The sequence below is a fragment of the Chryseobacterium sp. OV279 genome (assembly GCF_900128945.1).
Lineage (GTDB): Bacteria > Bacteroidota > Bacteroidia > Flavobacteriales > Weeksellaceae > Chryseobacterium.
Genome location: NZ_FQUD01000001.1, coordinates 807,400 through 922,742, shown reverse-complemented (window position 1 = coordinate 922,742; position 115,343 = coordinate 807,400). Strand labels below are relative to the sequence as shown.

The window sequence follows — 115,343 nt, the reverse complement described above, 5'->3', positions numbered from 1 at the left end:
CAATTTTGCAGATCACGGAGCGAACAGACTGGGAGCCAATTCATTGCTTCAGGCTTCTGTAGACGGCTATTTTATCGCACCTTACACGATTGCCAATTATCTGGCTGATGAGATTCATACCGGAAAAATTTCACCCGATGCTCCGGAGTTTGAAGCCGCCGAAAATGCTGTAAAAAAACAGATTCTGGATTTCATCAGTATCAGAGGTACCAAAACCGTTGATTATTTCCACAAAACTTTAGGAAAGCTTTTATATGATTACTGCGGACTGGCCAGAAATGAAGAAGGTCTGAAATATGCCATCGGAGAAATCAGGAAATTAAAACAGGAATTTTATAGAGATGTACGGGTTTCAGGACAGGGTGACACAATGAATACTGAACTTGAAAAAGTCGGCCGCGTCGCTGATTATTTCGAGATCGGTGAGCTGATGTGCTATGATGCTTTAACCCGAAATGAATCCTGCGGTGCTCACTTCCGGGAAGAATATCAAACCCCGGACGGAGAAGCTTTAAGGAATGATACCGAATATCAGTTTATCTCCGCGTGGGCATGGGCTGGTGAAAATAATGAACCGGAGCTCATCAAAGAGCCGCTGATATTTGAAGAGATACAGCCAACGGTAAGAAGCTACAAATAAAAAACAAACATTATGGATTTACATCTTAAGATATGGAGACAGAAAGACAGAAAGAGCGAAGGGAAACTGGTCAGTTATGATCTGAAAGAACTGAATCCCCACATGTCTTTCCTGGAAATGCTGGATACTTTAAATGAAAAACTCATTACGGAAGGCGACGAACCTGTAGAATTCGATCACGATTGCCGTGAAGGAATTTGCGGACAATGTGGTATGATGATCAACGGAATTGCCCACGGACCATTAAAAAATACGACGACCTGTCAGCTTCACTTACGGTCTTTTAAAAATGGTGAAACGATTTTAATTGAACCTTTCCGGGCAGAAGCTTTTCCGGTAAAAAAAGACCTTAAAGTAGACCGGTCTGCTTTTGACAGAATTATTTCTTCAGGTGGATTTGTATCCGTCAATACAGGGCAAGCCCCTGATGCTACAGCAATTGCAGTCACTCATCAAACTGCTGAGGAAGCTTTTGATTCTGCCGCCTGTATCGGATGTGGGGCGTGTGTGGCTACCTGTAAAAACGGAAGTGCTGCCTTATTCACTTCTGCAAAAATCACTCATATGGTTCTTCTTCCCCAGGGTAAAGAAGAAAGAAGCGGCCGTGTTCTGAATATGGTCAGCCAGATGGATCATGAACTTTTCGGGCATTGCTCCAATACGGAAGCCTGTGAGGTGGAATGTCCTCAGGGAATTTCTGTGCTGAATATTGCCAGAATGAACTATGAGTATGGAAGAGCGCTGTTCTTCAGGAAAAAGTAGTTAAACCTTAACAACATACATAAAGAATCTGCTTCGCAACCGAGGCAGATTCTTTAAATTAATATCACTCCATTTCAATAGGATTATATGGACGTTTTTTTCCACCATCAATAATAGCATTTCCATTAATATCGTAAGATTTCCCAAGAAAGAATCCCGGATTATCATGATAATTTTGTGCTATTTTTCTAAATTGTTCTCTCGTTATCACAAGAATTCTTTTTTCGCTTCTCAGATATATGTCAGCTGCTTTTTTGTCGATACCTACTGCCATAAAATGGAAGTTACTTTTACTGTCCTCAATCTCAAGAATAAGTCCCGGAAGTCCTTGAAAAACATAGGGACCATTATGAATAGGAATATCTTTAGAATACCAGGCCGTGTATTTTCTTCCTCTGTATTTAGCAATTGCCTTATTGCATGAGTACCCTAATATATTTTTTGTTTCGGTTTCAAGTGCCCAATTAAGAACGGGCTGCCTTTCTTCATATTGATAGGTATTTTTGGCTACATCCTGTACAATTATTTTACCTTCTGAAAAACTTTTGACAACAACGTTTTTCCATTTTTCAGATAAATTTAATGTCTGATTCAGTTCTTTAGAACCTAAATGATCCAGATGGCTGAATTTTTCCATCAGAGAATCTTTTCTTAAACTGTTAAAATCAGAAAACTTAGAAGAATGTTCTCCTAATTGAAGTATACAGACCGCCTCTAATTTCTTTCCTGAGTTTTTAGTATCTCTGACAAATTTTAATTTGTAATATATATTTTGCAGGCTTTTATCTATCACCTTTACTTCATACGAATCAGGTTTCATTGAAAAATTTCCGGTAACAGAAACCTGAGCTCTAGCAAAAGAAACTATAAATAAAAATAGAGAAAAGTAAAATTTCATGTTTTCAGCATTGAAATAAGAACCACAAATATTACGGTTCTTACTTACTACATTTAGCATTTTACATCATTAAAATATTCTGCAGCTTCCACCAGATCACCCCATGTCTGGTAATTATCTGTACATAATGAGTAGGAGGCTCCACAAGGGGCGGTAACACCCACCCATTGACTACAGGCTTTAGCCGTACTTAATTGGGAAGTTTCTTCGCTTTCGATGGCTGCATAATCATTTTTTAATTCAGGCTTTGCTTTTTCTTCAGAATCTGTTCTTTTTTTTACATTTTCTTTAGCACTTACAAGTCCTGCTATAAAAAAAGCAGATAGAAATAATAGTTTTTTCATTGTGTTAAATATTTAAGATTAAGCTCTAAATATAAAAAGAAAAAGAAAACAAATGAAAAAAATAATAATTATAAATATTTAAAAATCAACTATTTAACCTTATTTCCGTTTACTATTATTTTTTTTAATTTAAACTTCGTTCCTTCATGCTAAAAGCCGATAAGAACCCATTAATTAAGATTTTATTTTTTATCTGTTAGTTCAATGGTTGAGAAAAAGTTGTTTGCTACGGATTGATAATCGCCACCACCCTGGCCGGTGCCGCAGATCCCCCTACAATTTTCAATGGAAAAACGCTGATTTTAAATCCTGAAGACGGCAATGCCGCGAGATTGGTAAGCTGCTCGATGTGTAGATATTCTTTTTCTATGCCAACACGGTGCCCTTCCCAGAAATATTCTGGATCATTAAGTTCTTTTGCTTTTTTAGCCATAAATTTTAATGGAAGATCCCAGCCCCACTGATCGATTCCCATTACTTTTACGCCCTGGTCGATCAGCCACTCGGTGGCTTCTTTACTCATTCCGGTTCCTTTTTCTACAAAATCCGGGGTCCCCATCATTTTATCACGGTCGGTTCGGATCAGTACTATATTTCCTTCCTGAATCGTGATTCCGTTTTTATCGAGATCTTTTTTCAGGTCATCAATGGTGATGGCTACAAAATCTTCTTTATGGGTACAGTCAATGACAATACCGTCGCCATAACACCATTCAAGAGGAATCTGATCAATCGTCTTGGCAGGTTTTCCTTCAACCACCGGACCGTAATGCCATGGTGCATCAATATGTGTTGTCGCATGCAGTCCCATATTTTTAATGGAATCATCTGCCCATCCTGTCCAGTTTTTCGGAAAAAGTCTGAACGGAAGATTCAATGCCAGACGGATCAGCCAGTGTGATTTTTTGTGAGCCTTATGTTTGATCTTAACCCTCATAAACCAAGGGTCTCCGGCGTTGTACTGAATCGGTTTGGACAGGTCAATAATGGTTGTTTTCATCTCACAAAGGAAGGAAAAAGGGGTGAATTACCCAATACGAAAAGAGGACCAATTTAAAAATTAGCCCTCTTTGATTCTTTATATTTAGAATGTCAATAGTGAATTTTGCTTCGCAAGTGAATGGTGAATGGTAGATTCAAGATTTCAGATATCAGACTCCAGATATCAGACAATAATCCTATTAACCTGATCACTACGAACTAGCAACCAGCAACTGACCACCAGTCCAAAACTCTAAAACCCTATCACTCTCCGACTCTCTCACTCTCAAACCCTAACTCAGGTTATTTTCGTTGATTACACTTCTTTTTCGAAGTAAAGTCTGTAGTATTTTCCTTTGTCGTCCTCGCCCATTTCCAGCTTCTGTCTGTCACCGTGGATGTAGATGTGGAAGTTTTTATCCAGTTTAATGATACTTTTGAAGTGACGCTGTGTTTTCTTTACAGCCGCTTCACTGATCGGGAATTCTTCAGCAATATTCACCTGCATATCCTGCTCGTAATCGGTTTTGAAATTCACAAAACTTTCGATCACATGCTCATCGCCCAATACTTCGGTTGCAAATTCGTCCAGCTTAAATTCTTCTTTTTCTTTGAAGAAATTAATAGATTTATTTAAGAAATCGGCCTGGTCTGCTTTTGAAACTTCAAATTCCTGTGGAAGCTGTTTGGTTATATAATCTTTGTACACCATTAAAGCTTCCTGCGTGTGGAAATATTCATCGTCACGCTGTTTTACTTTCAGGAAATCCTCGAACCAGTAGTACATATCTCCGTTTTTGTTATTGTCAACCACAGAAAGTACATAACCCGTTTCTTTATTATTGTTGTAAATTAAAGCAGCCTTGTCAATTTTAGACAAACCAATTCCCTGATCTTTTTCAATGTCAAAAGTTTCTTCCTGAGGAGAAATTTTAAGGAAAGATTCTCTCTTTTCTGTTTTAAAGATCCCGATTTTATCTACTTTATCCGGACGGTCACTTTCTTCTTCAAAAAGTACGATAAACAGTTCTCCACCCTGAACTCTAGGGTTTTCAGCGGCTTCAAAAAGGTGTTTTGCAATATTCTCAGACTCCCAAAGGAATTTCGCTTTGTCTTCAAAGATCTCGGATACGGAACTGTATACCGGATTATTGACCAAATACGTGTCACTGTAAAAATTGAAGGTCTCTTCCGATTTAAAAGAACCTAAAAAGTAATCTTCAAGCAATTCTGCCATTCCTTCTTCCAGCTTCAGCTCTTCCTGAGACAGCGTTAAAGATTCTCCGTTGATTTTATTTCCTACTCTGTGTACTATAATTTTTGAAAACATGTCCTGAATAATTTGGAGTGCAAAGATATTCATTCTATTCTTTCTATCATACAAATAAAACAAGTCGGCTAATGTTTGGGAGAAAATAAATGGCTATGTTTTTTATCGCTCGCGGATCTGGCTGATCATGCGGATTTTCTTTCAAATGTAGATTTAAATCCTTAAGAGTATTGAAGGAGATAAGGAACGTTAAGGTAAAATCTGATGATTTTTTTAAAGAGACCAGATTACAAAGCAGCCTTTCTTCACATTCTTAAAAACGTATTGATTTAAAATTTAAAAATAGGTTCTCTTCATTTCGTTTTGATAAAAACCTTATCATTCTGACATGTTTTTTTCGATTCCGGCACATACAAACAACCATACAATTGATTGATTAAAAGCAAATTACATTAAAACCACATTCAAAGGTACGCCGTTGGCTTCATCATCTTCAAAACATACAATATGGACTTAAAGACTTTAAACCGCCTTGACAGGTTAAGAAGATTAAAAAGCAGAGGACCGGAAACCCCAAAGTGGCTGAAACCTTACCATCTGCTTCTCATGGCTTTTATGACCGTTTTCGTCTTTGGAGCCATCATTAAACTTTTAGAACAAAATCATTAATCATATGAACTATTCAGAAGCCGTCCGGGAAATTACAGAAGTTATTCCTGACTTTGAAAACGAACTTACGAAAACGATGCCTCAGACCCCGTACAGTGTCATCCGCACGTTCACGGAACGTATCAAAAATATGGTCCGCCAGAATGACAGAAATGTTTTATTTAAAAGCATTCAGAAAATGGACAAAATTTATACAAACGGAGATCTTGCTTTAAAAAATGCAGTCGAGGGTGTTTTTATTTATTCTCTGGACAATTTTACGGCCTTTTGTAGCGGAGAATACCGTAAAGTGATCTTCAGTCATATGTCAAAAGAGCTGCAACAAACGTATTCGAGACAGATTTACAATCACGGAATTTAAAATTTTCGTTACATTTTTCGTCTGTTTCATTACAAAAGCAGATTTTGCTTTAAAATCAAAACCACTCAAATTCAATAGATTATGAAAACAAAAATCAGAAGAATATCCGACTGGAAAACATGGAAAACCACGACTAACAGGCACAATACAGAACTATTGGTTACTCACATCGCTGTGATTATAGGCGTTTTTATTTTTGCTGCCATGCTGTAAATTTTGGTACACATTTCGCTGCAAGATAAATACTGAAAAATATTAATTATGATGAAAGTACAAATGCAGGCTATTAATAAAAAAATAGCCGTTGAATACTTAAAATTTTTCTATCCACCACTCCGAAGTGAAATCACTCAGTTATCTGTGCAGGAAAACTTTGCCGGTGTGATTCAGGCTACCATTAACTATTTGAAGGATATGCTGCAGGAATCGAAAATCTACATCGTAGCCCATCATATCAAACTGATGGACTGGATCTACAGAAACGGTGATTCTTATGTGAGAACCGTGATCGAAAACCTGTTTGTAAGATCGCTGGAAAGCTTTAAAAAACATTCAAAAATCCAGCAGTGGAAGCTTCTTTATCAGAATATGCCTGATAATTTTCAGCTTATTTATAATGAGCAGCAGAAACAGGACGAGATCTTTTTCGGTAAGTAAGAAATAATTTAATTTGTAAATAGGGCTCCTCAGGCATTTTTGTCTGGGGAGTTTTTTTGTTTTGAATTTTTTAAAGTCAAGGAATTGATAAGAATATTTTATTAAGTATATTTTTATACCCTTTTAAGAACGAAAAATTCAAGGCTGGAATATTCCGCTAAAAATAAAGTTTCCGAGGCCAACATGATGATCCTATTTAGTTGATGACGGAAATATTATCAATCATATTAGATATTATTTGAAATTTTTGTTTTAAAAGTTCTTTATTATGCTTAGCAGATATTTTATTAAATAATATTTCACTACATGGTGTAAAATATATACTTTTGCAAAAATTATCTGATGAAATACTCTTTTTTATTTATTCTTGCGGCTTTACCTATGATGTCATGCAGCGGAAATGATGACAGCACGATCGAAACTCCTAAGCCTGCGGAAAAGAGGGTTTTTCAATTTGAGTACAAAAATTACGCAGTACAGAATATTTCAGTGTACAAAGGTCCTTCCGGTCAGAAAACTGATGTTTCAGAATCTTATCTGAACAGCTACTGGAGTACGTATCAGGAACCGGCCTGGAAAAAAATAAGTCTTGACCTGAAAAATAATTCTCTTCAACTGATCTCCGGAACTTCAGCAGATCTTACCTATAGTGTGAAGATTAATCAAGATTCAGTATTCATTACGGAAAATAACGAACAGAATTTTATCGGGATCTTTAACAGAAGTGAATCTTCATTTACGCTTAAAAGATCATTCCGGTATGTGAAAAGGATGCCGAGAGAAAATATGAACGCTTTAACTATTTCCCAGAAAGCTGTTTTCGGAATTACCGCTTATCAGGATATTTTCGGGAAAAGTGTTTTCGACAATCCAGCAGCAATGACTGCCACCGGAGATGATATTGTGTGGACCAATATTGATTATCATTACAAAAACTTATAACAAATTTTCACGATGTGTAATCAGATCCTAGAAATATCCTTTCATACATTTATTTGATCTGAGAACAGCCTCCCCTGACTAATCGTCAGGGGAGTTTTTTTATCGTTTTATTTTTCAAATTACATGATATTTATCACTATACAGAGAAGTATTTAAATTATAGTCAAACAGTTACGATTAGTTAATCTTTTGTTAATAGCAGTTAACAAAGATTTAATGGTTATATATTTCACACAGTTGTGTAAAAACTATACTTTTAGGGCCTCAAATTAAATTTATGAAAAGAATCATTTTACCCATTGCATTACTGGTTGTAGCCAGTATTACTTCAATCTCCTGCCGTCAGGATATGAATGAGGAAGCACAAACTGTTGTAGAAGGAGCAAAAGCTTCAAAACTAAATCCTGTTGTGGCTTTACCTTCGAAGTATTTAAATTATGACGAAGTATCTGTAGGCGGAAAAGAACTGGCTTCCAAAACTACTACAGTGACTCTAAACAGTGATCAGATGGTGGTAACTTCTCCCAACAAAACGTTTATCGGAGGTGTTTATAATTCCACTACGCTGGACAATCTTTCGTATACCCCGATCTCTTATCCTGTAAAGCCGATCACGGTTTCCTATTCCTTCCCGTCTGACTTTATTGTTGACACGATTGAAAAGCCTACCCTTTCGAGCATGAGATCTTCTATCTTCAAAGCGATGCAGAGTGCCAATTTCAGCGGTCAGCAGTCGCTTGCTTTTGATTATAACATCAAGCAGTTCTCTTATTACAGCGAACTTAAAATTGCTTTCGGCGCTAACGTTAATATCGGAAGTATTTTCAGTATCGATATCAGCGGAAGCAACAATAAAGTGAAAAAAAATACGGGGATCTTTGCTAAGTTCACGCAGAAAAATTTCACCATCGATATGGATATTCCGGATAACGGAAATATCTTCAAAAATGAATCTGACCTGAATTTGGCAGCGTCTAAAAATCCGGTTTACATCAACTCTATCACGTACGGAAGACTGGGAATCATCTCTCTTGAATCTGATTATTCTTACAACGAAACGGCTTTTGCTTTAAAAGCAGCCTTAAATGCTAAAATGGTGAACGGATCCATCAGCATTGATGTTCAGAGTAAAAAAATCCTTGAAGAGTCTGACCTGAAAGTGTACATTCTGGGAGGTATCGGATCTGATGCAGTACAGGTGGTACAGGGTTACACCGGCTTTATCAACTTCATCGTGAATGGCGGTCAGTTTACGGCTAATGCTCCGGGAGTTCCTATCAACTTTACCGCAGCTCATGCAGGTGACAATTCTGTCTACTACACCACATTCACTGTAGAAAAATAAGCATGAAAAAATTAATATTCCTAATGGCAGCTATCTCTATAGCTGCCTTAGAAAGTTGTACGAATGAGCTTGAAAGATCCGCAGAAGCTCAGGAAATGGTCCGCACTCCCCAACAGGTGGTGAATGTAACTTCATTCGGAACCTATCCTTCAGCATTGTCAGGTAAGAATACAAGTATGCTTGCTAAAGGGGGCAATGCGGAAGAATTTACAGAAACAAAAGAATTTGAATCTTCGGAATCCATCGTGCTGCCACACCTTCAGATGTATATTTTCCCGGGATCTCTTCTGAAAGGCAATTCCATACAGGATATGAATTTTAAGCCCATTACGGCTTCAGTAAAGCCTGTTACCGTTTCGATGTCTATTCCGGCTTTGAATAAAAAGACAGCATTCACCATTGATCAGCCTTCTTTATCCAAGACCAGACAGTTGGTACAGGATTATATCCAGTCTGCTGATTTTACACAGAACGGAACGCTGAGCTACAGTGTGGAACAGTTCACGTCTTATGATGAGCTGAAAGTGGCCTTTGGGTCAAATGTGAATACAAGATCTTTATTTGGTAAAAACTCTTCATCTACGAATATTGAAGAAGGGATGATTGCAAAAAGAACGGGATTCTATGTGAAATTTTACCAGACTTCTTTCACGCTGGATATGGATATTCCTGCCGGATCACTTGTGAATGACAACAATTTTGACAGCGGCGGTGTAGAACCGGTGTATGTGAATTCTATTTCTTACGGAAGAATGGGTGTTTTAACGATTGAAACCAATGAACTGACGGAGACGGCAAGAACGACGATCAATGAATCATTCAGCAAGCTGTTTGTAAAGGGTGAAAGTTATCTGACTCAGGAGGAAAAAAACTTCCTAAACGGAGCGGATTTCAATCTTTATCTGATAGGCGGAAGCGGCGTTACCGCTGCACAGTCTTTCAAAGGATATGAAGCTTTTGTGAACCATATTTCTAAGGGAACTTTCTCAAAAAGCCAGCCGGGTGTTCCGATTTTCTGTACATACTCTTATTTAAAGGATAATTCCCCGGTGAAAACTACCTTTAAATTTGACATTAAAAACCCACCGGTTTATGTAAAACTGGTGAAAGAAAATATCACCAGCGGCCGTAACAGAAATGTGGACTTAAAACTGTATTTCTATTCCAGTAAGAGCCAGACCAACACGATTGCTCATCCGAGCATCCGCTTTGTGATCAACAAAATATCAAAAGTAGGGAGAAAAAATAGCGGTATGAATGGAGCCTGGACTTACACTACTACGAATGAACCTATCATTCTTCAAAATGCCGGAATGAATATTAATATGAGCATTCCCAATCAGGTATTGTCCCGTGAGAACGGGCCCTGTATGCCAAGGGGAAGATTCGGGTGTGAAGTGGTACCCATTTACACAGAAGATGTGGAATACAGCATAGCACCAAGTGACAAGTACAATTATCTTGTGATCGATTAATAAGATAACCTAGGTTCGGGATAAGACATTCCAATTTTATCATTATGGAAGGAAGTCAGAAGCTCGAAGAGGAAAGTTATTGAAGTTAAAACGAATAATTATTGGCCGATAGTAACTTCATCCTCCAGCTTCCAATCTTTTAACCTTTTCATCTGAATAAAAAACTCCCCGGACAATACAATCCGGGGAGTTTCTTTTATTTATCTTTTTTCACAAATACTTTCTGAATGGTCAGAAGTTCTTCTTTATTCATTTTTGAGCTTTTTTCCAGCTTAGCCATAAATGTGGAAACTTCTTCAGGCGTTGCGGGAGATCCTAAATTGTCTCCTTTACTGTCAAAAGAATCGGCAAGTACCTCTCCTTTTGGATTCAGGATCAGCCAGAAAGGAAGTCCTGCATTTTCTCCTTTGTACTTGTTCATTAGCTCCTGTCCTCCGGGATTTTCAAGTTTTTTCTTTTCTCCTCTTTCCTGAACATCGATGTAAGTGGTTACAAATTTCTTATCAAAGATGGGTTTGGTTTCGGGAAGGTTCATATTTTTCTCCATCAGTTTACACCAGCCGCACCATGAAGCATGGAATACAAGCAGAACATTTTTCTTCTGAGCTTTAGCTTCAGTAAGCGCTTTGTTCAATTCTATATCTGCCTTTTCCTGTGCAGCATTCAGCTGAGATAGGAATAAAGAGGCAACAAGGATCACTTTAAAAAATTTCATTTAAATTTTGTTTTAGGTTTACCTGTACGAAGTTAGAAATTTTTCTTGTGATATGTTTTACTTATGCTGCAATGTCTTACTTCCAAAAGATATAAATCTCATGTCATTCTATCCATAATTGATGGAGAAAAATGTATATTTGAAATTAACTCATCATTTGTTGAATAAAAAATAAATTCAATGGCATATTGTTATCATTGTGGTTGTTCAGGAGCTTATCATCGTAGAAATGTCGTCACCGGCCACTCGTCATCCAGGTATACAGATGTTACCTATACAGGTCCAAGATTCCTTTGCAATGACTGTGCATTGGACATGGAAAAGACAGCGCTTAAAAACAGGATTTCAAAAAAATATATGATCATCCTGTTTTTAATTGGTTTAATTTATTTTTTCTTAAAGTAAAATGGCAGATTGGGAAAGTTTAAAACCACTCAGAACTCATTTAAAAATATTGAACTGGGTGATTACAGGTCTTACGTTTGTTATATTGATAGTAGCATTCCGTTTTCTTGGCAGTAATCCGCCGAAGGACAACCTATCTGTGCGGGCAAAAATAATAGCTAAAAGTGGAGCTTCAATTAGAGAGAGCCCTTCTAAAAATGGAAAGATCCTAATCATTGCACCTCTACATTCGGAAATAGAAATCATTCAGCGAAAAGTACAAAATGATACGATAGATAATAGAAAAGGCAGTTGGGTAAAAGTTCGGTACCAAAAGAAAACAGGATACGTTTGGGAGCATCTGATTAATTAATGTGACCTACTACCACAATACAAAGTTTTTAATATCAATACGTTGAAACTTTACACAAAAAAACGACCTCTATTATTGAAGTCGTTTATTATAATTTTCTGAAAAATTATTTTTTCAAATCTGCTTTTACATCTTTATAACCATCTGCAACTGCATCTGCCCCTTTTACAGCGGTCTTTTTAACGCTTTTCGCACCTTTGGTGGCTGTTTTCCCTACCCATTTGGTGCTTTTTTTAACGCCTTTTTTTGTAGCGGTTGCTCCTTTTTTAGCTTTGTCTCCAACCCAGTCAGCGCCATCTTTAACTCCTTTTTCTGTGGCTTTTGCCCCTTTTTCAATGGCAGTGCCTACATTTTTCGCTTCCTGTTTTACCGTTTCCTGGGCATGAACAGCTGTTGCAAATAAACCGAACGCTAATAAGGTCAATACATTCTTTTTCATATTGTCTTTTTTTTAAGTTAGTTTGATCAATATAACATAAAACAAGCCAAACCTGTATGATATGAAAATAATTTAATTCAATTAAAAAAAACAATAACCGTCATTTTCCTTCTATGCTTTCTTTAAATGATCACTTCAGGACGGTTTCATCTACTGAAATGGGCTGTTCAAGAACAATCACCGGCTTTTTCTTTTTCAAGAGATCCAGTAATTTTTGAACTGAAAATGTCAGAATCATGTAAAGCAAGATCAACAGTAATACGGATCCAATGCTGTGTTGTCTGTATCCAAAAATTCCTTTTCCCCAGGAAATCAGAATCCATTGAATCATATACATCGAAGTCAGGTTCCTGCTACAGTATTTTAAAAGGCTGGTGAATTTATTTTCTTTCATTTTTAAGGTGAGCCTGAAAATAATCCACAGGAAAATCAGTGTCCATCCGGCAAAGTAAATAACACCTCCGGGTCCCATGTGATAAAAACCATTATAATTATAGGCATCAAATCCGAAAACCAAAGGAGCTCCAATAGCGACGAACACCAATCCTACATACAGCATATTCCTGAATAACTTCTTGCTGTCGTGGTTCAGTTCCAGAAACCATTTCCCAAAAAACATTCCGATGATAATAAAAGACATCCAGGGAAATACCGGAAAATAGATATAAGCAGGATAATCATTGCTGAAAAAAAGATCTGTGATATAATTGATCACCGGATAATCAATAATAGTTCCGCTAACTTCTCTGGATACCAGTGCGATCAGTAATCCTATCGCCAGAATAGCATATTTATTTTTTACATACTCCCGGATAAAGCCGACAAACAGTAAAGAAATCCCTGCTAACTGTAAAATATCTCCCAGCATGACCAGATACATATACTGCTGTTCTATCGGGCCGTGCCATCCGTATTTCTGAATAAAATGATCAGGAGCAAAACCTAAAACTGCCGGAACAATGAACTTCATAAAGTTCATGAAAAAAGCAGCTAATAAAAGTAAACCGCTCCGTTTTATTGAGCTTTTAAGACTCTGATGACTGGACGTCATAAAGGTGATCCCCATACAGATCAGGAAAATAGAAGTTCCTCTGCCGAGAAAGACAATGAAACTCCCGATAACGGTCTCCGACTGCGACTTCACATTCGCGTAAATAAGTAAGGTGTGGATGATAATCATGCCGATGACACTCATCCCTTTGATTAAATCCAGTGCTGCAATTCTTTTGCTTTGCTTTTCCATAGTTTTTTTAGTTTTAATAAGGCTGCAAAACGTATCGTGGATTAATTGATTGAGATTATACAATATCCGTTTTACAGGGTATACATTTTATTTTTTATTTCAATATTTATTTATTCTAAATAAAAACAAAGATACATATTAAAACTAAATTATAATTTATTCATTCTTAAATTATCATGACTATTTTTTAACAATAATCAAAGTATCATCCTGTTGCATCCTATATATCTACCTTAAATAACGAATATAATTCACAACAAAAAACCGCAGTAAACTAGGTCTACTGCGGTTGTATATTAAAGGTAAAAGTTACTTACACTTATTTATTTTAACTTCTTCAAAAATAACTATACTTGATAATCAATTAATTATAAAATTATGGTACAAATAGGATACTGATTTATAAATATAATTTTCGAAAAATATATAGTGAAAATTTACTTTTTATCGTTTAGCAAAGAGAATTTATATAATCAACTATTTCGATACATTTTATATCAGCTTTAATCTTTACATCATTGAGATAATCGGATTTTTTTATACAGACCGTATTTGAGGCTCCCGAAATTTGAAGTTGTCCAACAACTCCTATAATTGACTTATCATTATCATATTTTTGCACTTTTCGACCATCGTTATAATGATCTTTCAAATATGAGTTTGCATTTTCAAAGATATCTTCATTATCTTTTTTCATCAAGGGCATTAAAATATCTTCTAACTTTCCAGTATCATTATCAGCACCAGTAAATATAAAAGCGCCTAATTTTAATCCGTTATGATTATAGATTTCCTTATGTGACTTGAACGGCTGAATATTTATAATCTCATTAATTTCGGTATTTAAATTAGAAATTCTTTCAGAGATACCTTTATCATCAGAATCTAAAAAATAAATAATCCCTAAATTTGTATCTTTAGGTAAAGAACTTATTTCATCTTTCTTTGGAATAAGCATGTGGAAGTCTGATAATAACTGTTTCCTTATAGTTTTTTTTTCATCACCTCCCATCGCATAAATAAGAAGATAGTTATTATCCTTTCTAACTGTGCTACCAGGCAGAAGCACCTGTCTTACAGTCATCAAATTTAAGTCGTCAACATTACTTTTTGTCGCTTCAGTTTTAAGTAATTGAGCAATCGGGGCGGGATAGTCTTTTATCTTGGAACTATCATTACTACTAAAACCATTAAATCTTAAAATTTTCGATAAAAATTCAACATCATGAACACCTTCACAAAGTATCGCTAGTATTTGCGTTGCCATATTACCTGATATCAATATTTATACTTTCTACTAAATGCTTTAATTTATTTCCTTCTAGAAATTTAGCAACTAATTTACCATCCTCTTCCGTAATTGCATAAGCCATTAATTCATTATCAGGATAACCGTTTTCTACAAATGCATCAATGCATTCCTTACTATGAGTCGACAAAAAGACCTGAACATTAAATTTTTGTGCTAATTTTTGTATAAACTCTGTAAATTTAACCAATAAGTTTTTATGTATTGCACTATCTAATTCATCAATACAGATTACACCATTTCTACTATATCCCATTAGCAAAGCAATCTCAAATACTCTCTGCAATCCTTCCCCATATTTTGTGATATCAATAGCCACGTCGTTATTTGTAGAACTTACCATGAATCGGCTTTCGTTATCTATACTGATCATTTCAATTTTTTCAATATTTTTATCTAAATTTTCATTGATAAAAAGCATAATTTCATCAAAATATTTTTCTTGTACTGCCTTTGCGTGAGCTCTCTTCAAGAGTTGTCCATCATATCTATAAGGGCTGCTGAATGTGGCTTGACATAAAAATTGGCTTTTTTCATAATAAAATTCAGGATCTTTATTATCAAATAAATGAATTGTACTTGAGAAATTGTCTCCATTTACATTGGCATCTGTAACTATACTAGTTAGATAATGACTTTTATCTATATCTTCATTGGTTTCCTTTTTAATAATGTTTACAGAACACATAATATCGTTAAATTCTGCTTGTATATTTATGCTGTCCACAAAAATTTTGTTAAACCATTTTGTTGGAAAATCTTGATAAAATCTTCCTCTGAACCTTTCTAAATCGATAACTGATTTAAAACTATTAAGTCTTGTAAATAAGAAAAAAATCTCGAGCAGTGAGGTCTTCCCAGTATTATTTCCACCTGCAAAAATATTTACTCTACTTAAGTTACTTATTTGAATGTTATGTAATTTTCTATATTGAATTATATTAACTGAGTTAAAATGTGATTCAACTGAATTAAAATAAATAGATGCAGGAGATTCTGTTAATTCAATATTTGAATTAGTCGGTAGTAATTTATCTAGTTTATTTCTGAGTTTACTAATTATTGTATAATCGGATTGATTCATAAATTCACTAAATTGAAAAGCAGAATTAACTTCTTTTTGAATTGTTTCCAAAGCATTGCGAAGCCTTGACTCACCTACTGCATCACTGAAAACAAAACCGAAAGCAATACTTCTTGCCTCTTCCATTTGCTCGACAGCTTTAGGCTCATTTATGAATTTAGAAAGTTCTCTGATTTCATGACTTTTTGTTATAATTGGCTCTAAAGTGATTTGTTGCTCATTTCCTAATTCATCTTCTTCTATACTTTCATCTTTAGATATCCAAGAAAATAATTTTTCTTCATTCTCTAAATTTGTAGGACGCATTTCTGTATCGTTCCATTCTAACCAAGCTTTCATTTTCACATTCTTAATAACTTCTTCAAAAACCGAAAACATATTTGTTTGAAACTGGTCACCATAATCACTACGTTTATACCCTTCAATAAGTGATAGAATACGCAGACTCCTTCTCAAATTATGTTTATTAATCGCTAATGAATTACAAATTTCTTCTTCTGTTAGTTTGTGTTTGATTTTCAGATCCTGAATTAGTTGAGCTTGATTGACAGGGCTCCATTTTTTTTTACCACTAATATGATGTAATCCCATAGTTATTAGATGCTGTATGGGACTCTCTTCTGAAATCAACACTAATTCCACGCTTTTAAAATCACTCTCTGTTAACTTACCTACATCGTTTGACTTTTTGTACTGTTCATACAAATATTTTAAAGCCGCTGTTCTTCTATTTCCCTCGATTACTAAATAATTATTATCAGGCAATTCCTTAACCTGAATTGGATCTAATTTTAAAATTCCATTTGATTTAAAACTGGTAACTAAATCAGAAATGTTATCTTCATTTTTACCTATCAAAAAACTCAAAGATCTATCCTGTATTCTTTTCTCACTTATTTGATCGTCTGATACGTGAACATAATCCTTATTATCAATAAATCGATAATTATTTGGATCCAGCATTAATCTGTCTATATGCTTGCTTATATATTTATCCATTCAAGTTTTTTTTTAAATTTAACTATTTAAAGTATGTACAAACAATACAATTGCAAGAACAGTATGATTGTTTTGTTATTTTAATTATTTGTAGATCAAAGATAGCATCAAAATTATTAGGGAAAAAATTTTTAATCTAAAGTGATTATATTTGTAATAGTGATTATTTTATGAATAATATACCAACAATTACAAATCTTCTTAGTTCAAAAATTTCTTTACAAGAAAATACTTGGTCGGAAATTACATCTGAAGTATCTATAATTAATATATTGCAATATATTAAAAGCCAAAAACTTAACTTCAAGATAGAGGATTTACGAACTCAACTGCAAGCAGGAAATAAAGAGTACTATGATAACAATAAAAAAAAGTTACCAGCTGTCACTTTTAGTGGAAGATTTGAGAAAAAAAGACTATTATCAAATTTAACCCACTACATTCCATTAATTACAATTGATATTGATAAACTAGATAATGATTCAATGATAAAAATAAAATCGAATTTGTTATCAATTGATTTTGTACTTTCTTTTTGGAAATCACCTTCAAATAATGGCTTTAAAGGGATTGTTCCAATCTCGTATAATATTGATAATAGGGAAGATTTAACTATTGACTATCTTCACAAATGTGCATTTAGAAAACTGTCAGAATATTTTTTGGAAAATTTTAGTATTGAACTTGATAAAAGTGGAAGTGACATTACACGTTTATGTTTTCTTTCATCAGATAAAGAGATGGTTTTAAAAGAAAATCATTCTGCTTTTGAAATTAATAATGATGATATAATACTTCAGAAAAACAGCAAAGAATATAAGCAAATATTAAAGTTTTCTAATACTAGAGATGCATTATATAATCCTGCAAACAAAAACAAACCTTCTAATAGAAAGTTTATGTCTGATATTATTAGATTTTTGTATAAAAAAGATAAAAGCTTAACCAATGATTATAACAGTTGGTGTCAAGTTGCTATGGCAATAGCAAATACCTTCACATTTGATATTGGATTGAAATATTTCAAAAAAATAAGTATATTAGACAAAGAAAAATACAATGAAATTGTTTGCACAAATTTTCTTATAAATTGTTATGAAACGCGAAAAGGAGAAATTAATTTCGCAACAATCATATTTTTAGCAAATCAGCAGGGATTTCAAACTAAATATCAAAAAAATGGGGTTCTGAAGGCGGAAGAGTAATCTCTCGCAAGTATCACTCTTATCAACGGTAAAACCCTGCCAAAGAGTTTAAAAGGGGAAAAAATTATATCTCAGCATCTTTGTCAATACGTGTGTAAACACTTTACTCGGAACCCCATATTTTATGACATGAATCAAATTAATTTTTATTTTAGAACATCTGAAATTATTAGACAAATTTGTAAAATGCGAATCAAATTGGCTAGAAATCGATCAAAAAAGCATTCGCTACATCTTCTTACATCAAACCCTGGTTATAATTATCATAACAGAAAAAGTCAGGGTGGAAGCGAATTAATAATGTATCAAGCAAATCTTATTCAAGAACTAAATAATATTTTGCCCCCCAGAAAAAAGTGGGTTAGTCTGGGAGAAAAGTCAAGAAGAAAAAACAGCAGTAACAATGAGTTTCTAACCTCTAATGACAAAAATTTCTATTCCTTATTAAAAACTATTAAACTTTATGAAAGAAATAAATCGCAAGACTCTTGGTTTCTGAACTTAAAATCTCTAATTACTGAAATTCAAAATACGGTTTCTGAAAATAATTATAGATTATCTAAGCCGATATTATTTCCAGAATTAAAAGGCAGTTTATTGCTAAACAAAGACAACGAATGTAGACCAATTTGTTTATTTAGTTTTAAAGACAGAATTATTTTAAGCTTAACAAATAAATTTTTAACACAACTTTTTGATGATAAATTTCAAGATAGTTCATATGCTTTTAGAGTAAAGAAACGTGAAAAAAGCATTATATCTCACCATCACTGTATTGAAGATATATTAGAATATAAAAAAAATAACAACGGTAAAAAACTTTTCGTTGTTGAATGCGACATGATGAAATTTTTTGATACAATTAGCCACGAAATTGTTAAATCCAAGTTCAACGACTTAATAATATTATCTCAGAAACAATTTCCTGAAATAAATTTAAATTTTGCAAAGACTATTTTCAACGATTATTTAGATATTTATTGTTTTAATTACGATTGTCCAAAAAAAACAGATAATCATTATTGGAACTCATATAGAATACCCAATGGTTTTTTTGGATGGATAGGAAATAATGACCTAAGTAAGCATTATGATGATTTTACAAAGCACAGAATTGGTATTCCTCAAGGTGGTGCACTTTCTGGTCTGATAGCTAATATTGTTTTAAACGATACTGATATTCAGATGAAAAATTACGATATTTTCTATTCGAGATTTTGTGATGATATGATTATTATTGGAAATTCTGTAAAAGAGTGCTGTAAATCTAAAGACCAATATATGGCAACTTTAAATGAATTGAAACTATTTCCTCATCCTTTCAAAGATGATCTACAACTAATTAATTTTGATTCAGATGACAATATTTATTATAATGAATTTTGGAAAGGGAAATCGAAAGGTCCTTTTCAGTGGGGTGAAGTTGAAAATCTGAATTTTCCGTGGATAGGTTTTGTAGGTTATGAAATTAATTACAATGGTGAAATTAGAATTAGAAAAAAATCATTTAAAAAAGAACTAAAAAAGCAAAAAGTAATCGTTACAGAAATTAAAAATGCAGTGGCTGTTGGTATGAGAAAGCCAAAAGGTACAGTAACTGAGTCAGCAATCAACAGACTTATTGGAATGTCTGTTGGCAGAGTAGGAATTGAAAATTTTGAAGAGGTTTCAACGGATTTATGCTGGAAAAATGGTTTTAGATTACTCACAATCAATAAACATTCTCTAAGGCAGATTAAGCAATTTGACAGAAACAGAAGCAAAGAGTATTACAAATTATTAAAGGATGTAAAAAAGGTTGAAGATTTAAATATTGACATTCCTGAACGTGAAACTATAAAATATAATAAGCCATTTAGTTATTATTATCAAATTTTGGAAAGATCAAAAAACAAACCCAACTAATAATTTGGATATTGGCAACCTTGTATCAATCAATTGTAAAGATTGTGTTTCCAAAGTATAATTTATTTTAAATTCAAAATTCGGGAAGACTGCTTACAGATAATTTATTCAAAGATTAAATCCTGATTAAATGTATTAATTTCCTCTTTAGAATTTCTAGTAAATAATAAAGTTAAATTTTCATCTCTAAAAATTTTATCGAAGCATTTTCTTATAATTTCATCAGTATTTTTTGATACATCATAAAGTAATTTGTAATTATTTTTTACAAATTTATCTGCAATACCATCGCCATGAACAACTGATGATCTAACGTCATAAGCTAGTTGAACTTTTTTATAAATCTCGATTCTTTTGTCTTTATTATCTCCTAGAAAAAATGAAACAGTTTCTGATAACCTATGTTTTAACTCAGAATTTGAAACCGAAAATAAACTTTCTAAAACTGAGCAGTAATGTGCAATTTTAATACCTATATCTTCACTTTGTCTCGCTGACTGTAGAAAATAAAATGCACGATTAAGTCTATTTTGCTTATTTGTTAGTTTTGCATTTTTATTTATGGTAGAATTATAATCCAGATTTTCTGTGAGTACAGTAAAAGCAGAATTGCTCAAAACCATCTCTTCTAAATTAAACTCAATACTTTCCAAATTGTTTCCTAGGCAATTAGTAAGAGCAAAACTCCAAAGGTTCGTATGTAAGAATGTTCTTTTACTCTCGCCAGAATAATAAATTAAGTGCCCTAGTTCACTTCTAATAGCATTATCCTTGATTATCCAAAAACACTGACAAAGAATTTGTACGCTACTTAATATTTTTGAAAGTACTTCTTTTTCATTAAAGTCTTCCAAACTTACGTTTAGAGACTGCTTTAGTAGTATATAAGTTTTATTCTCAATCATGAAATTGATCTCATTCAAACCAATTAACTTTCTTACATTTTCATCGTCAATAATGTCTTGGATTAATGTGAGATCATTACTTAAAGTTGCAATCTCATTAAGTGGGAAAATTGTTTTTTGAGATAATCTTAGATTGTGAATGCCTACTATAATTGTCGCTTCTATCATCTGGGAGGTGTATAATTTCTGTTAACTTTTAATTGTATGCACTGCTTCTATATGATTTGGAAAATTTAGTAAATGTATTTCTGCCATTATTTCAAATCATTAAGAATATCAGATCTAAATATTTCCTCATAATAATTACATTTTAATGGTAATATATATTAACTGATATTAGCTTTAAATAAATAACTTTTTCTATCTGACAAGGATAATTAAAAAAAATATTTTAGTTATTAACAAATTGCGGGACAACATAAATTACAATAAAACCAAAGAACTGTTAATAATCTTTTTAGTTTTTCAAAATGCTAATAAATTTTACTAAACTATTTATCAAGATGTAATTATTTAGTTCCAATAAATTTTCTATAAAAGCAAAATCCGAACTTTAGCGCGGTAATATTTACTCTTCAATTTTATATTTCGTAATATCAAGATCGAAATTATATAATTCTTTAGGGTGTACATTTAGTGCAATAGCAAACTTCGAAATTGTCTTTAAAGTTAAGTTAATTTTGCCTGACTCATATTTGCTAATGTCTGCGCTATCAATTCCCGTTATTAATCCTAAGGTTTCTTGAGTCAAAGCCTTTTCCTTTCTAATTACTTTAATTCTTTTTCCGATACCAATTGTTAGATCATTCAAAATGTCCATTACTTCTTTATTTATAGCAAAATGCAATAAATTTGAAAAAATTCTATTGGGATATATCCCAAGTATTAAATATTTTGCTATATTTGCAATACAGGTTACAAGAGTGTAACTTTGCGATAGTTCAAAGAAATATAGAAGCTATTGCTTAGATTCTCGCATTAGAAAACTGGTAATTTTATGTGTACGAGAAGATAAGTAAATTGCCCACGACTTCGGCGTGGGCTCACTTATCGTACACGGGTATACCAGTGCCTCTAATGCTATAAGTTGAGTTCCACGCCGTTTATTTTGCGTAAAACTAAATAAATAGGATACGATTAATCGGTAGAATTCCTCTTTAGATATAAGCAGTTCCTTCCAGCAATGATTACTAAACACACTGCTTATGAAAAGAACAAATACTTCGCCCCGAAAGTTAACCGATTTTCAGCTTTACAAACTGTTTAAAGAAGGCAATCCCATTGCTCTCAATCATATTCATTTGCGCTACAAAAGGCTTCTTTTCTGGCTTGGAAAACAAAAGCTTGATGATGATTTCGTTGTAGAAACTCTTGTTCAGGATGTTTTTCTCAAACTATGGGTTAATCGTGATTCAATTGAGACCCCTAATCATATTCTTGGTTTCTTACGGTTTGTTATGAAAAGAGATTGTATCTCCTATTTCAACGCTCCGAAGAATAAATTCACTCGCTTGATGGCTTCCCTTGAAAGTTTTGAAAACTATCAGGATTATCTCGCAGGTTACGATCCATTAATTGATAAAGAAATTCTTCTCAATCAGGAATCTGATCAAAAAGATTTTGATGAAGTTAAAAACATTTTAAATGTACTGGATTCCAAAAGAAAACACCTTATTGAACTTTGTCTTGAATATGGCTTTCAATACAAACCCATAGCAGAAGCTATGGGAAGCAGTGTGACGAGCATCAGCAATGAGGTGAGCAGAGCCATAGACGATCTTAAGAAAATTCTCAACAGAACTTCTTTTGAACCGCCACAGAAAAAAGCATTCAACAATGAAGAGCAGTTAAATATCCTTAGCAGTCAACAGCTAGAGATCATGAAAAGAAGATGCGAACAGAAATCTTCATTTGCGGTTATTGCCAAAGAACTCAAATTACCTGAGAAGGAAGTACATCGGGAATTTCTGTATGCCTATCAATATCTACAAAATCAAAACATTTCTGAAATAACTCTTTGATAATGGAAAAATCGACAATTACACTTACCCGAAAAATTCAGTTGCTAATCGATGTTCCTGTAGACGAAAAAAAAGAAATGTGGGAAAAACTCTACCGCTATCAAAACCGCTGTTTCCGTGCTGCTAATTTCATTGTTTCCCATTTGTATGTACAAGAAATGATCAAGGATTTCTTTTATCTCACAGAAGAAGTCCAATACAAGCTGGCTGATGCAAACAAAGATGAAATGGGAATGTTTACACGCTCCAAAACAAACACAACTGCCCGCATGGTATTTAACCGTTTCAAAGGAGAGATTCCGACTGATATTCTGGGAAGTCTGAACAATACGATTCAATCCACCTTTTCTAAAAACAAAGCAGACTATTGGCAGGGAACAAAATCGCTGAGAAACTTTAAGAGAGATATTCCAATTCCGCTTCCTGTAAAATGCATCAGTAAAATGAGATATGATTCAGAACAAAAAGGGTTTTGCTTCAATATGTTTGCTATTCCGGTTAAAACGTATTTAGGAAAAGACTTTTCCGATAAACGTCTGATAATGGAAAGTCTCTTAAAAGATGAGATAAAGCTCTGCAACTCACAGATCCAACTGAAAGACCGGAAAATCTTTTGGCTTGCCGTATTTGAATTTGAAAAGGATGAGCACGTTTTAAAACCCGAAATCATTGCAGAAGCTTCGTTATCTCTGGAACATCCTATAGTTGTAAAAGCCAACAATGTGCGAATCAATATTGGCTCGAAAGAAGAGTTTTTATACCGCAGGCTTGCGATACAGGCAAGTCAGAAAAGGATTCAAGCTGGTGTCGAATATGCCCACTCAGGAAATGGAGCCAAACGCAAACAAAAGGCATTGTATAAAACAGAAAATTTGGAAAGTCGGTATGTAAGTCATCGGCTTCATTTGTATAGCAGGAAGCTGATCGATTTCTGCATCCGACAGCAGGCAGGTACATTGATTCTTAAAAATCAGGAAGACAAAATCGGGATTGCAAAAGATCAGGAATTTGTGCTTCGCAACTGGAGTTACTATGAATTGCAGACCAAAATAAAATATAAAGCTGAAAAAGCCGGTATTGAATTGATCATCGGATAGCTAAAAAAATGAGGGTGCTTGTACACCCGCAGGGTGAGGTCATGAACACTCACTAAATACTAGATAGTATATACAACGGCGTGGGTTCTTTTTTACTTAGGGAACTAGATGCCAGGAAATCAGGTTAGACTATGGAGTACAGATAATAACTGTTGATTAAATTTACCTATTAAATTACAAGAATATTACGGACTGTTAAACAGCAATAATTTTTTAAATTGTCTTTACTTGACACATATTTATATTGTATTATTAAACAATAAATATTAAAATCTAATAATTTTCCTCTTGCAACAAAGCCATCTTCTTTGAGATTTTTAATCACTTTTTAAAATTTTAAGAATTGCCGAAAGCAGGATTTAGTGCAAAGTTCAATCGAACAACTGCCCTTAAAATTATCAATGAAAAGCATTTTACCAAACGGCTGTTACTTGAAGGTCTATCATCCTTGTTTGCCTAATACATTTTCAATTGTTGTAACCAATGCATCAATAGTACTGATCTTGTTAATGTTTAATGAAGTCAATTTTAAAGATGCTGCTTTTTTAGCGACCTTATATTTAATTTCACCTTCAAGTTTGTCGCTCCATATTTTCCCATTAAGTCTGAATAATTCCCTGACGCGATCCGACCATTGCTTATTGTTTGTTTTGAACGCAGGAATATTTAAGTCAACTGCATATTCGTCAATAATTAATTGTCTGTAAGAATTCAAATCAATTAAATCTTCAAGTTCACTATTTTGCATTCCTCTGCAAAAAGACAAAACATATTCATTCGTCTTTAGAATCCCTTTATTTTCTGCGTCTGATACTCCTTTTCGTCCTGCTTCATCATTGTCTAGGTAAGCAATTACATTACAAAGATTATTTTTATAAAGAGATGTCTTATATCCAATGTTTGTAGCACCACCTAGGTGGTCTATGATTAAGGTCGCATTGGCAAAAGCAGATTTAATTTTTGAAGACTTCTCTTCAAGCCATGGTTTCAATAAAACAATATCTTCTTCCCCTTCTACTAATAATACCAAATAAGCACTTGCTAAATTGTCCGACATTGTAATTCCAAGTGACTGCCGAATTTCATTCACATTATTTGCTGGAATAGCCCTACCGTTTTCAACTATGACATTATGTTTTACTTGAAGTCTTTCTATGATAATTGGAGAATGAGTTGTAACAATTACTTGATTAGTTTTTGAAATCTCTAGAAGCACTTTTTTTAAACTGTGAATTGCTTTTGGATGTAAGTGGCTTTCAGGCTCTTCAAGAAGTAAGACTAAACCTTTATTTAATGAACCTTGCTTACTAAAATGTTGCAAAAGAGAAATTGCAGTCAAACTTATAACACCATCTCCTTTAAATTGTAAATCTGTTTCAATACCATCGTCTACAAAAACCCTGCAAGATGAACTAATTAATCTCCCTACATTTTCACGATTTTTTATTGAAATATTTTTTACATCAGGAATAAATCCAGAAATAGATTCCTTTAAACTTTTAGCAATTTTTTTTAATAATGGTTGTTGTAATTTTGTAATGACTTTAACCACTTCCTTGAATTCAGGATTGTCTTCAAGTGTTGACAGTTCTCTTTCCAATAAATTTTCAACAATGTTTATAGCAAGATCTGAGGTTCTAATGGCTGGAATATATTGTAAAAGAAGCTTTTCATTGACAAATTCAGATATTTCAAGTCTTTTTTTATTTAGGGATTCTTTACCCCTGCCTTTCATCACAAAGTCAAATTTAACATCACTTTTACCGATTGAAATTTTTGCCTTTAAGACACTATTTAGGTTGACTTTTATTTTCGCCTTAAACTCTTCAAGTTCTGCTTCTGTTAATTCAAATTCACAAGTGAACTCCGAACGTCCTTCTAACTCTATTGTTTGAAGATTTATTGGATAGTCTCTTTCCCAATCATAATCGAATCTTTCAATTCCTCTATTTGAATAAGACATGAAACCAGGTCTTCTGAATCTTTGCTGTTTGCTTCCCGTCAATAATGTCAAAGCAAGTCCAAGCCCTTTCAAAATATTACTTTTCCCTTCATTATTTGGACCGACTATAACTGTATAATCTGCTAAAGGTAGTTTATAAGCTGTCGATATAGACCTGTAATTTTTAGCACTAAATCCTATTAGTTTCATTATGTCTTGTTTTGTTTATCTCGCTACACTTATGAGTAACTTCCAAATTTACACATTGCATCAATCTGATTTCTACCACTTCTGTACAGCTATTTCTGCTGCTAATATAAAGTTTATTTTGATTGCTAAGTACTTACAAATATATTTTATTCTAAGTTTTCTTTGGATTTTATTAATATTACAATCTTTTTCTCTTCCTTTTCTTATCAATTGAAATCTCCTCAGCCTTATAATTTGTACTGTCATTACCGAACTGCAACAGAGAGAAAAGCTGATTTGTCATCTCATTATCTTTAAAGATCTCATTGAAGGCTGAAAATGGAACCGTATTTTCTTGTGAAATTTTTTGTGCTATTTTTTCCATTTCTGATATCAACTTTTGCCTATCTGTTCTATCTAGGTGTGGATTTCTAAATCTTGAAAATTTGATTTCCCTCTCAACAATATTAATAACAGAATCTAGATATTTTTTCTTTTCAGAAGCAAAAACGGTCGTGTTGGACAATAGAACAGCGTTTTTGTTTTTAAATAGATGTACTTGCTTTTGTAAATCAACAACCTTTGTATTGAGCTCAGTAATTTGTTTTGATTTGGATTCCAATTCGGTTTTATTTTTTAGAATTGTGCTTTTATAAGTTCGAATTGCTTTATCATAATTCTCGATGGTTTTATCAGTCTTAATTTTTTTAAAACCTAAAAAATCATTTTCCTTGACAACCAGCTCCTCCGATTTCTTCGAACCCATTTCAGACTTCATCAAATCATATCTTTCTTCCAAAACTTTGAGATCTTCTTCTTTTTGCTGAATCTTAAACTCAATGGCTTCTAATCTTCCTCTGGAACCAGAAATCCCTCTTTCCATATTGAGGCATTCCGCTGTCAGATCCTGCATTTTTGAATAATGAAAGGATTGGTGTTTAAGTGTTTTTCCTGTTTTCAGATCCTGCCAGTCAGCTACCAAATGAGCGTGGTAATTTGGCTTCCACTCTTTCGTGTCCTTATCGGTATGTCCTTCATCTTTGTGTATGGCGATCTGAAAAACACGGATATTCAATTCTTCTTCCAGTCTCTTTGCTAAGTTTTGAAGTTCCAGCATCGTTGTATCTTCTTTTATAACAACTACAGCTTCCCGAACAGGCATTGCATTCTTCTGTAATTTCCTCCCGGACTTTTCTTTGCAATACGCTTCAATCTTTTGGATCCTATCAGCTATTTTCTGTTCCATCCAATATTCATTTTTTGGCGTCAGATCTTTACGGATGTAATCAAAAGTTTTCTTCCTGAAATTATGGGTTTCAGAATCGGACTTAACAACTTTGAAATTAATAGAGGTCTTCATTGCTTTTACATCTTTAAAGTTTTACACTTTTATTGTTTTATGCTTTTAAATTTTTGCTGAAGATTGCTGTAGTTATATTACGCAGCATTACTTTTTACCTGTGTTTATTTTACACACCTTAGATAAAAAGTAGCCCTGGTGTTTTTTACACAGGTTCAAGAAGCTAACCTGATATTATTTTACCCAGATCAAAAGCCTCGCAGAGCGTATTAGAAACTTTGTTGGGAGGCACGACCTTCAAAGTTGCGAATGCGCTCCTAACTTCTGCAGGTAGTTGATAAAAAATACAGCACGCCTTATCAACGTTTCCTTTTAAAACCATTTGAATTTTTGATTTTCGGCTCCTGATCTCTTACTTGTTGTTTATCCTGTTCTGGAAGTTTATCAGATTGTTTTCCTGCCTTATTGGATACATTATTTTTCATTCTGTATATCAAAAATTCGTTGAGATCTTTATGGTTAGAATATATTACGGAATGATCTTTTGCTTCCGGAAAAGATCTTATGATCTCAGACTTACATTTAATTCCTGCATTATCATTGTCCAGAAAAAGATTAATATCAGAATAGTTTTTCAAATGTTGTATGGATTTATTTAAAAGAGCAATGGAATTCATCACAAGAATATCCACCTTAAATGCTCTCTGCATTTCGATAAAAGACAAGGCATCCATAAAACCTTCAAAAACTGCTACACCTTTAATATTTTCATCTTGAACATTTGATTTATCCTGACCATTGCTGCTGAGATTTATTATTGAAACATCCTTTTTCAATAATGAACCCTTGTAAAAAGCATTACGCAATTCGAAACCGCCAGATAAGTTCTCAAAACCAATGGCGTAGAGTTTCTTACTTCCGATGGTAAATCGTACTTCTTTTATATGATCATAGACTTTTGGACTTAATCCACGTCCTTGCAAATACCTTTTCAGATTTGGATTTTGGAGATTTAGTATTTCATCGATTCTGTAATTTGGTTCTGACTTTTTAATCTGTTGTTGCTGATGAAAAGAAGAAAAATTTTGTTTTTGCGCCCAGTCCAGAACTTCATTGACCGAAGTGTTCAGATATTTTTTCATAAAGTCGGTATTCGTTCCACCGATTCCTTCTGAAAATAAGTACCAATTGTTTAGACTTTTATTGATTTTAAAAGAGGCTTGGGATTCGTTGGCAAAGGGATTGAGATACCAAGCTTCTTTTTCATTATGTTTCGCTGGAAGGTGTCCGAGAGAAAGGAGAACTTCTTCCAACGGGATTGTATTAAATTGTTTGCAATTCATAGCTGTAAATTTTGCGTGTTTTGAGTGAGATGTTTTTTGTTGAATTGTTGAGAAAACCTTGTAACTTATTGATTTAATAATATTTAACCCATCAACAAAAGCTCAACAATTCAACATACTGGAGGTTTTATCCTCAACAAACATTCAACAAAAACCAAAGTTTAAAAGTTTGTTGAGGATTTTGTTGAGCGTTAATTATTTGATTTTGTTTTCATTGTCAACTAATTCAACATTTCAACACGTTTATTAAGAATAAAATCTTTTTTTATGGTGAAATAGCGACCAACTGAATTGTTTTGGTAAAATATTCCTGCAAAATCAAGGTCGTATCTGATGTAAGTCAAACCATTATTTTGTGGATTCAATTTCCAAATTTCCTTTAAAAGATTTCGGATATCATTTCTTGTCCAGTAAGTTGGGCGAAACATCCTATTCATCATATTCAGCAAATCTTGCGGAACGACATTAATTTCTTCATCACTGTTGCTTTCAAAAAACTCATAAAGCAATTCAATGATCTTAGATTCTAGCTTATTGTTGTTCTTAAAAACTAATTTTTGAAGTGCTTTTGTTCTGATCTCATCGGCGGAAAACCACATTCTTGTTTTCTTCTCCGTTGAAAATGGTCTTTCAATTAAAAACCGAAGAAAGTAAGGGATTTCGGAAATGAGGTTATTCAAAAACTCAGTATTTTCCGTTTTAATCGGATTGATTTTCAGAATCCAAAATCGAATTTCATTTTCATCGATTTGAATAAAATTCTCTTCGTTATTGGAACACAGAATAAACTTGGCGAAAAAATCGATTTCTTCTCTGTCTTTTCCTTTGGCTTCCAACTTATCTTTATTGGTCGTAGACAGATATTTGAGTCTTTCTGTAATTTCTTTTTTATCAAAGAAAACTTCATCGATTGCCACCAACAACATTGCTGCCCAATCGCTGTTGAATTGACTTCCAAATGAATCTCCTTTGATGTAAGTCATATTCAATCCGAAAATCTCTCTCAGCCACTTGATAAAAGTTGATTTCCCGGTTGCTCTTTCTTTGGACACCAAACATAAAATAGGTAAAATTTGTGTTGGAAATTGCAGGAGAATTTTCAAATAATCCAAACCCATTTCCAGTTGTTCACCGAAAATATGTTTCACAAAATTTAATGAAAATGAAATATTATTTTTTAAATTTTCCTTCTTTGATGATGGCGAAAATGGAATTTCATTGTAAATATTATAGAAACCTTGAACGATTTGTTGATAATTTAGATGTTCCGGAATACAACAGAAACCATCAAATTTTGGCACTGTTGAAACATACGTTTTTCCGTGATCGCTCACGATTGTTTCACGATTCCAGCGAACCAAAACTGAAGTTTTATCGCCAGAAATTAATGGCTTTTCTATCACCTTATAGTAGGTGGTTCCAACTCTGATGTAGGGAATTTTTTGGCTCATCTTTGTAGATTTTGGTTAGAATCCACATTTGCCTTTTTTGAATTTTTTCTAAAATTGGCTTCCGCTTCAGATTGGATTTCTTGTAGGGTTTTCTTCTTTCCTTTCGAGATCCAATCCAATAATTCGTCTTCAAAAAAGTACAGTTTCTTGCCATTTTTATAACAAGGAATCAATCTTTTCCGCACAAGAGTATAAACAGTAGGTTTAGCCTTACCTATAATTAGGCAAGCTTCTGCAATATCAATCGGAATTCTTTTTACGGGAATTATCGGAGGTTCTTTCCTTTCTACCAGAAATTTAATTTCGGCTATTTCGCTAACCAGATGTGCAACTGCTCTTGGCAGATTTTCAAATGAAATGTCATTGCTATCCATAACTATTGTTTTTGATTGTTATGGTGCAAAGAAAAAAAGTGATTCCTCTGTGATCGCTATAAACACGCAATCACAGAGGAATCACTAAACTTACACTTCATTTTGTGATTTTTTATGTTTTTTGGTAGTCTGTCAAGTCTTCTTGAATTTTGATATTACCTTTTTGAGGTTCATCTTTCAAATGTGACTTGATACTATCTAAATCAATATCATCTAGCGAAACAAACACAGTTTTTAATAATTTTGAAATTTCTTCCTGTTTTATTGGTCTAAAATAATTCCAAATATTCCAACCGAAATGATAAAGGTCTAGATTAGTTAGTCCGTTGGTATGGACAGAAATACCATTAGGAATCCCTTCTTTTTTTGAGTATAAACTTACGGCATTACAAAGTGCATTAAGATCTTCATCTGTTACATACAATGCAAATTGATTCCCAGTATAATCCAGAGCGATTTGTAGTTTTACAGTTTCATTCTTATGCTTTTGCTGGAGTTGAGTTTTTCTTATAGATTCCAGATTTACGGATTCTGTAGTTTGATTCACACTGTTTTCCTCCGAATTTTCAACTAAATAGATTGGTGTATTTTCATCAATTATTTGCTTTTGCTTCTCTCCTACATTCTCAAGATTTTCAGATGGAATAAAATCTTCATTAGAATTTTCAGAACTGCCTTTTTTAGGGAAAACCTTTCTGAATAAGACAATTATACCATCGAGAAATAAAATAATAAGTGCATAAAATAATATACTTAATGCTGTGATTGACCAAAATACAATATTTGCGGTATATTCGTCACCACCTTTTCCAAGAAAAGAAATTCTTGCTAGCGCTCCCCCTATCACACATACTAATAGAACGGAAAGGTAGATGACAATATATTCGAAAAATTTCAAGTGCATTTTATAAGTTTTTTAGATGAATAGCAGTTGAAGCTTTATTTTTCTTTTCATCAACAACTTTTGCGTAAACCTGCGTAGTTTTTACGTTCGTATGACCAAGCATTTTACTCACTGTGTAAATATCAGTTCCACTCGAAAGTTGAAGCGTTGCAAAAGTGTGTCTAAAATTATGAAAAGTTATTTTTTTAGTAATTCCAGCACTTTCAATCCACTTCTTGAGTGGTCGGGAAATCCAAGCTGGATTAGTCAAATTTTTAAATATCAAATCATCTGGAAGACCTACTTCACCACAAAGTTGTAATGCTTGTTTAGACATCGGCATATATTCTACACCTTTTGTCTTTTTTTGTGTAAAATTTATTTTTGCCTGATCGTTTTCAATACTTATTTCTTTCCACGTTAATTTCTGAATATCGGAATGTCGTAGACCTGTTAAGGCTGAAAAAAGTGCTGCTCGTTTAAGAACTTCAAGTTCGCACGGCGTTTCAACTAAAGTATTAAGTTCATCAAGTGTTAAATATTCTCGTCTTGATTCCTCGTGCGGAATAGCTTTTATTTTAGCAGAAATATCAGTCGTAAAATATCCATCAATAAAAGCTTGTTTTAATGCAGCTTTGAAAACAGAAAAATAAGTTGAAGCTGTATTTTGAGAAATAATCTCTTGCTTATTGCTGCCACTTTTTGCAGTCAACAAATATGATTTAAAGTTTTCACAGAATTTTGTATTGATCTGAGAAAACATAATTTTTTCACCTCCAAAATCTTTTAGAAATTCTATCGAACGATACCAATTTATTTGAATAGATTCGGAATTGTTTCTATGTCGCTTACTAACCAGCAGATCAAAATATCTCACAAAATTCTTCTGCGATTTTTCTTTTTGTTCTACTTGAATTTTGTCAAGTTCGCTGTAAAGTTCAATATTGTCATATTCTCTCTGACGTAATTTACGCATAGAATCTGCATAGAACATTGTTTCCCGATCATTTTCGCTTTTGCAAACGATGATACCATTGTCATCTCTTTTAGGTTTAAATGAAACGGATTCTTGGGTTGTTCTTGCAGGTCTTTTCTTATCAAAATCTACGGTTGTGACGCTTCGGTTCAAATATTCCCGGATTCTTTGAACTTTATCTTTACCAGGAATCATCACAGGATAACTTTCCAAATAAATAAACCATTCTTTTCGGAATTCGGATTTTCGCAATCGTACGGTAACTTTGGTTTTTAATAACTCTTTCATTTTCCGTCAAAAATTTTATCAATTAAATTTTTAGGAACATACACGAAACTTCCAACTTTCTTTGTCGGAATTTTGTTTCTTTTAATCAGGTTTGTTACAGTTCCTGGATCAGCGTGGAACTTTGAACTAATTTCGGAAATTGTATAACAATTACCAACTTCAAAATTGGGTTTCTCAATTATTATTTCCTTTTTTTCCGGTATTTCAACTGCTGAAAATAAATCTTCCAAATCTGATCGCTTAACACGAGTTAATCTTACTCCAAAATTAACTCCCTTTATTATTCCACGTTTTATTAATCTGTGAATGGTATCTCTCGATATTCCAAACATTACAGTTGCTTCAGCAACGGATAAAAATTCACGAGATTGAACTTCTGCAATTTTATTCACATACTTTTTCAATAGTGTTTCTTTTTCCACTCGTTCTTTTTCCTGCTTTTTGCGCTCTTTTCCCGATTTATTAGCGCAGGAAACAGTACAAAAACGAGTCGTAACTGTCTTTGCTTCAAATGGTTTTGAACACTGCTCGCATACCCTTGGTATTTTTAATTTACTAAATCCCATTCTGAAATAACATCCTGAACATTCTCTGTTTTTTGGCTTCTAAAATAAAATAAGACGCATAAGACGCACATTACATCCAAATAACGCGCGGTACAAATGAGATACAAAATTACAACAAAAATCGATTAAAATGAACTATTACTAAAAAATGCAAAAACAAAAAAAATCGCTGTAAACATTACGTTTACAGCGATTTGCTAATTTATTTCGATCGATATTAATCGATGATAATTGCTACTTACTTGACTTCTTCGAAGTCTGCATCCTGTACATCATCTGCACCTCCTGCATTAGCTCCGGCGTCTCCACCCTGAGCTTGTTGTCCAGCTGCATACATTTCTTCTGAAGCGGCCATCCATGCTGCATCTAAAGCTTCTGTTTTAGCTTTTACTTCGTCAACATTTTTAGTTTCGAAAGCTGCTTTCAATTCTGTGTGAGCTGCTTCTACTGCTGCTTTTTTGTCAGCAGAAAGTTTGTCACCGAATTCTTTCAACTGCTTTTCAGTCTGGAAGATCAATCCGTCAGCTTTGTTGAAGATTTCAACTTCCTCTTTTTTCTTAGCATCTGCTGCAGAGTTTTCCTGAGCCTCTTTCTTCATTCTTTCGATTTCTTCGTCAGAAAGACCTGAAGAAGCCTGGATTTTGATCGTTTGCTCTTTTCCTGTTCCTTTATCTTTAGCAGAAACGTTTAAGATACCATTCGCATCAATATCGAAAGTTACTTCGATCTGAGGAACTCCTCTTGGTGCAGGTGGAATATCAGAAAGATCAAATCTTCCGATCTCTTTATTATCGTTGAACATTGCTCTTTCTCCCTGTCCTACTCTGATGCTTACAGCCGGCTGGTTGTCAGAAGCTGTAGAGAATACTTCAGATTTTTTAGTTGGGATCGTTGTGTTCGCATCAATTAATTTAGTGAACACAGAACCCATAGTTTCGATACCTAGAGAAAGTGGTGTAACGTCAAGAAGCAATACATCTGTAACGTCTCCTGTCAATACTCCTCCCTGAATAGCAGCTCCAACAGCAACTACCTCATCCGGGTTAACTCCTTTTGAAGGTTTTTTACCGAAGAATTTTTCTACTTCTTCCTGAATGATCGGGATTCTTGTAGAACCTCCTACCAATAGTACTTCATCGATATCAGAAGTGGATAAACCTGCATCTTTCAACGCTTTTGCTACCGGCTCCATAGATCTTCTTACAAGATCAGAAGCTAACTGCTCGAATTTAGCTTTAGTTAAAGACTTCACTAAGTGTTTAGGACCTGTAGCTGTAGCCGTGATATATGGTAAGTTGATCTCAGTCTGTGCAGAAGAAGATAACTCGATTTTTGCTTTTTCAGCAGCTTCTTTTAATCTTTGAAGAGCGATAGCGTCAGTTTTTAATTCTACACCTTCCTCAGCTTTGAATTCGTCTGCCATCCAGTTGATGATCACATCATCAAAGTCATCACCTCCTAAGTGAGTATCACCGTTTGTAGACAATACTTCGAATACACCGTCTCCTAAATCAAGGATAGAGATATCGAAAGTACCTCCTCCAAGGTCATATACAGCGATCTTCTGATCTTTGTGGCTCTTATCCAAACCGTAAGCTAATGCAGCAGCGGTAGGCTCGTTGATGATTCTTTCTACTTTAAGACCTGCGATTTCTCCAGCTTCTTTAGTAGCCTGTCTCTGTGCATCGTTGAAATAAGCCGGAACAGTGATTACTGCTCTTGTTACTTCCTGACCAAGATAATCTTCAGCAGTTTTCTTCATTTTCTGAAGTGTCATTGCAGAAATTTCCTGTGGTGTATATTCTCTGTCGTCGATTTTTACTTTTACAGTATCATTAGGTCCTGCTACTACTTCATAAGGTACTCTTGAAATTTCTTTAGCATCTTCCTTAAAATGAGTACCGATAAATCTCTTGATAGAGTATACAGTTTTCTTTGGATTCGTTACAGCCTGTCTTTTTGCAGGATCCCCTACTTTTCTCTCACCATCTTCTGTAAATGCTACGATAGATGGAGTCGTTCTTTTACCTTCAGCGTTAGGGATAACAACAGGGTCTTTCCCCTCCATTACAGCAACACAAGAGTTGGTTGTTCCTAAGTCAATTCCAATTATTTTACTCATAATATTTATATTTTTTCTAATTTTTATATTTAATTTACATTCTCAATTTCTCAATATCTGTACCATCTCCTATTTTGTGACAAAATGACAGAACCGGAAATTTCTACAGATAATAATGTCCTTCAGATTATGTTAAATTGTACTATTCAAGACAGTTTGAACATCGGACATATTTAAAAATTAATCAAAGTTTAACTTTAGAAGTATGAATTAAACTTAACGAATTAGTATTTTTGATAAAATATACACTTTAGAATGTCAGTACACTTTAATCCGCGAGATATTACATGGCTTGCTTTCAATGAAAGGGTTTTACAGGAAGCCATGGACGAAAATGTTCCTTTACATTTAAGAATACGTTTCCTTGGAATTTTCTCCAATAATTTAGATGAGTTTTTCAGAGTACGTGTAGCCGGATTAAAGCGGGCGATGGATTTTAAAGAAAAAGTGATTGCTGAATCTTTCTATCAGCCTCCTTCAAAGATTCTTCAGAGGATCAATGAAATTGTGATCAGACAGCAGCAGAATTTTGATAAGACCTGGAAACACATTCAGACTGAAATGGCAGGCCTTAAGGTTTCTATTAAAAATGCCAAAAACCTCACAGCTAAGCAGAAAGAATTCGTAAGAGAATATTTTGACGAAGTGGTGGAATCCAATGTGATCCCTATCCTTCTTCACGAAAACACGCCGATGCCTTACTTAAGGGATAAAAGTCTCTATCTGGGGGTGGCGATGAGAAAAAAGGACTGGCAGTATTCCAGTAATTATGCGATTATTGAAATTCCGTCCCGTTTTGTGGGAAGATTTGTCCTGTTGCCAACGGAAGATCCGGAAGAAAAAAATGTGATGCTGCTGGAAGATGTTATCACGTTCAACCTTCCGCATATTTTCTCCTATTTCGGCTATGACGAATTTGCCGCCAATGCTTTCAAGGTAACGAAAGATGCCGAACTGGAACTGGACAATGACATCCGGACCAACTTCGCAGAAAAAATAGAAAAAGGACTTAAAAACAGAAGGAAAGGAAAACCTACCCGTTTTGTTTTTGATAAAGATATGGATAAAGCCCTGCTGGAGCTCCTTATCCGAAAATTAAATTTAACGAAAAAAGACAGTATCATTCCCGGTGGAAAAATTCACAATTTCAAACACTTTATGGATTTTCCGGATGTTTTTGAAACCTACGCAAGACCGGTGGAAAGATCTTCTTTTACGCACCAGGCTTTTGAACATGGTGAAAGAGTGACTGATGTTATCTTAAAACAAGACGTTCTTCTCTCCTTCCCTTACCACAAATACAATCCTGTAATTGATCTTCTTCGTGAAGCGGCCATGGATCCTGATGTAAAATCCATACAAATTACAGCGTACCGTCTTGCCGGCAACTCAAAGATCAGTAATGCCCTGATCTACGCAGCAAGAAATGGTAAAGAAGTGACGGTTATGCTTGAACTTCAGGCAAGATTTGATGAAGAATCCAATCTGAAGTGGAAAGAAATGTTTGAGCCAGAAGGAATCAATGTTCTTGTAGGTCTTCCGAACAAAAAAGTACACGCCAAGCTTTGTATCATTAAAAAAAGATCCCACAATAAAACACTCCAATATGGCTTTGTAAGTACCGGAAATTTCAATGAGAAAACGGCAAGAATCTACGGTGACCATTTACTGATGACTGCTGACCGCGGCATCATGGCAGATATCAATAAGGTGTTTAATGTTCTGAAAAAACCAAAAGATGATTTCCTACCAGTCCTGAAAACGTGTAAAAATCTGATGATTTGCCCGCAGTATATGCGTGAAAAGATTGTTCATCATATCGATAAGGAAATTGAGGAAGCCAAAGCAGGAAGAAAAGCAGAGATCATCATCAAGGCCAATTCCATGAGTGACAGAGCTCTGATAGAAAAGCTCTATGAAGCAGCCTATGCCGGAGTGGTCACAAAAACCATCGTAAGAGGAATCTATTGTCCGGTAAATCAAAAGGAATTTAAAGAGAAAATAAAAGCGATCAGTATCGTAGACGAATACCTGGAACACGCCAGGGTCATGTATTTCTATAATAAAGGTGCAGAAGACATCTACATCTCATCTGCCGACTGGATGACGCGAAATCTGGACTACAGAATTGAGGCCGCCGCGAAGATCACAGACAAGGAACTGAAGAAGGAATTGAAAGATATTCTGGACATTCAGTTGAGAGATAACGTAAAAGCTCGTATTTTAGACAAAAAATTGAGCAACGAGTATGTCAGGAATGATAAAAAGGAATGCCGTTCTCAAATAGAAACCTACAAATATTTAAAAGCTAAAACAAGCAAAAAATGAAGATCGCAGCGATAGATATAGGAAGCAACGCCGCCAGACTTCTGATCAATGAAGTAAAGATCAGCAACAGAAAACCTGAATTTATAAAACTTAATCTTTTAAGAATCCCTCTGAGACTGGGAATGGACGTGTTCACCATGGGCATGATCGGCGAGGAAAGAGAAAAAATGGTCATCGACTCGATGAAAATTTTCAGTGACCTTATGAAGATCTACAAAGTGGAGCATTACCGCGCCTGTGCCACCAGTGCGATGCGTGATGCCTCGAATGGAAATGAAATCATCAGACAGGTGAAGGAAACTTCGGGCATCAATATAGAGATTATCTCCGGTGACGAAGAAGCAACACTGATCTATGAAAACCATGTAGCAGAAGGCCTTGACAAAGAATTCGCCTATTTATACATTGACGTGGGAGGAGGTTCTACAGAGCTTACTTTTTACGAAAACGGAAAAATGGTGTACGAAAAATCGTTCAACATCGGAACTATCCGCCTTCTGAATAACCTCGTAACTCCTGAAAACTGGCAGGAGATGAAGGATGAGATTAAAGATAATATCGTCAGCAAAAGACCCATCGTCGCTATCGGTTCTGGGGGAAATATCAATAAGGTATTCTCGATGAGCAAAACCAAAGACGGAAAACCGATGACGCTTGCCCATCTTAAAAAGGTATATAAAGAATTCAACGAGCTTTCTGTAGAGGAAAGAATGACGAAACATAACCTAAGAGAAGACAGAGCGGACGTTCTTGTTCATGCTTTGAGGATTTTTAATAATGTGATGTCATGGTCAGATATCAACAGGATATTCGTTCCTAAAATCTCCGTGGCAGACGGACTGATCCATAATATTTTCAGTCAGCTGCACGAAAAAAAATAAATTTCTTACACAGTATATTTCAAAAACCGGTCATCTTTTGGCCGGTTTTTGTGTTATGTAAGCGCTCCTCATTCATAATTTCTTCAGAAATGTAATTTTTTTACTGTACATTTAAAGTAATACTATATCTTAGTACGTCATGCATAATATCAACAGAAAAAAATGAATCCGATCAAAATAATTCTTACAGGTGCAACCGGTATGGTAGGCGAAGGTGTTTTAATGGAATGCCTTGAAAATCCTAATGTTTCAGAAATACTAAGCGTAAGCAGAAAACCTTCCGGAAAAACACATCCAAAGCTTAAAGAATATTTAGTTCCGGATTTCCTGGCCATAGATCTCAACGACGAAAACCTGAAAGGATATGATGCCTGCTTTTTCTGTGCAGGAATCAGCAGCGTGGGAATGAATGAGGAAGAGTATACAAAGATCACATACGATACCACCGTTCATTTTGCAAAGGTTGCTCTGAACCAAAATCCGGACATGGTTTTCAATTATGTATCAGGAGCTCATACAGACAGCACAGAAAGCGGAAAGCAGATGTGGGCAAGGGTAAAAGGCAGAACTGAAAATGCATTGAAAAAATTAGGTTTTAGAAATGCATTCAATTTCCGTCCGGGATTCATGAAACCCGTTGATGGTCAAATACATGTAAAATGGTTCTTTAAACCTATTATTTGGATTTTTCCTGTTTTTTTACCGTCAAAATCATTAACTTTACACGAAGTGGGCAAAGCAATGATCAATGGCGTGCGCAAAGGTTACCCCACATCAGTTTTGGAAATCAGGGACATTAAAAATTTAGCAATATGAGAGATATGGTAAAAAGAATTGTTCTGGTCATTTTTGTTCTTCTAGTCCTGACAGCAGTTTCAGGCTATTTTTATATGCAGAAACATCCGCTGGATGAAAAAGCATCTGTGAATAAAACCATGAATATTACAGGAAGCAAAGTCAGCAAGTAAATTAACAAAACGAAGAGTTTTGCTGTTTTATATTTCATTTCAACAGCAACCGTTACCTGTTTGTTAAACATTTATTAAAATTCCATTAAAATACTTGCGCGGTATAAAGTTCATTTTTGCATAAATCTAATGCAAGTAAAAAATGACCAACAACTATCTATTAAAAGGATCTGTCATTGCCGCATTCTTCCTTCAGGGAGGGCTTTTCGGACAGACACTGATCCATTACTGGAATTTTAACAACAATACATCTTCAGCATCCATCACGACTCCCTCTTCCACTTTGGTAAGCGGATCTCTAGCTGCCATAGCCGGAGGAACCAGCGAAATAGATTTTGCAGGCGGTACCGGACAGAATTTCAGTATTGATAATTTAAATACAAGAAACGGCGATCCGGCCGGAACCCATTTAAGATTCAATAATCCCATTGGGGGCACTTTACAGTTCAATCTTCCTACGACAGGGTATCAGAATGCTGTTGTTAAATTTACGACAAGAAGATCCGGACAGGGCGCGGGAACTCAATCATGGTCTTATTCAACGGATGGAAGTACTTTTGTTCCTTATCAGACCATCAATCCACAGGATGCCAATCCTCAGCTTATGACTTTTGATTTTTCTTCAGTTTCAGGCGTTTCCAATAACCCGAATTTTAAATTAAAGGTAGAATTCTCCGCTACAGGAGGCGGAACGGGAGGGAATAACCGTTTTGATAATTTTACAATGGATGCCACAGCATCCGGAGGTGCCGACACAACCCCTCCTACAACCACTTATCTTCCCGCTCAAAACACAAATAATGCTTCTACCACTGTAAATCCAACAATTTCTTTCAATGAAAATGTAAGACTTACAGACAATTCCGCGATCACCGATTCTAATGCACAAAGCCTTGTAGATTTCCGTGTAGGAAATGCTTCAGGTACTTCAGTTCCCTTCACAACGACTTTCAGTAATAATAAAATCACAGTCATTCCTACGGCTGCACTTATTCCCGGACAGACGTATTATCTGGCTCTTAAACCCAATACGGTTGAAGATTTAAGTGATAATGGAGTTACAGCATTGACATCAAGCACCTTTACAACGGCCGGAACCACGGTTTCTCTTGATAAAAACTTCATTAAAGTAAATGAAAATGCAGGAAGCCTGGCCTTCAAGATCAATGTTACCAATCCTTCGGCTGCTACAGTTAATCTTGTAGTAAAACCGGCACCGTTCAGTACTGCCGACAGCAATGATTTTACATTAGCCAATCAGACCATCAATATCACTCCTTCTACAACAAGTTATACGGTCAATATTCCGATCATCGATGATACACTGGAAGAGCAGCAGGCAGAATATTTTGTGGTAAGCCTTGAAAATCCTACCGGGACAACTATTTCCGGAGATAATACGGCTACTGTTTATATTGTGGACAATGATAAACCTGCACCGGTTCCTTCAGGACAGATTCAGCTGAACTATGTTGCAAGTTTTGATCCCTCCGGAAACAACAACAGTTCTACAGAAATTGTAGTTCATGATCCGGCCAGCCAGAAGTTATTTACCATCAGTTCCATCACGGATGTATTTGACATCATTGATTTCACTAATCCAAATGCTCTTTCTGTAGTCAAAACAGTGAACATGGCACCGTATGGCGGGATTACAAGTATCGCCGTTAAAAACGGGATCATTGCAACGGCTTCCCCGAATGCTGATCCACAGCAGAATGGCTCTGTAGTCTTTTTTGACATTAACGGAAACTTCCTGAAACAAGTGACTGTGGGAGCACTTCCTGATATGGTGGCGTTCACTCCGGACGGAACAAAAGTGATCACAGCCAATGAAGGTGAGCCTAATGATGCTTATACTGTAGATCCTGAGGGAACCATCAGCATTATTGATATTTCAGGCGGTATCGCAAATCTGCCACAAAGTAATGTCACAACGCTTAATTTTAATAGTTTCGATTCTCAGACCACTGCTTTAGTGGCCACAGGACTGAGAAAAGTAAGAACCAACAATACGCTTTCTCAGGATCTTGAACCTGAATATGTGACAATAAGCTCAGACAGTCAGAAAGCCTGGGTAACACTTCAGGAAAACAATGCTGTAGCAGAAATTAATCTAGCCACAAAAACAATTTCCGGAATCTGGGGATTAGGCAAAAAAGACATGAGTCTTCCGGGTAACGGTTTTGATGCTTCGGATAACAATGGTGAAATACTTATCGCTAACTGGCCGGTGAAAGCCTACTATATTCCGGATGCCGTTCAGAATTACAAAATAGGAAACACCAATTATATCGTAACGGCTAATGAAGGTGATGAAAAAGATCTTTCAGGATACAGCGAAAGAACTACTGTGGGAGCAAATACCTATACTCTAGATCCTGCTCTATTCCCACAGGCATCCGTTTTAAAAGCATCTCATAATTTAGGCAGATTCAGAGTGTCCAGTGCAACAGGAAATACTGATGCGGATACAGATTTTGAAGAAATTGCAGCTTTGGGAGCACGTTCATTCTCTATTTTTAATGCCGATACCAAACAATTGGTTTACGACAGCGGTGACCGGTTTGAAAGATATATCGCAGCCAAACATCCCCTGATCTTTAATGCAGACAATGAAGCCAACGGTGCCAAAAACAGAAGCCGTGCGAAAGGTCCTGAACCCGAAGGAGTAGCTTTAGCGACCATCAATGGACAGACTTATGCGTTCATCACTCTGGAAAGAACCGGAGGGGTAATGGTTTATAATATTGCAGACCCTAACAACCCTACGTTTACAGACTATAAACATTCACGTTCTACCTCAGCTTATGGTGGTGACAACGGTCCTGAAGGGATTACATACATCGCTCCGGGAAATACAACAAACGGAAAAGGCTATGTCATTGTTGCCAACGAGATCAGCGGAACATTATCCATGTATGAAGTGGTGTCTACTCCAACATTGGGAACTGGTGAAGTGAAAACTGAAAAAGCAACCTTCAATGTATTCCCTAATCCTGTCACGAAAGGAAATGTTCTATACTTTAACAGAGCGCAGGATTATGAACTGTATGACATGTCAGGAAAAATGCTTGGAAAAGAGAAAAATGCTTTAACCATAGATACTTCAAAACTTTCTGCGGGTGTTTATCTTGTGAAAACTTCGGAAGGACATGTGAAGAGGGTGATTGTGAAATAGTGAGAGGTTGCGGGATTCGGGATACGAGTTTGAGAGTCGGAGCGTTTGAGGGTTTGAAAGTTTTGAACTTTGTCAGTCTGAAAACTTGGTTCTTATTTATTGAATCTATAATTCACTATTCACTAGCATAGCAAAATTGACCATTGACGTTTCTCAATCTCAGCCTTAACCTAAAGTCTCATGTCTCGTGTCTGACATCTGACATCTTGATATACCAATAGAAATACTTTATATATAATTCAGTTGATGAGGTCCCGGATTTTCCGGGGCTTTTTTTGTTTTTTGAACTGTAAATTCAGTAGATTTAGGCTTTTAATCATCTTCATGACACAACAACTGGAAAGCATTATCGGAGAAGTTTATCACAAAGAAAGAAGAAATCTTTTTACTTTTCTTACCGGTGCCGGAATTTCATCCGACAGTGGAATTCCTACCTATCGGGGAATTGATGGAATCTGGGTGAAAGGAACTCAGTTTCACAAGCCTGAAGAATTCGGAACACTCAGGTATTTTAAAGAACATCCTGAAGAGGTTCTACAGTATTCTCTTTTCCGAAAGAAAATGTTTGAAAGTGCAACGCCTAATGAAAGTCATTTTGAATTATCTGAAATTGAGAATATCCTACAGGACCGTTTTCATCTGATTACTCAAAATATTGATAATCTTCACCGTCGTGCCGGAAATCAAAGGATTCATGAAATCCATGGAAATAACAGAGAAATCAAGTGCTCAAATGGTTGTAAGGAAATTATAGCTCTTCCTGAAGAAATAAAAGGCAAAAACCTTGAAGAAGATCTCACAGAAAATGATATTTCTCTTCTGACCTGCAAAACCTGTGGCCATTGGATGCGTCCCAATATTCTGTGGTTTGATGAATATTATGATGAAAAAACAAATAAGAGATTCGGCTCCCTGAAAGTGGCCAAAAACAGCGGTATTCTTTTTATTGTAGGAACTTCCGGCGCAACCAGTCTTCCCATAGCTATTGCTGAAACAGCTTTGAAATATGGAGCTTTTATTGTGGACATCAATACTGAAGACAATAATTTCACGGATCTGATCAGGGATAAAAAAAACGCAGTGATCATCAGAGAAAGGTCTACTGATGTTTTAAAAACCATTAAGGAGATTATTAAAAATATTGCCCATTAAAATGTTTGGATTTGCCTTTGATACTGAAACAGAACCTGAGATTATTGCTTATATGGATGATGTCAAAAATATTGAACATAAAGCAGGTATTATTTACCGTACCCTACGACTTATTAATGTAGACAATGTTCCTAATTTAGTATCAGCAATAGAAAATGCTGAAAGGATCTATGAAAACAACGGTTTCATATGTTTTCTTGATGATACATCTATTGTAACCAGAACTTTTATCGGTAATATCAAAGTAATAAAATCAAAAAAGAACAATATTACTCTAATGGGGCGGGTATGGAGCAATCCTCCAGGCTACCACAAAGCAATGAAGATGAGATTAAATAATGAAATTACAGAAAAAAATATCTGGAAAAATTTCAGGAAAGAAGAATTACAAGGCTGGCTTGTCTATGCACTTCACACAATGAAAATAGATGAAGTGAAAGAAAATATCAGTATTGAGATCGATGGAAATAAATTTCACAATTTGGACAGCTTCTTCTGTGCTTTAGGAGAAGAAGTTAATGGTATAGGAGGATACTTTGGAAGAGGGATTTATGCCTTGTTTGACTGCCTGCGTGGTGATTTTGGGGTAAACTCTATATCAGAATTAAAATGGCTAAATCATAAGAGAAGCAAAAAATTATTTAAAACTAAATTTGATGAAATACTTCAGGTTTTTGCAGATCATAATGTAAAAGTTATTCTGGAATAAAAAGACTCAGGCGGAAAGCTTCGCTTTCCGCCTGAGTCCAAGTCTATTTCAATATTTCAATTATGCCTTAGGAGCTTCAGCTTCCGGATTCATATCATCAAAATTCTTTTTCTCTTTCTTTTCCGGAACCATGACAATTTCCTTCTGAATTTCTTCCGGTCTTCCTTTTAAATATTCCGGTAAATTAAGACCTGCCATATTGAAAAGATCGTTCAATGGTGGTACTGTTTTCATCATTCCTGAAACAAAATTAGCGGTAGAACCGTTTCCGTCCTGGCCGTTTCCGCTGTCCCAAACCGTAATTTTATCGATTTTAATATTTTTAACAGCTTCCACCTGGGTCTTAACCAATTCAGGAAGTTTTTCAATTAACAGCAACTGGAAGGCACTGTTGGTATCACCACCGGCAGCTTGTACAATTTTATCGTAACCTTGAGCCTGTTTGGTCAGGATTTCATAAAGACCTTTTGCTTCCGCTTCCATTTTAGCGAAAATAGCATCTGCTTCCCCTTTTGCCTGTAGTCTGATTTTCTCAGCTTCTGCCTGTGCATCAATGATGGCTTTTTGTTTTGCGATTTCTGCATGTACTACAATATTCGCCTGTTGGGTAGAACGTTCTCTTTCTCCCCTCGCAACTTCCGCTTTCTGTTCAGCAAGGTAAGATTCCTCCAAAGATCGTGCAGCCTGTACTTTTTCTGCAGCGGTTGCAATTCTTAATGCCTCTGCTTCTTTTTCTCTTCTTTCGGCATCAGAATTCGCGATGGTAATTTTGGCTTCGTTTTCCCCTTTTACAGCGATAGAGTTCGCCAGAGAGGTTGCAATTCTTGACTCTTTTGCAGCTTCTGCCTTACCGATGGATTCATCTTTTATGGCAGAGGCAATACTGATCTCTTTATCTTTTTGCGTGATGGCAATTTTTACATCTCTGTCTCTTTGTGTTTCGGCAATCTGCGTATCCTTTTCTCTGTCGGCAATTGCTTTTCCGGTTTCCCCGATCTTCGTTTGCTCAGCTACACTGATGATGGCTTCGTTAATCGCTTTTGCAGCCGCTTCTTTACCCAAAGCTTCAATATATCCGGATTCATCTCTGATATCCGTAACGTTCACGTTGATCAGCTTTAAACCGATTTTCTTTAATTCCGTATCTACGTTTTTAGAAATATTGTCTAAGAATTTATCTCTGTCTGAGTTGATCTCTTCAATGGTCATCGTAGCAATCACCAAACGAAGCTGACCGAAAAGGATATCTTTGGAAAGTTCCTGAATCTGCTCCTGAGCCAATCCCAATAATCTCTCTGCTGCATTTCCCATAGAATCCGGTTCCGTAGAAATGGCGATGGTAAATCTACACGGTACATCTACACGGATATTCTGCCTGGATAAAGCATTGGTAAGATTAGCCTCGATAGAAATAGGTTTCAGATCAAGATAAGCAAAATCCTGGATAACCGGCCATACGAAAGCACCGCCTCCATGGATACATTTTGCTGAGGTGCCGCCCGTTTTACCGTAAATAACCAAAATTTTATCCGACGGACATCTTTTATACCTCGAAATAAGGGCTAAAAATGTGACGAATAGTACAAGTACAATGACTAATGTTAAAATAAGACTTCCTGGTATTGCCATAAATAGTTTTTATATAATGGTTGATAATGAATTAAATTTTTGAAACGACAAGGATCTTGTCATAGATGTAAGTGACTCTCACAGAACCACCGGACGGAATATTTTCCTTTTCTTCAGTCATAGCGGGAAGTTCATGGCTGGTTCCGTTCACAGAGATCGTGATCTTTCCTTTGCCGCTCATATCTCCCGGAATCGTAAGGTAGACTTCTCCTGCTCTACCGATAAGATTTTCCATTTTAAAGGTATTGTCTTCCGTGAGTTTCATAATCTGAAGGATAAGGATAAAGAATAAAAAGATAAATCCAGCCCCTACAAGCGCAGAAACAAAAATCAGCAGCGACTTATTTCCTATGGATCCATAGAATGCCACGCCGCTCCATCCGAACCCTAAAAGAAAATTAATAAGGTTTCTGAAAGAAAATAACTGAAAAGGACTGTCAGCATGACTGTCACCGCTAAAATCAGCGTGAACCACATCTCCGTGGCTGCCTCCGACAAAAGTAAGAACCGTTTGAATCAGAAAGATAAAGCTGGCTGCGATGGCCGTATACCAGAACCCCTGCTGAAGCGGTTCTAGATTTTGCAGAAATTCAAACATAAGATGCGTTTTTCACAAATATAATTAAAAAAAATCAATAAAACCAATAAAAAACGGCATAAAACAGACCTATAGAATATCGATTTGTATGGTTTAAAAAAAGCCATTTTTATTTATCTGAAAACGCTCTAAAGTCCTTTCAAAGGGGATAATTTTTCAATACCTTCGCGGCTTTACTATAACTATGAATAAAATTTTTACGAGTTTAGCCCTGATGTCTGTTTTTTACATGAACATCAATGCTCAGACCATTCATTTAGACTCCAGTTTCGGAAATGGAGGTATTGTTTCGTTTCCATTGATTGGTGAAGCAGATGATCTTCAAATTTCATTGAGTTCCGACAATAAAATATTTGCTTATGGAAAAGACATTGCCTCATCAGGATTAATGACTACCAATAAAATTTACAAATTAAATCTTGATGGCACTTTAAACACAGGATTTGGAAATAGCGGAGTATTAACACTCCCGGATTATATAAGTGATTTTAATGTCATATCCCAGGGAAATGATAAAATTCTGGTAACTTTTCAAAAAACATCCAATGATGCTTCTTCTGAAACAAGTATTCTGAGATATGATCTTAATGGTGTTTTAGATACCAGTTTTGGAAATAATGGCGAATTTAAAACCTCTCATGACGGAATGAACGGCTTCAGGTATAACAATACGGTCGTTCTTGCTGATCACTCAATCATTCTCACGACAGGAAGCAGGTTCATTAAGCTATCTTCGAATGGAAGTATCGATAGTTCCTACGGCAATAATGGAAGTATCAGCCAGTCTAACAGTGGAAATATTCAACTGTCGAATTCTGATATACTTGCCTTTTACGACAATAAAATTGATAAAATAAGTACCACTTCAACGCCTGTTAGTACTTTTGGGACCAATGGAACCTTTACCTACCCGGATTCAGGAAATTACTTTTCAAAACAGGCTCCGGGCAGCAATATCCGCACCTTGGATTTAGACAGCGATGTTTTCTACAACATTAATCCTAATGGAACTATGTCTAATATCACTTCACTGACTCATGACAATAATACGCTTGATGTGTACACGAACTTTGGCTTTGCGGGAAATAGAATATATTTTGTAGGAACATCTTCTACAGACACTCCATTCATCGTAAGCTATGATTATTCAGGGAATATAATCCCTCTAAATTCTCAAAACTCCTATAAAGAAACAGCCCTCACTCAAGGAAATTATACTTCCGTTTTGGCAGAAGATAATACCGTTTATGTAGGAGGTGACAAAAAAGACCCCGCCACCAATACATGGCATTATGTAGTCGCAAAATACAATGCATCTGCATCTGTTTTATCAGCGCATGAAGTCCAAAATGAAAGCTCTGTTTCGTTTGAAAATCCAGCCAAATCGAATCTGGTGTATTCTTCAAAAGAGAAAATAAGAAAAATCGAACTGTACTCTTCAGACGGAAAACTGCTAAAAACTTTAAGCGAAAATAATTCTGACATTTCATCTCTCACGAAAGGCATTTACTTCCTGAAAACAGAATTTGTTAGCGGAAAAATAATAACAAAAAAGCTGATGAAAAATTAATGATGCCGTAAAGCAGCAATCATATATACTTTTTCAGTTAAAAACTTAAAGCTTGGATTTATAATCCGGGCTTTATTGATTTCATCCCTTGAAAAATCCGTAAAAGTATAAACTTCCGCCAGAATTCTATAACACCACATCCTGGATTACCTCTAATTTTATCCCGCGAAATGAAAAGAGTATTCCACCTGTTTTTCCTGCTTCTTTACGTAATAATTTCTTCGGGATTTACTACGAGTAAGCATGTATGTAAGGGAAATTCAAGTGAACTCCACGTAGGACTAAAAAACCTGTCCGATATGGACTGTCCAAAATGCAGTAGCAACAAAGAGAAAAACCACGGAAAATGCTGCAAATTAGAAGTCAAAAAGGTGTACCGAGCAGATAACCTGACCTCTTCCCACAAAAACTTACCGGTTAAATTTCTCGCGGCTTCTATTCCCTATCATAATTTGGGAACGGTATTCGAAGTTTCAGCATTATACTCAGAAAAGACTTCCACCCTCTTTGATTTCGCCGAAGATCACTTTAATTATCCTTCCCTCTACATTCTCCATTGCGTTTACAGAATTTAGAATCGTATTGAATTTTGTCATCCCGAATGCGGGATCCTATTTTCAATATTCATTCTAAATCAATCTTATGAATTCAAAATATAATGCCCTCATCATACTGCTGGGCTGCCCCGCCATGTTCTTTGGACAGCAGACCGGCTTAGAGGATGTACTGATGAAAGCCGGGAAAAACTACCAGTCTATCAAAAAAAAGGAAGTGAATATCGCAGCTTCCCATGAACGGCTCAATCTTCAGAAAACCTATTACCTGCCTGAGGTTACCCTGATGGCACAACAAAACTTCGGAACCATCAATGCACAGAACGGCCCAATGTACAGCCAGGGCGGTCTCGGGGTAGCTTCTACCTCAATGCCTCTGGCAGAACAGAACTGGAATGCTGCATTTGGAAGTTTATATTTGGCTAATGTCAACTGGAATGTCTACACCTTCGGACGTCTGAAAACCAAAGAACAGCTGGAAACAGCCGATGTGGAAGTTCAGAAATCTGATCTCAGCCAGGAAATTTTTCAGCACCAGATCAAAGCAGCCGGTGCCTATTTTAATCTTTTGGTAAGCCAGCGGCTGGAAAATGTACAGCTGGAAAATCATAAACGCACCGAAGTAATCTATACCATTGCCAAAGCGAGGGCAGAAAGCGGATTAATTCCGGAAGTGGATGCCTCACTTGCAAAAGCGGAAATGTCTAATGCCCGGACCGCGATTATTAATGCCGATGATCATGTTCTGGAGTACAATAAAAAATTGGCAGATCTTTTAGCTGAAAATTTCACAGAGTATCAGCTGGACCATTATTTCAGTGAAAATATTCCTTTAACAACCTCTGAAAATTCTTCTTTGGAACAACATCCGAATATGCTCTTCATCACCCAAAAATTGAATAAAAGCAAGATTCAGGAAGCTCATTTGTTGACTACAGGACTTCCATCTCTTTCTCTTTTCGGGGTTTTTCAGGGACGCGGATCAGGCTTTGGATGGAATTATGTTCAGGATAATACCGCCTATTCTCCATCGTATTTAAAAGGAGCCGGCGTAGACCGGATGAATTATATCTTCGGATTGAATGTAAGCTGGAATCTTACCGATTTTTACAGGAACAGTTCTAAGGTTAATGAACAAAAACTGATGACTAAGACTCTGGATTTTGACCACCAGGTGCTTCAACAGGAGCTGACCAATCAACAGAGTCTCGCAGAATCGAAATTCAAAAATGCTTTGGCTAAAGTAACGGAAGCCAAAGTACAGATGGAAGCCGCAACAGATGCCTACCACCAGCAGAAAGCTTTATATGAGAACGGACTCACCACCATTGTGGATTTTACGCAGGCTTTATACCTGCTGAACCGTGCTGAGATCAATTATGAAATTGCTAAAAACAATTCATGGCAGGCCACCGTACTCATTGCTGCTTCAAAAGGTGACATTTCGATCATCACCAAAGCCATTATTCACTAACCCAAAAACAGAAACATGAATCTTATAAAGTTTGCATTGCGCAGACCGATATCTGTAATGGTATTGGTACTCGGCCTGCTGTTCTTCGGAATCAAGGCGGCCAAAGATGTAAAAGTAGATATTCTTCCGGAAATGGACCTTCCGGTAGTGTATGTAGCCCATTCCTTTAACGGATATACTCCGCAGCAGATGGAAGGCTATTTCACCAAAATGTATGTTAATATGCTTTTGTTCACGAACGGAATCAGAAGTATAGAATCTAAAAACACACAGGGATTGACCCTGATGAAAGTTAATTTTTATGAAGGAACGAATATGGGAGAAGCCATTGCCCAGATCAATGCCCTTTCCACCCGTTCCCAGGTATTTCTGCCACCGGGAGCACCGCCTCCTTTTATCATCCGTTTCGACTCGTCTTCACAACCCGTGGGACAACTGGTTTTCCGAAGCAGTACGCAGACCAATAACCAGCTGCAGGATATTGCGAATTTCAACGCGAGACCTTTCTTAATTAAAATTCCGGGGCTTACTACTGCTCCCCCGTTTGGAGGAAGTCCGCGGACGATAGAGATCAATGTGGATCCTTACAAACTCCGTGCGCACAGCTTATCGCCTGAACAGGTGGTAGAAGCCATTAGCCGAAACAATATTACGTCTCCTTCCGGAAATGTGTACATCGGTGATACCAATTATTTAACCCCAACGAATAATACGGTAAAAAAGGTGGAAGAGCTTGGAGATATTCCTCTCTTTAAAGGAACAGCAGACAATGTGTATATCCGGGATGTGGCCACAGTAAAAGACGGTGCCGATATTGCTACGGGATATGCCTTAATTGATGGAAAACGCTCCGTTTATATCAATATTGCAAAAGCCAGCAATGCTTCCACACTGGAAGTAGTGAACAAACTGAAGGAAGCACTCCCAAAAATTCAGAGAAATATGCCAGAAGGTGTACAAATTTCCTATGAATTTGACCAGTCGGTTTATATTTCCAATGCTTTAAAAAGTCTCATCATTGAAGGCGTTCTGGGTGCTTTGCTCACAGGATTGATGGTGATGTTATTCCTTAAAGACAGACGTGCAGCCCTGATCGTTATTCTGACCATTCCGATCTCCATTATTTCAGGCGTCCTGTTTTTAAAACTATTCGGACAATCGATCAATATCATGTCATTGTCAGGTCTTGCACTGGCCATTGGAATTCTGGTTGACGAAAGTACGGTTACTATCGAAAATATTCACCAGCATTTTGCGATGGGTAAAACCAGAACTCAGGCAATTTGGGATGCGTGTAAAGAGATTGCTTTTCCAAAATTGCTGATCATGCTCTGTATTCTGGCGGTATTTGCTCCGGCATTGATGATGAGTGGAATTCCGGGATCTTTATTTATGCCTTTAGCGATGGCGATTGGTTTCTCGATGATTGCATCGTTTGTCCTTTCGCAGACGTTTGTTCCGGTGATGGCCAACTGGATGATGAAACACGATCCAAAAACCTGTGAAAATCACAAGCCGGACTGGTTCAGCGGTTTCCGTGACCGCTTTGTCAGGTTTCTATCTTCATTGATGAAAAGCAGGAAAATCATTGTCAGTATAAGTCTTGCTGCTGCTTTATGTGCAGGATTCGGGCTTTATCAGATTACCGGGAAAGATGTCCTTCCATCAGTCAATTCGCGACAGTTTCAGGTGCGAATAAAAGCTGCTGAGGGAACCCGGATTGAAGTCACCGAAATAAAGGTGAAAAAATTTCTTGAACATCTTAAAAATAAGGTAGGAAAAGATAATATTGCGATCTCTTCCGTATTCATAGGTCAGCATCCATCGACGTTTGCGGTGAGTCCTATTTATTTATACAACGCCGGGCCGCATGAAGCATTAATGCAGGTTGCTTTAAAAGAGTTTAAAGGAAATTCAGACGAAATGAAAGATGAACTTCGGGTGTATTACAAAGAAAAAATGCCCGATCTGCAGATTTCTTTTGAACCTATCGAACTGACTGAAAAAATTCTCAGCCAGGGAGCCAATAATCCTATTGAAGTAAGGGTTTCGGGAATGATGAAAAAGATGAACCGGATGTATGCCGAAAAACTTTTAGTCAAACTGAAAGAAATCAAATACCTGCGCGATCAGCAGATTCCGCAATCCATGAACTATCCTGCCCTGCAAATCAATATAGACAGGGTTCGTGCGGCGCAATTGGGACTGGATGCTCAGGATATCGCAAAATCATTGGTAGCAGCCACAGCTTCAACCAGGTATACCAATAAAAATTTCTGGGTTGGCGGTATGATGGGCATTGCCTATGATGTACAGGTGCAGACTCCTCAAAATATCCTGAACAGCAAAGAGGAACTGGCCAATCTTCCTCTGTCTAAGAATTCAGACCGTCCGGTTTTGGGAGATGTCGCTTCCATCACCTCAACAAAAGAGTTGGGAGAAAGTTATAACCTTGGAACGATGGGCTATACAACAGTGACCGCCAATACACACAAAACAGACCTGGAACAGGCTTCCAAAGATGTAAAAAAAGCTATTGAATCATTGGGCGAACTTCCGAAAGGAGTCAATATCGAAGTGGCCGGAATGGCTCCGGTACTGGATGAGACGTTAAGCAGCCTGGCTTCCGGACTTCTGATTGCTATTGTGGTGATCTTTCTGATGCTGTCTGCTACGTTCCAGTCTTTCCGGGTATCGCTTGTTATTTTAACGACGGTTCCGTTTGTAGTCGTTGGCTCATTAGCCCTGCTGAATCTGACAGGCTCAACGCTGAATCTACAGTCTTATATGGGGCTGATCATGTCCATTGGAGTTTCCATTGCCAATGCTGTTTTATTGATCAGTAATGCGGAGACCATCAGAAAATCCACAGGGAATGCCTTGGAAGCGGGACTTGAAGCAGCCAAACTCCGGATCCGTCCTATCATCATGACGACACTGGCTATGGCGGCAGGAATGCTTCCGATGGCTATCGGTTTCGGAGAAGGAAGCGACCAGGTTTCGCCTTTGGGCAGAGCCGTTATCGGAGGACTGATTTTCTCCACATTCTCTGTTCTCGTTATCCTTCCGCTGGTTTTCGGGTGGATGCAGAAAAATGCGGGAATTATTTCGCCATCACTGGATCCTGAAGACGAAGAAAGCATTCATTATTTAAATCCCAACTCTTAATTTTTACTTCAATGAAAAACATTATATATACAGCCATTACAATAGGACTTATGAGTATTCCGGCTTCCTGTAAAGAGGAAAAGCCGATGGATATGTCCAAAGAAGCCAAACCCATGATGCACAGCATGGAAACTGTGGAGATCAAAAAGAGCAATCCGAAAGTTGAATTAAAATTGGCCGGCGAACTGATTCCGGATCAGGAAACCGCTTTATTTGCCAAAATACCCGGATATGTGAAAAAGATCAATGCGGACATTGGTTCATATGTGAGCGCAGGACAGGTTTTAATGGTTCTGGATGCTCCTGAGATCCAGTCACAGGCCGCCAATGCCAAATCTAAATGGCAGGCGCAGGAAGCGATTTATGCTGCTACAAGATCCAATTACGACAGAATGTACCGGGCGAATGAAACGAAAGGAGCTATTGCTAAAGATGCCTTGGATCAGATCACTGCCCGAAAACTGTCAGATCAGGCGCAGGTTAATGCCGCAAAGTCAGCCTACCGGGAACTGCAGGACATCAATCAATATTTGGTGATCCGTGCTCCTTTCAGCGGAATTATTACGGAAAGAAGTGTAGACCTCGGCGCTTATGTAGGTCCGAACGGCGGCGCTCCATTGATGGTCATTCAAAATACGTCCAAACTTCGCCTGAGCCTTTCTGTTCCTGAAGCAAGTGTTCAATACCTGAAAACGGGAGATACCATTTCATTCAGGATCAATGCGATGCCTGAGAAAAGTTTTAAAGCCCGGATTTCAAGGAAGTCGGGTTCATTGGATGTAAAGCTTCGCTCGGAGAAAATTGAGGCTGATTTTATTAATCATTCACGGGAATTAAAGCCGTTTATGATCGCAGAATCCGTCATTCCCCTGCAAAATCAGGAAGCTACTTTCTTTATTCCGAGATCAGCTTTGGTGGAAAGTAATATGGGAATTTACATCATCAGGAATGAAGGTGGCAAAACCAGGTTTGTTCCTGTAAAAAAAGGAAGAGTCCTGAATGATATGATTGAAGTTTTCGGGGAACTCACCGAAGGCGATAAGATCATTAAAAAAGGAAATGAAGAAATTTTAGAAGGAAGTTTAATTAAATAACATCAAAATGAAAGCAATATTCAAAAACACAGTCATCATTATCTTCGGATCAGTCGTTTTATACGCGTGTGGTCATGAAAAACAAAAGAACACGCCGAAACCTGAACCACAACCTGTACAAAAAGTACAGCCAGTTGCCGCTACCGGAACATATAAAAAGGGAGATCATGTCCCGAGTGAAACCGTCTGCATGGTAAACAATGCCTATATGGGCAAAAAGCAGATGGAAGTTCCTCACGGTGGAAAGATGTACTATGGCTGCTGCGAAATGTGCGTAGAAAAGATTCCGAATGATCCAAGCGTGAGAGAAGCGGTAGATCCGTTTACCGGAAAGAAAGTGGATAAAGCCAATGCATACATTGTGATGGTCAGTGATGAAGGAGAAGTGGCTTATTTCGAAAACGAAGAAAACTACAAACAGTTTTTAGCACAAAACTCATAATTTATATTTTTCTAATGTTGTTTTTAGGGCCTGGTAATTTATTATCAGGTCTTTTATTTGTGGGAATATAGAGTGGATTAATTGGATGTGGAAAGTTGGTTTCACGCAAAGGCGCAAAGATATTTGAGTATAATGCTGCTTTAAGGCGCAAAGATTTTATCTCCGATAAAATTGTATACCGCTATCATTCACATGAAAATCTGTGAAATTTCTACCCCAATCAGTTTGAAATCAGAACAAAAAAAAGACAGGCTAAAAAAACCTGTCTTTAAAAAATATTTCGTGTAATTTTTTACTCTACATTGATTACTTTTTGAATTTCCGGAGCATGTTGCTTGATGGTATTTTCTACACCTAATTTTAGGGTTGAGAAATTCAGCGAACATCCGGAACAGTTCCCCAAAAGTTTTACAAAAACCTGGTTATCCTTCACGTCAATAAGCTCGATATCACCTCCATCCTTGTTCAGGAACGGCCTGATGCTTTCCAGAGCTTCCATTACTCTCGTTACTGTATCTTCGTGTGTTATATTTGTTTCCATATTTCTTTAGTTCAATTCGGCTTTTTTCAAACTTAATTGAAAATAATTATTTTTTAGCTTTCGGCGAGCAACCCGCCATCGTTGAAATCTTTACAGCTTCTGTAGGGGGAAGATTTTTATTTCTTTCCAGTAGACTTTCTACCATTTTTCTTGCCGTTTCGGTGTAGATTCCTTCAATTTTAGAACCTTCCTGAAGCGCAGCAGGTCTTCCTACGTCTCCGGCTTCTCTGATACTCTGAATCAACGGGATCTCTCCCAGTACCGGAATTCCCAGATCTTCAGCAAGATACTGAGCTCCCTGTCTTCCAAAGATGTAGTACTTGTTATCAGGAAGTTCTTCCGGCGAAAAATACGCCATATTTTCGATTAATCCAAGAACCGGAATGTTAATACTTTCCATCTGGAACATCGCGATTCCTTTTCTTACGTCTGCCAAAGCTACGTGTTGAGGTGTACTTACGATCACGGCACCCGTTACAGGTACTTCCTGAATGATGGATAAATGAATATCTCCTGTTCCCGGAGGAAGGTCAATCAGTAAGAAATCAAGTTCTCCCCAGGCTGCATCTCTGATCATCTGGTTCAAAGCTTTTGAAGCCATTGGACCTCTCCAGACTACTGCCTGATTGGCTCCTGAGAAATAACCGATAGAAAGCATTTTTACCCCATAGTTTTCAACAGGTTTCATTTTACTTTTTCCGTCAACGTCTACAGAAATCGGCTTTTCACCTTCCGTATCGAACATGGTAGGAACAGACGGTCCGTAAATATCGGCATCCAGTAATCCTACTTTGAAACCCATCTTCGCTAAAGTAACTGCCATATTTGCTGCCACTGTAGATTTTCCTACGCCTCCTTTTCCGGATGCAATAGCAATGATATTCTGAATTCCAGGGATCTGTTTCCCTTTGATCTGGCTTAGCTGGATCTCACTCGGTTCCGGAGAAACGATTTTAAGTTTTAAGTGAATATCTTCTCCAAACTCACTGGCAAAAGCCTGCTTCATCGCTGCCTCCAGCTTTTTCTTTTCGTGCATTGCCGGTGAATGGGCGGTCATGTCTATATACACATCGTTACCCATGATTTGAAAGTTACTCACCAAATCGTCTACTTCTATCTCTTTAAGGAAATCCTGAACCTGTTCTTTCGTCAACATACTAAATATAAATTGTTCACAAATTTACGCATTTTTTCGATAATTTAGAATCAATAAAATCTATAACCCCATGTGATAAATAAGATGACAAAAGAGCTGTCTTTCCTATTTCTTATCTTCATCTTTATCACACCCATTCACCATCGTAAAATATTACTTATGAATTCTACCGCTTATCCTTCTAAATATGCTTCTCCGAAGGGAATTTTCACCGTCGGAAAGACCCGATTCAAATGGTATGATCTTGCAGAGGATCCGGCCGCTGTTTCATCTCAGGATATCCATAATGCTAAAATATGTATTGAAAATGCTGTTGAAAATTTTCAGAACAAAGAAGATCTCGGATTTGTCATCATGCACAGATGCGGCGAAAAATATTTACTTTTAGTCTGTACCTGGAGAAGCGAAAACGAACTCTGGGAAAGTGTTTACTATGATGGTTCCGGAACTTTTGAAGTCTGGGACAGAAATACAATTCATCTTCCAACGTACTGCGTATGGGAAATGGGCATTGTCTACCACGAGTCCCAATCCTGGAAAAAATTTCTGGGCACAGACCGTACAGAACGTCATCAGCAAGATTATTTACATGATATTTTCGAAGGCGAAGTTTAAGTTTTTTACCACAAAAGGTGCAAAAGTTTTTTACACTTAAGTTATTTGAAGCTGAAAAGCTTTGCAAATAAGAAGATCACATAAGTTCTTAAAAAAAATCAATGATTTTATTCAGAATAGGATCCGTAGACATCTGTAGTCAAAAGAACTAATAAACATTTCCCTTTTTAAATCATACAACCTATCATATTCAATAGAAACGGGCTTTAGCCCGTTTAACAAAATACATCCAATTCATCCGGCTTTAGCCAAAACCTGGCTTCGTTTATAATTTAATTCGCCCTGTTTTTCTCATCAAACTTCACATTACGATCCGCCCCTTTCACTTTTTTATTTCCAAAGGTATACGTCGCTGATAAAGTAAGCCTTCTGGCATCATAATAATTATTGTAATAGTGGGTCCCTGTTGTATAATAGATTTCTCCACGGCTTCTCCCCTGTTTGAAGATATCTGAAACCAATAGATTCATCTGCAAAGTCTTTTCCATAAGGCTCAGTTTAAGCCCCGCAGTAACAAGTCCTGCGTAATTCATATAGGAATTTCCAGAATTGGAAGGCAGTCTGAACCAGTAATTCAAGATCAGCTGCACCGTTTTACTTTTATTAAGCGAAAGGTTGTTTTGAAAATCAAAATTATAACTGTTTCCTTTTCTGGAAGCTGCATCAGTATCAAAAACTTTCGTTTCCATATAAGACATGTCCGTAGAATAATTGGCTTCCCAGAATTTAAAGAACGTATCAGAATAATTGACCGTGATTCCCATACTGTTCTGGTTGTAATAATTAGCAAATGTGCTGATCCTGTTTTCGCCTTGTAGATTGGCCAGCTGCCCAAATGCCTCTACCGTTCTCTGGAAATACGCAGAGGTGGACAGTTTCCCTTTATAAACGTGTGAAAGTTCAAAATTATGGTTGATAGAAGGCGTCAGCAATGGATTTCCTGTAAAGTAAGAATTCACATTGATATACCATCGGTAGGGATTGATCGCGCGGAATCCCGGCCTGTTGATCCTTTTGGAATAATTTAAATTGAAAGTATTGTTTTCATTGCTTTTATAGCTGATATAAGCTGTAGGAAAGAATTTTCCATAAGAGTTTTCCGTCTGCTGTCCTGAAGTTAAGGAATTACCATTTACCGTGGAATACTCATAGCGCAATCCTGCTTTTGCCGACCATTTTTCATTAAACTCTTTTTCAAAACTGACATACGCGGCATAGTTTTTTTCATTGTACTCAAATACATTGCTTTTTAAAGGATCTGTGATAAAATTTCCGTTCGTTAGATTCTGATAAGAAATATCTGAATTGTTATCAAAATTGGTGAACTTGACTCCGGTTTCCATCTTTGCAAACTGATAAGGCAAGGTAAGATCAGCCTGTCCTGAGTAAATTTTATAATCAACAGTAGAAGGTGTTCTCACCACAAAATCGTCACCAGAACTTTCCGTAGTGGTAAAATCAATCAGACTTTCCGGGATATTGGAAAAATAATTTCCGGTAATGCTCAGTTTATGCCCTTGCTTTCCAAACTTAAGGTCATAATATCCGCTTATCGTCTGCTGACGGCTATTAGCACGATGTTCCGCATAAGTAGACAGCGTATTCGTATACATTCCGTTCTGGAAATATCTCGACGTATTCTGAACATCCATATTGGAATGCCCGAAACCGTAATCGTAAATAAATCCTACATTGGATTGAGCATTAATTTGATAATCAATACTTAAATTGGCACCTAGCCCATTTCCGAAGTCCCGTCTCTCATCCGAACTTTTAAGACCGTCTGCACCTTCAATGGTATAGTTTTCATAGGAACGTTTTTGATAATCATAATGCCTTAATTTTAGTGAAGACCTTAGCTTTTCATTTTGATAATTGACTGTTGCATTGTTTGAAAACCCGGTGTAAGTCTGCTGCTGAAGGCTTGTTGTAAGACTTCCGCTCCAGCCCAGATTCTGATTTTTCTTTAAAACAATATTGATAAGCCCACTGTTTCCCTGCGCTTCATATTTTGCCGGAGGAGTTGTGATCACCTCGATCTTTTCTATATTCTCGGATCTTAAGCTTTTAAGATAAGTCACCAGCTCACTCCCTGAAAGGTTCAGCATTCTGTCATTGATCATCACAGCGACTCCGCTTTTTCCGACGATTGAAATCCCTGCATTGTCATCCACTTTAAGCAAAGGGGTCGTTGATAATGCTTCTGCTCCATCCATTCCCTGTGAAGCCACAGAATTGGATACATTAAAGATCAGACGGTCAGCCTTTCTTTCAATTAATTTTTTCCGTGCGGTAAGTGTGACGCCTTCAATTTGTTTTTCCTGCTTCGTCTCAATGAAAAAATCCTGCTTCGTCTCTCCGTTAACGCTAATCTCTGCCGTGGATACTTCTGCTCCGTCCTGGATCAGTTTGATACTGTAATTTCCGTTATCCGGAAGTTTTAAAGAATAATTTCCCTTTTCATCCGAAATAACTGTTTGTCTGGTTTTGTCCTTTACTGCTACGATTTCTATGTATGAAACTGAATTCCCCGTATGCGTTATTTTTCCTGTGATGCGCTGCGAAAAGGCAAGAACCGGAAGCAGCAGAACCATGGAAATTAATGTTTTCTTCATGTATTTTGTAGTAATAGTTTTTAATAAGACAATTCCTGACTTTCTTTTATTACATTCCGTTCTGCTGTTTTTTCAATATATTCGTGGGTATAAATTGATGATATGAAAAAAAGACTGGCCGTTTTCTCCTTATGCATTGCCCAGATCATATATTCCCAGAATTATTCCCAGTATGTTAACCCTTTTATAGGAACCGGAGGCCACGGTCACACCTTTCCGGGAGCTATTGTTCCCTTCGGAATGGTACAACTTTCACCGGATACCAGGATAGACGGAAGCTGGGACGGATGCAGCGGATATCACTATTCGGATTCTGTGATTTATGGTTTTTCGCATACGCATCTTAACGGAACCGGAGTTTCAGATTACGGAGATATCATGCTGATGCCTACGATGGGAACTACAAGCTTAAACTCCAAAGATTATTCTTCTAAGTTTTCGCATAAAAATGAAAAAGCTTCGGCCGGATTTTATGCTGTTAAACTGGACAAAAATAATATCGATGTCCGTCTGACCACTACCCAAAGAGTCGGCTATCACGAATATACTTTTAACAAGTCAGGAACAGCTAATATCATTCTTGACCTCAACCACAGGGATAAACTCCTGGAAGGTGAAGTCAAAATTATTGATGATAAAACCATCGAAGTGTTCAGGAGAAGTGAAGCGTGGGCTACCAACCAATATATTTACGCCAGGATTGAGTTTTCAAAACCGATGAAAATCTCTAAAAAAGAGGTTAACGGAAAAAACGAAGACAAGCTTTTCACAGGAACCAAGCTGGCTCTGGCTTTTTCATCTGATGTTAAAAAAGGAGAAAAGATCAGTGTAAAAGTCGCAATCTCTCCTACAGGTTATGAGGGAACAGAGAAAAACATGTTAGCAGAAGGAAAATCCAATGATTTTGAAGCGGTAAGAAAACAGGCCGAAACCGATTGGAACAAAGAACTTTCAAAAATTGAAGTTAAATCTGATGATAAGGATAAACTTTCTGTCTTTTACACCGCGTTATACCACGTTTTCACCCAACCGAACATCAGTATGGATGTGGACGGAAGATACAGAGGCCGCGATAATAAGCTTTATACCACAAAAGGGTTTGACTATTATTCCGTATTCTCGCTTTGGGATACTTTCAGGGCTGCCCATCCGCTGATGACTCTGATCGACAGAAAAAGAACAGCAGATTTCATCAATACTTTTATCAAACAGTATGAGCAGGGCGGAAAACTTCCGGTGTGGGAACTTGCTTCCAATGAAACGGAATGTATGATCGGCTACCACTCTGTTTCCGTGATTGCAGATGCGATGGCTAAAGGAATTAAAGGGTTTGATTATGAAAAAGCATTTGAAGCCTCTAAAAACTCTGCCATGCAGGATATTTTCGGTTTAAATGCTTACAAACAGAACCATTATATAAGCATTGACGATGAACATGAAAGTGTTTCCAAAACGGTAGAATATGCCTACGACGACTGGTGTATCGCTCAAATGGCTAAGATTTTAGGCAAAAAAGAAGATTATCAGTATTTCATGAAACGTTCTCAGAACTGGAAAAACCTATATAACCCAAACAGCGGCTTTATGCAGCCGAGAAAGAACGGAAACTGGTATGAACCTTTTGATGCAAGAGAAGTGAACAATAATTATACGGAAGGAAACTCATGGCATTATTCCTATTCTGTCCAGCAGGATATTCCAGGACTGATTGCCGCTCATGGCGGAAAAGAAAAATTTGAACAATTCATTGATGCTATTTTCGCAGCACCGGATAAAACAACGGGCAGAGAGCAGGTAGACATTACGGGTCTGATGGGACAATATGCCCAGGGAAATGAACCGAGTCATCATATCGCTTATCTGTACAATTATGTAGGAAAGCCTGAAAAAACAGATGCCAAGATCAAATATATCCTTGACAACTTCTATAAAAATACACAGGACGGGCTTATCGGAAATGAAGACTGCGGGCAGATGAGCGCATGGTACATTCTGAGCTCGATGGGAATTTATTCCGTGACTCCCGGGCTTCCGGAGTGGCAGACAACGACACCGTATTTTGATGAGGTTAAAATTCATCTGGAAGACGGCACCACAAAAGTTATTACAAAAAACACTAGCAAATCTGATCTTCAAAAATTAGGATTTGAAAATAGCCAACCGGCAAAAGATTTCAAATATACACAGCTGACTGCATCACCAGTGATCGCCTCCGACAGGATCTTCGATTTCTCATCCAAAGTACAGATCACTCCACTGAATCCAGGTGATAAAGTCTATTATATGACCATGAATTCAGATGATGCGAATGTAAGAAAAACCTTTTCAGCGTATAAAGGCCCTTTCACCATCAGTAAAACGACTCAGGTGCATGCCTATTCGGAAAGAAATGGTGAAAAGAGTTCTGTGACGGTCGCTAATTTTAACAGAAGACCAAATTACTGGGATATTATCATCCATTCAAAACCAACGCCGCAATATACTGCTAATGGAAAACTGGCACTTATAGATGGCATCAAGGGTGATGTGAACTGGAGAAAAGGAGAATGGCATGGCTATCAGGGACAGGATTTTGAAGCTGTGATTGATTTAAAATCACCTCAGCAGATCACAAAATTATCTTCTACCTATCTTCAGGACAGCAGAGCGTGGATTTTAATGCCTAAAAAAGTGGAATACTACGCATCGATGAACGGGAAAGACTTTATCCTTCTGAAAAGCATTGACAATACGATTGACGCTAAAGACGAAAAAGTACAGATCAAAGATTTCGGAACAGAAATTCTTCCGACCGAAGCCCGCTACATCAAGGTAAAAGCCTATTATTATGGAAAACTTCCGGAATGGCATCAGGGCGCCGGTGGTGAGGCCTATATTTTTATTGATGAGATTTCTGTGAAATAAAACCTTCTTATAAATGAAAAAACTATTATTACTATTCTTCGTTCTCTCAAGTGTCATAAAAGTATCAGCCTGTAAATGTGTAAGAGATCCTTTACCACAGGAGTATTTAAATGCTAATGTTGTAGGTGTTATCAAAATTATAAAAGTTTATGATGAAAATATTGAACAGAGAACATATAAAGCAGATGTTGAATTTGAAAAATTATACAAGGGAACAGAATTTAAAACATTAACTGTAAGAGGATTAATCGGAAATTCACACTCTGCTGCCTGTGAAATTGATATAGAGCCCAACGAAAGATATTTGATCTTATTAAGTGGGGCCGGTAGCAACAGCTACACCATTTCTTCCTGCACTCCAAAATCTAAATTAAGCGCTAGGTCTTCAAAAGATGAAAATTCTGAGCTTGAAAATTTAAAGAAAACTTTTTCTTATTTAGATAAAAATAGATACAAATTTACAGGTCTTACATTTACCTTTTGTGAAGATGGGACAAGTGACATTGGTCAAACAGATTTATCAAAAATTAAAGATTTTCAGCCGAAACAATCCTTTGCCATTTACAGAGTAAAGATCAATGAATCGTCTAAAATTGATGAAATTGTCACCATTACTGGTTTTGGCAGTCAGGACAAGATAATTGAGGATGTCATAAAAAGAAAAATGATTGTTGACAGACCAATGTTTTCAAATAGCTCGGATAAAAAAGAATTTCTCATCTTACTTTTTTATCATAAGAAAAATTCAAAAGACCAATATAAAAATATCATTTCCAATTACTGGTAAAAAAACATCCCTTCGAGTTTTTCGAAGGGATTGGTTTTTATTAAAGATTTTCAAGAGCTGATGCAGACTTAAATCATCTTTATGATTTATCTTTTAATAAGTTGTAGCAGATTTATTATTCAATTCTTTCTTTAACCTGTACAAATCCAAAACACCAGGAGATATTTTCAGGTCGGGTCTAAAAAAAGTGATTCCTTTTATGAAATGTTTTCTTAATGAATTTCCATTAGTAATTACAGATTCTGCTTCTATGGATAATGCTTTTATGACTACTTTATCTGACTCTTCATCGGATACGTAATAACACAAGTCCATATTGGTATCGGTCTGATCAAGATTGATAAATACGTCATATTTTCCGTTATCCGGATGCGGCATCAGTTGGTTGTATTGTACTGATTTTACTAAACCCTGATTGCTGTAATAATGAATTCCTGCTCTGTCCACCATGGTCCGAATTATTTTCGCACTTGGTTTTTCTTTTACTTTTACGATAAGAAGCCATACAAATAATGCTGTAACGAGTATCGCCAATAGAACCATTAAAATTTTCAGTTCAATATTGATTTTTGAATCTACAGTAAGCCATGCCATCATAATCGTCATCAGGGGTGTCAATACGGCGAATATTGAAAAAACAGTTTTAACAGCCAAAGTCCAGCCTTTAGAAATTTTGGATTCAATAGCCGGAAATTGATCTTTGTCTGATTCCATTTTATGCTGGATTTTAATTCAATTTTTCAGACCATTTCAGCTGCTGTGGCAGTTCCATATCAGAAAATTCTATATGGATTACCCTTCTCCTTCTTCCGTCTGTTGTTCTGTTTGAACCATGAAGTGTTAAAGGCTTCATGATCATAATCCCTCCTTTTTCCACGTTGCAGATTTCTTCAGTTTCCGTGTTCCAATCAATGGTTTCCGGTCTGTAGATTCCTTTGGCATGAGATCCCGGAACTACTTTTAATGCTCCGTTATGTTCATCGGTATCATCCAGATGGATTCTGATGGTACAGATATTTTCAAGGATAGGCAGAGGCGGCTGTACGGCAAACTGATTTTTCTTGGTCGTCCATGGTCCGAATCCCTGCATTTCCAGTTTTTTATCGACTGAGATGGTCAGATCCTGATGATAGGCGACATACCAGTTTGACGTTTCCGGTTTATCAAAATAAATGCTTTTTACCGCAACATATTGTTTTCCGAAAAGCTCTCTGACAATGGTTTTAATAGCATCATTAAACACCAGGTCTTTCACATCCGGAACTTCTTTTAAGAATTGTCTTACCGCAAACAGATCATCAGATTTTCTGAAATTTTCCTTTGAGGTGTCCACATTTTGAATCACCTCAATGATCTTTTCAATTTCCTCATCAGAAAAAACCGAATGAATGACCGTGAAGCCTTTTTCAAGAACATTTTCTTTATGACGCTGCAAAAGCTCCTTTGTCATGACTCTTAAACTTCCTGAGGCGTATTTTCAAGCTGCCCTTCCCATTTGGAAACAGCAGAAGTAGCCAGTGCATTTCCTAATACATTCGTCATACTTCTTCCCATATCACAGAAATGGTCGATTGGCAGGATCAATGCAATACCTTCCGGTGGAATTCCAAACATGGAACAGGTGGCCACGATAATTACCAGTGAAGCTCTCGGAACTCCGGCAATCCCTTTTGAAGTAAGCATTAACACCAAAAGCATGGTGATCTGCTGACCCAATGACATTTCGATACCGTAGATCTGCGCAATAAAGATGGACGCAAACGTCATGTACATCATACTTCCGTCCAGGTTAAACGAATATCCTAATGGTAAGATAAAAGAAACCACTCTGTTATTACAACCGAATTTTTCTAATTCTTCTACCAGTTTAGGGAAAACAGCTTCTGAACTCGTTGTAGAGAAAGCGATCAGTAATGGTGCTTTAATTCTTCTCAGCAATTCGAAAAGACGGTTTCCTAAGATCAGGTAACCGACCAATAGAAGCACAAGCCACAGAACGGCTAAGGCAAAGAAGAAGTCTCTCAGATAAACTGCGTAGACTTCAAATATTTTAAACCCATTCATGGCCACTACAGCGGCAATAGATCCTAAAACTCCAAACGGAGCGAACCACATGATGTAGCCTACCATTTTAAGGATCGCATGGGCGATGATGTCAAATAATTTAACCACCGGCTTTGAATAGTCCTCGCCTAAATTAGCAAGGGCCACTCCAAACATAATGGAAAAAACCACGATCTGAAGTACCTCGTTGGTGGCAAAAGCTTCAAATAAACTCTTAGGGATCATGTGTTTTACAAAGTCTTCCAGAGAAAAACCTTTACTGCTTTTCAGAAGATCTTCTGCAGCAGCGGCATCCTGGATAGGCAGTTTAGTCACATGCCCGGGCTCCAGCCAGTTGACCAGCATCAGTCCTATAAAGAGAGAAACCAGTGAAGCGGAGATAAACCATAACATGGCTTTGGTTCCTACCCTTCCGATCATTTTGATATCGCTCATTTTGGCTATTCCCACAACAAGTGTGGTGAAAACCAGCGGCGCGATGATCATTTGTACCAGCCTGATAAAAACAGTTCCGAGGAGTTTAATATTCTTGGAAAAGGGTTCCGCACTTTCAGGATATTGGGTGTGTATCACCCCTCCAATTCCTACTCCCAGAATAAGCGCAACGATAATGGCTATAAAAAGTTTATTTTGTCCTTTCATATATATAGTTCAATTCCCACAAATATAATAGTTTTTCAATTGGTACAAGATTTTGTATGAATCTGGGTTAAGTTTAGATTAAGATTATAATACATTAAAATTAAATCGCTGATTCCGAAAATATTGCAAAAAATTTAAGAAACATTTATTGAGTTTTTATTCTTTTGGTACAAATTTTATTATTACATTTGATTGTATTAACAACATTAATAAATATACAACTATGAAAAAAACTATCGCAATGGCTGCATTAGCTGTAGCTATATCTTTTGGAGCGGTTTCTTGTAAAAAGAAGATTTCTGATGCCGATCTTCAGACTCAGGCTACAACTGTCGTGACTTCTAATCCCAATGCTTCTGTTGAAGTAAAAGAAGGAGTGGCTCACTTAAGCGGAACTTTCGCTGACCAGCAGTCTAAGGATGCTATGATCACTAAATTAAAAGCTATCAACGGAGTAAAAGAGGTAATGGATATGTCTACTGTAGCAGCACCAGTTGCTGTAGCACCGGTTGAAACTGCTTCTGCTGTAGATCCAGCAGTTCAGAAAAAAGTTCAGGATGCGGTTAAAGATTTCCCTTCTGTAAAAGTTGAGGTTGTGAACGGACAGCTTACGCTTACAGGAAATGTTTCTGGTCTTCAGGCAAGAAAAATCAAAGAATCTGTAGATGCTTTGAAAATCGGAAAGTATAACAATAACCTAGTGGTAAAATAATTTTAAGATGAGTACATTACAAGATAAATATTCAAGTGTAGTTTCAGCAGCTCAGTCTGCAGGAATTTCTAATCTTCAGGTTCAGGAGCAGGACGGTATCCTTTATGTTTCAGGAAGCGCTTCCAACACGGCTGCAAAAGACGCAGTATGGAATGCTCTGGGAACTATCGACTCTACGTATTCAGCTTCAGACATCAACATTGATGTACAGGTTGCAGGATTAACTTCAGGTGCTGCTTTAACGGTAGCTACGGAAGATTCTAACCTAAACATCAGACAGGAGCCTTCTACGGAAGCTGCTGTAGTAGGAAAAGCTGCTAAAGGTTCTTCTGTAACTTTAATCGAGCAGACTTCTGATGACTGGTGGAAAGTAAAGACTGACGATGGTCAGGAAGGCTATGCTTATTCAAGGTATTTAAAAGCATAATTTTTCGGAAATTAATTTTTTGAAAAAAAATCAATACAGACATCCCCAATCGGGGATGTTTTTTTATATTTTTACGCCTTCAAAGAAAGCACTGAATGAAGAAAATCTTATGGCTGCTGGTATTAGCATTCAATAGTATGGTCCTGTACGGGCAAAATTTATCCATTAACGGAAAGGTGTCTGATTCTGATAAAAAACCAGTGGAAAACGCCACCATTTATCTCCTTAAAGAAAAAGATTCATCCATCATCAATTATACCGCGACGAACAAAGAAGGTAAATTTTCTCTGAAAACAGATGCTTTGAATGAGCCTTCCATTTTAAGAATCAACGCTGAAAAGCTTTCGCCCTATTCCAAAAAGTTAGAAAAAATCAGTCAGTCTTTTACTTTGGAAGATATTGAACTTGGAAAAAACAATGTTCAGAATATTGACGAAATCAAGATTACGGTATCTCCCGTCAAAATCAAAAAAGACACGATAGAATTTAATGCTTCCTCAATCAAAGTAAGTCCGGACAGTAAAATTGAAGAGCTTCTGAAAAAGATTCCGGGAGTAGAAATCGACAACGACAAAAAGATAACCGTCAACGGAAAAGAAGTGGATCAGATCATGATCAACGGAAAACCTTTCTTTGATAAAGACGGAAAAATTGCCCTTCAAAACCTTCCGGCTGATATCATTAAAAATATTCAGTTTACCACGACCAAGACGAAAGAAGAAGAATTAAGCGGAAAGAAACCCAAATCTAACAATACGACGATCAATTTTAATATTGATGAGAAAAAAAATAAAGGACTGCTCTCCAGATTGATGCTTGGATACGGCTCAGACAAGCGCTATGAAGGTAGTGCACTGTTAAGTTACTTTAAAAATAATACGAAAATAAGCCTTATCGCTTCATCGAATAATATCAATTCCCAGGGTTTCTCCAACGATGATGTATTTGACAGTATGGGAGAAGGCAGGAATTCATCGGGAATGCAGGGCGGAATGTCTTCATCAGGCAGAGGAAAAGGAATTCAGAAATCTACGACCATCGGAATCAATTACAATGATAAAATCGGGAAAGAGATGGATCTTGATAACTTCAGTCTGAGTCATTCCAATTCTGAGACGGAAACCGCTTCCAAATCATCCAGAACGACCCTTCTTCCGGAATATACCCTTACCACCCATTCTGAGAGCAATGGAGAGAGCGAAACCCGCCAGAACAATGTAGATGCTTCAGCAAAAATTACACTGGATTCTTTGAGCACCATTTATATTTCACCGAGATTTAACAACAGTCAAAGTTCCAGTATCAGCCGTTCAAAATCTTCTACCTTAAGAGATAACGGACTGTTGAACGAAAGTGATTCTTACACAAGTAATGAGTCTGAAAGCAATTCATTTAACCCATATTTTTATTTTACAAAGCAGTTCAGAAAGGAAAGACGTGCCCTGAATGCTAAAATAAACAGTACGATTTCCCAGTCTAACCAGGACAATCTCAACAAATCTCAGACTCAATTTTATCAGGGACCTGAGCAGAATGACAACAGAAACCAGCTGTCAAAAAGCAGGAACCAAAGCAGCATGTATAATTTCAGTGCCGGATATACGGAACCTATTTCGGATTCTGCTTCGGTAAGTTTTGAAATAGCCTACAATTCAAATATTATCAGTAATTCCAGAGATGTGAATGATTTCAATGCGGCCACAGGACAATACTCTGATTACAATTCGCCTTTGTCCAACAGCCTGAGACAGAAGATCAACCAGATTTCTCCTCAACTGTCTTTTGAAGTGAATAAAAAGAAATTCAGCCTGTGGGGAACAATGAATCTTGATATTTCGGATATGAATGTCAATTCTGTGTACAATGGCCAGCAATACGGTCTTCAGAAAAATTTTGCGCTTCCAGCCTATAATTTCAGCTTCAGGTATCAGTTCTCTGAAAATAAAATGCTGAGCCTTTACAATTATGCAGCCTTCACTATTCCCGGCGCAGAACAGCTTACGCCTTATGAGGACACTTCAAATCCTTTGGTGACGTCTACCGGAAATCCCAATTTAAGAAACACATGGAGCAATAACTCTTCCCTGTTTTTCAATAATTACAATCTGGTCAAAAATATGAACTATTACGTAAGTCTTAATTTCACGTACAGAAACAATGATGTGGTCAATTATTCAAGATATGATGATGCGGGAAAGCAGCTTGTAACGTATGACAACATAAGTGGAAATAAGAATATGAGCTTAGGCGCCGGCTTCAACAAAACGTTTAAATGGAAAGACAATAAACTGACGATAAGTCCGAGATTCAATTTGCAATATAGTTATAATAAAGGTTTTATTAACGGTCAGTTTTTCACGAATGCCTCTTACAACCTCACTCCCGGTTTGAATGTGATGTATGAACTTAAGGACAAATTCAGCATAAAACCTTCTTATCGACTTGGCTATAATTTTTCAAAATACACCAATTACAGCATAGATAATGTGCACACAGCCAATCAGACCTTAAAACTGGAACTCACCAATTATGTGTTTAAAAGCAGACTGATATTCGGAAATGATTTTGAATACAATACAAATTCCAATATTGCGCCCGGTTTCAAAAAGGATTTCTATTTCTGGAATACAAGTTTGGGTTATTCATTCTACAAAAAGCAGTTTACGGCCAAGATAAAAATTTATGATGTTTTAAACCAAAACCAAAGCGTCAGAAGAACCATCTCCAATTCGTATATTGAAGACCGTGAAGATCTTATCCTGAGACGCTACATTATGTTCTCACTTAGCATGAAGCTGAATAAATTTGCAGGAAAAAAAATGCAGTAAGGAAACTTGTTTAATGAAGTCATTTAAGCTTTTTTGGATCAATTTTAAAACTTGGGGAGTACAATTAAAAAGTCAACTTGTTTAAAATTTTTAGTTGGATAAGCGCAAAGGAACGCAATTTTTTTTTCTAATTCGAATGCTTTAAGGCGCAAGGATTTTATCTCCGATAAAATGGTAATCCGTTCAATAAACAACAATGAACTTGCCGAAAATCTTAGATTTTCTTGCGCCTTAAAATATCCTCATTTTTGATCAAGCTTTGCGTTCCTTTTGCGTTTTCCAACTATGAAAGGATATAATAAATGTCTGGCTGAATAGCTTCAGGACCTTATAAGGGAGATTTAAAACTCTTATCATCAAACACATCAATGCACATCATCTTATTTTCCTATTTCATTCTTAAGGAAAATAAAAGAGTGAACAACCTCAATAAAAAGTTTAAAATGAGTTCAATCTATAAAATCGGCAAGTGTAAAAATCTCCTGCGGATCACACAGATTGAGCAGATGAAAAATAGAGCTGCTTTTTTGAATTCTTCTGTACTTTCCAATGAAAGATTGAGCATAGGTAGTATATCGGAGCTATTTTATTTCTAAATTAGCTGTAAATTTTATTTATGAAGATCCATATTTCAATTTTATTCATTTTCTTTTTAATCCTTGGAAGGGCGCAGAGTACCGAGCAGAAGGATACGTTCGTAAAAGATAATTTCACCAAAAAGGAATTCTATATTCCGATGCGTGACGGCGTAAAGCTTTTTACAGCGATCTACGTACCGAAAGATATTTCAAACAAAAACAAATATCCTTTCCTGATGCAGAGAACCTGCTACAGCATTGCTCCTTACGGTGAAACCGAATACAGAACGAAACTGGGACCTAACAAGTTCCTGATGAAGGATAAATATATTTTTGTATTCCAGGATGTACGCGGAAGATATATGAGTGAAGGAACTTTCACCAATATGACGCCTCAGGTGGACCGCAAAACTAAAAAAGATGTAGACGAAAGTACAGATACTTATGACACGATAGAATGGCTGTTGAAAAACGTTAAGGACAACAATGGTAAAGCCGGACAGTACGGAACTTCCTACCCAGGATTCTATACTGCTGTAGGGATACTGGCACAGCACCCTGCTTTGGTAGCTTCCTCTCCACAGGCTCCTATTTCAGATTTCTGGAATGATGACTTTCTTCACAACGGAAGATTTATGCTGGGATATTTCAGAACCTTCCCTGTTTTTGGAATTCAGAAGACAAAGCCGGAAAACAAAGCCTGGTATATGGATACTTTCGTAAAACAGACTTCAGAAGACGGTCTTAAGTTTTACAGAGATATGGGAACATTAAAGGATGGCTATGAAAAATATTACAAGGATAATTTCTTCATGACCGAGATTATGAATCACCCTAATTATGATGAATACTGGCAGAAAAGAAACCTACTTCCCCATTTAAAAAATGTAAACCACGCGGTAATGACCGTTGGAGGATGGTTTGATGCAGAAGATCTTTCAGGACCACTGAATATTTACAAAACCATAGAAAAGACAAGCCCTAAAGCTAAAAACACAATCGTCATGGGACCTTTCTCTCATGGGGCTTGGGCACAGGAACAAGGGAAACATTTCCATAACCAGATCTATTTCGGGGACAGCATTGCCACGTATTACCAGAAGAATATTGAAACTAAATTTTTCAATCATTATTTAAAAGGAAATACGAAAGAAGATGCCGGACTTCCGGAAGCGCTGATGTATGATACAGGATCCAAAGAATGGAGAGAATTTGCTTCTTATCCTCCAAAGAATGCTCAGAAGGTTAATTTCTATTTAACAGACGGAACTTTGAAGAATGCAGCAGGACAAGGTTTTTCAGAATACTACAGTGACCCGAACAATCCGGTTGTAAGCTCTGACAATTTGAAAGACTTCAATGGATTTACACCTAAAAACTATATGTCGGAAGACCAGAGATTTGCTGTAGGAAGACCAGATGTTTTGACGTTTACTACAGATATTTTAACGGAAGATATGAGTTTCGCGGGAGAAATCATGGCTAAACTGAATATTGCAGCCAGCTCTACCGATGCTGATTTTGCCGTAAAACTGATTGATGTGTATCCTGAAGATTTCAAACCTCAGGAAAAGAAAGACGGTGTCATCTATCCTAATTATCACCAAATGGTAAGAAGTGAAATCATGCCGGCGAGATTCAGAAATTCAAGAGAAAAAGGGGAAGCATTGGTTCCTAACCAAAAAACAGCCGTGAATTTCAGACTTCAGGATGTGATGCATACCTTCAAAAAAGGACACAGAATCCAGATTCAGATCAGCAGTACATGGTGGCCGCTTTTTGCGATCAATCCTCAGAAATTTATGGAAAATCCAAACTTTGCGACAAAGGCAGATTATACAAAAGCTTTTATAAAAGTGTATAATGACAGCTCTATTGAAGCTGAAGTGTTGAAATAAAAAATAATGATGGTGGCCTCGGAAATCTCAGTCACTACTGACAGTATAAATATCAGTTTATAAAATGTAAAATCCGGTCGCTTCGAGAAATCAGTGACCGGATTTTTTTATAGGCGCTGGTGGCTTCGAGTCCCTCAGCCACCAGTTGTACTATTTCCCTTGGTAAAAACGGCGATAATACCATTCTTACCATAAAAAAGGTGGCTGAGGCTCCCGAAGCCACCTTTTTTTACTCTTCAATCGTTCTGAAAGTAAGATTCACCCGTGGTGTTTTCACTTTTGTGGTGGGTGGAAGCCTGTGCAGCCAATTTTCCTGTGTGGTTCCCTTCATGATCAGTAAACTTCCGTCCTCAAGGAATATTTCCACTTTTTCTTTGGTGGCTTTATGTTTAAATAAAAACTTTCTTTCTGCTCCGAAGGTCAGGGAAGCAATCGCTCCGTGTTTTTTAAGATCCTTTTCGCCGTCACTGTGATAGGCCATTCCTTCGCTTCCGTCATGGTATAAATTCAGAAGACAGGAATTGTATGTTTCTCCGGAAACTTCCTCGCATTTCTTCTTGAGTTCGAGTAATTCCAGAGTCCAGAACTTGGCATATTTTGTCCGTTTTGAATAGGTATATTCAAAGGCTTTTTCTCCAAACCAGGCTACTTTTCTTTTTGTTAAGATTAATTTTCCAAAAATCACCGCCTCATCATTTTCCCACGGAATTTGATGGAGCAGATAATCATAAAAGAAATCGGATCTTTCTTTGTCAAAGACTTTTCCGTAATAGTGGACCGTTCCGTCATTCGGAAGAATATTCAAGGGATATTCTGATATTTCTTCAAACAGGCTGTTCATGATTTTGAATTTGTAGAAAGTATAATGTATTGATGACTTTTTAAGTATTTTTTTAACCACAAAAGTCGCAAAAGTTTTTAACACTTAAGTTTTTTAAGTTATTATTAAAACGTCGAATAAAGTACACTTAAGTTTTTGAAAAATCGGAGATTTTTATTGGGCAATACTATTTCTCAATAGATGTATTTTGAGTATTCACATCAATAGGAACGGGCTTTAGCCCGTTTGCTTATAAATAAAAACATTCAATCGGCTTTAGCCAAAACTTAAACCTAATAATTAAAGTACAATAGAATTTTCAGAGTACATATGAGAGCTCTCCCAGCCTACCATCATCTGTTTTCTTTCGCTTCCCCACTTATAACCTCCGATATTCCCCGTCGATTGAATCACACGGTGACATGGAATAAGAAATGCCACAGGATTACTGCCAATGGCGGTTCCTACTGCTCTTGAGGCATTCGGGTTTCCAATTTTTCCGGCCAGGCTGCCGTAAGTAGACAGTTTTCCCATTGGGATAGAAAGTAGGCTTTCCCAGACTTTAAGCTGGAAATCTGTGCCTTTTAAATGTAATTTTATCGTGTTGAGTTTTGTCCAGTCTTTATCAAATATGGACAGTGCGTTTTTCTGAAGAGCATCCTGTTTTTCAAAAAAAGAAGCATTGGGAAATGTATGTTTCAGATTTCCCAATGCTGTTTCTTTATCGTCTTCAAAAGCCATGTAGCAGATTCCTTTTTCAGTGGATGCTGCCATAACATATCCAAAAGGACTTTTGGAAAAACTGTAATTGATGCTAAGGCTTTTTCCGCCGTTTTTATATTCCGCCGGAGACATTCCTTCTATGTTCACAAAGAGGTCATGAAGCCTGCTTGTACTGGAAAGTCCCGTCTCATAGGCGGTATCAAATAAAGTCGCTTTTTCTTCCTTCAGTAAATTTTTAGCATGTTCAAGACTGATGAACTGCAAAAATTTCTTCGGACTTGTTCCTGCCCAATCCGTAAATATTTTCTGAAAATGAGCCGGACTCAAGTGAATATTCTCTGCCACTTCTTCCAAACTTGGCTGAAGCCTGAAATTGCTCTGGATATATGCTATCGCTTTAGCAATTCTGTTATAATCTATCTGACTTTGTGCGGACATAATATAAGTGTTTTACCTCACAAATTTCCAAAGAATATAGGGCAGAAAAAATCTGATTCTTGCGGAATTTTAGTTGTTGTTATAAATATGGTTGTAAGCAAGCATTTTGTAATATAACTTGGCTGCTAAGAAAGCAGTAGGCTTAGCCATCGGAGAATCCATTAATTCTACAATATCAAATGCCACTACGTTACATTTTTCAAATACTTTTTTCAGTAATTCCAATGTAGGATACCACTGAAGTCCACCTGGCTCCGGAGTTCCTGTAGAAGGGGCAATAGACGGGTCAAAAGCATCAAGGTCAATGGTGATATACACATTTCCTGAAACTTTTTCAAGAACATCGTTGATCCAGTTGTCATTGACAGCAATTTCATGAGCAAAAAACACTCTTCCTTCCGGTAAATATTCAACTTCTTCAGCATCCATAGAACGGATTCCCACCTGAACTAAGTTATGCTTCTGATTCGCTTCAAAAACCGCACATGCGTGATTAGAAGTAGAACCATGGAATTCAGGACGTAAATCTGTATGAGCATCCAACTGAAGAACAGTAAGGTTTTCAAACTTCTCTCCTACCGCACGGATAGAACCGATAGACACAGAGTGCTCACCTCCGAAAAGGGTAAATACTTTTCCGTCGTTGTTCAAAAGCTCTTTGGTTTTTTGGTAAACCGCTTCTGTCATGGCTTCAGGACTTGAATTTTCAGAAATCTCTCCTGCCAGATATACCCCGTCAAGGAAAGGCTCAGTTCCAGTTTCAATATCATAAAGCTCCATGTTTTCGGAAGCATCAAGAAATAATTCCGGGCCTTTATCAGCTCCTTTTCCCCATGTTGAAGTTCCATCGTAAGGAACGGTTACCAGCATTACTTTAGAATTTTCTAACGTTGCATTTTCTTCAGGAATTCCTGCGTATGTTCTCATGTTTTATTTAAAAATTTAAATGATTTAAAGATTGAAATATTCGGGGCAAAGATACGAAGAGTTTATGAGTTTGCGAGTACTTGGGTTTAAGTGTCGGAGAGTTTGAGGATACATGAGTTTGGAGCTGGTTGTCAGTTGCTGGTTGCTTGTTCGTAAGGATTAAGTTAATAGGATTACGGTCTGAAGTCTTGACTCTCAAATCTACCATTCACTTGCGAAGCAAATTCACCATTGAGATTTTATAAACCTTAACCAAAAAAGTCTCATGTCTTGTGTCTGATATCTGACGTCTAAAATCTTGACTCTTGTTTCTCCTCCCCTTTTCCCTTTCAAACCAATTCCCTACTTTTGTAAAAAACAAAATATGTCCTTAAAAGCTGTTCTTTTCGATATGGACGGGGTTATTGTAGATACGGAACCACTTCACAGAAAAGCTTACTTCACCACATTTGACGAACTTGGAATTACTGTTTCCGAAGAATTATATACCTCATTCACCGGAGCTTCTACGAAAAGAGTATTTGAAACACTCATCGGGAAATACGGTCTGTCTCATACCTATGAAGACCTTTCTGTCATCAAAAGAGCGCATTTCAAAGATTATTTCGATAATGATGAAGAGTTTGACCTGATTCCGGGAGTAAAGGAACTCATTAAGCATTACCATGAGAACGGCATTAAGCTTATCCTGGCTTCTTCAGCAACGATGGTCACCATCAATATGGTTTTTGAAAAGTTCGGGCTTGAGCAGTATTTTAGCGGGAAAATAAGTGGTGCGGATTTGAAGGAGTCCAAACCTCACCCTGAGGTATTTCTCTTGGCTGCAGAAATGGCAGAAGAGCCTGTCGCCAACTGCATGGTGATTGAAGATTCCACCAACGGAATCCTCGCTGCAAACAGAGCTGAGATTTTCTGTGCCGCCTACAGAAGTCCGCATTCAAAAAATCAGGATTATACTTTAGCTGATATCGTGGTTTCAGATTATGAAGAACTGGAACTGGATAAGCTTTCAAAATATTTTTAAATGAAAAAAGCTCTCAAAATTTGAGAGCTTTTATTTTTATATCTTATCATTCTGAAGATGAGATTGCTTCGTCACTTCGTTCCTCGCAATGACTGTCCTTTTATTTGTAACCTAAGATTTTCAAAATATCTTCCGGTTCCTGTTTCTCACGGAAAACTTCATACTGAAGTTCGCCATTTTCATCTTTCTGGATCAGGACGTGTCTCGGCTGAGGCATCAGACAGTGGTGAACACCGCCATATCCTCCGATCGTTTCCTGATACGCTCCGGTATGGAAAAATCCGATGTACAGAGGTTTTGTATCGCTGAAAACCGGCAGGTAGATGGCATTGGTATGCTGCTCGGAGTTATAATAATCATCCGAATCACAAGTCAATCCACCCAGGAATACTCTTTCATAGGTATCCTCCCATCTGTTCAGCGGAAGCATGATAAAGTGTCTGGAGATCGCCCATGTATCAGGAAGTGTAGTCATGAATGAAGAATCAATCATATTCCACTTCTCTCTGTCGTTCTGACGTTTTTGAGAGATGATTTTATAAAGGTTTGCGCCACTTTCACCAACCGTAAAACTTCCGAATTCCGTATAGATATTAGGCTCTTCCACTCCTTCCTCTTCACAGAATTTTTTGATCTGAGAAACGATTTCCTCTACCATATACTGATAGTCGTATTCAAAGTTTAAAGAAGTTTTGATCGGGAAACCTCCACCGATGTTCAGTGAATCCACTTCCGGAGCAATTTTCTTCAAACGTGCGTATACACGAAGACATTTGTACAATTCGTTCCAGTAATAAGCCGTGTCTTTGATCCCGGTATTAATGAAGAAGTGAAGCATTTTCAGTCTTGCATTCGGATGCTCGGCGATTTTCTGGCTGTAGTAAGGAATGATATCTCTATATCCGATCCCTAACCTTGAGGTATAGAATTCGAATTTAGGTTCTTCCTCTGAAGCAATTCTGATCCCGATGTCGAACGTGGTATCAATACTTTCTGTAAGCTTATCCAGCTCACGGTAATTATCCAGGATCGGAGTAATATTTTCAAAACCACTGTTGATCATCTCGGAAATTTTCGCCAGATAATCATCGGTCTTGAATCCATTACAGATGACCTCGATATTTTTATCTACTTTACCTTTCCCATAAAGAGATTTTACAATATCCATGTCGTACGCTGAAGAAGTTTCGATAGAAATATCATTCTTAAGAGCTTCTTCAAGCACAAAATTGAAATGACTGGATTTTGTACAGTAGCAGTAGGTATAATTCTTTTTATATTCGGCTTTCTCAAAAGCTTCCCTAAACCAGCTCTTGGCCTTTTGGATATTTTGAGAAATTCTTGGCAGGTAGCTAATTTTTAGCGGGGTGCCAAATTTTTCAACGACTTCCATTAAAGGAACATCGTGAAATAACAAATTGTTCTCAGAAACATTAAATTCCTCTGTAGGAAAGTACAATGTCTGATCAATAAGTTCCGAGTACTTTATTTTCATTTCTTGACAAGTGAATTACGAAATGCAAAATTGCTAAAAAAGTTTGATTTTTAAGCGTTAAATTTATTATAAATTTCAAAATGACCCCGTTTGAAAACGCCTTCAGATTATTAATTCGTGAACTTCCTGATATATTCTTCCCGCTTATTTTCCGAAATACCCAGAACCTGTTGAATATAAGCATCAATTGAACCGTATTTCTTATTGATTTCATCAAACGCCGCATCGAGGTAAGCGGTTTCTACCCAACTTAGTTTTTCCAGAACCTTCACATCCATTTTAGGATACAGAAAATGCAGATTATCAGCGAGATTCAATCTTTTCAGAACTAATTTTCTGCGATAATTATTGGACAGGATATAATCGTTATAAATCGTTTCTTTATCAAATTTTAAAATCGCCAAAATTAAAGCTGTTGTAATTCCTGTTCTGTCCTTTCCAGCAGTACAGTGATAGAGAACCGGCTGGTCTGATTCCAGAATATCAGTAATGATTTTTTTAATGACTTCAGGATTTTCCGTTACATATTCGCGGTAGAAATCAATCATCCTTTTATCTGCATCGGAACCGTTTACTTTTCCTTTTAAAACAAGCTTTTTTGCCTGTGTCAGCTGATCTCCCTCATCTTCAAAAGCAGAATATTTTTTATAAACCATATCAGTCGGAAGGTGATCCGGCTTGTCTGCAATTTCCTTGGAATTTCTCAGATCAATGACCTCTTTTATTCCCAGATTTTCCAATTCTCTGAACGACTTTTTCTTCAGTTTATGAAGATGTCCGCTTCTGTAGAATTTTCCTTCCTTTAAAGTTCTTCCTTCAGAATTTTTAATATTTCCTACCGTCCTGAAATTATATACTTTTTTGATGTCAGTCCTTTTTCCGGTTTCATTTTTACCATATTGCGGCTGCGTAAAATCCTGTGTTTTGCAGGAAAAAACACAAAATAAAGCGATAAGCAGAACTGATATGGGTATAAATTGTCTCAATATATTTCTGGATATTCTATTTCATTAATACCAACAAAAAACAACAGATCTCCGGATTCATACTGAATGGAAACCTCATCTTCAACCGCAAAGTTTCTGGTCCCGATTCTCGAAGTGATACTTAAACTTCCGTGAGTCAATGGCCAGTTCAATCCGGTTGTCGTTATATTTTCAACGGAAGGAAAAGGATACAATGAAATCATTTTATTTTTAATCCCTTTCAGCTTAAAACTTTTTGGGACAAAATAATATTCAGAAAATTCATCATAAAATTTCAGATTCATTTTATCTTTAAAAGCATAAGCTACTGTCAGGTTTCCTAAAAAATGATCCTGTTCTCCGCCACTTCCTCCAAAAACATCAATTTCTGTAAATCCTCTTTCCAGAATAATTTCCAAAGCTTTATGAAAATCTGTTTTGTCCTGATCCAGCGTTAAAATAAATTTATCCTGATAAACACTTTCATCCGACCCTGAATGAGAATCAAAATCGCCAGAAATAAAATCCAGCTTAGCTAAAGGAAAACCCAGTTGCTTCAAATAATGAAAAGCGCCGTCTGTACAGGCTATCAAGCCGTATTGATCAGGATCTGGAAAAGTTTTTGGATGATCTCCGTTAATGAAAAGTAATGCTTTATCTTTCATTCGGATTCCAGTATTCTTCCGGTTCGCTATTGATTTTTGAAATGTATCTTGCCAAAACAAAAAGATAATCTGAAAGTCTGTTCAGGTATTTGATCAGTTCAGGACGCACTTCTTCAGATTCATTTAAGAATACCAGAGAACGTTCTGCTCTTCTGCAGATGGTTCTTGCCGCATGTAAAAATGTCGCCGATTTTCCGCCGCCGGGAAGAATAAAATACTGAAGCGGTTCCAGTTTATCTTCAAAAGCATCCATCCAGTTTTCCAGTTCTTCGATTTCCGTATCTGAAATAATCAATGGCAGACGTGATTTTCCGTTAGCTAACATTAATTTATCCACTGGTGTAGCCGCTTCTGAACCTACTGTAAACAGATCAAACTGAATTTTTTTCAACTGCTTCAAAACCTCTTCATCCTCAATATGACTTTTAGAAATACCAATGAATGAATTGAGCTCGTCTATATTTCCGTAGCTGTCGACTCTTGCACTGGCTTTGGAAACTCTTGTACCGCCGTATAAAGCGGTCTGTCCTTTATCTCCTGTTTTCGTATAAATTTTCATAGTACTAAAATACTTTATTTTGTACAATGTGAAAAGTAAAATGTGGGAATGATTTGTAGTTTTATCTCTGTAGAGTCTGATTTAATGAGAGAATCCTTCGACTACGCTCAGGATGACATTTCTGATACCATCTGCTTTATCATTCCGGGCGTAAGCTAAAGATTTAGACACATGGTTCATGAAGAATATTGCTAATTTCATTTAACCACAGATTGCACGGATTTGCACAGATGTTTATGGATATTATTTAGTCAAAAATATTTGATTTTTAAGAACTTATGTGATCTTCTTATTTACAATACATTTCAGCTTAAGGTTACTTAAGTGTTAAAAACTTTTGCGCCTTTTGTGGTTGATATTTTTACGACAGGTTTTTAAAGATGAGAATTTGGATGTGAGAATGTAGGTTTTGGCTAAAGCCGAATGAAGGGTGATGTATTTTGTAAACTAATTCATTTAACCACAGATTGCACGGATTTGCACAGATGTTTGTGGATATTATTCAGTCAAAAAAATCTTTGATTTTTTAAGAACTTATGTGATCTTCTTATTTACAGTACATTTCAGCTTAAAGTTACTTAAGTGTTAAAAACTTTTGTGCCTTTTGTGGTTGATATTTTTACGACAAGTTTTTAAAGATGAGAATTTGGATGTGAGAATGTAGGTTTTGGCCAAAGCCGGATGAAGGGTGATGTATTTTGTAAACAGGCTAAAGCCCGTTCCTATTGAATGTATTTGGGTATAATAAAAAAATGGCCGGATAAATCCGGCCACTCACAAATTATTTATTTACCTCTACATATTGTATGATGGTCTGGGTTTTTGGGTTATAGATTATTGTACTGTTGTTCGGGAACCTTTTCAGTTTATAATATTCTATATTCTTATCATTCTTAATATCTTCAAGAAAACCGGTATCAAAAGTGTTTTCAGGAAGAAATTTTGAGACAAAACTTATTTTGTCGATGATGCTTTGTCCGTCTATTTTACGGGCTGTTTTTTCTGATTTGTTTTCGTCAGAAGTAGGCTGCTTTTCCAGGAAAGGAAGCAGTACTGCAATGTCTGATTTATATTTAAAGATGTAGCCTTCTGAACCGTTCGGGAATTTAAACTTCTTTCCGGTCTCTTCTGAAACCACGGGCTTTCCTCCATCAGGAAATACCTGACTAAATTTTACGTCCTGGGAATTGGTTAAAGAATTAAGGGATTCACTGACTGTTTTCTTCACGGTCTCTTCTACCGCCTGCTGGGCTTTTTGCTGTACAGTCTCAGTGGTTTTCTGAACAGTCTGGTCTATTTTTTCTTCAATTTTATTACATGAGATGAATAAAAAAACAGGAATAACAGGCAAAATATACTTCTTCATTTCGTGATTTTAATAACGTGGCATTTTATTTATTCATGCAATTTACATCTAAACGGTAAAACAAACTATATATTTTAATAAAGAAAAAAAATATTTTTTCACTTTCAAAAACACTGCTGACAAACTGTTGTCATAACCCCGTCTTACCTTTGTATCAACAAGAACAAACTAAAACAATACAATTATGACAACTACAGCAACAGCCACAAAACAGTTTATGACATCTGATCAATTATTAGAGCACTGGCAGGGTCACAGAAACCTGACAAGAAGAGTCATTGAATCTTTCCCGGAAAAAGAATTATTCGAATTTTCTGTAGGCGGCATGAGACCTTTCGCTAAACTGGCAGTAGAACTGATCAGTATCGGAGGACCTGCTTTAAAGGGAATCGTGAATAAAAATATGGAAGCATACAACGAAGAAGGATTCAACCCAAAAACAAAAGAAGAACTTTTAAACAAGTGGGATGAAGAGACCGGAGTGATCAATGAATATTTCAATCAGATCACGGAAGAGCGTTTTCAGGAAACTTTCAATTTATTTGGACAGTATGAATTTCCAGTGTTCCAGAACGTTCTTTACTTCGTAGACAATGAAATTCACCACAGAGGTCAGGGATATACGTATCTGAGAGCGTTAGGAATTGAGCCTCCTTTTTTTTGGGAGAGATTTTAGGATCATTAATGCCTTTGCTTAAATTAAAATTGATGATTCAATTCAGACAAAAAGATGAAATGGCAGAATCGCCAGACCAATCAATCAGATTATCCATTCATTAAATATAGACACCGGATTTTGTTGTTTCTGATTTTTGTCTTTTAGTTCAGGTAAAAGTTTCTTTATTCAAATGATATAAATTTCTACAGCTTCGGCTTCACATTCGTGAAGCCGAAGTTTTTTTATTCAGGTAAAATATTTTTAAAAAATCGGATGATATTTTCCTTAAGCTTGACAAAGGTTTCCGAGGTCCCGAATTCCTTGTTATCATATCCGATAGGAAATCCTTTCTCTACATATTCATTATTCTTATTCATAGTCAGAACCTGAAACTGATCATTCACTTTCCCCAGACTTTCCGTATGAATATCTAAAAATTTAACCTGAGCATTTCTGGAAAAATCCAGTTTACGGATATCAATGGTTTTAATTTCTTTTTTCAGATCAGAACGGAAATAGAGATTCATGTTTTTCACATCAATCACGGTCTGCCATTCTCCGGCATGAATGGAATTCAGAATATTCCAGGCATAACCTACCGGTTTTTTGTCATACTGATAGCTGTTAAGCATATAATAAGCCCGGTTGTAGCGGTCTTCCCATTTTCCTTCTTTAGCAAAATCAAATTTTTCCTGTCCACCTAAGAAATCAAACTTTTTAGCATTATCAAAATCTTTTTTATATTGATTATTACACAAAAGTGGCATCGGCATATCTTTATCGGTCAATACTTTATACTTTCCATTGAGTAAAGCGATGGTAGCGGTATTTCCTTTGGCATCACTCAGGAAAAAATGACTTCCCGCAGCATTCGGCCACCAGTCTATATTCGGTCCATCATTCAGATGATCTACCACTTCCTGTACCGATTTATAATTATCCAGCTGGTATTGAATCCATTGGGCCCAGAACATATTCGCCTGTTTTGGATTGTATACTTTTGATGTTTCTTCAAGATATAATTCAACCAGAAAAAGCCCCTTTTCATTCACCCCATAACACGGGAAATCATATCCGAGAAGGTTAAAAGTTACCGATCCGTATTGAGAGGTCCATTCTTTCGCAAATTTTGCATGATCGGTTCTAAGGTTTTCCCAGCTGATATTTCTTTTCTGAATATCGCGTCTGTTCACCACGATCATTCCCGGCATCGTTTTCCAGTTTTCGTTAAATCCCACGACACAATGATCCTTTCCTTTCAGCAAAAACACTGAGCAGGCAGAAAGAATCCCGGAATATACGAGTGCAGCCAGTACAAAACCGCGTAAAAATATCGTTTTCATAATTTTTATATTTATTAGAAGTAAGGAAGTCTGAGACTGGAAGATGGAAGTTATTGAAATCAAAAAACAGCTACAGAAAGTTTTTTTATAATTCTTTACAAGGTTCTTTCATTAAATTATATGACCACCAGAAGTTGCAAGACTAATAGTAACTTCCATCCTCCTTCTTCCTCTTCCATCCTATTATTATTCTAATCTTCCTGAAATACTTTCCGTTAAATGTCTGAGCTTCATTTTCAAAGATTCCGGTTCCAAGACTGTCGCATAATCAGCAAAAGTGATGAGCCAACGTGGAAAACCTTCATCAATCCATTCTGTATCAAAGGTCATTTCAATACCATTTTCCGTCTCCGTTTCTTCAATAAACCCATAATATCTTTTTGAATTAACGATATGTCCGATTATTTTTTTCTCCACTAAAAGTCTTACTCTTGTCTTCTCCCCATTGGAATATCTTCTGTAATCGTTGATCTGTCCGTATTCCTGTGAAAACGGATTCTGAGTTTTAAGGATCTGTAAAATTCTGTCAACTCTAAACTGTCTGAAATCTTTTCTCAAGGTACAGAACGCCATAATATACCAGTAATTGAATTCAAAGAAAACACCGACCGCTTCCACTGTTCTGTTGGTTACTGTAGAATCAACGGTTTTATATTCAATGATCAGTTGTGTTTTATCTGCAATACTTTCCAGAATGGTGGGAATTACATTTTTCAGTTCCCCGCCGGGCTGGGTGTGATAATTAAAAACATCAATCTGTTTTTCTATATTCTGAATCAGGTTTTTATCTGAATGCCGAAGCACAGAACGCACTTTTTCCATCGCGGTCTGATAATGATCTCCAAGACTTTGGTGGGAAAACTTCTGCATCAGTTTTTCAGCGGTGATAAAGCTCAGCACTTCTTCTTTCGTGAACATAATGGGCGGAAGTTTATAGCCATCCATCAGGGAATATCCGTTGCCAGCTTCTCCTATAATAGGTATCCCAGCATTCTCAAGCGTTTTCACATCACGGTAAATCGTCCGGATACTGACATCAAATTTAGCAGCAAGGTCTTGGGCCCTTACTGTCGGTTTCGACTGCAGCTGTGTGAGAATAGCCGTTACTCTGTCCAGTTTTTTAAGATAGTGATCGTTCATATTGATACAGCAAATCTATCAATCTTTTTTCGTCTGGAAAATATAAATCAGCCTGCTTTTAGATATTTATCTTTTGTAAATAGTATTTGGTTGGAATAAAGCAGAATTGATTGTGAGAAAAGTCGTTTAAGTAAATCAGACTTGAAGTTGGAGCCACGCAAGGACGCAATTTTTTTAACAAATTCGAATGCTTTAAGGCGCAATGATTTTATCTCCGATAAAATTGTATACCGCTGTCATTGCGAGGAGTGCAGCGACGAAGCAATCTAATCATCACCCTAAAGCTGAAAATCTCTGATTTTCTTGCGCCTTAAAATATTCTCATTGTTAATCACGCCTTGCGCCCTAGCGTTTAAAACCTTACAAAAAAATAAAATCAATTATCTTTAAAAGAATTCACCAGTTTATCCAGATTTAAACTTCTGGCAGAAGCATCAAAGATTTCACGGTAAGTTCCGTTCAGCTGAACCAGATCATCATGAGTTCCGCTTTCCACTACCCTTCCTTTTTTCATTACATAAATCGTATCCGAATCTAAAATCTGTGACAGTGAATGGGAAATAATAACCACCGTACGGCCTTCTTTAATGGCATCCAGCGAATTCTTGATCTGCTCCGTAGCAATAGCGTCCAGACTGGCAGTTGGTTCATCAAGGAAAATAATCGGCGGGTTTTTCAGGAACAATCTGGCGATGGCAATTCTCTGCTGCTGCCCTCCTGAAAGCTGAGTAGCGTCATGCTGATAACCATCCGGAAGATCCAAGATCTGATCGTGCAGGTATGCTTTTCTTGAAGCTTCCTGAATTTCCTCAAAACTGGCATTCATATCGCCGTAGCGGATATTGTCTTCAATGCTTCCCTGGAAAATATGGTTTCTCTGAAGAACAAGACCTAAATCATTTCTTAGAAAAGTATTATCAAATTCATTTAAATCAACTCCATCCAGCAAAATTTCTCCGGAATTTGGAAGATAGAATTTACAGAGCAGATTGATCACTGTTGATTTTCCGGCTCCGCTCAGTCCTACGAGTGCTGTAGTTTTCCCGTTTTCAATTTTCATCGAAACATCGTGCAGAGCTTTTGTTCCGTTCGGATAGCTAAAGTCTACATTTTTTAATTCGAAATTTCCTTTGATCTGCTTTTCTACAAAGGTTCCGTTCTGTTCTTTTTCATCATCAGCATTCAGGATCTCAAAATAGCCTTCTGCGTAGATCATTGCATCATTCATATCATCATAGATTCTGTGAAGCTGACGGATTGGTGCTGAAATATTATTGAACAGCATAATGTGAAGCATGATCGCTCCGATCGTCATCTGCTGATCCAACACCAGATAAACAGTCAGAAGAATAATTAAAACCACTCCAAACTGCTCGATGAATGTTTTCAAACCATCATAAATAAAGTTAGTTTTCCTCGTGAACATCTGACTTTCCATCAACTCCATCTGAAGATCATACTGTTTTTTACCTTCAAATTTTTCACGGACAAAACTCTTGATCACCATTATAGAATTGATCAGATTCAATAGTCCGGAAGTTTTTCTCTCCCTTTGATTTCTGAGCTGGCGACGTACCCCACCGAGTTTTTTTGCCTGTAGCGAGCTTATATAAAAATAGATCGGAACAATGATCGTAGAAACCATTCCGACATATACATTCTGCATGTACATAATGATCAGGGCTATGATAGCATTGGAAAATAAAGGCAATATATCGATAAAGAAGTTCTGGACTAACTTCGTGAGACTTTCAATACCACGGTCTATCCTGATTTGTAGCTTTCCGGACTCATGATTCTCATCATTGAAATAGGCTACTCTGTACGAAAGGATCTTGTCGATAGCAGATTGGGCCAGTACAGAACTCACATTGATCCTTATTTTCTCACCATAAAACTTCTGCCCAAAATTGATGAAAATATTGAGCAATTCTTTTCCTAGTAAAATAATCGAGATCACCACCAGAATATGAATCCCTTCAGACATCGGGTGCGGAAGATGAGTAAGCGTGGTCACCTCATCCACCGTATATTTTAATACAAGGGGGTTCACCTGTGCAGCAAGTGCACCTAAAAAAGTAAGAAACAGCGTCCCGTAAATCATTAAACGGTAAGGTCTGATAAATGGAACCAGCTGTTTGTAGACTCCAAATAAGGTGACGGTTCTGTTGAAAGGTTTTGCCATGAGAATTCGTTAATCAAAATTTATGCATTTTTTGGGAGAATTTGCTGTCTTTTTCCAATAAATGTTTAAAATCATATTGTTGTATTTAAAATACAACAATTAAAAATCTTTTTGTAGATTTGTCTCATTATTAAATAAAACAAGATGAATTCGAATCAAAAAAAATTAGTCACATCGACGGTACCTGTTTTAAAAACGAATGGTACAGATCTTACGAAACACTTTTATGCAAGAATGTTTAAGCAGCATCCTGAGCTGAAAAACATTTTCAATATGAGCCATCAGGCCAGTGGAAAACAGCAGCATGCTTTGGCCGGAGCTGTCCTTGCTTATGCGGAACACATTGAAAATCCGGAGGTCCTTATGAATGTTTTGAAGTCTATTGGCAATAAACATGTAAGTCTTAATATCAGCCCGGAGCAGTACGACATCGTTGGACATCATTTAATTTCGTCAATTAAAGAAGTACTGGGAGAGGCAGCCACCGATGAATTAATAGAAGCATGGACACAGGCTTATAATGAACTTGCCCAGATTATGATCTCCATTGAAGAAGACCTTTATCAGTCTACCCTTAAAAAAGAAGGAGGTTGGAAAGGCTGGAGAACCTTTGTGATTGCGGATATTGTTGAGGAAAGCAGTGAAGTTAAATCTTTCTATTTAAAACCAAAAGATCAGGGTTCCATCGCAGATTATCTTCCCGGACAGTATCTTTCTGTGAAATTATTTATCCCGGGATTGGGCCATGAACAGGTCAGACAGTACAGTCTTTCTTCCGCTTTTAATCCGGAACACTACAGAATATCTGTAAAAAAAGAGGGCCATCCAAACGCTCCGGAAGGGGCTGTTTCCAATGTCCTGCATCAGAAAAATACCGGTGATGAAATATGGGTAAGTGCTCCTTCAGGGGTATTTCATGCAGGGGTTGACGGTAATCAGCCTTTGGTCTTAATCAGTGGTGGTATTGGGGTAACACCGCTTCTGAGCATGCTTGAAACCAATAAAAACAAACTTCAGGAAAATACAACGGTATGGCTTCACAGCTGCAGGAATGAAAAGGTTCACGCCTTCAAAGATCAGATCGATCTATTGAACCAGGACAGCGAATGGCTGACGACTCATATTTTTTATGAAACGGTTTCAAACAATGAAAATAATGCTATAAAAGAAGGAAGAATTGATTTAGCAGAACTCAAAGACGAGGTACTGATTGATGATGCAAAGTATTATATTTGTGGTCCGGAAGTCTTTATCAAAGTGCAGTATAATTCTCTTATCAAACTTGGAATTGCACAGGAAAATATTTTATTTGAAGAGTTTGGACCTCAATTACTTCATTTTAATTAATTATCAATGAAACTGAACCATTTTACCGATTACAGCCTGCGTGTCTTAATCTATCTCAACAAAAAGGAAAAAACCGCCTCATCTTCTTTGGATGAGCTGTCCGGAGAGTTGGATATATTGCGCAATCATCTCATTAAGGTGGTTCAGTTTTTATCTAAAGAAGAACTGGTCATTACCAAAAGAGGGAAAAATGGAGGCATTGTGATATCTGACAAAGCCCTCAATACAGGACTCGGCACCTTGATTCACCTGCTGGAACAGGATGATTCTCCCGTCATCAACTGCCACTCCAAACCTTGTGTTTTTATGCCTTTCAGCTGCCAGTTGAAATTCTTTCTGGATACCGCTTATCAGGCATTTATAGACAGCATGAACCAGCACAGACTCTCTGATATTGTTTTTAATAACTGGGAAAGTATCTTTGCGGGCCGGCAAAATGTTTGATTTTTAGATATTAGATTTCAGACACGAGACGTGAGACTTTAGATTGAGAAATGTCAATGGTCAATTTTGCTACGCAAGTGAATGGTGAATGGTAGATTCAAGAACCAAGAACCAAGAACCAAGATGTCAGACCATAATCCCATTAACTTAATCTATACGAACTAGCAACCAGCAACTCACAACCAGTTCGAAACGCTCAAACCCTCAAACGCTCTTACTCTCAAACCCGAATTATCCTTCGTAGAAATAGGTTGTAAGGTAATGCAGTTCCGGTCTGCTGGCTGCTTTAGATTCTGCTTCCGCCTGCTCTAAAGTATACTGAGAAGTCAGTTCTTTTCTTTGGAACACGAAAGAATTATTGGCGTTTTTATCTACCACTTCATTGAAAATATGTTCAATTTCAGAATTGGCAAGTGATGCAAAACTAGCGTCCTCAAAACCGTACATCAGTCTCAGATCATCAAACTGTCCGAAGTTTTCATCTACAAAGCCCTGAAGCTGTGGTTTAGAATCAAAATTCCCTGCCCAGATGTTATAGATATATTTTTTCTTTTTCGGTTTGTCTAAAATACTCTGATACACAAAGTTTTCACCCAGATAAGCCTCTCTCACCTGCGGATCATTGGCAAGATCTTCCGGAAGTCCTTCTTTCAAGATCTTTCCTTCGAACATGATGTATGTTTTATTGGTAATAGCTAAAGTCTGCTGTACGTTGTGGTCGGTGATCAGGATCCCGATGTTTTTGTCTACCAAACTTCTTACAATCTTCTGGATATCCTCTACCGCAATCGGGTCTACCCCTGCGAAAGGCTCATCAAGAAGGATAAAGTTCGGGCTGGTAGCCAGACATCGTGCAATTTCGGTTCTACGTCTTTCTCCACCGGAAAGAAGATCCCCTCTGTTTTTACGTACATGCTGTAATGAGAATTCTTCAATCAGTTCATCACATTTGATCTGCTGCTCACGTTTTGAAAGCTTGGTCAGCTGTAACACGCCCATGATGTTTTCTTCTACAGACAGCTTTCTGAAAATCGAAGCTTCCTGTGCCAGATAACCAATTCCTTTCTGAGCCCGGCGATACATTGCATCTGTAGTAATTTCCTGCTTATCGAGAAAGATTTTCCCTGAAGTAGGCTTAACCAATCCCACAATCATATAAAACGAAGTGGTCTTTCCTGCTCCGTTAGGACCAAGCAAACCAACAATTTCTCCCTGTTGAACCTGTACAGAAACGCCTTTTACTACTTTTTTAGGACCGTATTCTTTGATTAAGTTTTCTCCTCGTAAAATCATAGGAGCAAAGATAAAGTTTTTTTGAATTCAAATTTTAGATTATAAACGCTATCCCTTGTTTTTTGATGGATTGATTTTAATTTTATTGATCATTCATGTTAAATCTAATGGAGTACAATGTTGATCACCTTAAAAAACTAAAGTATTTAACTCACTTGTTTAAAATTTTTGTTGGAAAAGCGCAAAGGGACGCTAGTTTTTTTTCTAATTCGAATGCTTTAAGGCGTGAGGATTTTATCTGCGATAAAATTGTAGACCGTTCAATAGACCAATTAAAAGTTTAAACAAATGTAACTCTCTCGATTTTTCTTCGACGTATTGGGAAATCATTTTATTCATCACCAAAAAAGATTAACAATGGAAAATTACGGTTATACCAAAACAGACGGCACAAAGAACCAGCAGCAAAGTAATGTTCCTTACCGTTCGGAAAAGAAAATTCCCGCGGCCATATTAGGAATTCTTGTAGGCTGGCTGGCTTTAAATAAATTTTATCTGGGCTATACCAAAGAAGGCGTTATTCAGCTTGTTCTGAATATTGTGACTTTCGGAGCGGCCTCCATCATTCCTTTTATTGAGGGGATTTTATATCTGTTTATGAGTGACAAGCAGTTTGATGATACGTATGTGTATGGAAAGAAAGGTTGGCTTTAATGATGAGGTGATTCGATGATGCAGCGATTCGATGATAGAATGATTCGTTGATATGGACGTTTTCATTTTTGTTTTATTTCCTTATTTTTATACACCAAATCAAGAATCAAATTACTATGGAAAATAATCAGGAGCTCACAGATCTGCTTGCGCTGGACCTGGGTGTCAATATTGTTAACAGAAGGCCTTATGCCAAGGAAGTTTTCAAATGGCAGGATATGGATCTTCTCCCCCACTCATCGGCAGACACGTTGCTGTGCGAAATCTTTGAATGGAACGGAAGAAACTGGAGAACTACGGAAAACAACCTCATTGGATTTCTTTTTTCCGGGGATGTTCTCAGTAAGGTAAAAGAACAGCTGGTGAATACCCCAAAACATCCTGCATTGATTCCGGATTTTGAATTCACAAAAGACAGCATGGTTGAATATGGCCTTTCGCTGCCTTCACTTTTCAACATCGGAATCAATGGAAATATCAAAAATGCCACTAACTTTTCAGTGAGAGTTAATGGAGTGACTAAATCAAGAGTCACTAATATTGATTCTCCGGGAATTGAAATTTTGAAAAGTTATTCTCAGTTTACACAGGACAAATCCAAAACATACCGAAAAAATATTAAGTTCAATTATCTGAGCACGTCTCTGTTTTATGCTGAAAGTGTAGAAATTTTTCTTGAAAAAGAATCAGGTGTCGGACTGGATGTCAGTTTCCAAACGACAGATGTGGAAGTGGATGCTAAAATAGATACGGATACGAAGAAACATTTTGTTTTAAAATATTCTGGAAATCAGGCTCCTTTTGCGGCAAAATTTACGAAAGGAAAAGATTTCAACATCATGTGATAAATTTTTATTATTTTAGTTTTTACTAATTTATAAAATATTTGTCATGAAAAAATTAACGAAGAAAGATCTGAAAAAAATTAATGGTGGAAAATTAAGATTTCCGGACGCCAACGGAAATTGCCCTGCCGGATGGTACCTTTGTCCAACCAACGTATGCATAGACGATAACGGAGGAGAAAATCCTATTCAACCGGGAGACCGTGATTACAGAGCATGCTTTGGACACAATTAAGAACATTCTTATATCATATCATTGAACTGCCCCTGAAAATTAATTTTCAGGGGCAGTTTATTTTTAGTTAATAATTATGAATTATTTATTCAGAATCATCGCTGCTTCTTTAGCAAAATAAGTAAAAATCAAATCAGCTCCGGCTCTCTTGAAACACGTAAGACTTTCAATGATTGTTTTATCATTATCCAGCCATCCGTTCTGTGCTGCTGCTTTTACCATCGCATATTCTCCGCTTACGTTATAAACCGCGATCGGAAGATCAATGGCTTCACGTACTTTAGAAACGATATCCAGATAAGGAAGCCCCGGTTTGATCATGATAATATCCGCACCTTCGTCAATATCTTTAAATACTTCGTTCAAAGCTTCACGGGAATTGTGAAAATCCATCTGATAAGTCTTTTTATCTTTCGGAATTTCCATATTTTCTTTCGGTGCGCTGTCCAGAGCACTTCTGAATGGTCCATAGAAAGAACTTGCATATTTTGCAGAATAGCTCAGAATACCTACATCGGTAAATCCGCTTTCCTCCAAAGCTTCACGGATCGCAAGAACTCTTCCGTCCATCATGTCACTTGGTGCCACAATATCAGCTCCCGCTTCAGCGTGTGATACAGACATTCTTGCCAGTGCATCATTCGTCGCATCATTCACGATTTTTCCGTTTTCAATGATTCCATCGTGTCCGTAGATTGAATAAGGATCCAAAGCTACATCCGGCATTACAATCATTCCAGGAACCGCATCTTTGATCGCTTTGATCGTCTGCTGCATCAGTCCGTCTTTGTTCCATGCTTCTTTTCCGGTATTGTCTTTAAGATGTTCTGACACCTTCATGTACAGATTGACAGATTTTACTCCTAAAGAAAATAATTCCTTACATTCCTTCACCGTTAAATCTATGCTCCTCCTGAAAATTCCCGGCATAGACGGGATTGCTTCCTGCTGGTTTTCGCCCTCCATTACAAAGATTGGCATTACAAAATCATCAGTCGTAAGGATGTTTTCTCTTACTAAACTTCTGATAGATTCATTAACTCTAAGTCTTCTATTTCTTGAATGTATCATTTTGGAATACTTTTTGAATAAGTTTCTACAAATTTACTACAACTTATATAAAAAACTATTGTATAGAATTGTAGAATTGTTTATTTTTGTTTCAATACATTCGAGAAATTATAATTTGATGAAAAAACTTTTACTTTTATTTATATTTATTGGCGCTTTCGTTGGGTTTTCCAACAATATGCAAGCACAGCTGAGAGAGCCGGGTTCCCCTACACAGAAGTCTGATGATGGTGTATTGGTAGCTTATCCAAATCCTGCGAAAGATTTCCTTCTGATCAAAGCCAAAGACACTGCTTTAAAGATCAAAAGTGTTACTTTCTATTCAATTCTTGGAACACAGGTAGCCAATTATTCTGTCAACATGAATTCCGGAGAGATCAATATTGAAAAATTAAAACCCGGAAAATACTTGATTCGCTATATTTTAAGCGATAATACCCAAAAGGTTACTCAAATCGTAAAACAATAAAAATTAAATCCTGATAATCATCAGGATTTTTTCTTTTACATCAATTCTCCCCTAATATTTCCGTAAATTTAGGGACTTTTTTATACTCATTATAAAAACAATTGAATGCTTAAAGCTGAACATATCAGAAAGACCTATAGTTCCGGGAAAAAAGTAGCATTGGATGATTTCAGCATCCAAGTACCCCAGGGAAGTATTTATGGTCTTCTAGGCCCGAACGGAGCCGGAAAAACTTCTTTTATTCGTATCATCAACCAAATTACCCAGGCCGATTCCGGAGATGTATTCATCAATGGAAACAAGCTTAATCCAACACACATCAGAGATATCGGTTATATGCCTGAAGAAAGAGGTTTGTACAAAAACATGAGTGTGGGTGATCAGATTCTTTATTTCGGGGAATTGAAAGGGATGACCAAAAATGATGCTTTGAATGAAGCCAAAAAATGGTTTGAAAAACTGAACATCGACCAGTGGTGGAAAAAGAAACTGTCTGAACTTTCAAAAGGAATGGCACAAAAGATCCAGTTCGTGGTAACTGTTCTTCACCGCCCGCACCTGCTGATCCTTGATGAGCCTTTTTCAGGTTTTGACCCGGTAAACGCCAACTTGATTAAAGACCAGATCATTGATCTTAAAAATAACGGAACTACCATCATTCTTTCTACCCACAGAATGGAAAGTGTGGAGGAAATGTGTGATTATGTAGCACTGATCAACAATTCCAAGAAGATTATTGACGGAAGGGTTTTCGATGTGAGAGAAAAGTTTAAAAAGAATATTTTCGGGGTTACTCTTTCTGAAGTGGATGAAGCTCAGTTTAACAGCTTTAAAGGCAGCCATGAGATTTTTAATTTCAGCCACGAAAATAACCTTATTTCTTTTGATCTGAAAAATGAAAGCGGACAGAACGATATCCTTCTGGATCTGGTGAATGTAGGAAAAGTAAGATCATTCGACGAAAGAATTCCCAGCATGAATGAAGTGTTTATTAATGCCGTAAGTAATCATTCTTAATTTTATGAACAATATTTTTTTAATTACAAAAAGGGAATTTCTTACCCAGGTTAAGAAAAAATCCTTCATTATATTAACGCTGCTCGCGCCTCTTTTACTGGTTGGTTTTGGTGCCGTCATCGGACTGATGTTTAAAGCCAATGAATCTCACAGCATCATTGAAGTTGTGGATAAAAGCGGACTTTTTAAAGATCAGCTGAAATCGAATGACAAACTGAATTATGTATTTGTTTCTGCAGCGGATGAGAAAGCGAAAATCAATAATCTTAAAGACAATGAATCGCTGGATGGTATTCTGATCCTTCCCGAGCTTAAAGATCATGATTATGCCAACCTTGAAAATAGCACGAGACTTATCGTCAATGCTAAGATGGGCTTTGATACGAAGCAGAAGATCGTTTCAGATATCACAGATGTCATCAAAAAGGAAAAGATCAAGCAACTTGGTATTGAAGAATCCCAGCTGAACAGCCTTGATAAAAGCTTTACTTTAAAAACGATTAATGTTTCCGATAACAACAAAGAGGACTCTGACCTTGCTTTCGGCGTAAAGAGTGGCTTAAGCATCCTTCTGATGTATGTGACGTTTATGTTCATCATCATTTATGGCGTAAGGGTAATGAGAAGTGTTCTTGAGGAGAAAAACAACCGTGTGGTGGAGATCATCATCTCATCTGTTAAGCCTTTTGAACTGATGATGGGAAAAATTTTAGGCGTAACCCTGGTCGCTCTGACTCAGTTTCTGATCTGGATCTCAATGTCTGTAGTAGGAGCACTGGTTCTGAATACAGGATTCGCTTCTTTCCAGAAGAATATTCCCGGAGGTAATGAAGCACTGGCCAGCAAGCTGGATATTGCACAGATCGCGACACAGATCTCTCACAGTCTTTTAGAACTAAATTTCCCGCTGATCATTTTTGTATTCATCGTATTCTTCCTTTTGGGCTATATTTTCTACAGCTCAATCTATGCAGCCATCGGCTCTGCCGTGGATAATGAAACAGAGACACAGCAATTCACCTTATTTGCGATTTTACCGCTTACTTTAGGGATGTATGGGAGTTTTTCACTGATGAATAATCCAGACGGTCCTTTGGGCTTCTGGCTGTCTATTATTCCGTTTACTTCACCCGTTGCTATGATTGCAAGAATACCGTTCGGTGTTCCGGCGTGGCAGATTGCTTTATCTATTACCTTATTGCTGGGAACTACCATTTTCATGATATTCTTAGCCGGTAAGATCTACCGAGTGGGGATTTTGATGTATGGGAATAAGGCGACATTGAAGGAGATCTGGAAATGGATCAGAGGATAATGAATTTAGGGCTGGAAGCCTGAAGATGGAGGATGGAAGTACTGAAATGGATTCCTGTTGCTCTTCATAACATTATATAAAACAAAAATCCCGGAAATTACTTTCCGGGATTTTTATGTCTGAATAACTCGTTATTATATCTGGGGATATAAAGACATATGAAAATGGATCAGAGGATAAGTCTAAAAGTTCTTTTGTCTTGAAACAAAATGAACCAAAAGTTCAAGGCTGGAATCTTCCGCTAAAAATTAAAACTTGCTCCTAAAATTACCAAAACTCGTGCGGATTTACTATTGCTACTTCGACTCAATATTCTACCCGCACTCAAACAGTGGCAATTTTTTAACGGATCAAGATTTATTTTTTTAACGCTACAGTTTCCCAGGCCACTATAGATAGATTTACTGACAAATTTTAGTCATATAAAATAAAAATCCCGGAAATTACTTTCCGGGATTTTTTATGTCTGAATAACTTATTATTCTATTTGAAGATATAGCTTAAGCTTAGGCTGATTACCTGCTCAGACTTGCCTTTGTTAGTACCTCCTATGTCTTTGGCCAGATCAGGATAAGTATCTGAAAGACCAAGGTCATATTTAAGCGCTAGTTCCAGCTGTCTTTTGTAGCTATACCCTACTCCTAATCCAAGGGCGAAATTAAAGCTTGCTGCTTTCCCACTAACTCCTGCCGGATATTTAGAGTCTGTAACCACATAATCCGGGTCATAATACGGTCTTCCTACCGGTGCATTTTTAACGTTCTGACTCATCAGGAAGTTAAATCTTGGTCCGATCATTCCAAAGAATTCTGATTCAGCCTCAGAAAAATATCCTTTAAAATAGATAGGTACACTCAGGTAGTTGTTCCCATATACTGCATCATAACCGTCTTTTCCTTTAGCATCTTTATCTTTCCCCGTTTCTCCTGCACCATAGTACACGACTTCCGGCTGTAAATAAAACTGGTTCGATTTTCCGATCGGAATAAGAGCTAAAGCTCCACCCTGAAACGCGTATCTGGGACCAGAAGGATTATGGGCATTTCTTACTCTGGAATAGTTACCTCCTGCCGTGACACCAAATCTTGTACTTTTAAAGTCGATCTGGGCGAAAGACAGGGTTGAAAGGGTCAATGCTGAGGTTAATAAAAGTTTTTTCATATGTTTTGTTTTGTATAGCTATTATCCAAGAACTTTAGCAACGGTAACTCCGATATCAGCAGGAGAATCTACCACGTTGATTCCGTTCTCTCTCATGATCTGCATTTTAGCCTGAGCAGTATCTTCATCACCACCTACGATAGCACCAGCGTGTCCCATAGTTCTTCCTTTAGGAGCTGTCTGTCCAGCGATAAATCCTACAACCGGCTTAGTAGATCCGCTAGCTTTGTACCATCTTGCAGCTTCAGCCTCAAGACCACCACCGATTTCACCGATCATTACTACTGCTTCAGTTTCAGGGTCGTTGATGAATAATTCAAGAGCTTCTCTTGTCGTCGTTCCGATGATTGGGTCACCACCGATACCGATTGCTGTAGAAACACCGTAACCCGCTTTTACTACCTGGTCAGCAGCTTCATAAGTAAGCGTACCTGATTTTGAAACGATACCTACTTTACCTTTTTTGAAAACGAATCCTGGCATAATACCAATTTTAGCTTCTTCAGAAGTAATGATTCCCGGACAGTTTGGACCGATTAATCTGCAGTCTCTGTCAGCGATGTAAGATTTTACTTTCACCATATCCGCTACAGGAATACCTTCAGTAATACATACGATAACTTTGATCCCTGCTTCAGCAGCTTCCATGATCGCATCAGCAGCGAATGCAGGTGGTACGAAAATGATACTTACGTTAGCTCCAGCTTTTTCAACAGCGTCAGCTACTGTATTAAATACAGGTTTTCCTAAGTGCTCAGATCCTCCTTTTCCTGGAGTTACTCCTCCTACTACGTTGGTTCCGTATTCAATCATCTGACCTGCGTGGAAAGTACCTTCGTTCCCTGTAAATCCTTGTACAATTACTTTAGAATCTTTGTTTACTAAAATTGACATTTTATTGATGTTTTAATTTATTTAAATATTTTATTAATGCTCACAAATTTACTTATTTTTCTTTGATTTTGGACAAAACCAAGAGAATAGTTTATTTGAGATTTCTCAGCTTTACTTCTTTTTTCAGATAGCCTTTAAAATCTTCTGCAAACATCCCGATATAGGTGCCTTTTTTAAGATCCCTGTTCACTCCTGTTTTACCCAGAATGACAGATCCTGCCTCGATTTTGTTGCCGGAAGCGATTCCCACCTGGCCCCAAAGGGTCACCTCATCTCCAATCACACAGCATCCTGCGATGCCCACCTGGGATGCGATCAGACATTTTTTTCCGATTACCGTGTCATGGCCTATCTGGATTTGATTATCCAAAACAGAGCCTTTTCCGATCACCGTAGAATCCGTAACACCTCTGTCGATGGTACAGTTGTTTCCGATCTCTACATTGTTTTCGATAATGACATTTCCAACAGATATCAGACGGTCAAAATTACCATTCAGTTTTCTGTAGTAGAAAGCATCACCGCCTAAAACTGTTCCGGACTGGATGATGACATTATCGCCGATTTCGGTTCTGTCGCCAATCACCACATTAGGAAAGATAAGGCTGTTTTTTCCGATCTTCACATTGTTTCCAATGACCGCGGAAGAGTGGATTCTCGTTCCCTCTCCTATTTCAGCATCATGAAGCTCTTCCGTGAAATTATATATTCTCGTAAAGTGAGTATTGATCTTATTAAAGTCTCTGAAAGGATCTTCAGAAACTAATAGGGCTTTTCCTTCCGGACATTCCACCTTTTTGTCGATCAGGATGATCGTAGCGGCAGAATTCAGCGCTTTATCGTAATATTTCGGATGGTTGACAAAAACAATGTCACCCGGTTTTACCATGTGAATTTCATTGGTTCCCAATACTTCAAAGTCTTCGGGACCCACAAATTCTGAGCCTATTAATTCGGCAATTGTTTTAAGCTTTTGCGGAGAATGGAATCTCATAACAATAGATTTTCTTATAAAAACAAAATTCGGACTGCTAGTGCAAACCGAATTTATGTAAATTTTATGATTATTTTACTCTTTCTAAGTAGCTACCGTCTTCAGTGTTTACTTTGATTTTATCACCTGGCTCGATGAATAACGGAACCATTACTCTCGCACCGGTTTCAACGATTGCATTCTTAAGAGCATTGGTCGCTGTATTTCCTTTTACACCCGGATCAGCTTCTATAATTTCAAGATATACCGACTGAGGAAGTTCTGCAGAAAGTGGAGTTTCGTCTACTTCTTTCAAAATGATAGTTACTTCTTCACCAGCTTTCATGAACTGAGAGTTTTCGATCATCTCTTTATCAAGATACAATTGAGAGAAGTCATCATTATTCATGAAGTGGAAACCATTCTCATCATCATAAAGATACTGGAATTTTCTGGTGATTACTTTTACTTCATCAATTTTGTGTCCTGCAGAAAAAGTATTGTCAAGAACTTTTCCGTTCGTTACCGATTTTAGTTTTGTTCTTACGAAAGCAGGTCCTTTCCCTGGCTTTACGTGCATAAATTCAACTACCTTGAAAATATCATTGCTAAACTCGATGCAAAGTCCTTTTCTTATATCGTTACTTGTTGCCATTAATTTATGTTATCTTTTTTATTTTAGTTTTTATTGCGGTCAATGATTAAATTGATTATCCGTCTTTTTGTCGCTGTTAGTTGCTATCCTTGGTCGTTCCGTATCCTTTCACAATACCTCTTGGAGAGTTCTGGATAAACTGAAGAATTTCGTCTCTTTCAGCAGTCGGAAGCATTTCTTTTTCAATAAATGCCAAAGCCTGGGAAACGTTCATCTTCATCTGGAAGATGGCTCTGTAGATTTTCTGAATTTCAAAGATTTTCTCATTGGAGAATCCTCTTCTTCTTAATCCTACAGAATTGATTCCTGCATAAGAAATCGGGTCTCTTGCTACTTTTACGTAAGGTGGAATATCTTTTCTGATCAAAGATCCTCCGGAGATCATGGTGTGTTTTCCGATCTTTCCAAACTGCTGTACTGCAGATAATCCTCCCATTACGGTAAAATCACCTATTTCTACGTGTCCTGCAATACCACAACCGTTGGCGATGATGACATTGTCACCAATGATACAGTCATGGGCAATGTGAGAAGTTGCCATAATAAGGCAGTTGCTGCCGACTCTGGTAAATCCTAACGCTTTGGTTCCTCTGTTGACGGTGACACATTCTCTTAAAGTAGTACTGTCTCCAATAATGGTCTGTGTATCTTCACCATCAAATTTCAGATCCTGAGGGATCGCAGAGATTACAGTTCCCGGAAAAATTTTACAATCCTTTCCTATTCTTGCTCCATCCATGATGGTAACATTTGGTCCGATCCAGGTTCCTTCTCCTATTTCCACGTCCCCTGCTATTGTAGTAAAAGGTTCTACAATAACATTTTTGCTGATTTTTGCGCGTTTATCTACGGCGGCTAATTGATGAATCATTTAATCAACTTTATTTTTTGCAACTTGAGCCATTAATTCTGCTTCTACAACCACGGTACCTCCTACATATCCATATCCCTGCATATGTACGATACCTCTTCGGATGGGCTCTATCAATTCAATCTTGAAAATAATAGTATCACCAGGAACTACTTTTTTCTTGAATTTCACTTTATCGATTTTGATAAAATAAGTAGAATAATTTTCCGGATCCGGAACGCTTGCCAATACAAGGATACCTCCCGTCTGCGCCAAAGCTTCTACCTGAAGAACTCCAGGCATTACAGGCTCTTTAGGGAAATGTCCTACAAAAAAAGGCTCGTTCATCGTTACATTTTTCAGACCTACCACATGAGAATCTGAAAGTTCAAGAATTTTATCGATCAATAAGAACGGAGGTCTGTGCGGCATAAGACGCATAATTCCGTTGATATCAAATACAGGTTCTTTGGTAAGGTCAAAATCAGGCACGTTTTTCTTTTTCTGAAGTTTCCACTGACGGTTTAGTTTTTTTGCAAACTGGGTATTCACAAAGTGTCCCGGTTTGTTTGCAATGACTTTACCTTTTATTTTTACACCAGCTAAAGCAAGGTCACCAATTACATCAAGTAATTTATGTCTCGCCGCTTCGTTCGGGTAGTTTAATGTAAGATTGTCTAAAATACCGTTCGGTCTGATAGAAACATTGTCTTTTCCGAAGGCTTTTTTCAATTTCTCTGTAGTTTCAGGAGTGAGATCCTTATCTACATAGACAATCGCATTAGAGATATCTCCTCCTCTGATCAGTCCGTGATCCAGCAACATTTCAAGCTCATGTAAAAAGCTGAATGTTCTTGCAGAAGAAATTTCGTCTTTAAATTCTGAAATATTTTTAAGCGTGGCATTCTGGGTTCCCAATACTTTAGTTCCAAAATCTACCATGGTAGTCACTTCATAAGTATCAGAAGGGATAATCGTGATTTCTGATCCAGATGCAGGGTCTGCATAGCTCAAAACTTCTTTGATCACCAGGTATTCTCTGGCTATGTTCTGCTCTACAATACCTACACTTTCAATAGCCTCAACAAAGAATTTTGAAGATCCATCTAAAATTGGAGGTTCTGAAGCATCCATTTCCAGAATAGCGTTATCTACATCACATCCCACCAAAGCAGCCAAAAGGTGCTCACAAGTTGTGATTTTTACGCCCAGCTTTTCTAATGTTGTTCCTCTTTCTGTTGCAACTACATAATTAACATCAGCTTCTACCTGAGGATGTCCCTCTAGATCTGTTCTTACGAACACAAAACCTGTATTTTCTTTAGCAGGTTTAATGGTAAGTTTTACTTCTTTACCAGTATGAAGGCCAATTCCAGAAAGCGTTACTTCTTCCTGGAGTGTTTTTTGCATATCACTCATTAGTTTTATCTTTTGAGGTATCCTCAAGATTATTTATTCTTCGTACAATTTCAGTAAAATTTCTGAAATGAACATAGTTTCTAAGATAGTCATTGTAGCTGATCGCCGGAGATCCGTACAGCGTTTCTTTATCATTAACGCTTGAATTCACTCCACTCTGAGCCTGAATTTTAACCTGGTTGCCAATTTTGATATGGCCTACCACTCCTACCTGTCCTCCGATCTGGTTCCAGTCTCCGATGGTTGTAGATCCCGCTATTCCGGCCTGCGCTGCAATAACGTTGTTCTGTCCGATCTTCACATTATGAGCGATCTGGATGAGGTTATCGATCTTCGTTCCTTTTCCGATGATGGTGGATCCAATGGTAGCTCTGTCGATGCTACAGTTTGAACCGATCTCTACGTCATCTTCAATGATCACATTACCCAATTGAGGAATCTTTTTGAATCCCTCTGCGGTAGGTTGAAAACCGAATCCGTCGCCACCCACAACCGTGTTGGAATGGATCACACAGTTGTCCCCGATAATACAGTAGTCATAGATTCTGGCACCACTGTCAATTTTACAGTTTTTACCAATCTTTACTCCTTTACCGATATACACATGCGGATAAATCTGCGCACCTTCTCCGATCTTGGCTTTCTCCGAAACATAAGTAAATGCCCCGATGTAAGCTTTGTCACCAATCACAGCAGTTTCATGAATAGAGGAACCGGTTTCGATTCCTTCTTTTCTTCCCTGCATTTCCTGGTACAGATTCATTAAGATCTGGAAAGAAAGGTATGCATCCTTTACAACAATTAAGGTAGGATTATAATTAACTTTATCTATAAGTTTTTCCGAAACAATAATAACGGAGCATTTTGAGGTATCTAAAAAATGCGAAAATCGATCTTGTGCTATAAAAGAAAGATGCCCTGATTCACCATTCTCAATTGGTGAAACCCCAGTAATAACCGTACTTTCGTCGCCTATTATTTGTCCGTCAATAAAACTTGCAATTTGCGAAGCTGTAAATTCCATATTCTGCAAAGATAAGAAATTCTATAATTCGCAAACATTTTTTGATTTTAGGAACGTGAATTTTAATATTATTTAAGAAATTATGTTGGAAATATCCCTTGGAAAAGTGAGAATATATCTGGCCGTCTTATGAACCATAAGCCCCGACAACAGCTGGTCCTGGGACTCTTCCAGCCTTATCTTTTTGCCATCTTTCTGTAGAAGGTAAATTGGCTGCTTTTCGGTGTCATATGGCAGTAATTTTCTTTTAATCTCATGCACAAGCTCCTTTCCATTATCAATTCCGAAAAATTCATTGGTTTTTTTTATTTTTTCTTCAATAAATTCCGGAGCAAAAGGACGTGTAGAAATAACCGTTTTGGGAAGATTTCGCTGAATCACGCATTGACACCAATAAGAAAGGATAAAGTCATCAGAATTCTGCCAGGATTTCATGGCATGAATTATATCATTATCATCAAGCTGGTTAAACCGATAAATATCCTCATCGGTGGCAGAACTTTTTGCACGGTGAAGAAAATACTTCAAATTTTCGCCTGCAGGCAGATCCATGCCTTGGGAAACCAGATATTTTGCTCTCTTTAGGATCTCAACCAAAAGAAACTCAGCCAGTGCAGACGTTTTATGATAATACACCTGCCAATACATAAACATTCTTGCCGTCAGGAAATTTTCAATAGAATAAACGCCTTTTGCATCGATGACCAATTCACCTTCGCCACAAACATTCATCATGGAAATAATTCTCTGTGTATTAATATTTCCTTCCGAAACACCCGTAAAAAAGCTGTCCCGGTTCAAATAATCAAGTCGGTCTACATCAAGTTGTGAAGAAATAAGCTGATTGAAAAATTTTCTGTGGTATTTCCCCTGAAACATTTCGATCGCTACGGAAAGCTGGCCGTCAAATTCTTCATTTAATTTATTCATCAGCAACAGCGAAAGTTTTTCGTGATGCCAGTCATCCATCAGCATATTTTCCAGAGCGTGGGAAAACGGTCCATGACCGATATCGTGCATCAGAATCGCAAGCATGGCACCTTTTTCTTCCTCTTCAGAGATCTTAATCCCTTTTTGACGCAGAGTTTCCAATGCAGTAAACATCAGGTGCATCGCTCCCAGCGCATGATGAAATCTGGTATGCGTAGCTCCCGGGAAGATGAGATTCAGAAGTCCGGTCTGTCCTATCCTTCGCAGTCTTTGAAAGTAAGGATGCTCGATAACGTCAAATAAAATTTCGTGTGGGATTCTGATGAAACCATGAACGGGGTCGTTGATGATCTTTAGCTTGTTCTGCATTGAAAGGTAGATATTAGTAAACAAAGTTAGGGATTTTAAATTTTAGCCTTATTTAATTTTCATTCATAATCATCTTAAAACTAACCGGAATCAAAAAAAATCCGGAATAAGTCCGGTCATCTCATTAAATTTAAGTATATTAATTTTTAAATTATTCCTTCCATAAATTAATCAACGTAAATAATTACTTATCATCCAACACGCAAAACTATGAGTGACAAAAAATTTAATATTGCTATTCTTATTGATGGTGATAATGCTCAGGCCAAATTGTTAAAAGAAACCATTGAAGAGGTTTCAAAATATGGCAAAGCTACGATCAGGAGGATTTATGGAGACTGGACTTCCCAAAGTATGAATTCCTGGAAAGATCTTGTCAATCTCTATTCGATCAATCCAATTCAAAAATTTTCATATACCAGCGGGAAAAATTCAACGGATGGAGCCATGATTATTGATGCTATGGATATTTTGCATGGGAAAAGTGTTGAAGGTTTCTGTATCGTGTCCAGTGACAGCGACTATACCGGCCTGGCCAAGAGGATCCGTGAGGAAGGACTTTTCGTCATGGGTATCGGAGAGAAAAAAACGCCTGAAGCTTTTGTGAAATCCTGCGATATATTTACTTATACTGAAAATATTACCCCTAAAATAAAAAAGGAATCAAAAACTGAAAACCACAAGATCAAAGAAAACAAAACTGAAGATCCGGTAAAAAAAGAAGCTGTTATATCTAAAATCCCTGACTTTCAAAGCTTTTTATCCAGAAAAGATGAGGAAACGATTTCAAAAGCATTTGAAATATCTGCCAATGAAAATGACATGGCTTTTATTTCGACACTCGGTACCAATATCAGAAAGATCGATCCCAGTTTTGACTCAAGAACGTATGGATATTCCACATTATCAAAGTTATTTGATGACCTGCCTCACTTTGAAGTGGTAAGAAATGAGACGAACCATCCTTTAGTGAAAAAAAAATAGTTTTTATCGGCAATTCTCATTAGAATTGAGATTAAAGTCCATGAGACCATTTCTGTTTAAAAATATAAAATGTCACTTCATAAGCTTTTACCATATTTTATGAAGCTTAGGTAGGTTAAGCTTTGCGTGATATTGGTTTTACATTTACCTTTGATCGCTTTAATAAACTAGTATTCCTTCATGAAAAGCTTATTCATTTTCATCATATCATTTTTAAGTATCCCCTTTTTTGCACAATCTTTATCTGAGACCCAAAAGCTGGAGTCGCTCTGTAAGGTCTGGGGATTTTTAAAATATTACCATCCTCGTGTGGCTAATGGAGATTTTGAATGGGACCAAGAGCTTTTAAAGAAAATAGATGAAGTTGACCATATCCGGGACAAAGATCAGTTGAATGAACTGTATTTTAACTGGATCAATAATCTTGGGAAAGTTGATGAATGTAAAAAATGTTCGAAAGAGGATAAAGAGAAAGTTTATTTTTTAAGAAATTTTGATCTGAACTGGATGAATGATCAACATCTGTTCACTGAAAAAGTAAGCCGCCAGCTTTCGTTTATTCAAAACAACAGAAATCTTGGAAGCAATCATTATGTAGGAAACGGTGGAAAAAAGGTCTATTTCAAAAATGAAAATTCATACGGTTCAAAATTCACCTCTAAACAGATCAGTCTTTTGGAACTTTTCAGATATTGGAATCTGGTAGAATATTTTTTTCCATATAAATATCTGACCGATCAGAACTGGAATGATGTTTTAACGGAAATGATCCCGAAATTTCTCTCCATCACCAATGATGAAAATTATCATCTGACTCTTGCTGAGCTGGTGACAAAAGTGGATGACTCCCACGCATTTTTATATTCTCCATTGATCAACGCCAATCTGTATGGGAGAAGAAAAGCTCCCGTAGAATATATGTATGCAGAAGGAAAACTGGTGGTAACGAAGATTCTCACCAATAAACTGAACGAAGAAACTCCTTTGAAAAAAGGCGATGTCATTTATGATGTCAATGGCCGGACGATCTCACAAATGGTGAACAGTTTAGGAAAATATGTTCCAGCTTCCAATTCCTGGGGAAAAATTATAAAAGTGAAAAGTCTTTTCCTTTTCAGCAATAATGATTCTATTATGGTTAAAATTGAGCGGGACGGACAGAAACTTAGTCTATCAACCAAAACCTATCTTCTCAAAGACATCGTCTGGGAAAAGCCATCAGCGATACAAAAATGGAAGTTTCTGGATGCGGACCAAAAGACGGGATACGTGAATATGGGAATCATTGAAAAGAGTGATCTGGATGATATGTACCGGGAATTGAAATCGGCGAAGTCTATCATTTTCGATCTCAGAAATTATCCCAAGCAGACCATTTTTCCTTTAAGCAGGATGATTCTGCCGGAAAAGTCAATTTATTATCAATTTAATTTCCCGGAGACCGATTATTTGAGTAAATTTTATAGCGCAAAAAACACCATCGGCAGAAAGAACCCGGATTACTATAAGGGGAATGTCGTGGTTTTGGCTGACGAGAATACACAAAGCCAGGCAGAGACCACAACGATGATGTTTAAACAGCATCCGAAAGCCAAAGTGATAGGAAGCAATACTTCGGGAGCAAATGGTGACATCATCAGGTTTAAGATTGCGGACCTGGATACCTGCTTTACAGGACTGGGTGCTTATTATCCTGACGGAAGAGAAACCCAGAGGATAGGAATCATTCCTGATATTGTGGTAAAACCTACCGTAAAGGGCATATTAGAAGGAAAAGATGAAGTTCTGGAAAGAGCTTTAGACTATATAAAGACCGGTTTTTAAATAGATTAAATAGAAGTAATGATTCGCAGGATTTTCATTTAACTAATATTTAACTATTATTCTCTCTAATTTGTGAGAATTTAAAAGGAATTGGTCAACATTTTGATACAATAACCATGTAAAAAATTAAATTATGTCGGAAAAGATATTATGGATAGATGATGAAATAGATTTACTCAAACCCCATATCGTATTTTTAGAAAAAAAAGGTTACCATGTAACCCCTGTTAATAACGTGAACGAAGCCTTAGAGCTTATGGATTCGGAAAAGTTCGCCTTAACGCTTATCGATGAAAATATGCCCGGCATTTCGGGATTGGAAGCCATCCCAATGATCAAAGAGAAAGACAACTCTTTAAAGATTGTCATGGTGACAAAAAGTGAGGAGGAACATATTATGGAAGAAGCCATCGGATCTCAGATCGCTGACTACATTCTTAAGCCTGTAAATCCTAACCAGATTTTATTATCATTAAAAAAGAATCTGCAGGAGGACAATCTTGTGGAGCAAAAAACAATTCTTCAGTACCAACAGGAATTCAGAAACCTGTCTATGGAACTTTCTTATCTGAGAACCTATCAGGAATGGGCAGAATATTACAAGAAAATCCTAAGCTGGGAAATCAAGTTTGATAAAGTAGCGGACAATGAATTTGCAGATTTGTTGCAGTCCCAGAAAGAGGAAGCTAATATTCAGTTCGCTAAATTCATTGAAAAAAATTATGAAGGCTGGCTTACGGATTCCGACAAACCGATGATGAGCCACACGCTTTTCAAAGAAAAAATTAAAACTGAAGTAGAAAAAGAAAAAGTTCTTCTTCTGATGGTAGATAACTTACGTTACGACCAGTGGAAAGTGATCGAACCTTTATTCACAAAGTACTATAATAAAGTTTCGGAAGATTATTATTACAGTATTCTTCCTACGGCGACACAGTATGCAAGAAACTCTTTCTTTGCAGGCCTTATGCCGTCCGAGATCGAGAAACGTTTCCCGGACAAGTGGTTCAATGATAATGAAGAAGGAAATAAAAATGAATTTGAGCGTGACTTCCTGGAAGATCAGATGAAGAGAATCGGTCTGGGATCTAAGTCAATGAAGTATCTTAAAGTTCTGAATGCAGATTTCGAACGTAAGATTTATGATGATTTCAACCAGCACAAGAACAACGATCTATTGGTCATTGTTTACAACTTTATCGATATCCTTTCACATGCTAAGACGGATAATCATATTGTAGATCAGCTGATCCGTGATGATAAAACGTTCAGATCTCTTACCTATAACTGGTTTGAAAATTCATCGATTTTAAAAATCATTAAGTTAGCAGCAGAAAGCGGCTACAAACTGGTGATCACCACAGACCACGGAACAGTGTATGTGAAAAGACCGAGTAAAGTAGTCGGTGACCGTGAAACATCCACGAATATCCGTTATAAAACAGGGAAAAGCTTAACCTACGATGACAGCGATGTGTGGGCAATCACCAATCCTGAAAAGTTATTCCTGCCAAAAGGAAATTTAAGTTCAAAATATATTTTTGCGAAAAATAATATTTTCCTGGCTTATCCTAAGAATTATAATCATTTTGTAAATTATTATAAAGAAACCTACCAGCATGGTGGAATCTCATTGGAGGAATGTATTATTCCTATCAGCGTTTTAGAACCCAAGTAGTTTTTTTCATAGTTTATTTAAAATTTTGGGTTTAAGGCGGCAAAAATCATTCGATTTTTGCCGCTTCTTTTTTACATGCTCTTTTAATAATCTTAAAGAGTTCCTATCTTAGCAAAAAACAATGTTTATTATTTCGCTGACCTACAAAACATCCCTGGAGAACGTAGAACGTTTCATTCCTGAACATAACGATTTTTTAGACCAACACTACACCGCCGGAAACTTTATCGCTTCCGGAAGGAAAGAACCCAGAACCGGGGGAATTATTCTTGCCAATGCCGTTTCTAAGAATGAAGTGGAGGAAATCATCAGGAAAGATCCCTTTTATATTCATCAGGTAGCGGAATATGAAATCATTGAATTTATTCCGTCAAAATACAACGAACACTTTAAATTTTTTATAAAAAACTCATGAAGTTAATCACCTATAATGTCAACGGAATCAGGGCTGCTTTTACGAAAGATTTTCTGGGGTGGCTGAAGACTGCTGATCCGGACATCGTCTGCATTCAGGAAAGCAAAGCGGGAAATGATCAGATCGACATCGAAAGCCTTGAAAAAATCGGTTATCACAGTTATTGGCACTCTGCTGTAAGAAAAGGCTACAGTGGCGTCGGAATTGCGTCTAAAATCAAACCTAATCATGTTGAATACGGATGTGGTATAGAAAGCTATGATAATGAAGGCAGGATCATCCGTGCGGATTTTGACGGATACTCTGTGATTTCAGTCTATGTACCTTCCGCCAGTAATATTGAAAGGCTGGAATTCAAAATGCAATTCTGCCACGATTTCCTGACTTATATAAAGGAGCTACGCAAAACGATCCCTAACCTTATTATTTCCGGAGATTTCAATATTTGTCACCAGGCGATTGATATTCATGATCCGATCCGTTTAAAGAACGTTTCCGGCTTCCTGCCAATGGAAAGAGAATGGATGACCAGCTTTATCGAAGAATGTGAGCTGATCGACAGTTTCCGATTTTTCAATAGTGAACCGGATAATTATACCTGGTGGAGCTACAGACAAAACTCAAGAGCGAAGAACAAAGGCTGGAGATTGGATTACAATTTTGCGACCTATACACTTAAAGATAAACTTTCAAGAGCGGTTATATTAAAGGAAGCTGTACATTCCGACCACTGTCCTGCTCTATTGGAATTCAATGTCTAGAAAAGACGATAAAAGTAAAAAGCCAGCTGAATCAGCTGGCTTTTTTAAATTTAAATCATAAATTTAGTCGACAATTTCATATTCAACCGGAATCGTACCATGACTGATATCTCCGATTTCATCGAACGCGGCTTTAGAAATATCTAATGCTCTTGATGCATGGAAAGGTCCTCTATCATTAATCTTCACTATCACCTGTTTTCCATTGTTCAGATTGGTAACTCTAATATTAGTTCCAAACGGAAGCGTTCTGTTTGCAGCGGTGAACTTTGAATTACTAAAGATCTCTCCGCTTGCTGTTTTTCTACCATTAAACTTATCGTGGTAGTACGATGCATAACTTGTTTTCTTCGCATCTAAGGTATTACCTGTAAAAGAATAAACACCTAAGGTTGAAATCATCATTATGATTACGAGAATGAATCTTTTCATCATCTTGAATTTTATTGGTTTTGACGGAGCAAAAGTATAAGGAATGTTGTAAAGTCCCTACTCCATATGTTAAAAACCGTTAACGAAAACAAAATAATATGTTAACAAAGCCTGTAAGTTCCTATTAACAGGGGTTTTAGACTACACTGTTAAAAAACGTTAAAAAAACAGGTCAAAAGTTAACATAATTAACTTATTAACGAAAAAATCCAAAATTCAAAAACACTAAATAACTGACAATCAATATTTTAAATAAATTACGAAAATTCAATAAAATCACTTCTATCATTTTAAAATCTAAAAGTTTTAAGAACTTTAATGTGCAGAACCACTTGATAGAAGTCTTTTAAGCCTATATATTACAATCAGCAGGATTTATTTTAACAATGATTTTTAATAGTCAAAAGAATGAGTCTTCAAAAATCACTCATTTAAATCAACATTTTCTGATCTTCATTTTTAATGTTCTCTTTTATTATTATCAAATTGGATACCAAATCAATTTAATAATTAACTGTAAATTATTATTTTATATAAAATACCGAACGTATCAACTGCAAAAGTTAAAGCGAAAACAGTGTTCCTGCCATTTATTCTAAAGCGTTTAATTCTTATACCTTATATATATGATAGAAGGCCATTAATCCGAATACTTGAATGAAGTTTAGCCATTTGCATGATTAGGATCAATCTCAAAACTTGGGGAGTAAAATAAATGCAATCAAACCTATAATAGTCTGTTTAAAATTGATCTTAATTTCTTAACCTCTTAGTTTAAACATTAAGGATTTAAGCAGCAAGATTATTGTTATGAATGAAGAAATCAATAAATTAATTTTTTTAAGTTCTTTAAGCACCATCTTTTAAAATCTTAATGCCTAATGTTTAAAAAAGGTTGCTCCCGAAGTTTTGAAATTGCTCCCATGGTTATTCAAATTAGATACTGAATTCATCGCACCTCAAAATCAATGAACATCTGCACTACTCATTAAAACAAAAAAACCAATGATTGCTCATTGGTTTTATATTTTATACAGTTTATAAGAATAATAAACCTTATTTTAAGTATTCTATTACATAGTCATATGTTCCTGAAGGATATACAACTGACATACTTGGAGAACCAGTAATTGCATTTCCTGCACTGGTAGCCACAGTATAAGAATATAAGCTTCTGTCATAGACAGTGTTTGTACCCGCTCTATAAATAGTAATTCCATATAGTGCAGTCATTCCGGTAGGAGAAGGAATATCAACAGCTGTAGAACTTCCTGTAGCTGTAAACTGTCCTTTGATTGCATACACCTGAGCGTTATTCACCAATGAATTTGTTGCTACTTCAGCACTGCTGAAATTCACTTTCGGGTTTCCACCTAATGGTAACCATTGACCGGTTGCAGCAGTTGTTGGAGAACCAGGATTGGAAAAATAATAGAAACCTGGAGTTACTGCCTGGTTTCCGATACCAGATCCTGTAGCAGGCGTATTTCCTGAAGCTGTATTATAAACGATAATACCATCAAATCTGTTTGGGTTATTTGATGCTAAAAAAGAACCACTGTTAGTTAGAACTAAGCTTCTCAAATCAGCTCTAGGGAAAAGAAAACCTTTACCAACGTTTGTTGCTGCAGGGCTTGCCCCATTCCACAAAGTAGAACTTGAAGCATCGAAGAAAGCTGTACTTAAGTTAATTGACGAGTTCCCAAGGGTCTGATTTCCCTTTACCTGTGCTGAAACTTTTGTTCCCAGCAAAGTCGCAATAATACACGGGATTAAAAAATATGTATTTTTCATTTTAATGTTTTTGATAATTAGTTAGAACCTGTATTATACCAATCAGTACCATCTGTTATAAATTGATAACCACCAAAAGGGTTTACGTTGGGTACGTTATTTCCTTTATACGTTCCTCCGGCTGTTTGAATTGCAGCAGCAGATGCTCCTGTTACTTCAAATACAGTAAAGACTTTTCCTACCATTGCAGCAGTTGGTGCAGGTAAAGTAATAGCAGTTGTAACGCCACCACCTGTCAGTCTTACAAAGTTATTGGCATCAGAAGCTAAAATAGCTACGTTTGCTGAAGGATCATTTCTAAAAGTTGGTACAGGGGTAACTGCTCCTCCTCCTAAAGTTTTCCATACATTGTCTACTGTACCGTCATAATAGTAAAAACCAGGTGCCGTTACATTGATAGTTTTAGGAGTGGTAGCTCCATCTACTGCTGTAACAAATACTAGTGAACCATTCTGAGCAGCTACATAAGCAGTATTCTTAGCTGCCAGCTGATCTTCTGTCATACGAGGGACTAATAAGGCATCAGGTCTGGTGTTGTCTGTAGTATTAGCTACCACGTCTAACGTAGCGGAAGGTGTAGTCGTGTTAATCCCTACACGTCCCTGCTGAGCCTTGGAAACTGCCGAAAGGCCAACGAGCATTGTCGCTGTTAATAAAAATTTTTTCATAAGTTTTTAAAGATTTAAATTACATTATTTTCCATCAATATTTCCAAAATGGAAGATGCATCTCAACTTGTGCTCATCATTCAAGCTGTTTGTGTTTCAGCTTTTTTAAATAGGCAACTGCTTGAAGCATTTGATTTTAAAACATTGCTTATTGCGCAAATTTAAGACATAATTTTCAAATTAATTCATATTATATAAAAAAAATAAAATACTTTTATTTCTTAAAATAATAACCAATTGAAAATCAACATTATCTATAATTTAGCAATTGTATAAATAGTGTTAAATTTCATTAATATTTTTAATTACAGGTGAAAAAACAAAACGGTTATGATCGCTGTAACATACAAGTTATCAGATCAATTCTCCGTACAAGTCAAATTCTTCTGCTGAAGTTATTTTCACCTCTGCAAACTCTCCGATCGAGATGTATGTTTCTTCTGCTGAAACCAGCACTGTATTGTCTACATCAGGTGAATCATATTCTGTTCTTCCGATGAAATAATTCCCTTCTTTTCTATCAAATATACATCTGAACGTTTTTCCGATTTTCTCCTGATTCTTCTCCCATGAAATCTGTGATTGCAGCTCCATAATTTCTTCCACTCTTGCTTCTTTCACTTCCTGTGGGATATCGTCTTCCAATACATAAGCACCGGTATTTTCCTCGTGAGAATACGTGAAACATCCTAATCTGTCAAATTTCTGTTCTTTAACCCAGTCTTTCAGCTCCTGGAATCTTTCTTCTGTTTCTCCAGGATATCCTACGATCAAAGTAGTTCTTACCGCCATATCCGGAACTTTCACTCTGAACTTGGCTAATAATGCATCCGTTTTTTCATGAGTTGTCCCACGTTTCATGGATTTCAACAAGTCGGAATTGATATGCTGAAGAGGGATATCTATATAATTACAAACTTTAGGCTCTTCACGGATAATATCCAGAACATCTTCAGGAAAACCACTAGGGAAAGCATAATGAAGACGGATCCATTCGATCCCTTCCACTTTCACCAATTCTTTTAAAAGCTCTCCAAGCGCACGTTTTTTATAAATATCAAGACCATAATACGTAAGATCCTGTGCAATAAGAATAATTTCTTTGGTTCCTTTTTTTGCTAATTTCTGAGTTTCCAAAACCAATTTTTCAATAGGAGTAGAAACGTGCCCTCCTCTCATTAAAGGAATCGCACAGAAAGAACATGGCCTGTCACAGCCTTCTGAAATCTTAAGGTATGCGTAATGCTTAGGTGTAGTGGTCAATCTTTCCCCTACCAGCTCGTGCTTGTAATCTGCACCCAGATGTTTTAAAAGGATCGGAAGATCTCTCGTTCCAAAATACTGATCCACATCAGGTATTTCTCTGATAAGATCCGGCTTATATCTCTCTGAAAGGCAACCGGTAACAAAAACTTTCTCGACTTCGCCTCTGTTTTTTGCTTCTACGTAATCAAGGATCGTATTGATAGATTCTTCCTTTGCATTGTCAATAAACCCACATGTGTTGATCACTACGATATCTCCGCGGTCTTCATGAACCACTTCCTTTCCATTAGCTTTCAGCTGGCTCATTAATACTTCAGAATCATATACATTCTTGGAGCATCCAAGTGTAACCACATTGATTTTCTTCTTCCCTACAGATTTTGTGCGCATCGTTTTGATTTTGAGTGTGCAAAGATACAAAATAATAAAAGAGTAGTGACCAAAAAATAAAAACCACTTTAGCAAAGTGGTTTTCAAGGTTTTATTTAAAAGTTTTTATCGTTGAAGCCAGGGGCATTCACATCTTTTTCAGAAAGTACCATATCTTTTTCTTCAATCTTCCAATCTATCATCAAATCCGGATCACTGAATTTTACGCTTCCTTCTGATTCTTTATTGTAAAAGTTGTCGCATTTATAAGAAAAAATAGCTGTTTCACTCAGTACAGAAAATCCGTGACCGAATCCTCTGGGAACATACATCTGTATTTTATTCTCTGCAGTAAGCTCTATTCCGAACCATTTTCCGAAAGTTGGAGAATCTTCTCTGAGGTCTACTGCAACATCCCAAACTTTTCCTTCCAGACAGGAAACCAATTTTGCCTGAGCATGTTCTCCCTTCTGCAGGTGAAGCCCTCTGAGAACACCATAAGATGACTTTGAAATATTATCCTGAACAAAATGTCCATTCATCCCAGTAAGTTCTTCAAATTTTTTCTCATTAAATTTTTCAAAAAAATAACCTCTCTCGTCTTCGAATATAGTGGGTTCTATGATATAACAATCCTTAAGTGGGGTTTCTTTAATTTTCATGTTTAATAGTTTAAGAAAGCTTTTGGTCGGTTTTTAATTTAAAATTACTAATAATGTTTTCCACATAATCCTCATATCATTCCTGAAAGACCTGTTCTCCAAATATAACAGATTCATTCTTACTTTGTGAGGAAAAAGAACCTCATCATTATATTGTAAAGGATTATCCTGATCTTTCAATAGAATTTCTTCATTTCTGTATTCTATGCTTGCTTCACATGTCAGCCCGGGTTTCAATTCAAGCA

The 115,343-nt window shown here is 36.9% G+C and carries 103 protein-coding genes and 1 pseudogene (2 of these 104 only partly in view); 49 read left to right on the top strand and 55 right to left on the bottom strand.

What is annotated here, in order from left to right:
- Together BUA72_RS04155 and BUA72_RS04150 are read left to right on the top strand one after the other, a co-directional pair.
- Positions 1 to 640, top strand: partial view of a fumarate reductase/succinate dehydrogenase flavoprotein subunit gene (locus tag BUA72_RS04155; RefSeq protein ID WP_072921904.1) — the end only. 1,277 nt of this gene lie to the left of the window's left edge; only the last 640 of its 1,917 coding nucleotides appear in the window; its start codon lies off the left edge, out of view; it ends in the stop codon at positions 638 to 640.
- Between the two features lie 12 nt (positions 641 to 652).
- A complete protein-coding gene (locus BUA72_RS04150; RefSeq protein ID WP_047449562.1) occupies positions 653 to 1,402 on the top strand; it encodes a succinate dehydrogenase/fumarate reductase iron-sulfur subunit in 750 nt (249 codons plus the stop codon).
- A gap of 64 nt (positions 1,403 to 1,466) precedes the next feature.
- Here BUA72_RS04150 and BUA72_RS04145 read toward each other — a convergent pair whose 3' ends face one another.
- The 4 genes from BUA72_RS04145 to BUA72_RS04130 all read right to left on the bottom strand — a co-directional run bounded on the left by BUA72_RS04145 (position 1,467) and on the right by BUA72_RS04130 (position 4,955).
- Positions 1,467 to 2,300: a GLPGLI family protein gene (locus BUA72_RS04145; protein ID WP_072922483.1), complete on the bottom strand. Its 834-nt coding sequence runs from the start codon at positions 2,298 to 2,300 to the stop codon at positions 1,467 to 1,469.
- A gap of 53 nt (positions 2,301 to 2,353) precedes the next feature.
- Positions 2,354 to 2,644, bottom strand: a complete 291-nt coding sequence (locus tag BUA72_RS04140) for a hypothetical protein (protein WP_072921903.1) — start codon at positions 2,642 to 2,644, stop codon at positions 2,354 to 2,356.
- A 226-nt stretch (positions 2,645 to 2,870) separates the two neighbouring features.
- On the bottom strand, positions 2,871 to 3,644 hold the full coding sequence (locus BUA72_RS04135; protein ID WP_072921902.1) for a cyclase family protein: 774 nt from the start codon (positions 3,642 to 3,644) through the stop codon (positions 2,871 to 2,873).
- Between the two features lie 297 nt (positions 3,645 to 3,941).
- Positions 3,942 to 4,955, bottom strand: a complete 1,014-nt coding sequence (locus BUA72_RS04130) for a nucleoid-associated protein (RefSeq protein ID WP_034730550.1) — start codon at positions 4,953 to 4,955, stop codon at positions 3,942 to 3,944.
- A gap of 447 nt (positions 4,956 to 5,402) precedes the next feature.
- Between BUA72_RS04130 and BUA72_RS24355 the strand changes: the two genes are divergently transcribed.
- The 7 genes from BUA72_RS24355 (at position 5,403) to BUA72_RS04100 (ending at position 10,344) form a co-directional block, all read left to right on the top strand.
- Positions 5,403 to 5,564, top strand: coding sequence for a hypothetical protein (locus BUA72_RS24355; protein ID WP_175548850.1), 162 nt, complete (start codon positions 5,403 to 5,405; stop codon positions 5,562 to 5,564).
- A 4-nt stretch (positions 5,565 to 5,568) separates the two neighbouring features.
- Positions 5,569 to 5,925 (top strand): DUF7674 family protein, encoded by a 357-nt coding sequence (locus BUA72_RS04120; protein ID WP_047449575.1) that lies wholly within the window; start codon positions 5,569 to 5,571, stop codon positions 5,923 to 5,925.
- Between the two features lie 81 nt (positions 5,926 to 6,006).
- A complete protein-coding gene (locus tag BUA72_RS24735; protein ID WP_262483641.1) occupies positions 6,007 to 6,138 on the top strand; it encodes a hypothetical protein in 132 nt (43 codons plus the stop codon).
- A gap of 48 nt (positions 6,139 to 6,186) precedes the next feature.
- Positions 6,187 to 6,582: a DUF7674 family protein gene (locus BUA72_RS04115; RefSeq protein ID WP_047449580.1), complete on the top strand. Its 396-nt coding sequence runs from the start codon at positions 6,187 to 6,189 to the stop codon at positions 6,580 to 6,582.
- 342 nt (positions 6,583 to 6,924) lie between these two features.
- Positions 6,925 to 7,524, top strand: coding sequence for a hypothetical protein (locus BUA72_RS04110; RefSeq protein ID WP_072921900.1), 600 nt, complete (start codon positions 6,925 to 6,927; stop codon positions 7,522 to 7,524).
- Between the two features lie 277 nt (positions 7,525 to 7,801).
- Positions 7,802 to 8,869: a thiol-activated cytolysin family protein gene (locus BUA72_RS04105; RefSeq protein WP_047449586.1), complete on the top strand. Its 1,068-nt coding sequence runs from the start codon at positions 7,802 to 7,804 to the stop codon at positions 8,867 to 8,869.
- 2 nt (positions 8,870 to 8,871) lie between these two features.
- Positions 8,872 to 10,344, top strand: a complete 1,473-nt coding sequence (locus tag BUA72_RS04100) for a thiol-activated cytolysin family protein (RefSeq protein WP_072921899.1) — start codon at positions 8,872 to 8,874, stop codon at positions 10,342 to 10,344.
- A gap of 196 nt (positions 10,345 to 10,540) precedes the next feature.
- Here BUA72_RS04100 and BUA72_RS04095 read toward each other — a convergent pair whose 3' ends face one another.
- The gene (locus BUA72_RS04095) at positions 10,541 to 11,059 is read right to left on the bottom strand and encodes a thioredoxin family protein (protein WP_072921898.1); all 519 of its coding nucleotides are present in this window, start codon (positions 11,057 to 11,059) and stop codon (positions 10,541 to 10,543) included.
- 406 nt (positions 11,060 to 11,465) lie between these two features.
- Here BUA72_RS04095 and BUA72_RS04090 point away from each other — a divergent pair, with 406 nt between their 5' ends.
- Positions 11,466 to 11,816 carry an SH3 domain-containing protein gene (locus BUA72_RS04090; protein ID WP_072921897.1) on the top strand — a complete coding sequence of 117 codons (351 nt, stop codon included), beginning with the start codon at positions 11,466 to 11,468 and terminating at the stop codon, positions 11,814 to 11,816.
- A gap of 106 nt (positions 11,817 to 11,922) precedes the next feature.
- Here BUA72_RS04090 and BUA72_RS04085 read toward each other — a convergent pair whose 3' ends face one another.
- The 4 genes from BUA72_RS04085 to BUA72_RS04070 all read right to left on the bottom strand — a co-directional run bounded on the left by BUA72_RS04085 (position 11,923) and on the right by BUA72_RS04070 (position 16,890).
- On the bottom strand, positions 11,923 to 12,255 hold the full coding sequence (locus BUA72_RS04085) for a hypothetical protein (protein ID WP_047449594.1): 333 nt from the start codon (positions 12,253 to 12,255) through the stop codon (positions 11,923 to 11,925).
- A 130-nt stretch (positions 12,256 to 12,385) separates the two neighbouring features.
- Positions 12,386 to 13,498, bottom strand: a complete 1,113-nt coding sequence (locus BUA72_RS04080; protein ID WP_072921896.1) for a heparan-alpha-glucosaminide N-acetyltransferase domain-containing protein — start codon at positions 13,496 to 13,498, stop codon at positions 12,386 to 12,388.
- Positions 13,499 to 13,949: 451 nt separating this feature from the next.
- A complete protein-coding gene (locus tag BUA72_RS04075) occupies positions 13,950 to 14,765 on the bottom strand; it encodes a DUF3226 domain-containing protein (RefSeq protein ID WP_072921895.1) in 816 nt (271 codons plus the stop codon).
- A gap of 1 nt (position 14,766) precedes the next feature.
- Entirely contained in the window at positions 14,767 to 16,890 is a 2,124-nt protein-coding gene (locus BUA72_RS04070) for an AAA family ATPase (RefSeq protein ID WP_072921894.1), read from the bottom strand.
- A 170-nt stretch (positions 16,891 to 17,060) separates the two neighbouring features.
- Between BUA72_RS04070 and BUA72_RS04065 the strand changes: the two genes are divergently transcribed.
- Positions 17,061 to 18,095: a BT4734/BF3469 family protein gene (locus BUA72_RS04065; RefSeq protein ID WP_072921893.1), complete on the top strand. Its 1,035-nt coding sequence runs from the start codon at positions 17,061 to 17,063 to the stop codon at positions 18,093 to 18,095.
- 129 nt (positions 18,096 to 18,224) lie between these two features.
- The gene (locus BUA72_RS04060) at positions 18,225 to 20,000 is read left to right on the top strand and encodes a reverse transcriptase domain-containing protein (protein WP_083544113.1); all 1,776 of its coding nucleotides are present in this window, start codon (positions 18,225 to 18,227) and stop codon (positions 19,998 to 20,000) included.
- Positions 20,001 to 20,104: 104 nt separating this feature from the next.
- On the opposite strand, the gene BUA72_RS04055 is transcribed toward BUA72_RS04060, so the two are convergent.
- Positions 20,105 to 21,073, bottom strand: coding sequence for a HEPN domain-containing protein (locus BUA72_RS04055; RefSeq protein ID WP_072921891.1), 969 nt, complete (start codon positions 21,071 to 21,073; stop codon positions 20,105 to 20,107).
- Positions 21,074 to 21,473: 400 nt separating this feature from the next.
- The gene (locus tag BUA72_RS04050) at positions 21,474 to 21,725 is read right to left on the bottom strand and encodes a helix-turn-helix domain-containing protein (RefSeq protein ID WP_072921890.1); all 252 of its coding nucleotides are present in this window, start codon (positions 21,723 to 21,725) and stop codon (positions 21,474 to 21,476) included.
- 385 nt (positions 21,726 to 22,110) lie between these two features.
- On the opposite strand from BUA72_RS04050, the gene BUA72_RS04045 reads away from it, so the two are divergent.
- Together BUA72_RS04045 and BUA72_RS04040 are read left to right on the top strand one after the other, a co-directional pair.
- A complete protein-coding gene (locus BUA72_RS04045) occupies positions 22,111 to 22,926 on the top strand; it encodes an RNA polymerase sigma factor (protein ID WP_072921889.1) in 816 nt (271 codons plus the stop codon).
- Positions 22,927 to 22,928: 2 nt separating this feature from the next.
- Positions 22,929 to 24,023, top strand: coding sequence for a hypothetical protein (locus BUA72_RS04040; RefSeq protein WP_072921888.1), 1,095 nt, complete (start codon positions 22,929 to 22,931; stop codon positions 24,021 to 24,023).
- 442 nt (positions 24,024 to 24,465) lie between these two features.
- Here BUA72_RS04040 and BUA72_RS04035 read toward each other — a convergent pair whose 3' ends face one another.
- The 9 genes from BUA72_RS04035 to dnaK form a co-directional block, all read right to left on the bottom strand.
- On the bottom strand, positions 24,466 to 26,175 hold the full coding sequence (locus tag BUA72_RS04035; RefSeq protein ID WP_072921887.1) for an AAA family ATPase: 1,710 nt from the start codon (positions 26,173 to 26,175) through the stop codon (positions 24,466 to 24,468).
- A 178-nt stretch (positions 26,176 to 26,353) separates the two neighbouring features.
- Positions 26,354 to 27,400, bottom strand: a complete 1,047-nt coding sequence (locus BUA72_RS04030) for a hypothetical protein (protein ID WP_139259499.1) — start codon at positions 27,398 to 27,400, stop codon at positions 26,354 to 26,356.
- Positions 27,401 to 27,813: 413 nt separating this feature from the next.
- Positions 27,814 to 28,797, bottom strand: coding sequence for a toprim domain-containing protein (locus BUA72_RS04025; protein WP_072921885.1), 984 nt, complete (start codon positions 28,795 to 28,797; stop codon positions 27,814 to 27,816).
- Positions 28,798 to 29,018: 221 nt separating this feature from the next.
- On the bottom strand, positions 29,019 to 30,248 hold the full coding sequence (locus tag BUA72_RS04020) for a primase-helicase family protein (protein WP_072921884.1): 1,230 nt from the start codon (positions 30,246 to 30,248) through the stop codon (positions 29,019 to 29,021).
- On the bottom strand, positions 30,245 to 30,622 hold the full coding sequence (locus BUA72_RS04015; protein ID WP_072921883.1) for a helix-turn-helix domain-containing protein: 378 nt from the start codon (positions 30,620 to 30,622) through the stop codon (positions 30,245 to 30,247). The genes BUA72_RS04020 and BUA72_RS04015 overlap by 4 nt, the downstream gene beginning before the upstream one ends.
- A gap of 112 nt (positions 30,623 to 30,734) precedes the next feature.
- The gene (locus BUA72_RS04010) at positions 30,735 to 31,526 is read right to left on the bottom strand and encodes a DUF2214 family protein (RefSeq protein ID WP_072921882.1); all 792 of its coding nucleotides are present in this window, start codon (positions 31,524 to 31,526) and stop codon (positions 30,735 to 30,737) included.
- Between the two features lies 1 nt (position 31,527).
- A complete protein-coding gene (locus BUA72_RS04005; protein WP_072921881.1) occupies positions 31,528 to 32,769 on the bottom strand; it encodes a site-specific integrase in 1,242 nt (413 codons plus the stop codon).
- Entirely contained in the window at positions 32,766 to 33,191 is a 426-nt protein-coding gene (locus BUA72_RS04000; protein WP_228407832.1) for a helix-turn-helix domain-containing protein, read from the bottom strand. Before BUA72_RS04000 ends, BUA72_RS04005 begins: the two co-directional genes overlap by 4 nt.
- Positions 33,192 to 33,573: 382 nt before the next feature.
- Positions 33,574 to 35,457: a molecular chaperone DnaK gene (gene dnaK / locus BUA72_RS03995; protein ID WP_072921879.1), complete on the bottom strand. Its 1,884-nt coding sequence runs from the start codon at positions 35,455 to 35,457 to the stop codon at positions 33,574 to 33,576.
- A 255-nt stretch (positions 35,458 to 35,712) separates the two neighbouring features.
- On the opposite strand from dnaK, the gene ppk1 reads away from it, so the two are divergent.
- The 7 genes from ppk1 to BUA72_RS03965 all read left to right on the top strand — a co-directional run bounded on the left by ppk1 (position 35,713) and on the right by BUA72_RS03965 (position 44,676).
- Positions 35,713 to 37,785, top strand: coding sequence for a polyphosphate kinase 1 (gene ppk1, locus BUA72_RS03990; RefSeq protein WP_047449609.1), 2,073 nt, complete (start codon positions 35,713 to 35,715; stop codon positions 37,783 to 37,785).
- Positions 37,782 to 38,666 (top strand): Ppx/GppA phosphatase family protein, encoded by an 885-nt coding sequence (locus tag BUA72_RS03985; RefSeq protein ID WP_047449612.1) that lies wholly within the window; start codon positions 37,782 to 37,784, stop codon positions 38,664 to 38,666. The genes ppk1 and BUA72_RS03985 overlap by 4 nt, the downstream gene beginning before the upstream one ends.
- Before the next feature lie 162 nt (positions 38,667 to 38,828).
- On the top strand, positions 38,829 to 39,482 hold the full coding sequence (locus tag BUA72_RS03980) for an NAD-dependent epimerase/dehydratase family protein (protein WP_072921878.1): 654 nt from the start codon (positions 38,829 to 38,831) through the stop codon (positions 39,480 to 39,482).
- Positions 39,479 to 39,634 (top strand): hypothetical protein, encoded by a 156-nt coding sequence (locus tag BUA72_RS24350; RefSeq protein WP_156122708.1) that lies wholly within the window; start codon positions 39,479 to 39,481, stop codon positions 39,632 to 39,634. The genes BUA72_RS03980 and BUA72_RS24350 overlap by 4 nt, the downstream gene beginning before the upstream one ends.
- Before the next feature lie 142 nt (positions 39,635 to 39,776).
- Positions 39,777 to 42,815, top strand: coding sequence for a choice-of-anchor I family protein (locus BUA72_RS03975; RefSeq protein ID WP_072921877.1), 3,039 nt, complete (start codon positions 39,777 to 39,779; stop codon positions 42,813 to 42,815).
- 324 nt (positions 42,816 to 43,139) lie between these two features.
- Positions 43,140 to 43,967 carry an SIR2 family NAD-dependent protein deacylase gene (locus BUA72_RS03970; protein ID WP_072921876.1) on the top strand — a complete coding sequence of 276 codons (828 nt, stop codon included), beginning with the start codon at positions 43,140 to 43,142 and terminating at the stop codon, positions 43,965 to 43,967.
- Between the two features lies 1 nt (position 43,968).
- Positions 43,969 to 44,676 carry a barstar family protein gene (locus BUA72_RS03965; RefSeq protein ID WP_072921875.1) on the top strand — a complete coding sequence of 236 codons (708 nt, stop codon included), beginning with the start codon at positions 43,969 to 43,971 and terminating at the stop codon, positions 44,674 to 44,676.
- A 60-nt stretch (positions 44,677 to 44,736) separates the two neighbouring features.
- On the opposite strand, the gene BUA72_RS03960 is transcribed toward BUA72_RS03965, so the two are convergent.
- Both BUA72_RS03960 and BUA72_RS03955 read right to left on the bottom strand, forming a co-directional pair.
- Complete coding sequence (locus tag BUA72_RS03960; RefSeq protein WP_047449622.1) at positions 44,737 to 46,305, bottom strand: flotillin family protein; 1,569 nt, start codon at positions 46,303 to 46,305, stop codon at positions 44,737 to 44,739.
- 31 nt (positions 46,306 to 46,336) lie between these two features.
- On the bottom strand, positions 46,337 to 46,903 hold the full coding sequence (locus BUA72_RS03955) for an NfeD family protein (RefSeq protein WP_072921874.1): 567 nt from the start codon (positions 46,901 to 46,903) through the stop codon (positions 46,337 to 46,339).
- A 184-nt stretch (positions 46,904 to 47,087) separates the two neighbouring features.
- On the opposite strand from BUA72_RS03955, the gene BUA72_RS03950 reads away from it, so the two are divergent.
- The 6 genes from BUA72_RS03950 to BUA72_RS03925 all read left to right on the top strand — a co-directional run bounded on the left by BUA72_RS03950 (position 47,088) and on the right by BUA72_RS03925 (position 55,205).
- A complete protein-coding gene (locus BUA72_RS03950) occupies positions 47,088 to 48,473 on the top strand; it encodes a T9SS type A sorting domain-containing protein (RefSeq protein WP_072921873.1) in 1,386 nt (461 codons plus the stop codon).
- Between the two features lie 170 nt (positions 48,474 to 48,643).
- Entirely contained in the window at positions 48,644 to 49,048 is a 405-nt protein-coding gene (locus BUA72_RS03945) for an HYC_CC_PP family protein (protein WP_072921872.1), read from the top strand.
- Between the two features lie 67 nt (positions 49,049 to 49,115).
- Positions 49,116 to 50,501, top strand: a complete 1,386-nt coding sequence (locus BUA72_RS03940; protein ID WP_072921871.1) for a TolC family protein — start codon at positions 49,116 to 49,118, stop codon at positions 50,499 to 50,501.
- A gap of 15 nt (positions 50,502 to 50,516) precedes the next feature.
- Positions 50,517 to 53,669 carry an efflux RND transporter permease subunit gene (locus BUA72_RS03935; protein ID WP_072921870.1) on the top strand — a complete coding sequence of 1,051 codons (3,153 nt, stop codon included), beginning with the start codon at positions 50,517 to 50,519 and terminating at the stop codon, positions 53,667 to 53,669.
- Between the two features lie 11 nt (positions 53,670 to 53,680).
- Entirely contained in the window at positions 53,681 to 54,763 is a 1,083-nt protein-coding gene (locus BUA72_RS03930) for an efflux RND transporter periplasmic adaptor subunit (RefSeq protein ID WP_072921869.1), read from the top strand.
- Positions 54,764 to 54,770: 7 nt separating this feature from the next.
- Complete coding sequence (locus tag BUA72_RS03925; RefSeq protein WP_072921868.1) at positions 54,771 to 55,205, top strand: hypothetical protein; 435 nt, start codon at positions 54,771 to 54,773, stop codon at positions 55,203 to 55,205.
- A gap of 292 nt (positions 55,206 to 55,497) precedes the next feature.
- Here BUA72_RS03925 and BUA72_RS03920 read toward each other — a convergent pair whose 3' ends face one another.
- Positions 55,498 to 55,746 carry a NifU family protein gene (locus tag BUA72_RS03920; RefSeq protein ID WP_051890476.1) on the bottom strand — a complete coding sequence of 83 codons (249 nt, stop codon included), beginning with the start codon at positions 55,744 to 55,746 and terminating at the stop codon, positions 55,498 to 55,500.
- A gap of 46 nt (positions 55,747 to 55,792) precedes the next feature.
- Positions 55,793 to 56,902, bottom strand: coding sequence for an Mrp/NBP35 family ATP-binding protein (locus tag BUA72_RS03915; protein ID WP_034730392.1), 1,110 nt, complete (start codon positions 56,900 to 56,902; stop codon positions 55,793 to 55,795).
- 159 nt (positions 56,903 to 57,061) lie between these two features.
- Here BUA72_RS03915 and BUA72_RS03910 point away from each other — a divergent pair, with 159 nt between their 5' ends.
- A complete protein-coding gene (locus tag BUA72_RS03910; RefSeq protein ID WP_072921867.1) occupies positions 57,062 to 57,517 on the top strand; it encodes a hypothetical protein in 456 nt (151 codons plus the stop codon).
- Between the two features lie 272 nt (positions 57,518 to 57,789).
- Here BUA72_RS03910 and BUA72_RS03905 read toward each other — a convergent pair whose 3' ends face one another.
- Positions 57,790 to 60,132, bottom strand: coding sequence for a TonB-dependent receptor family protein (locus tag BUA72_RS03905; protein WP_072921866.1), 2,343 nt, complete (start codon positions 60,130 to 60,132; stop codon positions 57,790 to 57,792).
- Positions 60,133 to 60,234: 102 nt separating this feature from the next.
- Between BUA72_RS03905 and BUA72_RS03900 the strand changes: the two genes are divergently transcribed.
- Together BUA72_RS03900 and BUA72_RS03895 are read left to right on the top strand one after the other, a co-directional pair.
- Entirely contained in the window at positions 60,235 to 63,036 is a 2,802-nt protein-coding gene (locus BUA72_RS03900; protein WP_072921865.1) for a GH92 family glycosyl hydrolase, read from the top strand.
- Between the two features lie 13 nt (positions 63,037 to 63,049).
- Positions 63,050 to 63,823, top strand: a complete 774-nt coding sequence (locus BUA72_RS03895) for a hypothetical protein (RefSeq protein ID WP_072921864.1) — start codon at positions 63,050 to 63,052, stop codon at positions 63,821 to 63,823.
- A gap of 93 nt (positions 63,824 to 63,916) precedes the next feature.
- On the opposite strand, the gene BUA72_RS03890 is transcribed toward BUA72_RS03895, so the two are convergent.
- The 3 genes from BUA72_RS03890 to BUA72_RS03880 are packed head-to-tail and all read right to left on the bottom strand — an operon-like array spanning position 63,917 to position 66,529.
- Positions 63,917 to 64,537 (bottom strand): hypothetical protein, encoded by a 621-nt coding sequence (locus BUA72_RS03890; RefSeq protein ID WP_072921863.1) that lies wholly within the window; start codon positions 64,535 to 64,537, stop codon positions 63,917 to 63,919.
- Between the two features lie 13 nt (positions 64,538 to 64,550).
- The gene (locus tag BUA72_RS03885) at positions 64,551 to 65,273 is read right to left on the bottom strand and encodes a phytanoyl-CoA dioxygenase family protein (RefSeq protein ID WP_072921862.1); all 723 of its coding nucleotides are present in this window, start codon (positions 65,271 to 65,273) and stop codon (positions 64,551 to 64,553) included.
- Between the two features lie 5 nt (positions 65,274 to 65,278).
- Positions 65,279 to 66,529, bottom strand: a complete 1,251-nt coding sequence (locus BUA72_RS03880; RefSeq protein WP_072921861.1) for a dicarboxylate/amino acid:cation symporter — start codon at positions 66,527 to 66,529, stop codon at positions 65,279 to 65,281.
- A gap of 223 nt (positions 66,530 to 66,752) precedes the next feature.
- Here BUA72_RS03880 and BUA72_RS03875 point away from each other — a divergent pair, with 223 nt between their 5' ends.
- From BUA72_RS03875 to BUA72_RS03855, 4 genes are all read left to right on the top strand, one after another.
- Entirely contained in the window at positions 66,753 to 67,241 is a 489-nt protein-coding gene (locus tag BUA72_RS03875) for a BON domain-containing protein (protein WP_047449664.1), read from the top strand.
- 7 nt (positions 67,242 to 67,248) lie between these two features.
- Positions 67,249 to 67,668: an SH3 domain-containing protein gene (locus tag BUA72_RS03870; RefSeq protein ID WP_047449667.1), complete on the top strand. Its 420-nt coding sequence runs from the start codon at positions 67,249 to 67,251 to the stop codon at positions 67,666 to 67,668.
- Positions 67,669 to 67,763: 95 nt separating this feature from the next.
- Complete coding sequence (locus BUA72_RS03865) at positions 67,764 to 70,496, top strand: TonB-dependent receptor (protein ID WP_072921860.1); 2,733 nt, start codon at positions 67,764 to 67,766, stop codon at positions 70,494 to 70,496.
- 616 nt (positions 70,497 to 71,112) lie between these two features.
- Complete coding sequence (locus BUA72_RS03855; RefSeq protein WP_072921858.1) at positions 71,113 to 72,972, top strand: CocE/NonD family hydrolase; 1,860 nt, start codon at positions 71,113 to 71,115, stop codon at positions 72,970 to 72,972.
- Between the two features lie 229 nt (positions 72,973 to 73,201).
- On the opposite strand, the gene BUA72_RS03850 is transcribed toward BUA72_RS03855, so the two are convergent.
- The 3 genes from BUA72_RS03850 to speB all read right to left on the bottom strand — a co-directional run bounded on the left by BUA72_RS03850 (position 73,202) and on the right by speB (position 75,880).
- Positions 73,202 to 73,813: an alpha-ketoglutarate-dependent dioxygenase AlkB family protein gene (locus BUA72_RS03850; RefSeq protein ID WP_072922482.1), complete on the bottom strand. Its 612-nt coding sequence runs from the start codon at positions 73,811 to 73,813 to the stop codon at positions 73,202 to 73,204.
- Between the two features lie 279 nt (positions 73,814 to 74,092).
- Positions 74,093 to 74,953, bottom strand: coding sequence for a bifunctional helix-turn-helix domain-containing protein/methylated-DNA--[protein]-cysteine S-methyltransferase (locus BUA72_RS03845; protein ID WP_072921857.1), 861 nt, complete (start codon positions 74,951 to 74,953; stop codon positions 74,093 to 74,095).
- Positions 74,954 to 75,022: 69 nt separating this feature from the next.
- Positions 75,023 to 75,880 (bottom strand): agmatinase, encoded by an 858-nt coding sequence (speB, locus tag BUA72_RS03840; protein ID WP_072921856.1) that lies wholly within the window; start codon positions 75,878 to 75,880, stop codon positions 75,023 to 75,025.
- A gap of 364 nt (positions 75,881 to 76,244) precedes the next feature.
- On the opposite strand from speB, the gene BUA72_RS03835 reads away from it, so the two are divergent.
- Positions 76,245 to 76,904: an HAD family hydrolase gene (locus BUA72_RS03835; protein WP_072921855.1), complete on the top strand. Its 660-nt coding sequence runs from the start codon at positions 76,245 to 76,247 to the stop codon at positions 76,902 to 76,904.
- 100 nt (positions 76,905 to 77,004) lie between these two features.
- Here BUA72_RS03835 and BUA72_RS03830 read toward each other — a convergent pair whose 3' ends face one another.
- From BUA72_RS03830 to BUA72_RS03810, 5 genes are all read right to left on the bottom strand, one after another.
- Positions 77,005 to 78,399, bottom strand: coding sequence for a type III PLP-dependent enzyme domain-containing protein (locus BUA72_RS03830; protein ID WP_034731926.1), 1,395 nt, complete (start codon positions 78,397 to 78,399; stop codon positions 77,005 to 77,007).
- Between the two features lie 110 nt (positions 78,400 to 78,509).
- Positions 78,510 to 79,385 (bottom strand): tyrosine-protein phosphatase, encoded by an 876-nt coding sequence (locus BUA72_RS03825; protein ID WP_072921854.1) that lies wholly within the window; start codon positions 79,383 to 79,385, stop codon positions 78,510 to 78,512.
- Positions 79,382 to 80,029: a thiamine diphosphokinase gene (locus BUA72_RS03820; RefSeq protein WP_072921853.1), complete on the bottom strand. Its 648-nt coding sequence runs from the start codon at positions 80,027 to 80,029 to the stop codon at positions 79,382 to 79,384. Before BUA72_RS03820 ends, BUA72_RS03825 begins: the two co-directional genes overlap by 4 nt.
- Positions 80,019 to 80,588: a cob(I)yrinic acid a,c-diamide adenosyltransferase gene (locus BUA72_RS03815; RefSeq protein WP_047449693.1), complete on the bottom strand. Its 570-nt coding sequence runs from the start codon at positions 80,586 to 80,588 to the stop codon at positions 80,019 to 80,021. Before BUA72_RS03815 ends, BUA72_RS03820 begins: the two co-directional genes overlap by 11 nt.
- A 781-nt stretch (positions 80,589 to 81,369) precedes the next feature.
- Positions 81,370 to 81,954: a hypothetical protein gene (locus tag BUA72_RS03810; protein ID WP_072921852.1), complete on the bottom strand. Its 585-nt coding sequence runs from the start codon at positions 81,952 to 81,954 to the stop codon at positions 81,370 to 81,372.
- A 184-nt stretch (positions 81,955 to 82,138) separates the two neighbouring features.
- On the opposite strand from BUA72_RS03810, the gene BUA72_RS03805 reads away from it, so the two are divergent.
- A complete protein-coding gene (locus tag BUA72_RS03805; protein WP_034731943.1) occupies positions 82,139 to 82,630 on the top strand; it encodes a DinB family protein in 492 nt (163 codons plus the stop codon).
- Positions 82,631 to 82,854: 224 nt separating this feature from the next.
- Here the strand turns inward: BUA72_RS03805 and BUA72_RS03800 are convergent, their stop codons facing one another.
- The 3 genes from BUA72_RS03800 to BUA72_RS03790 all read right to left on the bottom strand — a co-directional run bounded on the left by BUA72_RS03800 (position 82,855) and on the right by BUA72_RS03790 (position 87,199).
- A complete protein-coding gene (locus BUA72_RS03800; RefSeq protein WP_072921851.1) occupies positions 82,855 to 83,955 on the bottom strand; it encodes a linear amide C-N hydrolase in 1,101 nt (366 codons plus the stop codon).
- Between the two features lie 186 nt (positions 83,956 to 84,141).
- Positions 84,142 to 85,095 carry a helix-turn-helix transcriptional regulator gene (locus BUA72_RS03795; protein ID WP_072921850.1) on the bottom strand — a complete coding sequence of 318 codons (954 nt, stop codon included), beginning with the start codon at positions 85,093 to 85,095 and terminating at the stop codon, positions 84,142 to 84,144.
- Positions 85,096 to 85,471: 376 nt separating this feature from the next.
- The gene (locus tag BUA72_RS03790; RefSeq protein WP_072922481.1) at positions 85,472 to 87,199 is read right to left on the bottom strand and encodes an ABC transporter ATP-binding protein; all 1,728 of its coding nucleotides are present in this window, start codon (positions 87,197 to 87,199) and stop codon (positions 85,472 to 85,474) included.
- Between the two features lie 225 nt (positions 87,200 to 87,424).
- Here BUA72_RS03790 and hmpA point away from each other — a divergent pair, with 225 nt between their 5' ends.
- On the top strand, positions 87,425 to 88,627 hold the full coding sequence (hmpA, locus tag BUA72_RS03785) for an NO-inducible flavohemoprotein (RefSeq protein ID WP_072921849.1): 1,203 nt from the start codon (positions 87,425 to 87,427) through the stop codon (positions 88,625 to 88,627).
- A gap of 6 nt (positions 88,628 to 88,633) precedes the next feature.
- Complete coding sequence (locus BUA72_RS03780; RefSeq protein ID WP_072921848.1) at positions 88,634 to 89,071, top strand: Rrf2 family transcriptional regulator; 438 nt, start codon at positions 88,634 to 88,636, stop codon at positions 89,069 to 89,071.
- A gap of 567 nt (positions 89,072 to 89,638) precedes the next feature.
- On the opposite strand, the pseudogene lptB reads toward BUA72_RS03780, so the two are convergent.
- Positions 89,639 to 90,364: pseudogene (gene lptB, locus BUA72_RS03775) on the bottom strand (LPS export ABC transporter ATP-binding protein); the annotation flags it as partial.
- Positions 90,365 to 90,721: 357 nt separating this feature from the next.
- Between lptB and BUA72_RS03765 the strand changes: the two are divergent.
- The 3 genes from BUA72_RS03765 to BUA72_RS03755 all read left to right on the top strand — a co-directional run bounded on the left by BUA72_RS03765 (position 90,722) and on the right by BUA72_RS03755 (position 92,098).
- A complete protein-coding gene (locus tag BUA72_RS03765) occupies positions 90,722 to 91,018 on the top strand; it encodes a TM2 domain-containing protein (RefSeq protein ID WP_072921846.1) in 297 nt (98 codons plus the stop codon).
- A 116-nt stretch (positions 91,019 to 91,134) separates the two neighbouring features.
- Positions 91,135 to 91,863, top strand: coding sequence for a hypothetical protein (locus tag BUA72_RS03760; protein WP_072921845.1), 729 nt, complete (start codon positions 91,135 to 91,137; stop codon positions 91,861 to 91,863).
- 46 nt (positions 91,864 to 91,909) lie between these two features.
- Positions 91,910 to 92,098: a bacteriocin gene (locus BUA72_RS03755; protein ID WP_072921844.1), complete on the top strand. Its 189-nt coding sequence runs from the start codon at positions 91,910 to 91,912 to the stop codon at positions 92,096 to 92,098.
- 81 nt (positions 92,099 to 92,179) lie between these two features.
- On the opposite strand, the gene hemB is transcribed toward BUA72_RS03755, so the two are convergent.
- A complete protein-coding gene (hemB, locus tag BUA72_RS03750; protein WP_072921843.1) occupies positions 92,180 to 93,169 on the bottom strand; it encodes a porphobilinogen synthase in 990 nt (329 codons plus the stop codon).
- Between the two features lie 118 nt (positions 93,170 to 93,287).
- Between hemB and BUA72_RS03745 the strand changes: the two genes are divergently transcribed.
- The 3 genes from BUA72_RS03745 to BUA72_RS03735 all read left to right on the top strand — a co-directional run bounded on the left by BUA72_RS03745 (position 93,288) and on the right by BUA72_RS03735 (position 95,970).
- Positions 93,288 to 93,638: a T9SS type A sorting domain-containing protein gene (locus BUA72_RS03745; protein ID WP_034731965.1), complete on the top strand. Its 351-nt coding sequence runs from the start codon at positions 93,288 to 93,290 to the stop codon at positions 93,636 to 93,638.
- Positions 93,639 to 93,743: 105 nt separating this feature from the next.
- Entirely contained in the window at positions 93,744 to 94,655 is a 912-nt protein-coding gene (locus tag BUA72_RS03740) for an ABC transporter ATP-binding protein (RefSeq protein WP_072921842.1), read from the top strand.
- Between the two features lie 4 nt (positions 94,656 to 94,659).
- Positions 94,660 to 95,970, top strand: a complete 1,311-nt coding sequence (locus tag BUA72_RS03735; protein WP_047449728.1) for an ABC transporter permease — start codon at positions 94,660 to 94,662, stop codon at positions 95,968 to 95,970.
- A 483-nt stretch (positions 95,971 to 96,453) separates the two neighbouring features.
- On the opposite strand, the gene BUA72_RS03730 is transcribed toward BUA72_RS03735, so the two are convergent.
- From BUA72_RS03730 to BUA72_RS03695, 8 genes are all read right to left on the bottom strand, one after another.
- Positions 96,454 to 97,131 carry a porin family protein gene (locus BUA72_RS03730; RefSeq protein WP_047449732.1) on the bottom strand — a complete coding sequence of 226 codons (678 nt, stop codon included), beginning with the start codon at positions 97,129 to 97,131 and terminating at the stop codon, positions 96,454 to 96,456.
- 21 nt (positions 97,132 to 97,152) lie between these two features.
- Positions 97,153 to 98,025, bottom strand: coding sequence for a succinate--CoA ligase subunit alpha (gene sucD, locus BUA72_RS03725; protein ID WP_034704619.1), 873 nt, complete (start codon positions 98,023 to 98,025; stop codon positions 97,153 to 97,155).
- A gap of 91 nt (positions 98,026 to 98,116) precedes the next feature.
- Positions 98,117 to 99,019 (bottom strand): UDP-3-O-(3-hydroxymyristoyl)glucosamine N-acyltransferase, encoded by a 903-nt coding sequence (locus BUA72_RS03720; RefSeq protein ID WP_072921841.1) that lies wholly within the window; start codon positions 99,017 to 99,019, stop codon positions 98,117 to 98,119.
- A 70-nt stretch (positions 99,020 to 99,089) separates the two neighbouring features.
- On the bottom strand, positions 99,090 to 99,653 hold the full coding sequence (gene efp, locus BUA72_RS03715) for an elongation factor P (protein WP_047449740.1): 564 nt from the start codon (positions 99,651 to 99,653) through the stop codon (positions 99,090 to 99,092).
- A 76-nt stretch (positions 99,654 to 99,729) separates the two neighbouring features.
- Positions 99,730 to 100,524: an acyl-ACP--UDP-N-acetylglucosamine O-acyltransferase gene (lpxA, locus tag BUA72_RS03710; protein ID WP_034729169.1), complete on the bottom strand. Its 795-nt coding sequence runs from the start codon at positions 100,522 to 100,524 to the stop codon at positions 99,730 to 99,732.
- A complete protein-coding gene (locus BUA72_RS03705) occupies positions 100,525 to 101,922 on the bottom strand; it encodes a bifunctional UDP-3-O-[3-hydroxymyristoyl] N-acetylglucosamine deacetylase/3-hydroxyacyl-ACP dehydratase (protein ID WP_047449743.1) in 1,398 nt (465 codons plus the stop codon).
- Positions 101,915 to 102,946: a UDP-3-O-(3-hydroxymyristoyl)glucosamine N-acyltransferase gene (gene lpxD, locus BUA72_RS03700; RefSeq protein ID WP_034729171.1), complete on the bottom strand. Its 1,032-nt coding sequence runs from the start codon at positions 102,944 to 102,946 to the stop codon at positions 101,915 to 101,917. Before lpxD ends, BUA72_RS03705 begins: the two co-directional genes overlap by 8 nt.
- A gap of 72 nt (positions 102,947 to 103,018) precedes the next feature.
- A complete protein-coding gene (locus tag BUA72_RS03695; protein WP_072921840.1) occupies positions 103,019 to 104,245 on the bottom strand; it encodes an HD domain-containing protein in 1,227 nt (408 codons plus the stop codon).
- 210 nt (positions 104,246 to 104,455) lie between these two features.
- Here BUA72_RS03695 and BUA72_RS03690 point away from each other — a divergent pair, with 210 nt between their 5' ends.
- The 5 genes from BUA72_RS03690 (at position 104,456) to BUA72_RS03670 (ending at position 109,907) form a co-directional block, all read left to right on the top strand.
- Positions 104,456 to 105,229 (top strand): NYN domain-containing protein, encoded by a 774-nt coding sequence (locus BUA72_RS03690; RefSeq protein ID WP_072921839.1) that lies wholly within the window; start codon positions 104,456 to 104,458, stop codon positions 105,227 to 105,229.
- 180 nt (positions 105,230 to 105,409) lie between these two features.
- Entirely contained in the window at positions 105,410 to 107,053 is a 1,644-nt protein-coding gene (locus BUA72_RS03685) for a S41 family peptidase (protein ID WP_072921838.1), read from the top strand.
- Between the two features lie 133 nt (positions 107,054 to 107,186).
- Positions 107,187 to 108,731 (top strand): T9SS response regulator signal transducer PorX, encoded by a 1,545-nt coding sequence (locus BUA72_RS03680; protein WP_034729179.1) that lies wholly within the window; start codon positions 107,187 to 107,189, stop codon positions 108,729 to 108,731.
- A gap of 121 nt (positions 108,732 to 108,852) precedes the next feature.
- Positions 108,853 to 109,146: a YciI family protein gene (locus tag BUA72_RS03675; RefSeq protein WP_072921837.1), complete on the top strand. Its 294-nt coding sequence runs from the start codon at positions 108,853 to 108,855 to the stop codon at positions 109,144 to 109,146.
- Positions 109,143 to 109,907, top strand: coding sequence for an exodeoxyribonuclease III (locus BUA72_RS03670; RefSeq protein WP_047449760.1), 765 nt, complete (start codon positions 109,143 to 109,145; stop codon positions 109,905 to 109,907). Before BUA72_RS03675 ends, BUA72_RS03670 begins: the two co-directional genes overlap by 4 nt.
- A 63-nt stretch (positions 109,908 to 109,970) precedes the next feature.
- Here BUA72_RS03670 and BUA72_RS03665 read toward each other — a convergent pair whose 3' ends face one another.
- The 6 genes from BUA72_RS03665 to BUA72_RS03640 form a co-directional block, all read right to left on the bottom strand.
- Positions 109,971 to 110,342: a septal ring lytic transglycosylase RlpA family protein gene (locus BUA72_RS03665; RefSeq protein ID WP_034729183.1), complete on the bottom strand. Its 372-nt coding sequence runs from the start codon at positions 110,340 to 110,342 to the stop codon at positions 109,971 to 109,973.
- 1,053 nt (positions 110,343 to 111,395) lie between these two features.
- Positions 111,396 to 112,133 (bottom strand): hypothetical protein, encoded by a 738-nt coding sequence (locus BUA72_RS03660; protein ID WP_072921836.1) that lies wholly within the window; start codon positions 112,131 to 112,133, stop codon positions 111,396 to 111,398.
- 17 nt (positions 112,134 to 112,150) lie between these two features.
- Positions 112,151 to 112,801: a hypothetical protein gene (locus tag BUA72_RS03655; RefSeq protein WP_139259497.1), complete on the bottom strand. Its 651-nt coding sequence runs from the start codon at positions 112,799 to 112,801 to the stop codon at positions 112,151 to 112,153.
- Between the two features lie 354 nt (positions 112,802 to 113,155).
- Positions 113,156 to 114,457, bottom strand: coding sequence for a 30S ribosomal protein S12 methylthiotransferase RimO (gene rimO, locus BUA72_RS03650; RefSeq protein ID WP_047449766.1), 1,302 nt, complete (start codon positions 114,455 to 114,457; stop codon positions 113,156 to 113,158).
- A gap of 95 nt (positions 114,458 to 114,552) precedes the next feature.
- Positions 114,553 to 115,098 (bottom strand): dTDP-4-dehydrorhamnose 3,5-epimerase, encoded by a 546-nt coding sequence (rfbC, locus tag BUA72_RS03645; protein ID WP_072921834.1) that lies wholly within the window; start codon positions 115,096 to 115,098, stop codon positions 114,553 to 114,555.
- 33 nt (positions 115,099 to 115,131) lie between these two features.
- A protein-coding gene (locus tag BUA72_RS03640; RefSeq protein WP_139259495.1) for a sugar transferase crosses the window boundary here: on the bottom strand, positions 115,132 to 115,343 show its final stretch. 358 nt of this gene lie beyond the right edge of the window; only the last 212 of its 570 coding nucleotides appear in the window; the start codon falls outside the window, past its right edge — the gene reads right to left on this strand; it ends in the stop codon at positions 115,132 to 115,134.

Excerpts from the sequence above, each read along its gene's own strand:
- BUA72_RS04150 (WP_047449562.1), top strand. The coding sequence starts at position 653 with ATGGATTTACATCTTAAGATATGGAGACAGAAAGACAGAAAGAGCGAA.
- BUA72_RS04145 (WP_072922483.1), bottom strand. The coding sequence starts at position 2,300 with ATGAAATTTTACTTTTCTCTATTTTTATTTATAGTTTCTTTTGCTAGA.
- BUA72_RS04140 (WP_072921903.1), bottom strand. The coding sequence starts at position 2,644 with ATGAAAAAACTATTATTTCTATCTGCTTTTTTTATAGCAGGACTTGTA.
- BUA72_RS04135 (WP_072921902.1), bottom strand. The coding sequence starts at position 3,644 with ATGAAAACAACCATTATTGACCTGTCCAAACCGATTCAGTACAACGCC.
- BUA72_RS04130 (WP_034730550.1), bottom strand. The coding sequence starts at position 4,955 with ATGTTTTCAAAAATTATAGTACACAGAGTAGGAAATAAAATCAACGGA.
- BUA72_RS24355 (WP_175548850.1), top strand. The coding sequence starts at position 5,403 with ATGGACTTAAAGACTTTAAACCGCCTTGACAGGTTAAGAAGATTAAAA.
- BUA72_RS04120 (WP_047449575.1), top strand. The coding sequence starts at position 5,569 with ATGAACTATTCAGAAGCCGTCCGGGAAATTACAGAAGTTATTCCTGAC.
- BUA72_RS24735 (WP_262483641.1), top strand. The coding sequence starts at position 6,007 with ATGAAAACAAAAATCAGAAGAATATCCGACTGGAAAACATGGAAAACC.
- BUA72_RS04115 (WP_047449580.1), top strand. The coding sequence starts at position 6,187 with ATGATGAAAGTACAAATGCAGGCTATTAATAAAAAAATAGCCGTTGAA.
- BUA72_RS04110 (WP_072921900.1), top strand. The coding sequence starts at position 6,925 with ATGAAATACTCTTTTTTATTTATTCTTGCGGCTTTACCTATGATGTCA.
- BUA72_RS04105 (WP_047449586.1), top strand. The coding sequence starts at position 7,802 with ATGAAAAGAATCATTTTACCCATTGCATTACTGGTTGTAGCCAGTATT.
- BUA72_RS04100 (WP_072921899.1), top strand. The coding sequence starts at position 8,872 with ATGAAAAAATTAATATTCCTAATGGCAGCTATCTCTATAGCTGCCTTA.
- BUA72_RS04095 (WP_072921898.1), bottom strand. The coding sequence starts at position 11,059 with ATGAAATTTTTTAAAGTGATCCTTGTTGCCTCTTTATTCCTATCTCAG.
- BUA72_RS04090 (WP_072921897.1), top strand. The coding sequence starts at position 11,466 with ATGGCAGATTGGGAAAGTTTAAAACCACTCAGAACTCATTTAAAAATA.
- BUA72_RS04085 (WP_047449594.1), bottom strand. The coding sequence starts at position 12,255 with ATGAAAAAGAATGTATTGACCTTATTAGCGTTCGGTTTATTTGCAACA.
- BUA72_RS04080 (WP_072921896.1), bottom strand. The coding sequence starts at position 13,498 with ATGGAAAAGCAAAGCAAAAGAATTGCAGCACTGGATTTAATCAAAGGG.
- BUA72_RS04075 (WP_072921895.1), bottom strand. The coding sequence starts at position 14,765 with ATGGCAACGCAAATACTAGCGATACTTTGTGAAGGTGTTCATGATGTT.
- BUA72_RS04070 (WP_072921894.1), bottom strand. The coding sequence starts at position 16,890 with ATGGATAAATATATAAGCAAGCATATAGACAGATTAATGCTGGATCCA.
- BUA72_RS04065 (WP_072921893.1), top strand. The coding sequence starts at position 17,061 with ATGAATAATATACCAACAATTACAAATCTTCTTAGTTCAAAAATTTCT.
- BUA72_RS04060 (WP_083544113.1), top strand. The coding sequence starts at position 18,225 with ATGAATCAAATTAATTTTTATTTTAGAACATCTGAAATTATTAGACAA.
- BUA72_RS04055 (WP_072921891.1), bottom strand. The coding sequence starts at position 21,073 with ATGATAGAAGCGACAATTATAGTAGGCATTCACAATCTAAGATTATCT.
- BUA72_RS04050 (WP_072921890.1), bottom strand. The coding sequence starts at position 21,725 with ATGGACATTTTGAATGATCTAACAATTGGTATCGGAAAAAGAATTAAA.
- BUA72_RS04045 (WP_072921889.1), top strand. The coding sequence starts at position 22,111 with ATGAAAAGAACAAATACTTCGCCCCGAAAGTTAACCGATTTTCAGCTT.
- BUA72_RS04040 (WP_072921888.1), top strand. The coding sequence starts at position 22,929 with ATGGAAAAATCGACAATTACACTTACCCGAAAAATTCAGTTGCTAATC.
- BUA72_RS04035 (WP_072921887.1), bottom strand. The coding sequence starts at position 26,175 with ATGAAACTAATAGGATTTAGTGCTAAAAATTACAGGTCTATATCGACA.
- BUA72_RS04030 (WP_139259499.1), bottom strand. The coding sequence starts at position 27,400 with ATGGAACAGAAAATAGCTGATAGGATCCAAAAGATTGAAGCGTATTGC.
- BUA72_RS04025 (WP_072921885.1), bottom strand. The coding sequence starts at position 28,797 with ATGAATTGCAAACAATTTAATACAATCCCGTTGGAAGAAGTTCTCCTT.
- BUA72_RS04020 (WP_072921884.1), bottom strand. The coding sequence starts at position 30,248 with ATGAGCCAAAAAATTCCCTACATCAGAGTTGGAACCACCTACTATAAG.
- BUA72_RS04015 (WP_072921883.1), bottom strand. The coding sequence starts at position 30,622 with ATGGATAGCAATGACATTTCATTTGAAAATCTGCCAAGAGCAGTTGCA.
- BUA72_RS04010 (WP_072921882.1), bottom strand. The coding sequence starts at position 31,526 with ATGCACTTGAAATTTTTCGAATATATTGTCATCTACCTTTCCGTTCTA.
- BUA72_RS04005 (WP_072921881.1), bottom strand. The coding sequence starts at position 32,769 with ATGAAAGAGTTATTAAAAACCAAAGTTACCGTACGATTGCGAAAATCC.
- dnaK (WP_072921879.1), bottom strand. The coding sequence starts at position 35,457 with ATGAGTAAAATAATTGGAATTGACTTAGGAACAACCAACTCTTGTGTT.
- ppk1 (WP_047449609.1), top strand. The coding sequence starts at position 35,713 with ATGTCAGTACACTTTAATCCGCGAGATATTACATGGCTTGCTTTCAAT.
- BUA72_RS03985 (WP_047449612.1), top strand. The coding sequence starts at position 37,782 with ATGAAGATCGCAGCGATAGATATAGGAAGCAACGCCGCCAGACTTCTG.
- BUA72_RS03980 (WP_072921878.1), top strand. The coding sequence starts at position 38,829 with ATGAATCCGATCAAAATAATTCTTACAGGTGCAACCGGTATGGTAGGC.
- BUA72_RS24350 (WP_156122708.1), top strand. The coding sequence starts at position 39,479 with ATGAGAGATATGGTAAAAAGAATTGTTCTGGTCATTTTTGTTCTTCTA.
- BUA72_RS03975 (WP_072921877.1), top strand. The coding sequence starts at position 39,777 with ATGACCAACAACTATCTATTAAAAGGATCTGTCATTGCCGCATTCTTC.
- BUA72_RS03970 (WP_072921876.1), top strand. The coding sequence starts at position 43,140 with ATGACACAACAACTGGAAAGCATTATCGGAGAAGTTTATCACAAAGAA.
- BUA72_RS03965 (WP_072921875.1), top strand. The coding sequence starts at position 43,969 with ATGTTTGGATTTGCCTTTGATACTGAAACAGAACCTGAGATTATTGCT.
- BUA72_RS03960 (WP_047449622.1), bottom strand. The coding sequence starts at position 46,305 with ATGGCAATACCAGGAAGTCTTATTTTAACATTAGTCATTGTACTTGTA.
- BUA72_RS03955 (WP_072921874.1), bottom strand. The coding sequence starts at position 46,903 with ATGTTTGAATTTCTGCAAAATCTAGAACCGCTTCAGCAGGGGTTCTGG.
- BUA72_RS03950 (WP_072921873.1), top strand. The coding sequence starts at position 47,088 with ATGAATAAAATTTTTACGAGTTTAGCCCTGATGTCTGTTTTTTACATG.
- BUA72_RS03945 (WP_072921872.1), top strand. The coding sequence starts at position 48,644 with ATGAAAAGAGTATTCCACCTGTTTTTCCTGCTTCTTTACGTAATAATT.
- BUA72_RS03940 (WP_072921871.1), top strand. The coding sequence starts at position 49,116 with ATGAATTCAAAATATAATGCCCTCATCATACTGCTGGGCTGCCCCGCC.
- BUA72_RS03935 (WP_072921870.1), top strand. The coding sequence starts at position 50,517 with ATGAATCTTATAAAGTTTGCATTGCGCAGACCGATATCTGTAATGGTA.
- BUA72_RS03930 (WP_072921869.1), top strand. The coding sequence starts at position 53,681 with ATGAAAAACATTATATATACAGCCATTACAATAGGACTTATGAGTATT.
- BUA72_RS03925 (WP_072921868.1), top strand. The coding sequence starts at position 54,771 with ATGAAAGCAATATTCAAAAACACAGTCATCATTATCTTCGGATCAGTC.
- BUA72_RS03920 (WP_051890476.1), bottom strand. The coding sequence starts at position 55,746 with ATGGAAACAAATATAACACACGAAGATACAGTAACGAGAGTAATGGAA.
- BUA72_RS03915 (WP_034730392.1), bottom strand. The coding sequence starts at position 56,902 with ATGTTGACGAAAGAACAGGTTCAGGATTTCCTTAAAGAGATAGAAGTA.
- BUA72_RS03910 (WP_072921867.1), top strand. The coding sequence starts at position 57,062 with ATGAATTCTACCGCTTATCCTTCTAAATATGCTTCTCCGAAGGGAATT.
- BUA72_RS03905 (WP_072921866.1), bottom strand. The coding sequence starts at position 60,132 with ATGAAGAAAACATTAATTTCCATGGTTCTGCTGCTTCCGGTTCTTGCC.
- BUA72_RS03900 (WP_072921865.1), top strand. The coding sequence starts at position 60,235 with ATGAAAAAAAGACTGGCCGTTTTCTCCTTATGCATTGCCCAGATCATA.
- BUA72_RS03895 (WP_072921864.1), top strand. The coding sequence starts at position 63,050 with ATGAAAAAACTATTATTACTATTCTTCGTTCTCTCAAGTGTCATAAAA.
- BUA72_RS03890 (WP_072921863.1), bottom strand. The coding sequence starts at position 64,537 with ATGGAATCAGACAAAGATCAATTTCCGGCTATTGAATCCAAAATTTCT.
- BUA72_RS03885 (WP_072921862.1), bottom strand. The coding sequence starts at position 65,273 with ATGACAAAGGAGCTTTTGCAGCGTCATAAAGAAAATGTTCTTGAAAAA.
- BUA72_RS03880 (WP_072921861.1), bottom strand. The coding sequence starts at position 66,529 with ATGAAAGGACAAAATAAACTTTTTATAGCCATTATCGTTGCGCTTATT.
- BUA72_RS03875 (WP_047449664.1), top strand. The coding sequence starts at position 66,753 with ATGAAAAAAACTATCGCAATGGCTGCATTAGCTGTAGCTATATCTTTT.
- BUA72_RS03870 (WP_047449667.1), top strand. The coding sequence starts at position 67,249 with ATGAGTACATTACAAGATAAATATTCAAGTGTAGTTTCAGCAGCTCAG.
- BUA72_RS03865 (WP_072921860.1), top strand. The coding sequence starts at position 67,764 with ATGAAGAAAATCTTATGGCTGCTGGTATTAGCATTCAATAGTATGGTC.
- BUA72_RS03855 (WP_072921858.1), top strand. The coding sequence starts at position 71,113 with ATGAAGATCCATATTTCAATTTTATTCATTTTCTTTTTAATCCTTGGA.
- BUA72_RS03850 (WP_072922482.1), bottom strand. The coding sequence starts at position 73,813 with ATGAACAGCCTGTTTGAAGAAATATCAGAATATCCCTTGAATATTCTT.
- BUA72_RS03845 (WP_072921857.1), bottom strand. The coding sequence starts at position 74,953 with ATGTCCGCACAAAGTCAGATAGATTATAACAGAATTGCTAAAGCGATA.
- speB (WP_072921856.1), bottom strand. The coding sequence starts at position 75,880 with ATGAGAACATACGCAGGAATTCCTGAAGAAAATGCAACGTTAGAAAAT.
- BUA72_RS03835 (WP_072921855.1), top strand. The coding sequence starts at position 76,245 with ATGTCCTTAAAAGCTGTTCTTTTCGATATGGACGGGGTTATTGTAGAT.
- BUA72_RS03830 (WP_034731926.1), bottom strand. The coding sequence starts at position 78,399 with ATGAAAATAAAGTACTCGGAACTTATTGATCAGACATTGTACTTTCCT.
- BUA72_RS03820 (WP_072921853.1), bottom strand. The coding sequence starts at position 80,029 with ATGAAAGATAAAGCATTACTTTTCATTAACGGAGATCATCCAAAAACT.
- BUA72_RS03815 (WP_047449693.1), bottom strand. The coding sequence starts at position 80,588 with ATGAAAATTTATACGAAAACAGGAGATAAAGGACAGACCGCTTTATAC.
- BUA72_RS03810 (WP_072921852.1), bottom strand. The coding sequence starts at position 81,954 with ATGAAGAAGTATATTTTGCCTGTTATTCCTGTTTTTTTATTCATCTCA.
- BUA72_RS03805 (WP_034731943.1), top strand. The coding sequence starts at position 82,139 with ATGACAACTACAGCAACAGCCACAAAACAGTTTATGACATCTGATCAA.
- BUA72_RS03800 (WP_072921851.1), bottom strand. The coding sequence starts at position 83,955 with ATGAAAACGATATTTTTACGCGGTTTTGTACTGGCTGCACTCGTATAT.
- BUA72_RS03795 (WP_072921850.1), bottom strand. The coding sequence starts at position 85,095 with ATGAACGATCACTATCTTAAAAAACTGGACAGAGTAACGGCTATTCTC.
- BUA72_RS03790 (WP_072922481.1), bottom strand. The coding sequence starts at position 87,199 with ATGATTTACGGGACGCTGTTTCTTACTTTTTTAGGTGCACTTGCTGCA.
- hmpA (WP_072921849.1), top strand. The coding sequence starts at position 87,425 with ATGAATTCGAATCAAAAAAAATTAGTCACATCGACGGTACCTGTTTTA.
- BUA72_RS03780 (WP_072921848.1), top strand. The coding sequence starts at position 88,634 with ATGAAACTGAACCATTTTACCGATTACAGCCTGCGTGTCTTAATCTAT.
- BUA72_RS03765 (WP_072921846.1), top strand. The coding sequence starts at position 90,722 with ATGGAAAATTACGGTTATACCAAAACAGACGGCACAAAGAACCAGCAG.
- BUA72_RS03760 (WP_072921845.1), top strand. The coding sequence starts at position 91,135 with ATGGAAAATAATCAGGAGCTCACAGATCTGCTTGCGCTGGACCTGGGT.
- BUA72_RS03755 (WP_072921844.1), top strand. The coding sequence starts at position 91,910 with ATGAAAAAATTAACGAAGAAAGATCTGAAAAAAATTAATGGTGGAAAA.
- hemB (WP_072921843.1), bottom strand. The coding sequence starts at position 93,169 with ATGATACATTCAAGAAATAGAAGACTTAGAGTTAATGAATCTATCAGA.
- BUA72_RS03745 (WP_034731965.1), top strand. The coding sequence starts at position 93,288 with ATGAAAAAACTTTTACTTTTATTTATATTTATTGGCGCTTTCGTTGGG.
- BUA72_RS03740 (WP_072921842.1), top strand. The coding sequence starts at position 93,744 with ATGCTTAAAGCTGAACATATCAGAAAGACCTATAGTTCCGGGAAAAAA.
- BUA72_RS03735 (WP_047449728.1), top strand. The coding sequence starts at position 94,660 with ATGAACAATATTTTTTTAATTACAAAAAGGGAATTTCTTACCCAGGTT.
- BUA72_RS03730 (WP_047449732.1), bottom strand. The coding sequence starts at position 97,131 with ATGAAAAAACTTTTATTAACCTCAGCATTGACCCTTTCAACCCTGTCT.
- sucD (WP_034704619.1), bottom strand. The coding sequence starts at position 98,025 with ATGTCAATTTTAGTAAACAAAGATTCTAAAGTAATTGTACAAGGATTT.
- BUA72_RS03720 (WP_072921841.1), bottom strand. The coding sequence starts at position 99,019 with ATGAGATTCCATTCTCCGCAAAAGCTTAAAACAATTGCCGAATTAATA.
- efp (WP_047449740.1), bottom strand. The coding sequence starts at position 99,653 with ATGGCAACAAGTAACGATATAAGAAAAGGACTTTGCATCGAGTTTAGC.
- lpxA (WP_034729169.1), bottom strand. The coding sequence starts at position 100,524 with ATGATTCATCAATTAGCCGCCGTAGATAAACGCGCAAAAATCAGCAAA.
- BUA72_RS03705 (WP_047449743.1), bottom strand. The coding sequence starts at position 101,922 with ATGAGTGATATGCAAAAAACACTCCAGGAAGAAGTAACGCTTTCTGGA.
- lpxD (WP_034729171.1), bottom strand. The coding sequence starts at position 102,946 with ATGGAATTTACAGCTTCGCAAATTGCAAGTTTTATTGACGGACAAATA.
- BUA72_RS03695 (WP_072921840.1), bottom strand. The coding sequence starts at position 104,245 with ATGCAGAACAAGCTAAAGATCATCAACGACCCCGTTCATGGTTTCATC.
- BUA72_RS03690 (WP_072921839.1), top strand. The coding sequence starts at position 104,456 with ATGAGTGACAAAAAATTTAATATTGCTATTCTTATTGATGGTGATAAT.
- BUA72_RS03685 (WP_072921838.1), top strand. The coding sequence starts at position 105,410 with ATGAAAAGCTTATTCATTTTCATCATATCATTTTTAAGTATCCCCTTT.
- BUA72_RS03680 (WP_034729179.1), top strand. The coding sequence starts at position 107,187 with ATGTCGGAAAAGATATTATGGATAGATGATGAAATAGATTTACTCAAA.
- BUA72_RS03675 (WP_072921837.1), top strand. The coding sequence starts at position 108,853 with ATGTTTATTATTTCGCTGACCTACAAAACATCCCTGGAGAACGTAGAA.
- BUA72_RS03670 (WP_047449760.1), top strand. The coding sequence starts at position 109,143 with ATGAAGTTAATCACCTATAATGTCAACGGAATCAGGGCTGCTTTTACG.
- BUA72_RS03665 (WP_034729183.1), bottom strand. The coding sequence starts at position 110,342 with ATGATGAAAAGATTCATTCTCGTAATCATAATGATGATTTCAACCTTA.
- BUA72_RS03660 (WP_072921836.1), bottom strand. The coding sequence starts at position 112,133 with ATGAAAAATACATATTTTTTAATCCCGTGTATTATTGCGACTTTGCTG.
- BUA72_RS03655 (WP_139259497.1), bottom strand. The coding sequence starts at position 112,801 with ATGAAAAAATTTTTATTAACAGCGACAATGCTCGTTGGCCTTTCGGCA.
- rimO (WP_047449766.1), bottom strand. The coding sequence starts at position 114,457 with ATGCGCACAAAATCTGTAGGGAAGAAGAAAATCAATGTGGTTACACTT.
- rfbC (WP_072921834.1), bottom strand. The coding sequence starts at position 115,098 with ATGAAAATTAAAGAAACCCCACTTAAGGATTGTTATATCATAGAACCC.